The 109,685-nt window shown below is 45.6% G+C and carries 138 protein-coding genes, 3 tRNA genes and 1 other RNA gene; 98 read left to right on the top strand and 44 right to left on the bottom strand.

The features are described 5' to 3' along the window. Positions 1-252: 252 nt before the first annotated feature. The 6 genes from ANME2D_RS11570 (at position 253) to ANME2D_RS11545 (ending at position 3,480) form a co-directional block, all read left to right on the top strand. Positions 253-588 (top strand): coiled-coil domain-containing protein, encoded by a 336-nt coding sequence (locus tag ANME2D_RS11570; RefSeq protein WP_048091793.1) that lies wholly within the window; start codon positions 253-255, stop codon positions 586-588. 207 nt (positions 589-795) lie between these two features. Further along, a complete protein-coding gene (locus tag ANME2D_RS18915) occupies positions 796-1,485 on the top strand; it encodes a 30S ribosomal protein S13 (protein ID WP_052368881.1) in 690 nt (229 codons plus the stop codon). Then, entirely contained in the window at positions 1,485-2,084 is a 600-nt protein-coding gene (locus ANME2D_RS11560; protein WP_048091791.1) for a 30S ribosomal protein S4, read from the top strand. The genes ANME2D_RS18915 and ANME2D_RS11560 overlap by 1 nt, the downstream gene beginning before the upstream one ends. 2 nt (positions 2,085-2,086) lie before the next feature. Then, a complete protein-coding gene (locus ANME2D_RS11555) occupies positions 2,087-2,467 on the top strand; it encodes a 30S ribosomal protein S11 (protein WP_048091790.1) in 381 nt (126 codons plus the stop codon). A gap of 43 nt (positions 2,468-2,510) precedes the next feature. Then, positions 2,511-3,302 carry a DNA-directed RNA polymerase subunit D gene (locus tag ANME2D_RS11550; protein WP_320408816.1) on the top strand — a complete coding sequence of 264 codons (792 nt, stop codon included), beginning with the start codon at positions 2,511-2,513 and terminating at the stop codon, positions 3,300-3,302. Positions 3,303-3,395: 93 nt separating this feature from the next. Continuing rightward, positions 3,396-3,480, top strand: a tRNA-Leu gene (locus ANME2D_RS11545). A 92-nt stretch (positions 3,481-3,572) separates the two neighbouring features. Here ANME2D_RS11545 and ANME2D_RS11540 read toward each other — a convergent pair. The 13 genes from ANME2D_RS11540 to ANME2D_RS11480 all read right to left on the bottom strand — a co-directional run bounded on the left by ANME2D_RS11540 (position 3,573) and on the right by ANME2D_RS11480 (position 12,114). Next, a complete protein-coding gene (locus tag ANME2D_RS11540; protein ID WP_052368880.1) occupies positions 3,573-5,366 on the bottom strand; it encodes a Na(+)/H(+) antiporter subunit D in 1,794 nt (597 codons plus the stop codon). Then, complete coding sequence (locus tag ANME2D_RS11535; protein WP_048091788.1) at positions 5,359-5,589, bottom strand: hypothetical protein; 231 nt, start codon at positions 5,587-5,589, stop codon at positions 5,359-5,361. Before ANME2D_RS11535 ends, ANME2D_RS11540 begins: the two co-directional genes overlap by 8 nt. Next, positions 5,590-7,065: a monovalent cation/H+ antiporter subunit D family protein gene (locus ANME2D_RS11530; protein WP_048091786.1), complete on the bottom strand. Its 1,476-nt coding sequence runs from the start codon at positions 7,063-7,065 to the stop codon at positions 5,590-5,592. Between the two features lie 9 nt (positions 7,066-7,074). Further along, positions 7,075-8,541: a monovalent cation/H+ antiporter subunit D family protein gene (locus ANME2D_RS11525; protein ID WP_048091784.1), complete on the bottom strand. Its 1,467-nt coding sequence runs from the start codon at positions 8,539-8,541 to the stop codon at positions 7,075-7,077. Further along, a complete protein-coding gene (locus tag ANME2D_RS11520) occupies positions 8,538-8,894 on the bottom strand; it encodes a cation:proton antiporter subunit C (RefSeq protein ID WP_048091781.1) in 357 nt (118 codons plus the stop codon). Before ANME2D_RS11520 ends, ANME2D_RS11525 begins: the two co-directional genes overlap by 4 nt. Beyond that, positions 8,895-9,368 carry a Na(+)/H(+) antiporter subunit B gene (locus ANME2D_RS11515; RefSeq protein WP_052368879.1) on the bottom strand — a complete coding sequence of 158 codons (474 nt, stop codon included), beginning with the start codon at positions 9,366-9,368 and terminating at the stop codon, positions 8,895-8,897. It lies immediately after the preceding gene. Then, a complete protein-coding gene (gene mbhE, locus ANME2D_RS11510) occupies positions 9,365-9,640 on the bottom strand; it encodes a hydrogen gas-evolving membrane-bound hydrogenase subunit E (RefSeq protein WP_048091779.1) in 276 nt (91 codons plus the stop codon). Before mbhE ends, ANME2D_RS11515 begins: the two co-directional genes overlap by 4 nt. Beyond that, positions 9,640-9,888, bottom strand: coding sequence for a hydrogenase subunit MbhD domain-containing protein (locus tag ANME2D_RS11505; protein WP_048091777.1), 249 nt, complete (start codon positions 9,886-9,888; stop codon positions 9,640-9,642). Before ANME2D_RS11505 ends, mbhE begins: the two co-directional genes overlap by 1 nt. Next, the gene (mnhG, locus tag ANME2D_RS11500; protein WP_081810253.1) at positions 9,885-10,226 is read right to left on the bottom strand and encodes a monovalent cation/H(+) antiporter subunit G; all 342 of its coding nucleotides are present in this window, start codon (positions 10,224-10,226) and stop codon (positions 9,885-9,887) included. Before mnhG ends, ANME2D_RS11505 begins: the two co-directional genes overlap by 4 nt. Then, positions 10,223-10,486: a monovalent cation/H+ antiporter complex subunit F gene (locus tag ANME2D_RS11495; RefSeq protein WP_048091774.1), complete on the bottom strand. Its 264-nt coding sequence runs from the start codon at positions 10,484-10,486 to the stop codon at positions 10,223-10,225. Before ANME2D_RS11495 ends, mnhG begins: the two co-directional genes overlap by 4 nt. Next, entirely contained in the window at positions 10,486-10,998 is a 513-nt protein-coding gene (locus ANME2D_RS11490; protein ID WP_048091768.1) for a Na+/H+ antiporter subunit E, read from the bottom strand. The genes ANME2D_RS11495 and ANME2D_RS11490 overlap by 1 nt, the downstream gene beginning before the upstream one ends. A gap of 115 nt (positions 10,999-11,113) precedes the next feature. After that, positions 11,114-11,389, bottom strand: coding sequence for a MarR family transcriptional regulator (locus ANME2D_RS11485; RefSeq protein WP_456303720.1), 276 nt, complete (start codon positions 11,387-11,389; stop codon positions 11,114-11,116). A gap of 176 nt (positions 11,390-11,565) precedes the next feature. After that, on the bottom strand, positions 11,566-12,114 hold the full coding sequence (locus tag ANME2D_RS11480) for an LbetaH domain-containing protein (protein ID WP_241763362.1): 549 nt from the start codon (positions 12,112-12,114) through the stop codon (positions 11,566-11,568). A gap of 96 nt (positions 12,115-12,210) precedes the next feature. On the opposite strand from ANME2D_RS11480, the gene ANME2D_RS11475 reads away from it, so the two are divergent. The 5 genes from ANME2D_RS11475 to ANME2D_RS11455 all read left to right on the top strand — a co-directional run bounded on the left by ANME2D_RS11475 (position 12,211) and on the right by ANME2D_RS11455 (position 16,742). Then, the gene (locus ANME2D_RS11475; protein ID WP_048091766.1) at positions 12,211-13,263 is read left to right on the top strand and encodes a Coenzyme F420 hydrogenase/dehydrogenase, beta subunit C-terminal domain; all 1,053 of its coding nucleotides are present in this window, start codon (positions 12,211-12,213) and stop codon (positions 13,261-13,263) included. Positions 13,264-13,714: 451 nt separating this feature from the next. After that, complete coding sequence (locus tag ANME2D_RS11470) at positions 13,715-14,467, top strand: TPM domain-containing protein (protein ID WP_048091764.1); 753 nt, start codon at positions 13,715-13,717, stop codon at positions 14,465-14,467. A 24-nt stretch (positions 14,468-14,491) separates the two neighbouring features. Beyond that, on the top strand, positions 14,492-15,127 hold the full coding sequence (locus ANME2D_RS11465) for a hypothetical protein (RefSeq protein ID WP_048091762.1): 636 nt from the start codon (positions 14,492-14,494) through the stop codon (positions 15,125-15,127). Further along, positions 15,124-15,699 (top strand): LemA family protein, encoded by a 576-nt coding sequence (locus tag ANME2D_RS11460; protein WP_048091760.1) that lies wholly within the window; start codon positions 15,124-15,126, stop codon positions 15,697-15,699. Before ANME2D_RS11465 ends, ANME2D_RS11460 begins: the two co-directional genes overlap by 4 nt. Before the next feature lie 98 nt (positions 15,700-15,797). Beyond that, positions 15,798-16,742: a calcium/sodium antiporter gene (locus ANME2D_RS11455; RefSeq protein ID WP_048091758.1), complete on the top strand. Its 945-nt coding sequence runs from the start codon at positions 15,798-15,800 to the stop codon at positions 16,740-16,742. On the opposite strand, the gene ANME2D_RS11450 is transcribed toward ANME2D_RS11455, so the two are convergent. Then, positions 16,712-17,917, bottom strand: coding sequence for an MFS transporter (locus ANME2D_RS11450; RefSeq protein WP_052368877.1), 1,206 nt, complete (start codon positions 17,915-17,917; stop codon positions 16,712-16,714). The genes ANME2D_RS11455 and ANME2D_RS11450 overlap by 31 nt on opposite strands. A 108-nt stretch (positions 17,918-18,025) precedes the next feature. Between ANME2D_RS11450 and ANME2D_RS11445 the strand changes: the two genes are divergently transcribed. Continuing rightward, positions 18,026-18,310 (top strand): GYD domain-containing protein, encoded by a 285-nt coding sequence (locus ANME2D_RS11445; protein WP_048091756.1) that lies wholly within the window; start codon positions 18,026-18,028, stop codon positions 18,308-18,310. 55 nt (positions 18,311-18,365) lie between these two features. On the opposite strand, the gene albA is transcribed toward ANME2D_RS11445, so the two are convergent. Both albA and purH read right to left on the bottom strand, forming a co-directional pair. Beyond that, the gene (albA, locus tag ANME2D_RS11440) at positions 18,366-18,641 is read right to left on the bottom strand and encodes a DNA-binding protein Alba (protein ID WP_048091754.1); all 276 of its coding nucleotides are present in this window, start codon (positions 18,639-18,641) and stop codon (positions 18,366-18,368) included. A gap of 86 nt (positions 18,642-18,727) precedes the next feature. Continuing rightward, complete coding sequence (gene purH / locus ANME2D_RS11435) at positions 18,728-20,335, bottom strand: bifunctional phosphoribosylaminoimidazolecarboxamide formyltransferase/IMP cyclohydrolase (protein WP_048091749.1); 1,608 nt, start codon at positions 20,333-20,335, stop codon at positions 18,728-18,730. Positions 20,336-20,504: 169 nt separating this feature from the next. Between purH and ANME2D_RS11430 the strand changes: the two genes are divergently transcribed. From ANME2D_RS11430 to ANME2D_RS11420, 3 genes are all read left to right on the top strand, one after another. Further along, a complete protein-coding gene (locus ANME2D_RS11430; protein WP_048091747.1) occupies positions 20,505-21,227 on the top strand; it encodes a 4Fe-4S binding protein in 723 nt (240 codons plus the stop codon). A gap of 66 nt (positions 21,228-21,293) precedes the next feature. Next, complete coding sequence (locus ANME2D_RS11425) at positions 21,294-21,770, top strand: NDR1/HIN1-like protein (RefSeq protein WP_048091745.1); 477 nt, start codon at positions 21,294-21,296, stop codon at positions 21,768-21,770. Between the two features lie 59 nt (positions 21,771-21,829). Further along, entirely contained in the window at positions 21,830-22,147 is a 318-nt protein-coding gene (locus ANME2D_RS11420; RefSeq protein WP_048091743.1) for a hypothetical protein, read from the top strand. A 36-nt stretch (positions 22,148-22,183) separates the two neighbouring features. Here ANME2D_RS11420 and ANME2D_RS11415 read toward each other — a convergent pair whose 3' ends face one another. After that, positions 22,184-23,383: a methionine adenosyltransferase gene (locus tag ANME2D_RS11415; protein WP_048091738.1), complete on the bottom strand. Its 1,200-nt coding sequence runs from the start codon at positions 23,381-23,383 to the stop codon at positions 22,184-22,186. Positions 23,384-23,392: 9 nt separating this feature from the next. Next, positions 23,393-23,899 carry a gamma carbonic anhydrase family protein gene (locus ANME2D_RS11410; RefSeq protein WP_048091945.1) on the bottom strand — a complete coding sequence of 169 codons (507 nt, stop codon included), beginning with the start codon at positions 23,897-23,899 and terminating at the stop codon, positions 23,393-23,395. Positions 23,900-24,035: 136 nt separating this feature from the next. Here ANME2D_RS11410 and ANME2D_RS11405 point away from each other — a divergent pair, with 136 nt between their 5' ends. Continuing rightward, on the top strand, positions 24,036-24,788 hold the full coding sequence (locus ANME2D_RS11405) for an MBL fold metallo-hydrolase (RefSeq protein WP_048091736.1): 753 nt from the start codon (positions 24,036-24,038) through the stop codon (positions 24,786-24,788). Between the two features lie 7 nt (positions 24,789-24,795). On the opposite strand, the gene ANME2D_RS11400 is transcribed toward ANME2D_RS11405, so the two are convergent. Beyond that, entirely contained in the window at positions 24,796-25,104 is a 309-nt protein-coding gene (locus ANME2D_RS11400) for an MTH1187 family thiamine-binding protein (protein WP_048091734.1), read from the bottom strand. A gap of 66 nt (positions 25,105-25,170) precedes the next feature. Between ANME2D_RS11400 and ANME2D_RS11395 the strand changes: the two genes are divergently transcribed. The 4 genes from ANME2D_RS11395 (at position 25,171) to ANME2D_RS11385 (ending at position 28,557) form a co-directional block, all read left to right on the top strand. Continuing rightward, positions 25,171-25,407 carry a hypothetical protein gene (locus ANME2D_RS11395; protein WP_048091732.1) on the top strand — a complete coding sequence of 79 codons (237 nt, stop codon included), beginning with the start codon at positions 25,171-25,173 and terminating at the stop codon, positions 25,405-25,407. Positions 25,408-25,493: 86 nt separating this feature from the next. Beyond that, on the top strand, positions 25,494-25,616 hold the full coding sequence (locus ANME2D_RS18135) for a MerR family DNA-binding transcriptional regulator (protein WP_157834095.1): 123 nt from the start codon (positions 25,494-25,496) through the stop codon (positions 25,614-25,616). A 67-nt stretch (positions 25,617-25,683) separates the two neighbouring features. After that, positions 25,684-27,096 (top strand): transposase, encoded by a 1,413-nt coding sequence (locus ANME2D_RS11390; protein ID WP_048091730.1) that lies wholly within the window; start codon positions 25,684-25,686, stop codon positions 27,094-27,096. A gap of 18 nt (positions 27,097-27,114) precedes the next feature. Beyond that, a complete protein-coding gene (locus ANME2D_RS11385) occupies positions 27,115-28,557 on the top strand; it encodes a menaquinone biosynthesis decarboxylase (protein ID WP_048091728.1) in 1,443 nt (480 codons plus the stop codon). Positions 28,558-28,560: 3 nt separating this feature from the next. Here the strand turns inward: ANME2D_RS11385 and ANME2D_RS11380 are convergent, their stop codons facing one another. Beyond that, on the bottom strand, positions 28,561-29,337 hold the full coding sequence (locus ANME2D_RS11380; RefSeq protein ID WP_048091726.1) for an ATP/GTP-binding protein: 777 nt from the start codon (positions 29,335-29,337) through the stop codon (positions 28,561-28,563). A 42-nt stretch (positions 29,338-29,379) separates the two neighbouring features. On the opposite strand from ANME2D_RS11380, the gene ANME2D_RS11375 reads away from it, so the two are divergent. Continuing rightward, a complete protein-coding gene (locus ANME2D_RS11375; protein WP_048091724.1) occupies positions 29,380-30,249 on the top strand; it encodes a UbiA-like polyprenyltransferase in 870 nt (289 codons plus the stop codon). Positions 30,250-30,333: 84 nt separating this feature from the next. Then, positions 30,334-30,498: a hypothetical protein gene (locus tag ANME2D_RS18130; protein ID WP_157834094.1), complete on the top strand. Its 165-nt coding sequence runs from the start codon at positions 30,334-30,336 to the stop codon at positions 30,496-30,498. 112 nt (positions 30,499-30,610) lie between these two features. Here ANME2D_RS18130 and ANME2D_RS11370 read toward each other — a convergent pair whose 3' ends face one another. The 3 genes from ANME2D_RS11370 to ANME2D_RS11360 all read right to left on the bottom strand — a co-directional run bounded on the left by ANME2D_RS11370 (position 30,611) and on the right by ANME2D_RS11360 (position 34,659). After that, positions 30,611-33,268: an LVIVD repeat-containing protein gene (locus ANME2D_RS11370; RefSeq protein WP_048091722.1), complete on the bottom strand. Its 2,658-nt coding sequence runs from the start codon at positions 33,266-33,268 to the stop codon at positions 30,611-30,613. A 279-nt stretch (positions 33,269-33,547) separates the two neighbouring features. Continuing rightward, positions 33,548-33,952: a hypothetical protein gene (locus ANME2D_RS11365; protein WP_157834093.1), complete on the bottom strand. Its 405-nt coding sequence runs from the start codon at positions 33,950-33,952 to the stop codon at positions 33,548-33,550. A gap of 227 nt (positions 33,953-34,179) precedes the next feature. Further along, positions 34,180-34,659 carry an NOB1 family endonuclease gene (locus ANME2D_RS11360; RefSeq protein WP_048091718.1) on the bottom strand — a complete coding sequence of 160 codons (480 nt, stop codon included), beginning with the start codon at positions 34,657-34,659 and terminating at the stop codon, positions 34,180-34,182. Between the two features lie 73 nt (positions 34,660-34,732). Between ANME2D_RS11360 and ANME2D_RS11355 the strand changes: the two genes are divergently transcribed. After that, positions 34,733-34,845 (top strand) — tRNA-Tyr (locus ANME2D_RS11355). A gap of 29 nt (positions 34,846-34,874) precedes the next feature. Here ANME2D_RS11355 and purC read toward each other — a convergent pair. Beyond that, positions 34,875-35,588: a phosphoribosylaminoimidazolesuccinocarboxamide synthase gene (purC, locus tag ANME2D_RS11350; protein ID WP_081810258.1), complete on the bottom strand. Its 714-nt coding sequence runs from the start codon at positions 35,586-35,588 to the stop codon at positions 34,875-34,877. A 111-nt stretch (positions 35,589-35,699) separates the two neighbouring features. Here purC and cfbD point away from each other — a divergent pair, with 111 nt between their 5' ends. The 4 genes from cfbD to pdxT all read left to right on the top strand — a co-directional run bounded on the left by cfbD (position 35,700) and on the right by pdxT (position 40,068). Further along, a complete protein-coding gene (cfbD, locus tag ANME2D_RS11345) occupies positions 35,700-36,812 on the top strand; it encodes a Ni-sirohydrochlorin a,c-diamide reductive cyclase catalytic subunit (RefSeq protein ID WP_048091714.1) in 1,113 nt (370 codons plus the stop codon). Continuing rightward, the gene (cfbC, locus tag ANME2D_RS11340; RefSeq protein WP_048091713.1) at positions 36,805-37,596 is read left to right on the top strand and encodes a Ni-sirohydrochlorin a,c-diamide reductive cyclase ATP-dependent reductase subunit; all 792 of its coding nucleotides are present in this window, start codon (positions 36,805-36,807) and stop codon (positions 37,594-37,596) included. The genes cfbD and cfbC overlap by 8 nt, the downstream gene beginning before the upstream one ends. Positions 37,597-38,014: 418 nt before the next feature. After that, positions 38,015-39,454 (top strand): Ni-sirohydrochlorin a,c-diamide synthase, encoded by a 1,440-nt coding sequence (gene cfbB, locus ANME2D_RS11335; RefSeq protein WP_048091711.1) that lies wholly within the window; start codon positions 38,015-38,017, stop codon positions 39,452-39,454. A gap of 5 nt (positions 39,455-39,459) precedes the next feature. Beyond that, positions 39,460-40,068, top strand: coding sequence for a pyridoxal 5'-phosphate synthase glutaminase subunit PdxT (gene pdxT / locus ANME2D_RS11330; protein WP_048091943.1), 609 nt, complete (start codon positions 39,460-39,462; stop codon positions 40,066-40,068). Between the two features lie 266 nt (positions 40,069-40,334). Here pdxT and ANME2D_RS18125 read toward each other — a convergent pair whose 3' ends face one another. The 5 genes from ANME2D_RS18125 to hsdR are packed head-to-tail and all read right to left on the bottom strand — an operon-like array spanning position 40,335 to position 46,642. Continuing rightward, complete coding sequence (locus ANME2D_RS18125) at positions 40,335-40,496, bottom strand: hypothetical protein (protein WP_157834092.1); 162 nt, start codon at positions 40,494-40,496, stop codon at positions 40,335-40,337. Next, a complete protein-coding gene (locus ANME2D_RS11325; protein ID WP_048091709.1) occupies positions 40,486-41,103 on the bottom strand; it encodes a hypothetical protein in 618 nt (205 codons plus the stop codon). The genes ANME2D_RS18125 and ANME2D_RS11325 overlap by 11 nt, the downstream gene beginning before the upstream one ends. Before the next feature lie 51 nt (positions 41,104-41,154). Further along, the gene (locus ANME2D_RS17450; protein WP_081810250.1) at positions 41,155-42,717 is read right to left on the bottom strand and encodes a DUF1016 N-terminal domain-containing protein; all 1,563 of its coding nucleotides are present in this window, start codon (positions 42,715-42,717) and stop codon (positions 41,155-41,157) included. Beyond that, on the bottom strand, positions 42,717-44,264 hold the full coding sequence (locus tag ANME2D_RS11315; RefSeq protein WP_048091707.1) for a type I restriction-modification system subunit M: 1,548 nt from the start codon (positions 44,262-44,264) through the stop codon (positions 42,717-42,719). Before ANME2D_RS11315 ends, ANME2D_RS17450 begins: the two co-directional genes overlap by 1 nt. An 8-nt stretch (positions 44,265-44,272) precedes the next feature. Beyond that, complete coding sequence (gene hsdR / locus ANME2D_RS11310) at positions 44,273-46,642, bottom strand: EcoAI/FtnUII family type I restriction enzme subunit R (protein ID WP_048091704.1); 2,370 nt, start codon at positions 46,640-46,642, stop codon at positions 44,273-44,275. Between the two features lie 250 nt (positions 46,643-46,892). On the opposite strand from hsdR, the gene ANME2D_RS11305 reads away from it, so the two are divergent. The 3 genes from ANME2D_RS11305 (at position 46,893) to ANME2D_RS16975 (ending at position 50,114) form a co-directional block, all read left to right on the top strand. Then, complete coding sequence (locus ANME2D_RS11305; RefSeq protein WP_048091702.1) at positions 46,893-48,320, top strand: cell envelope integrity protein TolA; 1,428 nt, start codon at positions 46,893-46,895, stop codon at positions 48,318-48,320. Next, positions 48,281-48,790 carry a poly(R)-hydroxyalkanoic acid synthase subunit PhaE gene (locus tag ANME2D_RS11300; RefSeq protein ID WP_157834091.1) on the top strand — a complete coding sequence of 170 codons (510 nt, stop codon included), beginning with the start codon at positions 48,281-48,283 and terminating at the stop codon, positions 48,788-48,790. Before ANME2D_RS11305 ends, ANME2D_RS11300 begins: the two co-directional genes overlap by 40 nt. A gap of 151 nt (positions 48,791-48,941) precedes the next feature. Beyond that, positions 48,942-50,114: a tyrosine-type recombinase/integrase gene (locus ANME2D_RS16975; protein WP_052368876.1), complete on the top strand. Its 1,173-nt coding sequence runs from the start codon at positions 48,942-48,944 to the stop codon at positions 50,112-50,114. On the opposite strand, the gene ANME2D_RS11290 is transcribed toward ANME2D_RS16975, so the two are convergent. Both ANME2D_RS11290 and ANME2D_RS11285 read right to left on the bottom strand, forming a co-directional pair. Beyond that, complete coding sequence (locus ANME2D_RS11290; protein ID WP_052368873.1) at positions 50,102-50,446, bottom strand: hypothetical protein; 345 nt, start codon at positions 50,444-50,446, stop codon at positions 50,102-50,104. The genes ANME2D_RS16975 and ANME2D_RS11290 overlap by 13 nt on opposite strands. Before the next feature lie 172 nt (positions 50,447-50,618). Then, complete coding sequence (locus ANME2D_RS11285) at positions 50,619-50,855, bottom strand: ribbon-helix-helix domain-containing protein (protein WP_048091691.1); 237 nt, start codon at positions 50,853-50,855, stop codon at positions 50,619-50,621. Between the two features lie 277 nt (positions 50,856-51,132). Here ANME2D_RS11285 and ANME2D_RS11280 point away from each other — a divergent pair, with 277 nt between their 5' ends. The 22 genes from ANME2D_RS11280 to ANME2D_RS11200 all read left to right on the top strand — a co-directional run bounded on the left by ANME2D_RS11280 (position 51,133) and on the right by ANME2D_RS11200 (position 65,714). Then, entirely contained in the window at positions 51,133-51,345 is a 213-nt protein-coding gene (locus ANME2D_RS11280; protein ID WP_048091689.1) for a hypothetical protein, read from the top strand. Further along, positions 51,345-51,467, top strand: a complete 123-nt coding sequence (locus tag ANME2D_RS18855; protein ID WP_277812938.1) for a hypothetical protein — start codon at positions 51,345-51,347, stop codon at positions 51,465-51,467. Before ANME2D_RS11280 ends, ANME2D_RS18855 begins: the two co-directional genes overlap by 1 nt. After that, positions 51,454-51,651 (top strand): hypothetical protein, encoded by a 198-nt coding sequence (locus ANME2D_RS11275; RefSeq protein ID WP_048091687.1) that lies wholly within the window; start codon positions 51,454-51,456, stop codon positions 51,649-51,651. Before ANME2D_RS18855 ends, ANME2D_RS11275 begins: the two co-directional genes overlap by 14 nt. A gap of 889 nt (positions 51,652-52,540) precedes the next feature. Beyond that, positions 52,541-53,176, top strand: coding sequence for a DNA cytosine methyltransferase (locus ANME2D_RS16970; protein ID WP_052368872.1), 636 nt, complete (start codon positions 52,541-52,543; stop codon positions 53,174-53,176). Positions 53,177-53,227: 51 nt separating this feature from the next. After that, on the top strand, positions 53,228-53,527 hold the full coding sequence (locus ANME2D_RS11260) for a hypothetical protein (RefSeq protein ID WP_157834090.1): 300 nt from the start codon (positions 53,228-53,230) through the stop codon (positions 53,525-53,527). Continuing rightward, the gene (locus ANME2D_RS18120; RefSeq protein WP_157834089.1) at positions 53,524-53,694 is read left to right on the top strand and encodes a hypothetical protein; all 171 of its coding nucleotides are present in this window, start codon (positions 53,524-53,526) and stop codon (positions 53,692-53,694) included. Before ANME2D_RS11260 ends, ANME2D_RS18120 begins: the two co-directional genes overlap by 4 nt. A 2-nt stretch (positions 53,695-53,696) precedes the next feature. After that, on the top strand, positions 53,697-54,278 hold the full coding sequence (locus tag ANME2D_RS11255) for a hypothetical protein (RefSeq protein ID WP_048091684.1): 582 nt from the start codon (positions 53,697-53,699) through the stop codon (positions 54,276-54,278). Further along, on the top strand, positions 54,278-55,786 hold the full coding sequence (locus tag ANME2D_RS11250) for a recombination directionality factor (RefSeq protein ID WP_048091683.1): 1,509 nt from the start codon (positions 54,278-54,280) through the stop codon (positions 55,784-55,786). The genes ANME2D_RS11255 and ANME2D_RS11250 overlap by 1 nt, the downstream gene beginning before the upstream one ends. Before the next feature lie 174 nt (positions 55,787-55,960). Further along, complete coding sequence (locus ANME2D_RS11245; protein WP_048091682.1) at positions 55,961-56,659, top strand: hypothetical protein; 699 nt, start codon at positions 55,961-55,963, stop codon at positions 56,657-56,659. Continuing rightward, positions 56,656-56,802: a hypothetical protein gene (locus ANME2D_RS18115; protein ID WP_157834088.1), complete on the top strand. Its 147-nt coding sequence runs from the start codon at positions 56,656-56,658 to the stop codon at positions 56,800-56,802. Before ANME2D_RS11245 ends, ANME2D_RS18115 begins: the two co-directional genes overlap by 4 nt. Continuing rightward, positions 56,802-56,996, top strand: a complete 195-nt coding sequence (locus tag ANME2D_RS11240; RefSeq protein ID WP_048091681.1) for a hypothetical protein — start codon at positions 56,802-56,804, stop codon at positions 56,994-56,996. The genes ANME2D_RS18115 and ANME2D_RS11240 overlap by 1 nt, the downstream gene beginning before the upstream one ends. Continuing rightward, positions 56,996-57,148: a hypothetical protein gene (locus ANME2D_RS18110; protein ID WP_157834087.1), complete on the top strand. Its 153-nt coding sequence runs from the start codon at positions 56,996-56,998 to the stop codon at positions 57,146-57,148. Before ANME2D_RS11240 ends, ANME2D_RS18110 begins: the two co-directional genes overlap by 1 nt. Then, on the top strand, positions 57,145-57,288 hold the full coding sequence (locus ANME2D_RS18105; protein ID WP_157834086.1) for a hypothetical protein: 144 nt from the start codon (positions 57,145-57,147) through the stop codon (positions 57,286-57,288). The genes ANME2D_RS18110 and ANME2D_RS18105 overlap by 4 nt, the downstream gene beginning before the upstream one ends. After that, positions 57,288-57,803 (top strand): ASCH domain-containing protein, encoded by a 516-nt coding sequence (locus tag ANME2D_RS11235; RefSeq protein ID WP_048091680.1) that lies wholly within the window; start codon positions 57,288-57,290, stop codon positions 57,801-57,803. Before ANME2D_RS18105 ends, ANME2D_RS11235 begins: the two co-directional genes overlap by 1 nt. Next, the gene (locus tag ANME2D_RS18850) at positions 57,803-57,937 is read left to right on the top strand and encodes a hypothetical protein (protein ID WP_277812937.1); all 135 of its coding nucleotides are present in this window, start codon (positions 57,803-57,805) and stop codon (positions 57,935-57,937) included. The genes ANME2D_RS11235 and ANME2D_RS18850 overlap by 1 nt, the downstream gene beginning before the upstream one ends. A gap of 62 nt (positions 57,938-57,999) precedes the next feature. Further along, complete coding sequence (locus ANME2D_RS11230) at positions 58,000-58,674, top strand: hypothetical protein (RefSeq protein WP_048091679.1); 675 nt, start codon at positions 58,000-58,002, stop codon at positions 58,672-58,674. A gap of 151 nt (positions 58,675-58,825) precedes the next feature. Further along, positions 58,826-60,832 (top strand): minichromosome maintenance protein MCM, encoded by a 2,007-nt coding sequence (locus tag ANME2D_RS11225; RefSeq protein ID WP_048091677.1) that lies wholly within the window; start codon positions 58,826-58,828, stop codon positions 60,830-60,832. After that, positions 60,832-61,233: a hypothetical protein gene (locus ANME2D_RS11220; RefSeq protein WP_048091676.1), complete on the top strand. Its 402-nt coding sequence runs from the start codon at positions 60,832-60,834 to the stop codon at positions 61,231-61,233. Before ANME2D_RS11225 ends, ANME2D_RS11220 begins: the two co-directional genes overlap by 1 nt. After that, on the top strand, positions 61,230-61,682 hold the full coding sequence (locus tag ANME2D_RS11215) for a hypothetical protein (protein ID WP_048091675.1): 453 nt from the start codon (positions 61,230-61,232) through the stop codon (positions 61,680-61,682). The genes ANME2D_RS11220 and ANME2D_RS11215 overlap by 4 nt, the downstream gene beginning before the upstream one ends. A 260-nt stretch (positions 61,683-61,942) precedes the next feature. Next, entirely contained in the window at positions 61,943-62,452 is a 510-nt protein-coding gene (locus tag ANME2D_RS11210; RefSeq protein ID WP_048091674.1) for a hypothetical protein, read from the top strand. Continuing rightward, positions 62,400-63,770 carry a phage terminase large subunit gene (gene terL / locus ANME2D_RS11205; protein ID WP_052368870.1) on the top strand — a complete coding sequence of 457 codons (1,371 nt, stop codon included), beginning with the start codon at positions 62,400-62,402 and terminating at the stop codon, positions 63,768-63,770. Before ANME2D_RS11210 ends, terL begins: the two co-directional genes overlap by 53 nt. A gap of 360 nt (positions 63,771-64,130) precedes the next feature. Beyond that, positions 64,131-65,714 carry a hypothetical protein gene (locus tag ANME2D_RS11200; protein WP_048091673.1) on the top strand — a complete coding sequence of 528 codons (1,584 nt, stop codon included), beginning with the start codon at positions 64,131-64,133 and terminating at the stop codon, positions 65,712-65,714. Between the two features lie 172 nt (positions 65,715-65,886). Here ANME2D_RS11200 and ANME2D_RS19130 read toward each other — a convergent pair whose 3' ends face one another. Continuing rightward, complete coding sequence (locus tag ANME2D_RS19130) at positions 65,887-66,030, bottom strand: hypothetical protein (RefSeq protein ID WP_408734833.1); 144 nt, start codon at positions 66,028-66,030, stop codon at positions 65,887-65,889. Between the two features lie 15 nt (positions 66,031-66,045). Here ANME2D_RS19130 and ANME2D_RS11195 point away from each other — a divergent pair, with 15 nt between their 5' ends. The 29 genes from ANME2D_RS11195 (at position 66,046) to ANME2D_RS11085 (ending at position 82,453) form a co-directional block, all read left to right on the top strand. Continuing rightward, a complete protein-coding gene (locus ANME2D_RS11195; RefSeq protein WP_048091672.1) occupies positions 66,046-67,263 on the top strand; it encodes a hypothetical protein in 1,218 nt (405 codons plus the stop codon). Beyond that, the gene (locus tag ANME2D_RS11190; protein WP_048091670.1) at positions 67,247-67,993 is read left to right on the top strand and encodes a phage head morphogenesis protein; all 747 of its coding nucleotides are present in this window, start codon (positions 67,247-67,249) and stop codon (positions 67,991-67,993) included. Before ANME2D_RS11195 ends, ANME2D_RS11190 begins: the two co-directional genes overlap by 17 nt. 198 nt (positions 67,994-68,191) lie before the next feature. Further along, positions 68,192-68,323 (top strand): hypothetical protein, encoded by a 132-nt coding sequence (locus tag ANME2D_RS18845; RefSeq protein WP_277812936.1) that lies wholly within the window; start codon positions 68,192-68,194, stop codon positions 68,321-68,323. A 118-nt stretch (positions 68,324-68,441) separates the two neighbouring features. Further along, a complete protein-coding gene (locus ANME2D_RS11185; RefSeq protein WP_048091669.1) occupies positions 68,442-68,669 on the top strand; it encodes a hypothetical protein in 228 nt (75 codons plus the stop codon). Continuing rightward, entirely contained in the window at positions 68,645-68,815 is a 171-nt protein-coding gene (locus ANME2D_RS18100; RefSeq protein WP_157834085.1) for a DUF2080 family transposase-associated protein, read from the top strand. The genes ANME2D_RS11185 and ANME2D_RS18100 overlap by 25 nt, the downstream gene beginning before the upstream one ends. 6 nt (positions 68,816-68,821) lie before the next feature. Beyond that, positions 68,822-68,965, top strand: a complete 144-nt coding sequence (locus ANME2D_RS18095; RefSeq protein ID WP_157834084.1) for a hypothetical protein — start codon at positions 68,822-68,824, stop codon at positions 68,963-68,965. A gap of 111 nt (positions 68,966-69,076) precedes the next feature. Then, a complete protein-coding gene (locus ANME2D_RS11175) occupies positions 69,077-70,312 on the top strand; it encodes a hypothetical protein (protein WP_157834083.1) in 1,236 nt (411 codons plus the stop codon). A 2-nt stretch (positions 70,313-70,314) separates the two neighbouring features. Continuing rightward, complete coding sequence (locus tag ANME2D_RS11170; RefSeq protein WP_048091664.1) at positions 70,315-70,779, top strand: hypothetical protein; 465 nt, start codon at positions 70,315-70,317, stop codon at positions 70,777-70,779. Between the two features lie 9 nt (positions 70,780-70,788). Further along, positions 70,789-71,898: a phage major capsid protein gene (locus tag ANME2D_RS11165; RefSeq protein ID WP_048091662.1), complete on the top strand. Its 1,110-nt coding sequence runs from the start codon at positions 70,789-70,791 to the stop codon at positions 71,896-71,898. Between the two features lie 32 nt (positions 71,899-71,930). Beyond that, positions 71,931-72,200 carry a hypothetical protein gene (locus tag ANME2D_RS11160; RefSeq protein WP_157834082.1) on the top strand — a complete coding sequence of 90 codons (270 nt, stop codon included), beginning with the start codon at positions 71,931-71,933 and terminating at the stop codon, positions 72,198-72,200. A gap of 33 nt (positions 72,201-72,233) precedes the next feature. After that, on the top strand, positions 72,234-72,587 hold the full coding sequence (locus ANME2D_RS11155; protein WP_048091657.1) for a hypothetical protein: 354 nt from the start codon (positions 72,234-72,236) through the stop codon (positions 72,585-72,587). Between the two features lie 6 nt (positions 72,588-72,593). Continuing rightward, the gene (locus tag ANME2D_RS11150; protein WP_048091655.1) at positions 72,594-73,049 is read left to right on the top strand and encodes a discoidin/SUN/FTP domain-containing protein; all 456 of its coding nucleotides are present in this window, start codon (positions 72,594-72,596) and stop codon (positions 73,047-73,049) included. Beyond that, on the top strand, positions 73,046-73,213 hold the full coding sequence (locus tag ANME2D_RS18090) for a hypothetical protein (RefSeq protein ID WP_157834081.1): 168 nt from the start codon (positions 73,046-73,048) through the stop codon (positions 73,211-73,213). Before ANME2D_RS11150 ends, ANME2D_RS18090 begins: the two co-directional genes overlap by 4 nt. Further along, positions 73,210-73,590, top strand: a complete 381-nt coding sequence (locus ANME2D_RS11145) for a hypothetical protein (RefSeq protein WP_048091652.1) — start codon at positions 73,210-73,212, stop codon at positions 73,588-73,590. Before ANME2D_RS18090 ends, ANME2D_RS11145 begins: the two co-directional genes overlap by 4 nt. Continuing rightward, a complete protein-coding gene (locus ANME2D_RS11140) occupies positions 73,587-73,781 on the top strand; it encodes a hypothetical protein (protein ID WP_048091650.1) in 195 nt (64 codons plus the stop codon). The genes ANME2D_RS11145 and ANME2D_RS11140 overlap by 4 nt, the downstream gene beginning before the upstream one ends. Before the next feature lie 45 nt (positions 73,782-73,826). After that, complete coding sequence (locus tag ANME2D_RS18085) at positions 73,827-74,048, top strand: hypothetical protein (protein ID WP_157834080.1); 222 nt, start codon at positions 73,827-73,829, stop codon at positions 74,046-74,048. Next, positions 74,026-75,309, top strand: coding sequence for a DNA methyltransferase (locus ANME2D_RS16965; RefSeq protein WP_052368868.1), 1,284 nt, complete (start codon positions 74,026-74,028; stop codon positions 75,307-75,309). Before ANME2D_RS18085 ends, ANME2D_RS16965 begins: the two co-directional genes overlap by 23 nt. After that, positions 75,290-75,649, top strand: coding sequence for a hypothetical protein (locus ANME2D_RS11130; protein ID WP_048091648.1), 360 nt, complete (start codon positions 75,290-75,292; stop codon positions 75,647-75,649). Before ANME2D_RS16965 ends, ANME2D_RS11130 begins: the two co-directional genes overlap by 20 nt. Before the next feature lie 59 nt (positions 75,650-75,708). Next, the gene (locus ANME2D_RS18080) at positions 75,709-75,864 is read left to right on the top strand and encodes a hypothetical protein (RefSeq protein ID WP_157834079.1); all 156 of its coding nucleotides are present in this window, start codon (positions 75,709-75,711) and stop codon (positions 75,862-75,864) included. A gap of 2 nt (positions 75,865-75,866) precedes the next feature. Continuing rightward, on the top strand, positions 75,867-76,061 hold the full coding sequence (locus ANME2D_RS11125) for a hypothetical protein (RefSeq protein WP_048091646.1): 195 nt from the start codon (positions 75,867-75,869) through the stop codon (positions 76,059-76,061). Next, positions 76,058-76,195: a hypothetical protein gene (locus ANME2D_RS18075; RefSeq protein WP_157834078.1), complete on the top strand. Its 138-nt coding sequence runs from the start codon at positions 76,058-76,060 to the stop codon at positions 76,193-76,195. Before ANME2D_RS11125 ends, ANME2D_RS18075 begins: the two co-directional genes overlap by 4 nt. A 345-nt stretch (positions 76,196-76,540) precedes the next feature. Then, complete coding sequence (locus tag ANME2D_RS11115; protein WP_048091642.1) at positions 76,541-77,077, top strand: hypothetical protein; 537 nt, start codon at positions 76,541-76,543, stop codon at positions 77,075-77,077. A 108-nt stretch (positions 77,078-77,185) separates the two neighbouring features. Continuing rightward, positions 77,186-78,898, top strand: coding sequence for a hypothetical protein (locus ANME2D_RS11110; protein ID WP_048091640.1), 1,713 nt, complete (start codon positions 77,186-77,188; stop codon positions 78,896-78,898). After that, entirely contained in the window at positions 78,898-79,347 is a 450-nt protein-coding gene (locus ANME2D_RS11105) for a phage virion morphogenesis protein (RefSeq protein WP_048091638.1), read from the top strand. Before ANME2D_RS11110 ends, ANME2D_RS11105 begins: the two co-directional genes overlap by 1 nt. After that, the gene (locus ANME2D_RS11100; protein WP_048091636.1) at positions 79,328-79,750 is read left to right on the top strand and encodes a hypothetical protein; all 423 of its coding nucleotides are present in this window, start codon (positions 79,328-79,330) and stop codon (positions 79,748-79,750) included. Before ANME2D_RS11105 ends, ANME2D_RS11100 begins: the two co-directional genes overlap by 20 nt. Positions 79,751-79,816: 66 nt before the next feature. Then, positions 79,817-80,458 carry a hypothetical protein gene (locus ANME2D_RS11095; RefSeq protein WP_048091633.1) on the top strand — a complete coding sequence of 214 codons (642 nt, stop codon included), beginning with the start codon at positions 79,817-79,819 and terminating at the stop codon, positions 80,456-80,458. Between the two features lie 3 nt (positions 80,459-80,461). After that, positions 80,462-80,821: a hypothetical protein gene (locus ANME2D_RS11090; protein WP_048091631.1), complete on the top strand. Its 360-nt coding sequence runs from the start codon at positions 80,462-80,464 to the stop codon at positions 80,819-80,821. After that, the gene (locus ANME2D_RS18070; RefSeq protein WP_157834077.1) at positions 80,818-80,961 is read left to right on the top strand and encodes a hypothetical protein; all 144 of its coding nucleotides are present in this window, start codon (positions 80,818-80,820) and stop codon (positions 80,959-80,961) included. The genes ANME2D_RS11090 and ANME2D_RS18070 overlap by 4 nt, the downstream gene beginning before the upstream one ends. Beyond that, positions 80,954-82,453, top strand: coding sequence for a hypothetical protein (locus ANME2D_RS11085; RefSeq protein ID WP_048091629.1), 1,500 nt, complete (start codon positions 80,954-80,956; stop codon positions 82,451-82,453). Before ANME2D_RS18070 ends, ANME2D_RS11085 begins: the two co-directional genes overlap by 8 nt. On the opposite strand, the gene ANME2D_RS11080 is transcribed toward ANME2D_RS11085, so the two are convergent. Further along, positions 82,450-82,653, bottom strand: coding sequence for a hypothetical protein (locus ANME2D_RS11080; protein WP_048091627.1), 204 nt, complete (start codon positions 82,651-82,653; stop codon positions 82,450-82,452). The two genes, ANME2D_RS11085 and ANME2D_RS11080, sit on opposite strands and share 4 nt — an antisense overlap. Before the next feature lie 109 nt (positions 82,654-82,762). Between ANME2D_RS11080 and ANME2D_RS11075 the strand changes: the two genes are divergently transcribed. Genes ANME2D_RS11075 through ANME2D_RS11065 form a run of 3 tightly spaced genes read left to right on the top strand, consistent with a single transcriptional unit; the run spans position 82,763 to position 86,134 of the window. Continuing rightward, positions 82,763-84,217 carry a hypothetical protein gene (locus ANME2D_RS11075; RefSeq protein ID WP_048091625.1) on the top strand — a complete coding sequence of 485 codons (1,455 nt, stop codon included), beginning with the start codon at positions 82,763-82,765 and terminating at the stop codon, positions 84,215-84,217. After that, entirely contained in the window at positions 84,217-85,437 is a 1,221-nt protein-coding gene (locus ANME2D_RS11070; RefSeq protein ID WP_048091623.1) for a hypothetical protein, read from the top strand. The genes ANME2D_RS11075 and ANME2D_RS11070 overlap by 1 nt, the downstream gene beginning before the upstream one ends. Positions 85,438-85,495: 58 nt before the next feature. Next, positions 85,496-86,134 carry a hypothetical protein gene (locus ANME2D_RS11065; RefSeq protein ID WP_157834076.1) on the top strand — a complete coding sequence of 213 codons (639 nt, stop codon included), beginning with the start codon at positions 85,496-85,498 and terminating at the stop codon, positions 86,132-86,134. Here ANME2D_RS11065 and ANME2D_RS11060 read toward each other — a convergent pair. Continuing rightward, positions 86,131-86,586, bottom strand: coding sequence for a hypothetical protein (locus ANME2D_RS11060; protein ID WP_048091615.1), 456 nt, complete (start codon positions 86,584-86,586; stop codon positions 86,131-86,133). The genes ANME2D_RS11065 and ANME2D_RS11060 overlap by 4 nt on opposite strands. A 183-nt stretch (positions 86,587-86,769) precedes the next feature. On the opposite strand from ANME2D_RS11060, the gene ANME2D_RS11055 reads away from it, so the two are divergent. Next, positions 86,770-89,259: a bifunctional aconitate hydratase 2/2-methylisocitrate dehydratase gene (locus ANME2D_RS11055; protein ID WP_241763361.1), complete on the top strand. Its 2,490-nt coding sequence runs from the start codon at positions 86,770-86,772 to the stop codon at positions 89,257-89,259. Further along, positions 89,256-89,957 carry a DUF5803 family protein gene (locus tag ANME2D_RS11050; protein ID WP_048091613.1) on the top strand — a complete coding sequence of 234 codons (702 nt, stop codon included), beginning with the start codon at positions 89,256-89,258 and terminating at the stop codon, positions 89,955-89,957. The genes ANME2D_RS11055 and ANME2D_RS11050 overlap by 4 nt, the downstream gene beginning before the upstream one ends. A 159-nt stretch (positions 89,958-90,116) precedes the next feature. On the opposite strand, the gene ANME2D_RS11045 is transcribed toward ANME2D_RS11050, so the two are convergent. Beyond that, complete coding sequence (locus ANME2D_RS11045; RefSeq protein ID WP_048091611.1) at positions 90,117-91,706, bottom strand: FMN-binding glutamate synthase family protein; 1,590 nt, start codon at positions 91,704-91,706, stop codon at positions 90,117-90,119. A gap of 287 nt (positions 91,707-91,993) precedes the next feature. Between ANME2D_RS11045 and ANME2D_RS11040 the strand changes: the two genes are divergently transcribed. The 6 genes from ANME2D_RS11040 to ANME2D_RS11015 all read left to right on the top strand — a co-directional run bounded on the left by ANME2D_RS11040 (position 91,994) and on the right by ANME2D_RS11015 (position 99,383). Further along, positions 91,994-92,467 carry an NADH-quinone oxidoreductase subunit NuoE family protein gene (locus ANME2D_RS11040; RefSeq protein WP_048091923.1) on the top strand — a complete coding sequence of 158 codons (474 nt, stop codon included), beginning with the start codon at positions 91,994-91,996 and terminating at the stop codon, positions 92,465-92,467. Between the two features lie 11 nt (positions 92,468-92,478). Further along, positions 92,479-94,329 carry an NADH-ubiquinone oxidoreductase-F iron-sulfur binding region domain-containing protein gene (locus ANME2D_RS11035; RefSeq protein ID WP_241763360.1) on the top strand — a complete coding sequence of 617 codons (1,851 nt, stop codon included), beginning with the start codon at positions 92,479-92,481 and terminating at the stop codon, positions 94,327-94,329. A gap of 5 nt (positions 94,330-94,334) precedes the next feature. Continuing rightward, a complete protein-coding gene (locus ANME2D_RS11030; RefSeq protein ID WP_102044987.1) occupies positions 94,335-95,045 on the top strand; it encodes a 2Fe-2S iron-sulfur cluster-binding protein in 711 nt (236 codons plus the stop codon). A 42-nt stretch (positions 95,046-95,087) separates the two neighbouring features. Continuing rightward, positions 95,088-96,665: an FMN-binding glutamate synthase family protein gene (locus ANME2D_RS11025; RefSeq protein WP_048091607.1), complete on the top strand. Its 1,578-nt coding sequence runs from the start codon at positions 95,088-95,090 to the stop codon at positions 96,663-96,665. Positions 96,666-96,942: 277 nt separating this feature from the next. Next, positions 96,943-98,547, top strand: coding sequence for a thermosome subunit alpha (gene thsA, locus ANME2D_RS11020; RefSeq protein WP_048091920.1), 1,605 nt, complete (start codon positions 96,943-96,945; stop codon positions 98,545-98,547). Positions 98,548-98,840: 293 nt separating this feature from the next. Beyond that, on the top strand, positions 98,841-99,383 hold the full coding sequence (locus tag ANME2D_RS11015) for a PEF-CTERM sorting domain-containing protein (RefSeq protein ID WP_048091605.1): 543 nt from the start codon (positions 98,841-98,843) through the stop codon (positions 99,381-99,383). Positions 99,384-99,427: 44 nt separating this feature from the next. On the opposite strand, the gene thpR is transcribed toward ANME2D_RS11015, so the two are convergent. The 8 genes from thpR to ANME2D_RS10975 form a co-directional block, all read right to left on the bottom strand. After that, a complete protein-coding gene (gene thpR, locus ANME2D_RS11010; RefSeq protein WP_048091602.1) occupies positions 99,428-99,964 on the bottom strand; it encodes an RNA 2',3'-cyclic phosphodiesterase in 537 nt (178 codons plus the stop codon). A gap of 178 nt (positions 99,965-100,142) precedes the next feature. Continuing rightward, positions 100,143-100,964 (bottom strand): rhomboid family intramembrane serine protease, encoded by an 822-nt coding sequence (locus ANME2D_RS11005; protein ID WP_081810247.1) that lies wholly within the window; start codon positions 100,962-100,964, stop codon positions 100,143-100,145. A gap of 4 nt (positions 100,965-100,968) precedes the next feature. Further along, on the bottom strand, positions 100,969-101,226 hold the full coding sequence (locus tag ANME2D_RS11000) for a hypothetical protein (protein WP_052368865.1): 258 nt from the start codon (positions 101,224-101,226) through the stop codon (positions 100,969-100,971). 72 nt (positions 101,227-101,298) lie between these two features. After that, a complete protein-coding gene (locus ANME2D_RS10995; RefSeq protein ID WP_277812942.1) occupies positions 101,299-101,568 on the bottom strand; it encodes a winged helix-turn-helix domain-containing protein in 270 nt (89 codons plus the stop codon). A gap of 92 nt (positions 101,569-101,660) precedes the next feature. After that, entirely contained in the window at positions 101,661-102,272 is a 612-nt protein-coding gene (locus tag ANME2D_RS10990; RefSeq protein WP_048091586.1) for a TatD family nuclease-associated radical SAM protein, read from the bottom strand. A gap of 43 nt (positions 102,273-102,315) precedes the next feature. After that, a complete protein-coding gene (map, locus tag ANME2D_RS10985; RefSeq protein WP_048091584.1) occupies positions 102,316-103,155 on the bottom strand; it encodes a type II methionyl aminopeptidase in 840 nt (279 codons plus the stop codon). Then, complete coding sequence (locus ANME2D_RS10980; RefSeq protein WP_048091582.1) at positions 103,148-104,014, bottom strand: DMT family transporter; 867 nt, start codon at positions 104,012-104,014, stop codon at positions 103,148-103,150. The genes map and ANME2D_RS10980 overlap by 8 nt, the downstream gene beginning before the upstream one ends. Next, positions 104,015-104,761, bottom strand: a complete 747-nt coding sequence (locus ANME2D_RS10975; RefSeq protein ID WP_048091580.1) for an anaerobic ribonucleoside-triphosphate reductase activating protein — start codon at positions 104,759-104,761, stop codon at positions 104,015-104,017. 120 nt (positions 104,762-104,881) lie between these two features. On the opposite strand from ANME2D_RS10975, the gene ANME2D_RS10970 reads away from it, so the two are divergent. From ANME2D_RS10970 to ANME2D_RS10955, 4 genes are all read left to right on the top strand, one after another. After that, positions 104,882-105,316, top strand: coding sequence for a phasin family protein (locus tag ANME2D_RS10970; RefSeq protein ID WP_052368859.1), 435 nt, complete (start codon positions 104,882-104,884; stop codon positions 105,314-105,316). A gap of 24 nt (positions 105,317-105,340) precedes the next feature. Next, complete coding sequence (locus ANME2D_RS10965; RefSeq protein WP_157834075.1) at positions 105,341-107,023, top strand: ABC1 kinase family protein; 1,683 nt, start codon at positions 105,341-105,343, stop codon at positions 107,021-107,023. Positions 107,024-107,092: 69 nt separating this feature from the next. Further along, positions 107,093-107,803: a futalosine hydrolase gene (gene mqnB, locus ANME2D_RS10960; RefSeq protein ID WP_052368855.1), complete on the top strand. Its 711-nt coding sequence runs from the start codon at positions 107,093-107,095 to the stop codon at positions 107,801-107,803. Beyond that, positions 107,800-108,627 (top strand): menaquinone biosynthesis family protein, encoded by an 828-nt coding sequence (locus ANME2D_RS10955; RefSeq protein ID WP_048091576.1) that lies wholly within the window; start codon positions 107,800-107,802, stop codon positions 108,625-108,627. The genes mqnB and ANME2D_RS10955 overlap by 4 nt, the downstream gene beginning before the upstream one ends. A 51-nt stretch (positions 108,628-108,678) precedes the next feature. Here ANME2D_RS10955 and ANME2D_RS10950 read toward each other — a convergent pair whose 3' ends face one another. Continuing rightward, positions 108,679-108,915 carry a hypothetical protein gene (locus tag ANME2D_RS10950; protein ID WP_048091574.1) on the bottom strand — a complete coding sequence of 79 codons (237 nt, stop codon included), beginning with the start codon at positions 108,913-108,915 and terminating at the stop codon, positions 108,679-108,681. 58 nt (positions 108,916-108,973) lie between these two features. Here ANME2D_RS10950 and ffs point away from each other — a divergent pair. Then, positions 108,974-109,287: signal recognition particle sRNA (ffs, locus tag ANME2D_RS17445), an RNA gene on the top strand. Between the two features lie 123 nt (positions 109,288-109,410). Next, positions 109,411-109,497: transfer RNA gene (locus ANME2D_RS10945), tRNA-Ser, on the top strand. Positions 109,498-109,685 lie beyond the last annotated feature (188 nt).

Raw genomic sequence — 109,685 nt, 5'->3', positions numbered from 1 at the left:
ATTATATAAGCTACAATGATAAAAAGTAAAAGACATCAGCCTGATTGCCGTAGATTCAGGTCAGTGGATTAAGAATTATTACAACTCTGTGCTCTCTGTGTACTCTGTGGTTGATTATTCCTATTTATATAAATATGTTGGAGAACAAGCCATGTCAGGCTCAGGTAAATATATCCTCAATCTTACGCTGCCGCTGTTAACAGAAGCATAAGATTAAGCCGTCCTGAGATAAAGAGAGATTGGATTGATATCATGCCCGCAGAAAAAGTGCCTGGCTGGATAAAACAAGTCCTGATGCCTGAGCTCAGCGAGATAAAAGGCGAGCTCAGGGCTATCAACACAAGGATCGATTCAACGAATTCAAGGATAGACTCAACGAATTCAAGGATAGACAGCCTGAGAAACGAAACAAAAACCGAGATAGACAGCCTTCGTAATGAGATTAAGATGGAAATAGCCAGCCTCAGAACTGAAATGACCGTAAAGTTCGACTCACTGGAAAAGCGTATCCCTGTGATCGAAAAGATAACCGCTCTTGAGCATAAGATTGCAGACCTTGAGAAAAGGCTGGCAGCAGCAGAGACGTAACGTGAGCGTGAGAACTGCTAAACTCAAGATATTTTTACACATTTTTAACTTTTCGGATAGATTCTAATCCCAGCCTTTCAAATTACTGGATGGTCTCGGGACATACATAAAATATAAATGCTATGTGAGAGTATTGTATTGGCCCCAAGATACATGATATGGGCTGCGCCGGCTAAGTTCCGGGGCTAAAGCCACAGGAGGAAATCTATGGCTAAAAAGGAAGAACCAACAAAAGTAAAAGAAACAACACAAGAAACCCAGAAGAAAGAAGTACCTCAAGAGGCAAAGAAAGAGAAGAAACATGAGGGTAAGGGAGAAGGAAAAGAGCAAGTAAAGAAAGAGCGCAGAGGTGCTCCAAAAGAGGGGAAAAAAGAAGCTTCTAAACCCAAGGAAACAGGACCAGAGATAAGACACATTGTGCGTATCGCTGATACAGATCTTGATGGTAAAAAGAGTGTACAGTATGCACTCACAGGAATAAAGGGGATCAACAGGCGTATAGCAGAGATTTTATCAATTAATTCAGGTCTTGACCCAAAGGCCACTGTAGGATATCTTAATGATGCTGATATAGACAGGTTACAATCTTCAGTTGATAACATAACAACTATAATTCCATACTGGATGATGAATAAACAGAATGATCTCATGACAGGCGAGGATAGACATGTTGTCGGGACAGATGTGTTATTGAGCCTTAATGAAGATCTGAACTTTATGAAGAAAATGCGCTCATATAAGGGTATGAGACATGAAAGAGGCCTTAAAGTACGCGGTCAGCGCACCAGATCAACAGGCAGGAAGGGCAGGACTGTAGGTGTTACAAGGGCATCTATTTCAGCGGGTAAAGCAAAAGAGGGAGAGAAGAAAGAAGAAAAAAAGGGAGGGGGTAAATAATGGGATACCCGGGAAAAGATAGAAAATCATATGATACGCCAAAACACCCATGGCAAGCGGCCAGAATGGCATCAGAGGTCGAACTCGTGAAGAGGTACGGCCTGCGAAATAGAAAAGAGGTCTGGAAGACCCACAGCAGCCTTAAGAACTACAGGGAACTTGCAAGAAAATTGCTTGCAGAGAGTGCAAAAGGAAAACTTGCCGGCAATGTGAAAACAGATTCTGATAATATCCTGAGCCGGCTGAAGCGATACGGCCTGTTGAAAACGGATGCAGGGCTTGATGATATCCTCTCGCTGGATGTGACCAATTTCCTTGAGAGAAGGCTTCAGACCCAGGTGCACAAACAGGGGCTTGCCAATACTGTAAAACAGGCACGGCAGTTCATTGTGCACGGGCACATCTCCGTAGGAGGCAGGAGGGTTACTGTTCCAGGTTATCTTGTTTCTATGGATGAGGAACTGCGGATAAATTACTATGGCAGCTCACCCTTATTCGGTGAGGGTCATCCTTCAAGACCTGCACAGGTCATAAAAGGCATGATGCAGGAAACTGCAAAACCTGAGCAGACGGCCGGTGAGACAAAAATGGAGGCTTAACAATGGCAACTGAGAAATGGGGTGTAGCCCATATATATTCATCATTTAACAATACCCTGATAACCGTTACTGATTTAACAGGGGCTGAAACAATATCAAAGATAAGCGGCGGCATGGTAACAAAGGCTGCCAGAGAAGAGAGTTCACCGTATACTGCTATGCAGATGGCTACCCAGATTGCAGATAAGATACGGGATAAGGGAGTTATAGGAGTACATATAAAGGTAAGGGCACCTGGAGGCAATATGCAGCGAAGCCCTGGACCTGGAGCCCAGGCAGCTATCAGGGCTTTTGCCCGTGCCGGAATTAAGATAGGACGTATCGAGGATGTGACGCCGATCCCGCATGATGGTACGAAAGCTAAAAAGGGAAGGCGTGTATAAGATATATAGAAAATTAAAAAATAAAGGCGTGTATAAAATAAATATGGATATAGACATAATTGAATTATCTGAACGCAAAGCCAGGTTTGTTCTATCTGGTGTTCCTGCGGCATTTGCCAATGCGCTAAGACGTAGCATACTTGCAGAGGTTCCAGTACTGGCTATTGCCGATGTGAATATCTATGATAACACATCTGTTCTGTTCGATGAGCAGCTTGCTTTAAGATTGGGACTTATACCACTTAAGGCTGATACCAAAAGATATGTACTTCCAGAGGAATGTACCTGCCAGGGCCAGGGATGTCCCTTATGTCAGGTCTCATTGACCCTGAGTGCTGAAGGCCCGAAGGTGGTATACTCTGGTGATATGATATCGACAGACCCTGATGTACGCCCGGCAGATGCGACGGTACCTATTGTAGAACTTAAGGAAAAGCATAAGGTCGTGGTTGAATCTATAGCAAGACTCGGAACAGGAACAGGTAGAAGCCACAGCAAATGGCAGGCTGGTATCGCAAGCGGGTACAAGAATATGCCTGTTCTAACGGTCGGAGAATGCGATGGATGCGGCAAATGCATAGAGCTATGTCCCCGCAATATCCTCAAATTGAGCGGGGACAAGGTCAGTGTCACGGACGTGATCGAGTGTTCGATGTGCAGAATATGCGAGGAAGCATGTGATATGAACTCGATTTCCGTGAGCTATGATCCTGAATCCTTTGTGATGACCTTTGAAACGAGTGGCTCTACGACAGCGGCTGAGCTTGCTATTGAGGCTACAGAAAGTATTAAGAAAAGGGCAGGACAATTAGGCGAGATACTTAATACGTTCTGATAAAAGAGGTAATCACCTCTTTTACCGGGGCTAAAATATATCATATGGTTCTGCTATAAGGGATAGTGCTCCCAAAGGCGCACATGTCATATTGCGAGGGTTGCCCAGTCCGGTCAAAGGCGCCAGCTTGAGGGGCTGGTCTCGTAGGAGTTCGTGGGTTCGAATCCCATCCCTCGCATTTCTGATTAAAAGAAAGGGCTATTAGCAGGGCTTTTTGATCGGATAAAGGCAGTTCTACACCCTGCTTAAAATTTGAAAATATTTACACGGTCATGAGACAAAGTAGTAGTAGATCGCATAGGCTGTCATGAATATCAGCACCAGAATGACGCTATCTCCTACAGGCGATTTCCTGACCGGCTCACCGGGATAATTGCTCCATCCTTCCTCCAGGATCCTCTCAGAAGCATGGGGCGGCATTCCAGGGAACCTGCCAAGGATTTTAAATACGATCGTACCTGCGTACAGAAATATGGCCTGTGTGGGGTTCTTTCCAAGCCATATAAGATAATCCTTAAGGCGCATGAGGATATCAACCGGCCACTGGGAGGCGGCAGAAAGCGGCTTCTCTACAAACCACATGAAGCTCCTGCTCCCTTTTCTGTAGAACCAGTCGGTATCAAGGCTTATGGCATGTTCTCCGCCAAGCTTACCCAGCAGCAGGAAGAATCCAAGTGCTGTGAACAGCAGTATCTGCAATGCCCATACTATATGCTCCCCTGTGTATGGAACATAATCAACAGGATAGGGAAGGATACCATAGAGTATAGCAGGATATACACCGATGAGAATATTCAAAAAGGCTGCTAAGCCCATGGCAAGGAGCATATTGACTGGAGGCTCTTTTGCTTTTATTCCAGCATCCCTGGCAAAGAATACAAAATAAGGAAGCCTGAGGGCTGCGATCAGGAAAGTGCCTGCTGAGGCAAGGGTCAGTAGAAGCCATACAACTGCCAGATGCTCATGAGCTGCTGCCGAGACCACCATGGACTTGCTCACAAATCCGCTAAAAAATGGTAATGCCGAGATAGAGAGAGCTCCGATCATGTATAAGCCCAGCGTTATAGGCATGGTCTTGTACAGACCTCCCAGTTCTGTGAGTTTTCTTTTCCCTGCCATGTGTATAACTGCGCCTGCGCACATGAAGAGCAGGCCCTTGTAGAGTATATGGGTAAAAGCATGGGCTGTTGAGCCATTAACCGCAAGTATGGTTCCCATTCCAACGCCTGCTACCATGTAGCCTACCTGGCTTATGATCTCGTATGCAAGAAGCCTGCGTATATCATTCTGAAGCAGTGCATATACAACACCAAAGACTGCCATGAATGCACCAAGCCATATGAGGATCTCAACGCCAAGGAAAGCACGGAGCAGCACATATACTGCGGTCTTTGTGGTGAATGCGCTCAGGAACACCGCGCCTGTGACCGTAGCCTCAGGATAGGCATCAGAGAGCCATGCATGAAGCGGGGGGACTGCAGCGTTCAGCATGAAGCCAAGTAATATTAGATAGGAATCAAGTGAGCCAAAATCTATTGGACCAAACTCGATAGAGCCTGTGTTCACAAGACGTATTATTATGCCGGCAAGTAAAGAGAGCCCGCCTGCGACGTGTACAAGAAGGTACCGCAAACCTGCATCTCTGGATGCTTTTTCTTTGTTGTACCATATCAGGAAGACCGATGAGAATGCCATGATCTCCCAGAAGACAAAGAGTGAAAAGAAATCCCCTGCAAAGACCACACCAAGCGCGCTGCCCACGTACATGAAAGCGGCAAAATGCTGGCCGCTCTCCCTGATGTGAAGGGCATACAGTATCCCAATGAATGCCATTATAACAAACACGTATCCAAATGCCATGCTCAATTTATCGACCTGGCCGAATATCAGGCTGTATTCCATGAACGGGATAACCCAGCCCGTACCCTCACCCATATATAGCAGATTGATAAAGACAATGAGGGGAAGCAGGAGCAGATAAGCCTGTTTAACCTTTCCTTTAAGCAGGGGTATGAGAAAAGCTCCCACGATCATTATGGCAGCCGGGGGCACCCATTCAATCATAGTAGTCCTCCTTTCTCAGGAGCAATTTATGCCCGATGGCTTTAGATACTATTATTAACAGAATGCTGGATACTAAGCCGTATAAAGCACTGAATCCAGGTATAGCGTCCCAGAAGAACTCTATTTTTTCCCTGTGTATGAAGAAATCAGCCAGCACAACGATAACAAGGCTTGCGTAGAACAGGTACCTCAGGGTCTTTATGTTTATGTTTATGTTATCCATTTATGTTCCCCCTGTCAGGCTCTGTACCGCAATCCTGACTATGGCAAGAGGCTCATCAGGCCAGATACCGAGTACAAGCGAGATTATCCCTGTCAATATCAGCGGTATGAGCATGAATAATGGAGCCTCTTTATAAGATAGCTCCTTATCAGGTTCTTTAAAAAAAGCATTTATGATTATTGGAGCAAAGTATGCGACATTTAGAAGCGTACTTACAAGGAGTACAAACAGCAGAGGGATCTGCTCTATCTCTACTGAGCCGATCAGCATATACCACTTACTTATGAAACCTGCCATGGGTGGTGTACCTGCCATACCGATCGCCCCAAGAGTGAATGCTATCATCGTGAGAGGCATCTGTCTTGCAATCCCGTTCATTTCGCTGATCTTCTCTTTGCCTGAGGCTACAATGATCGCCCCTGCACAGAAGAAGAGGGTAATCTTCATAAAGGCATGGTTCAGAATATGCAGCATCCCCCCCGTGATGCCGGCAGGTGTGAGCATGACCACACCCAGTATAACATAGGAGAGCTGGCTTATGGTGGAGTATGCCAGTCTTTTCTTCAGGTTGTCGTGGGTGAGGGCAAACAGCGATGCAACTATGATCGTGAATGCTACAAAATATGCCATGGCAAGGGCAAGCCCTGTTTCCTTCATGAGATCGATGCCAAAGATATACAGGATGATCCTTGTTGCTGTGAACACACCCACCTTTACAACTGCCACGGCATGCAATAATGCACTTACCGGCGTTGGGGCTATCATTGCTGATGGCAGCCATGAATGGAGGGGCATGAAGGCTGCCTTGGCAGAGCCTATCATGAAGGTTATGAAGAGCAGGTAGAGCATGTTCACAGGGATTCCCTTTCCTGCAAGAATCCCGCCCGGGGCAAAGTCTGTGGTGCCTGTGTAGTGGTACACGGCTATGATAGAGAACAGGAGAAAGATACCGGCGGTCAGAAGGTATAAGAGGTATTTTCTCCCCGCGCTCATGGCATCACGGGTTTCGATATGTATGACCAGGGGATAGGTTGAAACTGTGAGTATCTCGTAAAAAATGAAGAGAGTGAAGAGATTTGCAGAGAAAGCTATGCCTATCGCAGAGGATAGTGCCATTGCAAAGCAGAAGAAAAATCTTGTCTGAGCATGCTCTTTCAATGTCCGCATGTAGCCGATTGAATAGAACGTTGTGAATATCCACAGGAAAGAAGCGATTAGCCCGAAGAGAAGACCGAAGGCATCCACTCTAAACATTATGGGTAGGTTTGGCAATACCTCCCACAGTTTGAGCTCGATGATCTTACCATCCATAACAGCAGGGATCATGGAGGCCACGATCCCGAATTTGATAATCCCGGCGATAATCGAGATACTTTCCCTGATATTCGGGTATCTGCCAAAAATGAGTATCATGGCTGCTCCGATGAGAGAGACAAGCACTGCAAGACCCGGGCCAAACGATGTAACTGTTTCCATATATTTCTCCTATGGCAATACTCCTGTTACCCATTGTTCTATTATCCCTATGGGAAGGGATGCTAAAAGACCGAGCAAGACCGTTATGACTGCAAATGCCAGGATGGGCAAAAGCATACTGATGGGCGCTTCATCCTTCTTTATATCCTCGTGTACGCCAAAGAACGCATTCTCAAAGATCCTCCAGAAGTAAACCGCAGTGAGCAGGCTGCTTAAAAGGATAACCACAACAAATACCCATTCTCCTGCTCCCAGTGCCCCCCATGCAAGATAGAATTTGCTTGCAAAGCCTATTGTGGGGGGTATCCCTATCATGGAGAGCGCCCCGATCACAAAAGCAGCCATTGTATAGGGCATCTTTTTACCCATACCTTTTAGCTGGTATATGTTCCTTATGCCTGTGCGGTAGATGATTGCCCCTGCAACCATAAAAAGCCCGACTTTCATCAGGCTGTGGCTGAGGATATGGAGGATTCCCCCTGTCATGGCAAGCTTGTTTGCCATACCGATTCCCAGGAATATGTAACCTATCTGGCTTACACTTGAATAGGCAAGCATCCGTTTTATATCATACTGGGCTATTGCCAGCAATGATCCTGCAAGTATGCCGATAGCTGCAACCCAGGAGAGAATGCTCATCACAGGCACGGTCTCTATCACATAGGAGGGGGATATAACAGTGAACATCACCCTGATAAGGGCATATATCCCGACCTTGGTAAAGGTGCCTGAGAGCACGGCGCTCACGGCAGACGGGGCATGTGTATAGGCATCAGGAAGCCATGTGTGGAGCGGGAACAGCGCTGTCTTGATGCTCAATCCCACCACAAGCAGCGCAATCGCTACAAGGATGACCGGCCTTCCGTAGAGTGAAGGGAGAAGTGCTGAGATATCTGCCATGTTGAGGGTGCCTGTCATCACATACAGGTAGCCTATGCCTAAAAGAATAAAAGAAGCTGAAACCGTACCCATTATCATGTAGTTGAAGCTTGCTGTGAGCGAATGCCTGCCTCCCATAGCGATCAGGGCATAAGCTGCCAGGGAGCCTATCTCCAGGAACACATACAGGTTGAAGATGTCCCCTGTCACCACAATGCCCAGCATGCCTGTGGTGAGAAGTATATACAGCGTATACAGCGGCAGCTCTTTATCCGGGACCTCAAATCCAAGGCTTTTTCTTCCATATATTGAAACTGAGAAGCAGATACCTGCCACAATAACCAGCACAAAGGCGTTCAGAAGGTCAACCGCATACTCTATGCCCCATGGAGGCTCCCAGCCCCCCAGCCAGTAGCTTATGTTTCCTGCTATTATCACCTGGTAGAGGAGAAAGATACTTATAAGGAACTGGAGCAGGATTATAAATGATGCCCAGAGACTGCACATCTCTTTTCTGATCAACCCTATGATGGGTGTGAAGAATGCCCCCAAAAGGCCGACTGCAATAATCAATACTGAAAGGTGGTCTGTTATCATCTGCTCAACTCTATGATCTTATCTTCATCAAGTGTCCCGAATTCTTTGTATATCCGTATAACAAGAGAAAGACCCACAGCCAGGGTACTTACTGCTACGACTATTGCTGTAAGTATCAGTACATGCGGGAGTGGATTTACATAAACTGCAGGCTCCTTTAAGAGAATAGGTGCCGTGCCGCCGCTTACATCAGCCGCTGATACATAGAATAAGAATATGGAATACTGGAATATACTCATGCCTATCAGTTTCTTTATGAGGTTTCTCTTGCCTATCATGCCGTAAAAGCCGATGGTCATGAGGGTTATGTATATGATGTAATTATATTTTGCAAAAATTATGTCCAGTACCATCTATTCCACCTTCTTTCTAAGGGCAATATCATAGAATATGGAGACCATTATCGCCATTACTGTAAGTCCTATACCCACTTCTACAATCTCTATTCCGTATTTGCTCGCTTCAGCAGGTGAATGCCCGAGTGGAAGCGCTCCATATTCAAGAAAGTTGCCTCCAAAGATTATGGCAAGTATTCCCATACCTACATATATAAGAGGTCCAGTGCTGGCCATTACCATTACCAGTTTCACAGGCAGTATCTTCTTTGTTTCCTTAAGGCCAAAGGCAGCGGTATGCAGGATAAAACCAGCCGCCAGGATAACGCCTGCCTGGAATCCACCCCCCGGTCCTAAAGCACCGTGGATGAGCACATACAATCCCCACAGCAGTATAAATGGGACCATGATACTGGCACTTGTCCTGCATATTATGGATCCTGTTACGGATCTGGTTTCCACCACGGGTTCAGTTACAGATATAGCCTTCAATTCCACTTCCTCCTTATCAAAAGCATAACTGTAATCCCTGCCGTGAATATAACCGCGGTCTCACCCAGCGTATCATAACCTCTGTAGTTTGCCAGTACAGCAGTAACAATATTTGGCACTCCTGATTCTGTATACGATCCCTCGATATAACGCTGCGCCACATGTTTGTTGGCAGGAGCATCAGGGTCGCCAAGATCTGGAAGATCTGGCACACCATAAGCAAGAATTGCAAAGAAAAGAGCACAGCTCAAAATAGCCAGGTAACGCCTCATTACCTCTCCTCCTCATACCTTCTTGTGCAGGCTATGGCAGCCACCAGAAGTATGGTGGATACACCAGCGCCCACAGCAGCCTCGGTAAAGGCAACATCCACCGAGTTCATCTCAACCCATATAACAGCCATCAGAAAGCTGAAACATGCAAAAAGCACAGTAGACTCGAGGAGGTCCTTAACCATAATAGACGCCACAGCCAGGACAAGGATAAGCAAAAGCAGCACTAAGTCAACAGAGAATATCATTCATGCCCCTCCTTTTTCCAGAGCTTCCATCCTTCCCTTGTCCACACCTTATAGCCCCGGGTAACTGCAGCCCTGAACAGGGCATGGACTGCAACAGGACCTGTGAACAGCACAAAGAATATTATAAAAAGCAGCTTCACGCTCACAAGGTCAGGTCCCTGAAATATCACAAGGCCCGTGAGCATCAAACTCACACCGAGAGTATCGCACTTGCCTGTGGCATGCATCCTGGAATATACATCAGGAAACCGCACAAGACCTATTGCGGCTGTGAGCATGAGGAACGCCCCGACTACCAGGAAAGCGGTTACAATCACTAACTTCAATATCTCGATCATTCGCATATCCTCCCGCTCTCAAGATACTTTGCGATTATGACAGTGGCTATGAAATTAAGAATAGCATAGAGAAGGGCTATGTCAAAAAAGTATGGTCTCTCGAATACATAGCCAATAAGTACCAGGATAACGATGGTCTTTGTCCCGATAACATTAACACCGAGCATGCGGTCATATGGAGATGGACCCCTAATTATGCGATACAGAACAACGGAAGTTGTTAAAAGCAGTACCCAGATAAATGCTTCAAAATAGACCATTACTTCCACTTCCCGGATTCTCTGAATATATAACCTACCCTTGTAGCCATTTCACAGGGTGTGGTGAGAAGGCTCTCAGCAGGCTCCTGAGCTATTGAATGAACATAGAATGTGCCGTCCCTGTCCACATCAATGGTTATGGTGCCAGGGGTAAGGGTTATAGAATTTGCCAGTGTTGTCATCGAAAGATCGCTTTTCAATCCGGATTGAAATGATATGATGCGGGGATCGATTGGCATATCCGGGCTCAACACCCTCTTGACCACATCCCAGTTTGCAAGTGCGATCTGCCAGACTATCCAGGGTAAATATCCTATAAAACGGATAAATGAAACGGCAGCAGAACGCCCTTCCTTTATCAGCATAAAGTGGCTGTGGAATGCATAGGAGACAAAAAGGGCACTGACTGCACCCAGTGATAGATAGAATGTCTCAAACGCCCCTGAATTGAGGAGCCAGAAAAGATACATCACCACAAAGGTAGCTGTGAAACTAAAGATTTTACTTGTCAACGCTTATCTCCTGTGCCTGTTGCGGTCATCTGCATCATGAGAGTACATCTTTAATATTAATCTTTTCATTTTTCTTTCGTTTTCCTTTCGTTTTTCTCTTCAGGCTTTTTTATCTCTAATCAATCAGGTGGTTTTTCCTGAGCTTCTCAAATACCAGCACACCTTTTTCGGTCAGAATAAATCTCTTCCATGTATGCTTCATGGGGGTAAGGCACTCAATCAGCTCATGTTCCTCCAGTTCCCGCAGTGCACGGCTGATATTCTGCAATGATCTTCCTGTCTTCTCTGCAATCTCTGATGCCTTTATCAGTCCATGTTCATGGATAGTTCTCATTACCAGTAACCTCCGGTCAACTGTTAAAACCCATTTTGTGAGATCGTCTGTCTCCATCATCGCAAAAATATACATATTCATTATTTAATCTTTTGTAATCCGATTGAAGATCTCAAGGTAGGCCGCAGACAGATCTCCTTTGTTTCTCCTGAGTTTTTCCGATTGGTCTCATAGGGAGCTTCTATACTCTATATGCTTAAATAATTTATCATATTCTGTAATAATTACTAACCTCAGCTATCCAAAGTTCTGTATCGATATGATCCAGCAAGCATGATATTAGTCCTCACTACCGAAGAGGCAAAATCATTATGTTCAACACCCACATTCTCCAGTGTATCGGCTTTGGTCTGCCTGATCACGACTTCACCATCCTGCACCGCTTTTCCTGAGGCAATATTCACACCCCTGATAAGTACCCTGTGCGAAACAAAGCAGCCATCTCCTATCGAGCAGTCAAACACCACCGAGTTAAAGCCAATAAAACAGTTTTTTCCAACCGTGATCGGTCCATGCACAATACAGCCGTGGGAGAGGGAGGTATAATCTCCTATCACTACTCTTGTATGCGCCAGGGCATGGATTACTACATTATCCTGGATATTGCAGCCTTCCCCTATAATTACCATAGAGCCAGGCTCATCTGCACGTATGCTGGCATTCGGGGCTATAAATACCCGTTCTCCAATTATCACATTCCCTATTATCGCTGCAGATTCACAGACATATGCGCTTGCACTTATTCTGGGGGATTCCCCTGCCGGATTCTTTAACAGCATCATCTTGTCCTCCGTATTACGCAAGGTATAAATAACCTATCATATGTTCTAATAAAACATAATGTTTAAACATTAATTTTGAAATATGGAGGAAATGATATGGATAGGAATACGTTGAATGGTGATCTTACTACTGGCTTTAGAAAATTAAAATCAGATATACTTGATAAGGGACTCTGTACAGGTTGTAGCATATGTACTGTGATGTGCAGGCTTGAGAACATAGCTTTTGACGGGCATCCTGTCATGAGACAGGAATGTGCAAGCTGCCAGTTATGCAATATTGTATGTCCCAGGGCAGGAGAGGTTTCCCGCAATCTGCAAAAAGAGTGGGATACCCTTGATAGGCATGCTATTATCCGCTCAGCAAGAAGCACAGATGAAGGTATCTTGAAAGTATGCCAGGACGGGGGAGTGACTACCAGCCTTCTGTGGTATGCACTGAACGCCGGGCTTATCAAAGGCGCGGTAGTATCTGGCGTTAAAGACCTGAAACCCATCCCTATGATCGCAACAACGTATGAAGAGCTGGTATCCTCTGCAGGTGTACGATACTCCCCGTCGCCTACGTTCCAGGCACTTCTTTACCATTCCAGAGATGGTGGTTCTAATGGGCGCAACCATTCTACAAAACTGGGGCTTGTGGGTACCCCATGCCAGGTACTTGCCATGAGGAACATGCAGATGCCTGATATGGAAGGTGCAATACTTGAGCCCTCTGACTCTATTGAGTTCATCATCGGACTTTTCTGCATGGAGCAATTCGATAGCAAGCTTACCGAGTATCTGAGAAATAAGATGGACCTGCAGAATGCTAAGAAGTTCAAGATGACAAAGGATGGGCTCATTATAAATTTTGCAGATGGCAGCAAGGCGCTAGTTGAGCATGCCGAGATAAAGAGGTTCGTTAGATCTAACTGTCGTATCTGTGCGGACTTTACTTCAAAGTATGCCGACATCTCGGTAGGAAGCGCCGGGTCGCCAGCAGGCTGGACAACTATGATAATACGGAGCGAGATTGGAAGATCGATCTATTATGGGGCGCTAAGATGCGGGTTTATAGCTGAGAACCCCAGGTCCCCGAAGATGCAGGTCATCGAAAATCTGTCAGGCAAAAAGATGGAGCGCAGCGCTAAGAGTCGCCTTGATTAATAAACAACGAACTGGTACGAACTCGATACGAACTCGAGCTGATGAGTTCGTTTAAATTCGTTTTGAGTTCGTTGTTAATCGTCTTTTTCATTGTTATCTATGAACTAGTTCATAGCCGATTTTGTGTTTTTTTTAACGTATAGGAAAGTATAAACGCATTTCTTCCTCCTCATCTTGAAATCTGATAGTCTAAAAACAACGAACATAAACGAACTGGAACGAACTCCAAGAGTTCGTTTTGAGTTAGTATAAGTTCGTTGTTAATAATTTTGCCCCCGCAGGGGCTTTCTTGAGATTGTCATTACTTTTACGCAACCCTCATTTATATTATTTATAATAGCAATATATTTAAACTAAACATCCAATATGGCAGAGAAAAGGCGAAAAGGTGCGGCCTCAGTATTGAGAGAATATTTTATTAGCTCTTATACTGGGCGATCAGGAGCTAAAAATGAAAAAATGGATATCATTAGTTTTCCTAATACTGTTACTCCCACTGGCGAGTGCGGTCAGTTACCCGCAACTTGCAGGTTTTGTTACCGATAATGCCAATATGATAGACCCGGCATATGAGTCAAAGATAACACAGCTTGCACAGAAGATAGAAAAAGAGACGACTGTAGAGATCGCGGTTGTGACCGTAGAATCCTTAGAAGGGGAATCAAAGGAGATATATGCTACAGGGCTCTTTGAGAGAGCCGGCATAGGTAAGAAGGATAAGGATAACGGTCTTCTGATCTTTGTAGCAAAACAGGAGCGGGAATACAGGTTTGAGGTGGGCTACGGACTTGAAGGTATTATTACCGACAGCATGAAGGTCAACATCGGGGACAGGATAATCGTACCAAATTTCAAAAATGACGAATACGGCAAAGGTATCTATGAGGCAATGCTGGTAATCGAGGGACTCATAGGAGGTAATGAAGAGGTCATATCAAAATACGGTACTAACCAGACTGATAGCTCAGAGGTACCTGGCTGGTTATTTCTTCCCATCTTTGGCTTTGTAGTATTAATTATTATATTGAGCACCATGTCAGAGACAAGACATAGAGGCAGAGGATATTATGGAGGTTATGGTGGTTATGGCGGATATCCAAGAGGCGGCTTTGGAGGCGGTGGACGTGGCGGGGGATTTGGAGGTGGCTTTGGAGGGTTCGGTGGTGGAAGGTCAGGCGGAGGAGGGTTTGGAGGCAGATGGTGACAGGGATAATTAACGGGTGATATAATGGCTACAGAAAAAATTAAGGAAATACTTGGAGAGAACCTGGTGGCACTTGTGGAGTATTACACAGGTGATGAGAAGAACATCCTTGCGGTATGCAACAGCCTTGATTCTGATACTTTACGCAGGCTCAAGCAATTAAAGGAAATACCTCTTGTCCTTACAAAGGAAGAACTCACTGGCGGAGTGGATGTGTTCCCGATTGAATTTCTGAATATCAAGCAGCATCATAAAATACTCTCTGGTGAAGATTTCCTGAAGGATGTAGTGATATCTAAAAAGCACCTGCGCCACCAGCTTGAGTTTGAGTTCCGCTCAAAGCTGATCCATCTTCGTGAAGAGTACCTTCAATTCAAGGATAAGGATCTTGAGGACCTCATAATTTCCGCACTTCCTACACTTGCACCCATAATAGGCGGGCTCATATACCTGAGGGATCTGCATTATGAGGATACACAGGATATGTTCAGGACCGTTTCAGATGGATACGGTATAGATATGCAGGTTTTAAAAGAGATCTATGATATAAAGCACAGTAGAACTAAATTCAAGAAAGACAAGGAATTATATATAAAGGATCTAATCAGGGTACTTCACGATATAGGAAAAATTATTGATGAATTTGAGGTGATTGAATGAATTCAAAAAACACGTTACTTGTAGTCCTGGGCGCAATAGTAGTTATTGCGCTCCTGTTTGGCGGCTGGTTCCTTTTCACATATAATGGTATTGTAGCAGCACAGGAGAGTGTTGATGGCCAGTGGGCCCAGGTGGAGAGCCAGTACCAGCGCCGTGCTGATCTTATTCCAAACCTGGTTGAGACAGTGAAGGGCTTTGCAGCACAGGAGAAGGATATCTTAGAAAACGTGACAAGACTCCGCAGTCAATGGAGTGAGGCCTCAACTCAGGAAGAGAAAATGGAGGCTGCAAGAGGTATGGATTCTGCTCTTGCAAGGCTGCTTGTGGTTGTTGAGAACTATCCACAGCTTAGATCAAACGAGAACTTCCTTGCCCTGCAGTCTCAGCTTGAAGGCACTGAGAACCGGGTTGCTGTAGAGCGGATGCGCTACAATGACAGGGTAAGGGAATACAATACAAGGATTAAGCAGATGCCAGCATCAATAGTGGCCAGTATGTACGGTTTCACTTCCAGGTCGTTCTTTGAGGCAGATAAAGGGGCAGAGGTGGCGCCTAAGGTAAAGTTTACATAATTACACACTAAGAGTTATCCGAAATCCGTAAATATACTATTGATTTTTCGGATAGGTTCTAAGATATAGTTAAATGCTTAAATCTCACAGGTAACGCCATGGAATTACTAATCCAATTCAGCATCCTTATTCTATCCCTCGCAGCACTGGTATTTTTCGCTGATAAACTAATCGATTCTTCGGCAAAGCTGGCAAAAGCGTTCGGCATAACAGAAGCGGTAATAGGCCTCACACTGCTCTCATACGGCACATCCCTTCCTGAGCTTGCAGTTTCCTCTATCTCCTCGGTCTCTGATCATCCCCAGCTTTCGATCTCAAATGTCATAGGGTCCAACATATTCAATGTTGCTTTAGTCTTCGGGCTGGCTGCTTATATCAGGTCATTCACGGTAAAAGAGGCACACATGGCGGGACGGGATAATTACATAATGGTGGTTACTACTCTTTTGCTGGTAGCCCTTATTTTCTTTTTTGGAGTCATAAGCCGCACAACAGGCTTTATAATGATCCTGTTGCTGGCTGGCTATACATATTACCTGCTCAGGCACGATAGAACCTCCAACCAGTTAAAAAAAGACGGAACTGTGTCAAAGCCCAGAGAGATTGGTATTGTCATTGCCTGTTTACTTGTGGTAATAATAAGCGGAAGGTTCGCAGTTGACTCTGCAGTTCAGGTTGCAAAGGGACTGGGAGTAACAGAATGGCTGATCGGTGCAACTATAATAGCAGCAGGCACATCATTACCTGAACTGGCAGTGAGCATAACTGCTGCGAAAAAAGGGTTCTTTGGCATGTCTGTTGGCAATATAGTGGGTTCAAACATATTCAATATCATGTGGATACTGGGATTCGCAGCCTCACTGAGTCCGATCTACATGAATTTTGACATGATAAAATGGGACAGCGTGTTCCTGCTTGCAGTAACCTTTCTCCTGGCGTATCATCTTGTGAGAACAAGGGTATCACGCAGTGATGGAATACTCTATCTCGCGATATACCTTGGCTATATCATCTATCTGTTATTTTTCAATAATTTATCATGAAAACTTACTTTTTTATTGATCTCAATTAGCGATGAAAAGAATATAAGAGCTATAATAATTACCGCTAATCCAGCTACAGCGAAGCTTGCCTGGAAGCCGTACCGATCTGCAACCACCCCGCCTATAAAGGGACCTGCTGCGAAGCCAAGAGAGCCGAACAGGTTGAACCCGCCCATAGCAGTGCCCCGCTTTGCCAGATTTGCCAGATCGCCTGCCAGTGCAGCCGATGGGGGATACATGAGGGCTCCGACCACACCGCCCAGTACCATGACCGCGACCAGCATTGGCGGTGCAACAATGCCCACACTCATCACCATGATACCGTATAGCAGGGAACCTATAATCAATGGGGGCACTCTTCCTATTCTATCAGATATAGCGCCGAGGGGATACTGAAGGAAGGCAAAAGGTATTAAAAACGCTGTCATGTACATCCCGATACTCCCTGAACCAATACCGTATTTAATGGCAAGCATAAGCGGGAATATCACAACAAAAAATCCTACTGTGAACCGCTCTACAAAGGAAAAGGCATACGGTATAAATATCCTCTTCTCTTCCTTAAGTAACAGCAATGCGTCTCTTAAGGATGCTGATCGTGACTCAAGTTTATGCTCTTTGAGAGCTATTGCCGCAATCGATGCCCCGATAAGCAGCATGAATGAGCCAAAGTAGAGGGGATACAGGGGATCTATTGCACCGATCTTTCCACCAAAAGGTGCGCCCAGGGCATTGCCAGATGCCATACCCATGCCAAGTATCCCCATGCCCCTCCCATAGTGTGTCTGTTTTACTATATCCAGTACTGAGGCCATGAGAAGAGAAAATGCCATGACCGTGAAGGTTCCTTCAATAAAGCGCAGTACCAGCAGTACCGCCATGGTGGGCGCAAGGGTGAGGCTGAACATGAGGACAGCGTTTCCCAGAAAGCCTGCCAGGATGAAAAATTTTCTCTTTCCCATCCTATCAGATATGCTGCCCCAGACAAGTGAGAATATTACATAGGCTGAAAGGTTTACTGAGACAAAGAGGCTTGTCTCTTTCAAGGATACGATATTGAACCTCTCCATGACAAATTCCTTCTGTACAGGATAGATGAGGGTAACGCTGAACATCAGTATGAACGTCAAAATGCCAAGAAGGTATATCTCCCTGTAGCCTGTTTTTTTAGTCATGGTATCCATGACTTTTTAATATGTGATAAGGTATTTAAGCTATTGGAGGGTGTCAAATATATATACAAGAAAAACCCTATCTTTATTTGGGAATTGGAGGTATAGATTATGGCGAGATATGTTATATTGTCTGACCTGACAGATGAAGGTGCTAAGACCCTTAAGAAGAATCCTGACAGAGTAAAAGAAGTTAATACAGAGCTTAAAAATATGGGTATAGACGTACTTGATCAGTACATTGTCCTGGGAGACTTTGATTTCCTGACCATCGTAGACTGCGAGAGTGAAAAAATGATCTTAAAGGCGATTGTTGAACAATTATCCCGCGGCAGCATTAAAACAAGAACCTACAGGATTATACCTGTTAACCAGTTCATTGAATCACTTAAATGAGCAGGCATCCAGCCGCCTTCACTGGCGGCTCCTTACTCATCGTTGTAGAAAAAATTTAAAGTTGTTTGGTTATCACGATCTCGATAATGGAGACATTGGACTCTCCTTTTTCTGAGGCAATTCTTTCAGTACCGATCTTGATATCGTTTATTTTAACATCTGTTATGAACCTGTTCCTTGAGACCTCTACAGCATCCACTGCTCTTGATATTGCTTTTCCTCTTGCTTTGATAGTAACCTCTTTTGCACCGTTGCTAAATTCCTTGACCACAGCGAGAACATAGTTCATCACTGGCTTGTTTCCGATATATACCGTGTTATTCTCAGTCATTGTGCCTCCTATCGATTGTTATATAGTGAATTACAATGATGCTACATAAACTTAACGAGAAATTATACAGGTATAAATTTAATTTCTCAATGCAGGAAATGCCTCGTTCCGGTGAAAACAAGTGAGATTCCGAGCCTGTTCGCAGTTGCGATCACTTCTTTATCCCTTATCGAACCGCCTGGAGATACAATATATCTGATGTGGTTCTCCGCGGAATAGATGATGCTGTCATCGAATGGGAAGAAGGCATCACTTGCAAGAACGCACTCGTTCAGAATACTTCTAATGAATTCATCCTCGCTTATATCGGGTTTCTCTCGCTCGTATAGCAGTTTCAGGTTCTCGATTGCTTTTGTTGCAGCAAGCTTTCTGATAGAATCAACCCTGTTTGGCTGGCCAGCGCCCATTGCAAGTACCTGATAAAACCCCTTTTTGTACTCGCGTGCTATGACTACAGCATTGGATTTTGTGTATTTGCAGGCGGTCAATGCGAACTCAGCAAGCCCTCTTTTCTCATCAGGAAAGGGATGCTCGCTGACGACATCCCATCTCTCATACAATCCCCTGTTCCTTGATTGCATAAGCAGCCCGCCCACGATATAACGATATGTATTCTTAAGCTGCACCCCATTATCCATAGGTATCTCCAGGATTCTCAGATCTTTGCTCTTGTTCCTGAGGAATACAAGCGCATCATCATCATAGCCTGGCGCGATTATTAGCTCCACGAACCTGCCCTTCAGGAATTCCAGGGTCTCAAGATCAGGCTTCTGCGACATGCAAATAATACTGCCAAACGATGATACAGGATCCCCGTCCCAGGCTCTGGATAAAGCCTCATAGAGTGTTTTGCCCGTTGCAAATCCGCATGGGTTGTTGTGTTTCACTACTGCTACAGCATTGCTATTCTTGAGCTCAAGCACAACGTTCAATGCGCCCTCTGCATCTACATAGTTATTATATGACAGCGCTTTTCCATGGAGTTGTTTTGCATTTGCAAGAGAGGGTTCAGTCACACCAGGCTCTTTATAGAACCAGGCGCTTTGATGCCAGTTCTCTCCATACCTGAGCGTTCGACATTCGACGAATTTCAGCCGTAGAATATCCTCGTTGATCAGTTTGCTGCTTAAGTATCTATCAATAGCGCAATCATAATCTGCTATTCTGCGAAAGGCCTTTACAGCCAGTCGCTCCCTGGTATGAAGGCTGATATCCCCATCTTCAAGTTCTTTTATAATAGCAGGATAATCCATGGGATCGGTTATTACAGCAACATGCCTGTAATTCTTTGCGGCAGCCCTTATAAGGGCAGGCCCACCAATATCGATATTCTCAATAGCCTCATCCAGAGCGGCATTTTCCCGTGCTGCAACCTCTTCAAAAGGATAAAGATTCATAGCGACTATATCAATGAGATCAATACCTTCTCGACTTGCTTCATTTATATGAAGTGGATTGTCCCGTGCAGCGAGAACAGCGCCATGTATCTTTGGGTGAAGGGTCTTTACTCTTCCCTCCATCATTTCAGGAAAACCTGTCAGGGCGGATACATCTATTACAGCTATACCCGCATCTCTTAAAACTCTGGATGTTCCACCTGTTGATATGATATCAAAACCAAGCCTGTTAAGCGCGGCTGCAAAATCAATTATGCCTGTCTTATCAGAGACACTGATTAGAGCTTTTTTTGGCAGAATACATCACCTTATATGAATAGAAAATGGATGTTATAAGCTTTTCTGAATCAACGGTTGTGTATGGTTTTGACAAAACCTTTAAGTACTATAATGAACAGAATAAGCTTTATGGCCTGGAGTTGCTGCTGCAACTGCAACTCCGGGTTTTAAGATAGGAGTATTGCATATGTATAAATTCTCAAAAATAAGAAAAACAGTTCAGCTTACATCTTTAATGGTAAGCTCTGTAATCTTTGTAATTGCACTGTATGGGATAGCAACGCATAATGATAAGTACTTTGAGATCGGGCTTCTCCTTATAGGGGCTATACTGGCGGGGGGAATCCTGCTGGCGTCTGTTCTGGGAAGATTCTGGTGCGGATGGCTGTGCCCACGCGGGACGTTCCTTGAGTATGTCCTTGGGAAAGTATCATATAGATCCAGTATTCCCAAAAGATTGAGGACTACAGGGTTTAAATTGTTTATCGCCTCGATAATGGCGATCATGTTCATTATTGTCCTTCTGGAAAAAAATCCGCTTCTGATATCCCAGGATATACTTGCATCCATAGGTGGATTTATTGTATTCATATGTATAGCAACCACGCTTTTGATATCGATACCTCTTGGCATTATATACATGCCAAGGACATGGTGCAGTTTCTGTCCTGTCGGGTATGCGCAGTCCATTCTGTCAAAGAACAAGATCCTTCATATATCAATAGAGGACTGCAAAAATTGCAAAAAATGCCACACAGAATGCCACATGGATATCTGTAAGGATTATACAGGAAAAAGCAGGACAATAGAACATCCTGATTGTTTTGCATGTTTTAAGTGTACTGACTCATGCAAAATCGGTGCTAACAGGCCGATCATATCCCCAAAAATAGAAAAGTCTGCAAATTAATAGACGTTCCTGACTAAAATTATTCAGGGCGATACATTTTTTAGGTATGCAGGATAAATAAAATTTATGAACAATAAATTTAGCTTGCTTTTGGTCATGGCAGCAATCATAGTAAGTGGCTGTATCGAGGAGAGGGTCGAACTACAGAAACCAACAGTCACGGTAAGAGACGTAGATGTAGTAAATGTTACTCAAGAAGTTTTGAATCTGGATGTCCATGTTATAGTCGATAATCCAAATCCTGTTGGTGCAAACCTTACAAGGATTGACTTTGATATATACTATCTACAGGACAGTGAGTCTAACTTTCTGGGACACGGAGAAAAATACGATGTAGAGATCAGAAGTGAGGGACAAACACCAGTAACAGTACCTGTAGCTGTTAATAATACACAGGCTATTCAGGCTGTATCAGAGATGGCAAGGGAGGGCGCTGTTACAATAAGAGTAAATGGCTCTGCGTTTCTTGACCTGGAAGTAACCCAATTTGAGATCCCATTTGAGATTACCAGAGAGATCACACCTGAGACCCTGAGACAGTAACTGCTAAGCCAAACCGACGCCTACTTATATAATAGTGACAACTTCAGAATGAAAATAACATGAGACAGCTCACATACCTGGATAAGAGAATACTTGCAAAACTGGCGCCTGAGCTTGAAGGCGCAACAGGTCCTGCTCCAGGTCATGATTTTAAATTTGTTCTGGTCCCTGTATCTCACAGGGTATCTGAATCCCCTGAGGATTTTGCGGCCAGGTTTACCAGATTGACCGATGAAGAGCTTACCTACCTTGTGGATTTGATTTTACACGGTGATGAGGATGTGCGCTCGTTAGCCGAAGGGGATTTTGATGCTCTTGTCGAGGTAATAGAGAAGAGGTTACCTGAGAAGGCGAGAGAATTGCTGGCTCAGGAGTGAGCAATGATGGCAGCTTATGATTCTAACAGGCTTTTATCATAAAAGCGGAACCTTCCCGTACGCCAGGTCCATACAGAACTCCTGTATATTTGCAAGCTCCCGATCAATAACCTCATCTATCTCTTTCTTTACGCTATCAAGTGAGCCCTCTTCCATAATTACCTGCGCTGCGGCTATCTTGGGCTGATCTATGGGTTCGCCGATCTGGCTTAATAACCATACATATACTTCCTTGATATCAGGGACATTCAGATAGACCTCATTGGCGATCCTGTGGCTGAGCACGTTGTATATCTTCCCAACATGGCTTACCGGGTTTTTTCCTGCTGCAGCCTCACTGCTCACGGGCCGGTTCAGCGGAATGATGCCGTTGACCCTGTTCCCGCGCCCGACCTGGCCTGAATCGGCATCTTCGGCAGATGTGCCTGTTACAGTAACATATATCCCTCCCATGCCCCGTCCTTCTCTATCAAGCGTATTTAAAAAAACAGAAGGTTTTAGTTCAGTTCTCTCTGATACATAGGTCTTTATATCTTCAAGAAGCTCATCCTTTTTTCTGAAATAGTCTTCCTCAGATTCAATGAACGTATCTATAAGCGAATCCGCTATTGTTAGATAAAGATCCGCTCCAGCCCTGAGTCCCATAACCTTGATATCCTCGCCTGAGACAGGAAATCTCTCTTTAAAATCAGGAGAATTCATATACTTCTCAATCTCAAGCACTATGCTCTCAGTAGCCGTCATCGGGGCGTATCCAACCGCAGCCGATGTGTCGTTTGCCCCGAATACAGTATCTTTTCTCTTGAAAATATCAGTGAGTTCTGCTGAACCATGAGCGATCTCAACCTGGTACTCAAGAGCTTCAGGATTAACAAACCTGAGATTATCCTTTAACCATTGTTTTGCCGTATCTATTGCGATACTACCGACATCGATGAACTCACCATCGACTTCAAAAGTAGCCCTGTCTCCGAATATTAGGCGCATAGGCTTTAAGATCACGCCTCCGCCGAACTTTGTCTTCACTTCCCCTGCCACCAGCATCCCCTTATCGATATTATGGTGCATTACAGTGCCGAATCTTTTAATATATTCCTTTGAGAGTTCAACTGAGACCTGGTTCATTATTGAATCGCATATATAATCCGGATGCCCGATGCCTTTCCTCTCAACCACCTCTACTTTTCTCTCAGCTATCGGAGTGGCGCTCAGCTCTTCTATCTCGATATTTCGCAAGTGATCACCTTATTTACCTCTCAGGTACCTTTCAATCAGTCCCTCATAATACTTCAGTGTATCTTCCATGAGCCTCAGATCATTCTCTGTTAATGTCCTTATATGTCTGCTGGGTATATCGAGTACTACACTGTTAGCCGGGATCTTCTGCCCCGGCAGCACCAGCGCGCCTGCGCCGATAATTGAGTACTCACCGATCTCGGCACCATGCAGTATTATAGAGTTAATACCAATAAGCACATTGTTTTTTATCAGGCTGCCGTGAACAATACTTCCATGTCCAACAGTGACATCATCACCTATCTCGATATCTGTCTCATCAGCATGGATAACAGCATTATCCTGGATATTACAGCCCCGGCCTATACGTACTTTTCTCCTGTCGCCACGGATAACCGAGTTATACCAGACGCTTGATCTTTCTCCTATCGATACATCTCCGACAACACATGCAGTTTCTGCTATAAAAACATCCTCTGATATAGATGGTCTTCTATCGCCAACTGGGTATAACATATCTACTCCTTCAATCTTCTCGGGATTAAAACCCATATCTCCCAATGATAAAAGGCACTTACTCACATAAATAGGTTATTAAATTAAGAAATTTTTTGTATGACCTGTGCATTTTAGAGGTGATATCAGGTGTAAAATGTCAGGTGTAATCTTTCTTGGAACAGGAGGCGGCAGAAGGGTTGTCCTGAGCCAGTTGCGCCGCAGCGGGGGATTCTGGCTTAAACTTAATGGTGTGAACATACTACAGGACCCCGGGCCTGGCTGCCTTGTGATGGTTCATAAACACAGGCTCAAACCAGACTCACTTGACGCCATAATACTATCCCACAGGCATATCGACCATTCAAATGATGTTAATATTATGATAGAAGCAATGACAAAAGGCGGCTTCCAGCTGCGCGGACGCTTGATTGTCCCCGGGGATTGCCTGCGTTCTGATCCTGTAGTACTTAAGTATGTAAGACCGTTTACCCGGATAACCGAGATAAAGGAGGGAATGGAGATCGCACTTGGTGATATAAAAATAGAATTCCCCGTTAGAAACGTACACCAGGTTGAGACATACGGGGCAATTTACAGATTCGGCTCAAGACAACTGGGTTATATCCCTGATACTGAGTACTTTCCGCAACTGCAAGAGGCTTACAGAGGGGTTGATTTCCTGATAATCAATGTGGTAAGAATGAAAAAAGATAAAAAGATCCATCATTTAGATATCCACGATGTAGAAGAGCTGATCAACTCTATAAGACCAAAAATGGCGATATTGACCCACTTTGGTCTGCAGGTGCTCAAAGCCTCTCCCTGGATTCAGGCAAGGAGCATCTCAGAGAGAACAGGGGTAGAGGTTATAGCTGCGTATGATGGACTGAGTATGGCTTTTGAATAATCTTTGATTAAAGTTTACTTCTTACAGACTCTATCCTCTCCTCCATCCTTTTTGGAGAATCTCTTCGATCATCAATTGTGATATGTGTGACCACCCTTTTTACACCTCTATTAATCAGTGCCTCATGGGCGGCTTTTACCACGTCTAAGGCCTCGTCAATGGAAGATACCTCCATCACCGTGCCCATGGGAGTTAACTGGTATTTAACGCCTGATTTTTCAATAGCTTTAACGGCAGCAGAGATATACGGGCTCATGCTGGTATTTCCCGTTCCCAGCGGGATGATCTCAAGTTCTGCCGTAATAATTGGTTTCATCTGACCACCATATGTCTGTTGGTTGCAGAAGGCAAAAATACTTTCGGTTACTAATAAGAGGAAAATATGACTGAGCGAAAATATCTTCGATGGAAAAAATGCCTGATCTGTGATGATTTTGTAAAATTGATGTTCCCTGAGGATGCAAAGAACATGCTTATTATCTATGAGCCGGTGGAAGGGATGAGCAATGATTCAAAAAACTGGAAAAAGAGACAGCTTGGATATATTCACAGGGCATGCCTAGATAAGGCTGGCTCTATGGTAAAGACAAAATATAATAGCACTGCTTCAGAGGTTTAGCAGCTAATGAGAACACATATACAAAAACACATATACAAAAACAGACAAACATAGACAGAAATACTATGAAGTTGTTAAGTAGATTAATGGAAACGTTACTTCGTCCGAAAGAAGCGGCAAAGCGGCTTGGTATCAGTATCAAAACCATTCAGAGAATGGATCGTGCAGGTACTTTAAAAGTTATTCGCACTCCATCGCTCGGGAAGTGATAACGTGCCAGTAAGAGAACCTGATGTAATCCCAGTGAACTGCGTAATTCCGCCGGAGCTATTTTCGATGATGGAGGATTACAAAGCAATCGCCAATCATTTAATCAATTTTGGTCTTCATCATAAGATCGGGCTGGAGACTCACTACTATCCTCTTTCTGAAACTGACAAAACAGGCAAACCGAAGCCCATTCCGCCAGAACGTGAACTCAGGGATTTAAATAAGAAATGGTTCAACGAACATTATAAAGGCAAATATGCAGCACATTATCTGGATTCAGCAGCTTCCTTTGCGATGCAGCAGATAAAGTCCTGGAGAACTAATGGCGGTGATATCACTTCTATCCCTCATATCAGAAAACCCATTGCCAGGCTCAATAATGACCTGTACACAATCCAGGAATCCAAGCCTGATGGAACTATGAAGATCAGGATCACGGTAGCCCCGCGAAAATCCGTAGTAATGGATATAAAGGTGAACCACAGGCATTTCACCGAATGGTCACTCAACCGTCCCGGTGCACTGGTCATAGTCCCTTACGGTTTGAGGCTGTGCTTCACGGACGATTCTAAAATCCCTAAAGCGAAAGAATCAGCCGCATATGATTTCAATTTTGACCGTGTTGTGATAGCCCGGTCTGATGGGGAAATGAAAGAAGTAGACCTGTCAGACGTGATGAAAATCCAAGAAAATCATAAGAAGAAGCGGGAATCAGTTCAGGCAACGATGGCTCACAACCCTCAGAAATCCCAGAAGATAATCAGGAAGCACAGCAAGCGTGAACACAACAGGGTAAATGATTTGCTTCACAAAAAGGTTCACGGCAAGAAGAATGAAATCCTGACCTTTGTGGGGAGCAGGCATCTCGGAGTGGAAGACCTGCACGGCACTACTCAGGATATCCTTACAGACGATAGAGGTGTGAAGTTCAATGCAAAAATGTCGTCCTGGATACACGGTGCATTCGAAGATATAATTGTCCACCATCATCCCGACTCGAAGTTATACTATACAAGGGGAACATCAAGGTACTGCCCGTTCTGCAGTTCAAAGCTAACGCATCCCACATGGAAGCAGTCAAAATGCCCGAACTGCGGCATGTTCGATAGAGACTGGCTGGAAGCCGTGAGCGGTCTGGTCAGGACAAATACTAAACACAAGAAAGGTCAGCCGTGGGCAGTCCTCAGGGATGTATTTCCGCAGTATATTGAAAATAAGTTATTACTCTCATCAAGATTGATGATACGGGGACTTCCTCCGGTCAAGGTTATAACGGAGTCTGTTTGCCCCGAGTGTGCCGTCCTCTACTCAGAAGAACAGAGCGACATCGACAGCGGCATAGCTGCTGTGATGCACGGAAACCGCAGTGACGTATATGATCCCACCGAAAGGGTCATAGGGTCAGATCAATTGCTGATCGAATCTGAGAACGACGCAAATTCTGAAATAGACGAACGTATGTCACGTTTGTCTACGTAGGAAGGAACAGGTCGTATAGTGGCATATAGAGATCTACGTGAGTTCATAGAACTTCTTGAAAAAAAAGGCATGCTTCGGCGGATAAAAACCGAAGTCAGTGCAGAGCTTGAGATCACAGAGATCCTGGACAGGGTAGTAAAAAGCAGCGGCCCCGCGCTGTTATTTGAAAACGTTGAGGGCTATAATATACCGATATTTGCCAACGCTTTCGGGACAATGGAGCGCATGAACCTTGCGCTGGGCGTGAATGATCTGAACGAGATTGGTGAGAGAATCCAGAAACTCCTGGAACTTGAAGCTCCATCCAGCATCTGGAACGGGATCAAGATGCTCCCCAGGCTTGGAGAGCTTGCATCGTTCGCCCCGAAGTACGTAAAATCAGGACCATGCAAGGAAGTAATACTCAAAGAGGATTTTTCACTTGAAAAATTCCCCGTACTCAAGTGCTGGCCGGGGGACGGTGGCCGCTTCATCACCCTCCCGCTTGTGTTTACTAAAAACCCGAAGACGGGAAAACAGAACGTGGGGATGTACAGGATGCAGGTGTATGACGGCAGGACAACAGGTATGCACTGGCACATACATAAACACGGGGCAAGGGATTATGCTGATGCAGGTAAAGATGGAAAAATAGAAGTTGCAGTCGCTATCGGTGCTGATCCTGCTGTTGTTTATTCAGCGACCGCACCATTGCCTGATAATATCGATGAGATGATGTTTGCCGGGTTCCTCAGGAGAAAAAATGTTGAGCTTGTTAAATGTGAGACTGTTGATCTGTATGTTCCCGCACATGCCGAGATCGTACTTGAAGGATATGTGGCATCATCAGAGCGGCGTGTTGAGGGACCTTTTGGGGATCATACAGGGTATTATTCGCTTGCTGATGAATTCCCTGTATTCCATATAACCTGCATTACCCACCGCAGAGACCCGATATACCATGCCACTATCGTAGGAAAGCCTCCTATGGAGGATGCGTATCTTGGCAAAGCCACGGAGAGGATCTTCCTTCCCCTTATGAAGATGCAGCTTCCTGAGATCGCTGATATCAATCTGCCTGTTGAAGCTGTCTTCCACAACCTCTGTATAGTATCCATAAAAAAACGATATCCCGGGCATGCTAAGAAGGTGATGTTCGCACTCTGGGGAATGGGCCAGATGATGTTTGCAAAAACAGTGATCGTGCTTGATGATGACGTGAACGTGCAGGACATGGGGGAAGTGCTGTGGGCAACCACTACACGAATAGACCCTGCAAGAGATATCGTAATAATCGACAGAGCGCCGACCGATACCCTTGATCATGCTTCGCCTCATCCAAACCTTGGTTCAAAGATGGGGATAGACGCTACACGAAAAGGACCGGATGAAGGCTTCAACCGGGAATGGCCTGATGCTTTAGAGATGGATAATGAGGTTAAAGCACAGGTAGATCGGATATGGAAGGAGCTTGGTCTATAATATCTATAACAAATCCCAATCCCTGCTCAGGTCTTCTCCACCATAGTAGATCTGCTGGGCAGCGTTATAGATATCCTCCATGCCAGAGCCATACATGGATGAAACTGGAAGCAATACCTGGCCGGCTCCGAATGAGCTGAGGACTGATAAAAACTCTATGCTCAGTTGAGTGCGCATCGTGGGGAGTTCATTATGGATTGCTTCTTCAAGCTCTATTAAATCCCTGCTCCATCTCAGAATTTTCTCACGCTCATCATCTGTCAATAGATCGGACTTGGTGAGAATACTGATGAAAGGGACATTGAACCTGACCTGCACAGAAGCTGCCTGCAGCATCAGTGTGATAAAACCTGATGGGGTTTTTGAGATAACAGGATCATAGAGAAAGTTGATTATCGATTTATCCGCACCCAGAGAATCGATTAAGAATTTCCCGGACTGCCTCATAATAAACAGCTCCATCTGACCGGGCGTATCAATAATAACGTATTCTGCATCATAGTTTTCAATTTCCTCTTTAATTTCATCGATGTTCATGGCAAGCATGTCAGCAGCTATAATCTGCGCCCCGTTTGGCCCGACGCCGTAATCTTCCATGATACCACCTAATTCAATCCAGTCACGGATATCCACGTCAGGCACATAAGGCGCGCTCTCAATACCAGGATCAAGGTTTACTGTTATTGCATCGTATCTCTGGTGCTGCATCCACCCGGCAAAGGCGCCTGTAAGTGTAGATTTGCCGCTTCCTGCTGAGCCGATAAAGTAAAGATTAATCATTTCAATCAGGGATAATATCGATTATATGAGAAAAGAGTTGTGATGTTTGCCAGACTAAAACTGTACATGGATTTTGTAGTAATAAAGCACACCCTGTTTGCTATCCCATTTGCTTATCTTGGTTCATTTCTTGCAAGCAATGGAATCCCTGAGCTTCGGATACTATTCTGGGTAGGGCTTGCGTTCCTTGGAGCAAGGAGCGGGGCAATGGCACTTAACAATCTTATAGATAAGGATATAGATGTTAAAAACCCGAGAACCGCTGCCCGTGAGCTGCCATCAGGGAGGATAGGAATATACGAGGTATGGGTAATTATACTGGTATCGTATTCCCTGTTGTTCTACTCTGCCTATAAATTAAACCCGCTGTGCCTCTTGCTTGCGCCCATTATCCCGCTAACGTCAATCATCTATCCCTATCTTAAGCGGTTCTCTCCTGTATCGCATTTCGTTTTAGGGCTCAATCTTGGCTATGCGCCTGTGGGAGGCTGGCTTGCTGTAACAGGTACTTTTAATCCGTTCGGCCAATCCGAGCTTGCTATGCTTTTCTTGCTATTTGCCGTCACCTTCTGGGTCGCTGGATTTGATATGATATACTCACTGCAAGACCTTGATTTTGATAAGAAAAACGGGCTTTATTCTATACCGTCCGTATTCGGTGTAAAGATCGCGCTCGGGTTATCGTTCGTGTCGCATATTCTTATGCTTTTGCTTCTTGCTGGCCTGATGTATATGCTAAAGCTCGGGAGCATATTCACGGCAGGGCTGGTGCTTATTGCACTGCTGATATGGTATGAGCATACACTGGTCAAGCCGGGTAATTTTACCAGGATTCCCGTGGCGTTCTTTAATGTTAATGCTGCTGTGAGTTTGAGCATGCTTATTTTTACGGTTATGGATGTGATTGTGTGAGGTAATATCTTGATAGATTTTTTATCGAAACTTAAAACAAAACGTTATATACCATTTTGCTCATGGTCTATATGGTGAAAAAAGATGCCTGTAATGCTTGAGAAGTTGATTAAAGCACTAGAGAACATAGATACCAGAGCTAAGGCTGAGAAGAATTTTGCAGATAAATGGCTTGGAGCATTCGAAGGCGTAATTCCGGAAGGAATGACCAGTACTGAATATATTAAAAATCCCACCGCAAAGATATGATGCATCCTCCTCGGCCCTCCCATGGCCAACTCGGGCTGAGCATCCTCTGCGGTGATTTGTTCTTTATATTTTCAAGACCTCACAAAAAAGATAGAGGAATTTAACGATTCGTTTATCCCTTTTTCACTATTGTATCATCTACAATCGTTATATCATCCACATACCAGCCCTCATATTTGTTGTATTTGGCATCTATGGTATTGAATACGAACCTTATTCTTATCTTATTCCCTGCATAATCAGAGAGATCTATAGATTCTTTAACCCAGTTTTCCTTGGTGTGGCTTAACTGTTTTAAGGTTTCCCATGCGCCATTGTTTACAGAGATCTGTAGCAGCTTCTTATCATAGTTACTATTTGTCTCTGTTTGGTACCAGCTCAAGAAAGAGAGCTTCGGCTGTCTGCTGCCCTTAAGATCGATCTCAGGGGAGATCATATTCCCTGAATGTGCTATTCCTATATCGTAGGTCTTTGTGCTCTCACTACCATACCAGATGCTGTAATTGCCATTGGTGTATCTGTTACTTGAAATATGCCACAGGCCTGAGGCCCTCCATCCAGCTTTTCCTGATTCTGCATCGAAGTGGTAGATCGTTCCAGGAAGCGCGGGTGCTGGTGTGGGCGTGGGTGCAGGCGTAGGAATATCAATAGGTGTGGGTGCTGGAGTCGGCTCTGGAGTTGGTCGTGGAGTTTTCTCTGGAGTTGGTCGTGGGGTTATCTCTGGAGTTGGTCGTGGGGTTATCTCTGGAGTTGGCTCCGGAGTTGGTTCCGGAGCCGGTTCTGGAGTTGGTTTTGGTGTTGGTGCTGGTGTATAGCCTGCATTATATGAAAGGATATATACCCCTGCTTTGTCAGCAGCAGTAAATATCTTTCCATTTGAGTAGACTATATCACTGGCGTAATCCGGCAGCTCAAAGGTACCTAGCAGTTTTATGTTCGATGGGTTTTTGATATCGAGTACTCTTACATGTCCATTAGGGCCCCCTGCCGCATAAGCAATGTTATTGTAGGCATCAACTGAGCGACCAGACCATGCACCAGAATAACTTACTTTACCAATCAGCTTCGGGTTCGCTGCATTACTTAGATCAATCGTAACTACATCATTACCGGTAACGGCAACTGCAGTATTACCATTAACCGCAACATCCCTGTAAGCTGTTCCAGAGCCAAATGTGCTGACACGTACAGGCTTTGCTTTGTTGCTTACATCGAAGATATGTAACCCTTTAGCAGATCCACCTGGAGAGGCAACTAATAGATATTTTTGACCATACTTCGCAAACCTGGATAACGAAATACCGATATCAGTTTTTGATACATACGAAGGCTTTGATGGGTTAGTTATACTAACAGCTCCCAGAGAATCATTAGGGTAATAAACAGAGGTGTATACATAATCCCCGTCTGCTATAACACCATCAATATGGTCTCCGTAGTCTTTCGTCAGCATCACTGGATTTGTTGGATTGCTTATGTCAATTATATTAAGTCCTCCCCAATCCGCTGCAGTGAACAGATAATTACCCTGTATATCTATATCCTCGCTTCTACCTGCGTAATTGACATACGCAACTTCTACAGGGTTTGCAGGGTTGCTTATATCTATAACCCAGACTCCATCATTGTGGGCACCTATATACATATAATTGCCCTTTACTGCTATTGAATGTGAGCCACCGACCACTGGTATCTGTACTGCCAGTTTCGGCTTTGTTACATCTGATGTGCTGTATATACCGAAACCCTTGGATTCAGCCGCAAGGAACGTATATTTAGATGTCGGGAATATTCCTTCAATATATCCTGGTATCTCTGCTCCCTTGCCAACAATCTTTATACTGGTAGGATTGGAAATATCTATTATATTGAACCCCTGATACCTTACTGACACGTAGGCATAGTTACCAAGTATTTTGATATCATTGGCATCCATGCCCATTAGTTTTGCGACACCAACAGGCTTTGCCGGGTTTGATATATCTACAACATGCACGCCATTGTGGTATTCAGTGACATAAGCATATTTTCCTTTTACAGCAACTCCAGAAAAGGTGTTAGTTCCGGCATTTGCAGACCAGCTCCCTTTGATCGATGGGTTTGCCGGGCTTGTAATATCTATAACGTATAACCTGTTATCGCTTCCAACTGCGGTATACAGGTAATTCCCGGACACTGTGAGTCGCCAGGGTCTGTTATAGCCGCCCAGTTTAAGTGTAGCTACAAGAGAGGGCTTTTTCTTATTAGAGATATCAATTACCAGTATTCCAGCACCTGAAGCTGCCAGGAAAGCATAATTATCTTTAACCTTGACATCGCGGATCTCTGCTCCTTTAACTATAGATGGTTCAATGTAAGATACAACGGCAGGTTTAGCCGGATTTGAGATATCAAGGATCGTAAATCTCTTTGTACTTGCTACATAGAGATAGTTGGATTTGAGATCTAATCCTCTTACCAGAGAATCCGTATCTGTTTTATATTTATAATTTTTCCAGTTCAGTTGTGCTATTTTGCTATCGGACGAGACATCATATACTCTGATCTCTGTGCCCTGGCCGACATATAAGTAACCATTAGCCTCCACTAAATCAAATGAATTCCCATTTCCCATATGCCCGATTTTTTGGACACCAGTAGAGCCCAGGCTCATCTGAGGTGCTATAAAAAACATAAGCAATAACCCAAACAGTATTGGCTTGTAGCTGCTGGTTATTATATGTTTAGCATATCTAAATATTTTCCCATTATTTTTATCAACATATTTCATTTTTATATATCCCTCGTTCTAACTTATTTTTCCTGTATCTTTTCACTTCTCTGTATCTCATTTTTCTATATTCCTCGTTTCTACTTTTATTAAATTTTTTTATTAAATATTAATTATATATAAATTTATTACGTATCCTGCAGTATTTATTAATTTAATAAATACTCCAAAAGTTTACACCTGTGTAGCCTGTACTATTACCTATCCAATGTAATCTCTTAGCCAGTGCTACTCAAAACTTTTTTAAAATATACATACTCAGTGAAACAACTGAGTCTGCTATATATAATCAATATTATGTGTCCCTTTGCATGTTCTACCATGAAAATTTACAGCATTTATACTCCAAAATTCAGTCCTAAAAGTCCCGCATGGGGTACTGAAGGTACTTAAATCATCATAGTTGTTACTCTGCTTTATATCATCCAGGAACCAGCCCAGGCAATTTATGGTTTTTCTGACAATGGCAGTGAATGTAACAGCTTCACTTGTGTCCGTTAGCAGAAGCTGGACATTATCAATCGTTTTGCTGTTATACCATGTAATTATCTTGGGTGGTATAGCTGTTCTGAAATAATAAGCAGTCACTATGTGTGATTGAATCAATGAAAGAAACACTGATAGAGGATACCAGCGTATCGCTATAAGCAATAATTCCAGCATTAGATATTTCATTGATATCAAGTAAGACCAAATAACCAACATTCATATAAATGTATCGGTGATTTTCCAGGTTTTTTTGAATTTTTTAAGATTTGATATCGTTCAATTCAGTTTTTTGATCTATCTTTGATATTTATTTGATATTAGCGTAAATATAACGTTAAATAATTACATTTAATCGTTCCCTGTGCCTCAATGATTAATTAAAAACATAGATGTATGGTTAATGGCATAGATTCGGTACTAAATCATCCTGTTCTTATTTTTTTCTTTCTTACTTTTTTAAGAGGAGAGCCGCATACTGGACATATATCCCCTTCTGGAAATCTCCGCTTGCATCCTGTACATTGCTTCTCCCACAGGAGGATATCCTTTATTTTTCTCTGACCTGCAGGCATCACCCTGATCCCCAACTGGATGGCGGTGTTCTGGATCGCAAAATCATCTGTAACTAATATAGTCTCTTCCCGTACTGAATATTCCAGTGCCTTTGCCAGAATGTCTATATCTGTACCTGAGAGTTCCTCACTGTCCCTTGTAATCCCTGCCTTTGACCTGACCTCCTCTTTGAAACTCTTAAGCGGAGGCTCGACTCTTACGTTCATCAATTCCATCATTGTCCTTGCGGCTTCTTCTCTGAGTTCTTCAACTACAGAGGGAACTGTTACGATATCTCCTTCAAGCCTTTTTCTTATAATGAACAGGGAAGCATCTGCGATATATTTCATTTTTATAGATCTCTCAATAGCATGTCTTGAATAAAGAAAAAGATTAAGTATGATCGAGCATATTCACGTACGTCCCGCCTTAACTCAGTGGCTAGAGTGCGCGGCTGTAGTTTGTTCATGTGCATTTATTGCACACATTAGCGCGCAGGCACCGCGAAGTCCCCGGTTCGAATCTGGGAGGCGGGATATTTTTATTAACATGCCATAAAATCCGATCATAAGGATATGCCTGGCACGATCCTTCTGGCCACTTCCCGATAAGCTGAAGCGAGGTCTCCTTTATCATACCTGAACACATCTTTATCAAGCGACTCACCTGTCATCTTATCCCAGAAGCGGCAGGTATCGCAGGATATCTCGTCTGCTAAAACTATATCTCCGTTTCGCCTTCCGAACTCAAGCTTGAAGTCAGGAAGCAGGAGGTCTCTGTCATTCAGGTATTCAACCAGTATGGAATTAATCCTGAGGGCAAGCTCTCTTATCTTCAGGAGCTCCTCCCTGGTGGCAAGTCCGAGTGCAAGTGCGATATCATCATTGATCATTGGATCGCTATATTCATCGCTCTTGTAATCTAAAAGCAGGATTGGAGGGTCAAGTTTCTGACCTGGCTTGAACGGGTATTTCCTTATCAGGGATCCTGCTGCGATATTCCTGACGATTACCTCGATCTTTATGATCTCCACAGCATCCACGACCATCTCTGTATCTGATAACATGCTATCAAAATGCGTTTTAATGCCTCCCTCCTCAAGCAATCTAAAGAGCTCCTCCGATATCCGGGCGTTATAGTACCCTTTTTTTGGCGCAGTGCTCTTCTTCTTGCCATCAAAAGCGGTCAGGCTATCTCTGAATTCCATTATCAGTTTCTGCGGGTTATCTGTCTTGAAGATTGTCTTTGCCTTGCCAGAATAAAGCGCATCAAGCTTAATCATATTTCCATTATAGTAATCTTGTGGATATAATGCTATTGATAGTGCGAAAGTATTATCATGCTAAGTGTATATAGATGAAAACCGCGCTTTTAAATCTGGAGAAAAAGGATGCCTGTAAAAGAGAAAGAACCAATGATAATGCACCCGCGGCCAAGTTCAATAGTTGCCGCGCTGTACACATTAAGAGATCTGGATACCGATGTTGTTATACTGCATGGACCTCCAGGATGCTGTTTCAAACATGCTCGCCTGCTTGAAGAGGACGGCATGAGGGTTGTTACAACATCGCTTGATGAATCTGGTTTTGTTTTTGGAGGACATGATTCATTAGTTGAAGTGCTTGAAAAGGTTATCAGGCGCTTTAATCCAAAACGCATAGGTATAGTTGGAACATGCGCAAGCATGATCATAGGAGAAGAGCTGCATGAGGCGGTCATGGATGTCCAGCCTGATGTGCCTGTTATTGAAGTTGAAGTGCACGCTGGCTACAGGGATAACACAAAAGGGGTTATCATAGCGCTTGAATCAGCACTCGCCGCAGGGATTATCAGTGAAGCAGAGTTCGAGAGGCAAAAATCCCTTCTGAAAGAGGCCACCATGGTTGAGAAACGCCACGGTGCAGCCAGCAAGGAATACCTTGAGCCCAACCGGGGGGATCTGAAATTCAAGGTGGCTGGAAGATTGCTTGAACTGATGAAGCAGGGAAAACGGGGACTCAATATACTCAATGCAAAAAAAGAAACTGCCTTCATGTTCGCAGATATCAACCTTGCGGTTAACCAGATAGCAGAAAAACTCGGCTCTCCTATCATAAACATGGCGAACCTTAACGAGGATGTAGGGCTTCCGAAGAACAGGAGAAATGCCCGTGAAATCAAAGAAGAGCTAAAGAACAGGGGAATGGATATCCACCACATCACAGGAGGACTGGATGAGTACCCTGTGGCAGGAAATAGCGCCAATCAGATCATCGGTGAGAAGTATTCAGATTATGATTTTGCAGTAATAACAGGCGTACCCCACGCACTTCCCATGGATAACATAAATAATATGGAACTATTCTCTATCACAAACGGCCCGCGCCAGGTGATCCCGTTAAAAGAGATGGGGCACAGGCACGTTATGGTTGAGATAGACCTGCATCCCAGGACCCTGGGGATAAATCATATAGTTGAATCAGAATTCGGGGCGACACTGCGGGAGATGGCAAAGGATGTCTAAGCAGATCGCAATCTACGGAAAAGGCGGGATCGGTAAATCAAGCACTGCATCAAATGTGGCAGCAGCATGCGCTGATGAGGGCTACCGCGTCACGATAATAGGATGCGACCCGAAGAGTGACTCCTCTATCACGTTGCTGCGTGGAAGGCGCATTCCCACGATTATGGACCTTATGCGGCAGGGCGTGGACATAGAAGAAGAGGATATCGTGTTTGATGGCTATAAAGGTGTTAAGTGCGTCGAGATAGGAGGTCCTGAGCCTGGCATAGGCTGTGCAGGAAGGGGCATCATCGTAGCTATAAGCCTGCTTAAGAAAACATCAAAGGCGATAGAGGACACGGACCTTGTGATATATGATGTGCCAGGCGACATTGTCTGCGGGGGATTTGTGGCCCCTGTCAAGAAAGGGCTGGTGAGCGAGGCATACGTGCTGACATCAGGTGAGTATATGCCGCTATACGCAGCCAATAACATCTGCAAAGGGCTCTCAAGGCTTGAGATGCCGCTTAACGGTGTTATCTGTAACTCCCGAGGTGCGCCGAACGAGGAGAACATAGTAAGTGAATTCGCAAAGGAGATAGGGAGCCAGTTACTGGCATTTATCCCGAAGGATGTTCTGGTGCAGACATGCGAGCGGGAGGGTTTTTCTGTTATTGAAAAAGAGCCTGGTTCCGCAATAGCCGCAGTTTACCGAAAGCTTGCCCGCAGTATAATGACAAAGAGCGATGCCCGGGTTCCAGAACCGCTTGATGATGCAAGGTTAAGGGAACTTACGAAGATATGAGAATTTTCTTCCGATCAATTTTAAATTATTCACCGCAAAGGACGCAAAGAACGCAAAGCATAGCAACAACAATCTTTGCGTCCTTTGCGCTCTGGTATGAAAAAGTTAAATATATATCGCATCTTAGGCTCAGATGTGGTTCAGCTAATATAAACACCGAACTGGTACGAACTCGATACGAACTTGGGCTGATGAGTTCGTTTAAGTTCGTTTTGAGTTCGTTGTTAATCGTCTTTTTCATTGTTATCTATGAACTACATTTCATAGCCGACTTTGCGGTGAAATCTATATGCTACCTCAACAGGTTACTAGGTACTAACATAAATCAGGTATCTACGTTTATCTGCGTTCATCTGCGGTTAATTAAATTCAGCAAAATTTTTAGATATAACCACATAAAAACAAAGGGTTGCAACTTATGATTGACAAACTTGACATTCCCCGTATCCTCATTGCAGGAGACCGCTCCTCAGCAGGAAAGACCACAATCTCCATAGGTATAATGTCCGTGCTCAGGGACATGGGATATAAGGTGCAGCCCTTCAAGGTCGGACTCGATTTCATTGATCCGAGCTACCATACAGAAGTAACAGGCAGGTATTCCCGCAACCTTGATGGTTATCTGATGCCAGAGCGCACGGTCAGTGAGGTATTCTCACACGCAGTAGAAGATGCGGATATCGCTGTCATAGAGGGAGTGCGCGGGCTTTTTGAAGGGCTTGAGGCTACAAGCGATATCGGAAGCACAGCCCAGATAGCCAAGCTCCTGAGATGCCCTGTCGTACTTGTTATCAATGCAAGGAGCATCACCCGCAGCGCGGCTGCTGTTGTTTCAGGATACCGATCATTTGACCCTGAGGTGAATATTGCAGGTGTGATCCTGAACAATATCGGAAGCCAGCGCCACAGTGAGAAGGCAAGGACTGCAATTGAGACATACACTGGTATCCGGGTTATCGGGGAAGTCCCGCGCAACAGTTCAATGAAGATCTCGATGCGGCACCTGGGGCTTATCCCCGCACTTGAGGGAAGGCGCAGGCTCAGTGATTTTGATGAGAACCTGGGGAAGATTAAGACTATCATAAATGAGAACGTGGATATCGACAGGTTCTTATCACTCGCTAAATCCGCAGAACCTCTGCCCCGGCCGGAGAAGAGCATCTTTAACTTTAAAGCACGGGTCTCTGAGAGTGCGCCAAGGATAGGGGTAGCATACGATGAGGCATTTAATTTCTACTACAGGGATAACCTTGAGCTTCTTGAGCTTGCCGGGGCAGAGCTTGTTTACTTCAGCCCTGTGAATGATAGAAGCCTTCCACGGGTTGATGGATTGTATATAGGCGGGGGTTACCCTGAATTGTTCGCTCAGGAGCTTGAGGATAACAGCTCTATGCGGGAATCCATCAAACAGGTCTCATCTGAAGGATTACCTGTTTATGCAGAATGCGGCGGGCTTATGTATCTAACCCGTAAGATCGAGATGGATGTAACAGGGAGCGGAAATTATAATATGGCACAGATGCAGGGCGGGACTTTCAGTATGGTCGGGGCTGTACCCGGCAGGACATTGATGGGACATAAGCGGGTTGTGAGTTACAACATCGGACGCTTTGTAAAGGATAATATGATAGGCAAAAGCGGGAATTCGTTTATAGGACATGAATTCCACCACTCAGAGGTACTGGATCTGCCTGATGATACCACATTCGCTATCAGGCTTGATCGGGGAACAGGGATCAGGGGAGAATATGACGGCATACTTGTCGGGAATACCATGGCAGCATATGCGCACCTGCATGCTGCATCATATACAGGTTTTGCAAGATCTTTTGTGGATTCTTGCAGTGGTCAAAAATGACAGATATACGTATCGGAATTATCGCAATCCAGGGAAATATTGAGGAGCATGCTAATGCCATGCTGAAGGCATTGAAACATGCAAACCGCAGGGCAGAGATCGTGAAGATAAAACACAGAGGGATCGTACCGACCTGCGATGCATTGATCATTCCTGGTGGGGAAAGCACAACACTGGGAAGACTTATGGAGAGGGAAGGAATCTCTTCCGAGATAAAAGAGGCAGCACATGCGGGTATCCCGATAATGGGAACATGCGCAGGACTTGTGCTACTTGCAAAAAAGGGTGACAGGCAGGTAGATATGACAGGACAGCCGCTCCTTGGACTTATGGATATCCATGTTAACAGGAACGCCTTCGGGCGCCAGAGAGAATCATTCGAGTGCCCGGTGGATTTCAGGGGTCTTGATTCTCCTTTTAATGCCGTGTTTATCAGGGCGCCGTGTATCACCGGGTGCAAAGAGGATGTTGAGGTACTCTCAAGATACGAGGGCTTCATAGTGGCAGCCAGGCAAAAAAATATACTTGCTCTGGCGTTTCACCCTGAACTGACGGATGATCTACGAATACATCATTATTTTTTGAGAATGCTTGACCTTACCGGAACAGTATAAAATTTAAAAATAATTATGCTTCGGGCATGAATCAGACCATACGGCCATGATATATTATCTGGTTTAGCAAATTCTCCTGAATCTTATGCTCATTACAACTCCCCCTTGAACGCCCTGTCCAGCACAGCCGGCAGCAGCGCATCCAGTTCGGCACTGGTCTCTGCCTGAAGGCACCTGAGCGCGTCCACCTTTGCCTACAAAGTGTCAAGGTAGGCGACGATGCGGCGCTGTTCGGGGAGGGGCGGGATTTTAATGACTCCAGAAAATCAGGATTTTTGAAATGCACTGTCTATGAAATCTTTATGTTGCTTTGACCAGACCTTATTCGGTGTGGCTTTTATCCATTCAACATATCTATCAATAAAATCCAATCGTTCCTTGAAATTAGTCTCTTTATCTTTTTTTAGTTCTTCTATATCAATCTTCATCAAAACCTCCCAGATATCTTTTGGCATGTTCATCCGGCACCCTCAGTTCAGTTAAAAATGTTTTGAGCAATACAATATCTAAATTATCTTTAAAAAGCTTGAACAGGAACCGGGCATCTTCAATATCTTTTTCTGATCCCAGAAATAGTTTGTATGGGATCTGCAGTTCAAGTGGAGATAGATATAATGACCTGTCGGCAAGCTTTACATGCCTCCTATGTTCAAGGGAGTACCTGTCAAGGTCATTTTTTACAAATTTGAGTTCGATATTCGGAATAAAACTTCCTTTTTTCGCTATTCTTATAGCATAATGATTTTCCAGGTAATCGTTGTATGCCTCATAAGAGTTACTGGTATTGAGGCATTCGTAGCTCTGCTCTATTTCTGACCAGAATTTCAAGAATTTTTCAAAGGATATGTGTTCGATTAAAATATCCACGTCTTCGCTTATCCTGCTTCGCCCAAAAAGAATAGAGACATACCCTGAAACAATGACATATTTTATATTATTCGATGCCAGATGTTCTGTGAAATCTAAAACAAAACTATCAAGTAAAGAAAGTTCCCTGTTGAATATTATTTTATCCTCTTTGAATTCAATTTCCATTTACCTTTCCTGCTTCATTAACCTTGTTTTTACCTTTATAATTATAACCATTCACATCTCTCCCTTGAATGCCTTATCCAGCACAGCCGGCAGCAGCGCGTCCAGTTCGGCGCCGGTCTCTGCCTGGAGGCGCCTGAGCGCATCAATCTTTGTCTGCAAAGCGTCAAGGTAGGCGACGATGCGGCGCTGTTCGGGGAGGGGAGGGATATTCAATTCAATATGTTTAAGCCTCTTGGAAGCGATTCCTTTCACTGTTGTACCTGTAGCTTTTGAATAAATCGTTTCTCGTACTTCAGGGCTTGTTATTACCTTAGCAAGAAATTTACCATCGATAATCTCATTTTTACTTCTAAGCAAAAGGGTCCTTTGAGCAAGTGAAAATTGTCTTTCATCAGGCACTACGGCAGCCTCTCCGAGTGGAGCCTCCATTGTAAATATAACATCTCCAGGCTTTGGAATACCACGTGTCATATAGGTATTGTACGTCTCCTCTGAAACGAATCTCGTAGTATTCCAATCAATATTTCCATTTTTAATATTGGCACTTGTCAAATGTGGAATGCCCTCTGTAGCTAACGGTGGAGTCCTTCCTCTATAATCAATTATCTCTTTACAACATTCCTCAATGGAGAGATTGAGCCAACTATCCAAATTGGCAGGGTTGAATACTGTCCGTGATATTGAAACAGTAAGTGCTCTCGTCTCCTCAACTGCCTCTCGCTGCAACTTACGCGCCTCCTCTATCTTCGCCGCCAGCTCCTCGATGCGCGCCACGACGCGGCGCTGCTCTTGGAGAGGAGGGAGGGGAACTTTATAACTCAGAACATCAGCAGGGCGAATCGCGGCGTAATTTGTTGAGCCTTGCGCCGAGACCTGTTCACGGAAATATGGTGTGCGAATGAAGAAATCTAGGAAACGGCGATCAAGGCGGGTTTCATCTATAACGAACAGGAAGTAATGGCTACTGACTATGGCGCAATCGAGTTCTGGTGGTACAATACCAAACCCTCCTATCTTGGCATCTATCTCTGCTACTAAAAATTCACCAGTGCAGCATACCTGTTGCTTTTTTGTTTTTATCTCGGCGCCAGAAACGATATTTGCCTGATTGCGTATTTCAATAGGTAATGTGTGCTCAAAATTGGTCTGATTAAGCAGGGTTTTTTCATAAGATTGGTTCTCTATCTGGTGAATCAGTACGTTCTTTGACCAGCCAAATTTCCGTGTCATACGTATATAGAACTCGCGTTCCAATTCGTCTGTGCACCTGTCCATAATAATCAAATTATGCGCCCATCCAATTTCTGCAACCAGTGGTTGCAGTTTTTCATTCTTAACATAATTACTGTAAAATTTGCGCATGTACCAGATGTTTCGTGCAGAAAAACCCTTTATACCGGGAAACTCAGCCCTTAAGTCCTGTGCTATTCGTTCCACAACCGATTTTCCCCATGACTCTTCCTTCTGCCGCTCAATGATCATCCTCCCGATGTCCCAGTAAAGCGATATCAATTCCTTGTTAACAGCCTTCAGCGCCTCATACTGAGCAGAACGGATGCGCTGCTTAATGTCGTTAAGAAGAACAGCATAGTCTTTCGGGATAATCTCTGTCATTATTTTATCCCGTCTGCCAGCACCTGTTTTATCTCTGCCATGATCTCCGCGATTCTCTGCTCCTTCTTCAAAATGCTCTCGGTCAGCTGCTCTGGCGGCAGGTGCTCCAGGTCCTGCTTACCATTGGGGTTCTTGATATCAAGGTTATACCCGCTCTCCACCACCTTCGCCGCAGATACTTTCCAGGCATGTCCATTCTCCTTTCTGTCCTTCCACCAGGCGATAACGGGCCCAAACTCTTCAAATGGCATCGGCTGGGTTTTGGTGTATTGCTTCCTGCCCTCTGGCAGAGGAACCTCATAATACCATATCTCCTTCGTCGGACCGTCGCGCTCAAAGAACAGCAGGTTTGTGGGAATCCCTGTATAGGGTGCAAAAACGCCGTTGGGCAGCCGCACGATGGTATGCAAGTTGAACTCTTCCAGCAGTTCTTTCTTTATGCGTGCGCATACCCCATCGCCAAATAAAGTGCCATTCGGGACAACTATGCCACATCTGCCGCCTCTCTTCCCACCAGTGCCTCTTCTCAACTTCCTCATTATCAGTTGAAGAAAGAGAAGCGCGGTCTCAGCGGTCTGCTTATCCTCCGGGAAATTCGAAAGTATCCCCCGCTCTTCCTCTCCTCCAAAAGGTGGGTTCGTAAGTATGATATCCACCCTTTCCTTATCTCCTATCTCTCTCAGAGGAAAACGAAGAGAATTGCCTGGATCAATCTGAGGATACTCAAGACCATGAAGCAAAAGGTTCATCTGGCACAGCAAATAAGGCAGCGGCTTCGCATCTCCTCCAGTGATCGATCCTTTCTGTAAGACTTCAAAATCAGATGCCTTTTTGCATTGCTTCCGCAGATGCTCAAAAGACTCAACAAGAAACCCGCCAGTGCCACATGCTGGGTCAAGCACTACCTCGCCTAACTTAGGATCAGTTACCTCGACCATGAAGCGAATAACAGGGCGCGGCGTATAGAACTCACCTGAGTCGCCTGCCGTGTCCCTCATTTCTTTCAGCATGCTTTCATACAGATGTGAAAGCGTATGGATCTCCTCTGAAGCGGTGAAATGGATGCTATTCACTTTATTGATAACATCGCGCAGCAGATATCCATTGACCATGCGGTTGATCGTGCCCCTGAATACCGTTGCGATCACGTCCCGCCTATCACCGCCGTTTGCACCGTGCAGGCTCCTCAAATAAGCAAACAGACCAGCTCCTTTAGTTCCGTCAGGTCGGACAGCTTCATCGTTATTTATGAAAGCGATCAGTTCATCTCCTGTAATGCCGTCCTCTTTAGCAGCCCAGTCCCTCCATCTGTAAGGCGGCTCGATCGCAGGCTTATACTTCCTCCCGGCAAGTTCCTCCTCTGTCTCTCGTATCCTCTCCATATCATCAAGGAACTTAAGGAACATAATCCAGGTAAGCATCGGAAGGCGGTCAAGGTCGCCATTCAATCCCTTATCCTTGCGCATGATATCACGCGCAGATTTTATCAGGCTTCCAAGCTGCTGTGCCGTTGTCTTTGGCATCTCATTCTTCGTTTTTCGCACCATGTCTCCTCCTATCCTTCCTGATCTGAATACAGCAGGGACTGCAGCTCCCCAAGGCTATTTCTAAGAGCAGCAGGTCCACCGAACAACGCTGAGATCTCTATCAGGTTTCCATGCAGTGATATCGGAGGAACCTTAAGTATATTTGTATCAGCAAGCTGCTCTGTCCCGAATTCAATGTATTTGTCAAGCACTTCATTTAAAATCTCTCTTGCTTTCTCTCCAAATCTTTCAAAGAAATCCTTCCTGTCCTTTCTAAGCCGTTCTGCCCGCTCCCTTCTTGTTCGAAGCGGGGCGTTATAAGCAATGTGACATAAAAGGTCGAATGGATCTGCATCGTACTTTTTAGTAGCATTCACGAGTTGCTCGATAGTTATGCCTCTCTCCTCCAGCAAGGATATAATCTGCCTGCGCTGTTCAGCATCACTCCATTTCGAACGGAGTTCTGCCGCTCCTGTGTACATGCTCTTTAACTGTTTTGCCGTATAATCTGTATATTTGATGACCGAAAGCCTCCTGCCATCAGAATCAAGTTCATAGACTACATCCGCTATTATTTCAACAGAACCACCATTTACATAGTACTTTTTTGGGGCGCCCTCAAAGTAATCTGACGTTTTAGGGGTCTGGCGTAAAGGAGCCTCAACTTCATCTATGAATTCTTTTGTCTCGTTTTTGAACTTCTCCTTGATTGAATTTCCCTCATCATCGATTTCTTCCTCTGTAATGAGCGCCGGCTCACCATCAAATTCAGGGTCAGCGAAAAGACGAGTTGCGCTTCCTGTATAATCAAGAATAGTGAAAAAGAGCTTACCATAGTCCTCTCTAACGCGGGTTCCCCTGCCTATGATCTGCTTAAAATCCACCATTGAGTTAATGACCTTGAATAGAACGATATTCTTGCATGTCTGTGCATCAACGCCTGTGGTCAGAAGCTGTGACGTGGTCAATATAACAGGAGTTCTTGTCTCTAATTCAAGGAATCTGTCAAGATGTCCTCTCCCTATATCTCCTTCATCAGAAACCACTCTGCAAACATAATCAGGATATTGCTGTACAAGATCAGAATTCCAGTTATTCAAGGCCTTGCGCATATCCTCAGCATGTTCCTGGTCAACGCAAAAAACAATCGTCTTTGCGAGCCTATCTGTTTTCATTAAATAATCAGTCAGGTGTTTAGCCACTGCATCTGTACGGGATTTAAACGAAATAACCCGCTCAAAATCGCCTGTCCCGTAAACACCATCCGGGATTTCTCTGCCGTGTTTATCTTTCTCTCCTTTTGTCGGCCGCCATCCAGTGGCATCAACACTTGGAACGATTCTGTGAACACGGTACGGCGCCAGGAAACCATCCTCGATACCCTGTTTCAGGCTGTAAGTATAAATCGGGTTTCCGAAATACCGATATGTATCCCTGTTATCCTTTCTAAGAGGGGTTGCAGTCATGCCTATCTGATATGCAGGTTCAAAGTATTCCAGTATTTCACGCCAGTTGCTTTCATCTTTAGCACTTCCCCTGTGGCACTCATCAACAACAATAAGGTCAAAGAAATCTCTGGTATATTGTTTATAAAGACCGGGCCTGCGCTCATCTTTTGCAATTGCCTGGTAGGTTGAAAAATATATCTCCCTGCTCTTGATTGCTTCACCCTCTATCTTAATTCTGGCGTCTCCCATAGATGCGAATGTCTTATCTTTCGGATCGTCAACAAGGATGTTCCTGTCAGCGAGATAAAGCACCTTAGGGCGCCTGTGCTCACCTGTCCTGTTCCAGCGTGTATCCCATAGTTTCCAGATAATCTGGAACGCAATGTATGTCTTGCCTGTCCCAGTAGCTAATGTCAGCAAGATCCTCTTTTTGCCCTGCAGAACAGCCTTGATTGTGCGGTTGATCGTAATTTCCTGGTAATATCGTGGAGTCTTACCAGGCAAGGTACTGCATGGCGCAAGAAGTGTTTGCGCGATTTTTGGTGTAATGTCTTCTGATTGGCTAAGCCTCATCCAGAGTTCATCTGGCGCAGGGAAACTTTCCAGATCCGTATCCTTGCCAGTGATAAAATCGTGTTCAACGATTCCTTTACCATTTGTGGAATATGCAAACTTGAGACCAAGAATTTCAGCATACTCCTTAGCCTGTTGTAATCCATCGGCAGCATTCTTATAAGCAGATTTCGCCTCAACAACTGCGATGGAAAAGTCTCTTCTATACTTTAATAGGTAATCAGCCCTTTTCTGTTTCTTTCTTATGCCCTTATCTCCTGCAAGGATAATCCTTCCATCTGTGAAGATTTTCTGCTCGCTGATCTGATCATCGCTCCAGCCCGCTGAGTAAAGCTTCGGCAAGACATATTTTCTGCAAGTATCAGCTTCAGTTATCAAACTAATTCTCCATTGTAATCGAGGTTGGATTATCGCAATTTATTTAAGAATACTGCTATATTAGCTTGAAAGAATACTATCTATATATTTTTTTCTATCTAATGAATAATTTAGGCATATTGTTCCTCACAAATCTCTTTTTCAGCAATGACCTGATTTTGGTCTTAACTAGCTCTTTGATATCAGGGGCTAATCATAATCTTTATCTATAGTGGATATACAATATTGAAGTAAAAGGGAGTGTAGAAATATGGCTAGAAAAGGGATTACTTCAGAATTTAAACGAACCGGAGAAGAGATGGAATCGCAAAAAGGGATGAGGGAAGAACAAACTGCTGGACGTGGTACTTTAGCAACACCATCCTCATGGTGGGTGGAGAGGTTGAAGATAGAACGACCCAGACCCGAAGATCAGGAACCGAGATACAGGAAAGAGCAAGAGAGATACGCACAGGAAAGGCAGAGAGCAGCATATTACAGGCCAATACAGGAGGTAGAGAGACCAAGAGCGGAAGAGCAGGAACCGCGGTACAGGGAAGAGCAAAAGAGGTATGAACCAGGGAAACAGATGAGAGCAGAGCGAGAGAGGTACGAACCAGAGAAGCAGATGAGAGAAGAAGGCGAAGAAAGAAAAGATATTTTCAGGATATGGGCTGATAGTTACGATGTTGTCTCAAGGATGTGGGAGGATACATACATCAATCTATACAAACCATGGATTGAATCCACAGAAGAAATGTATAGCAAGGCGGCTGAACTTTCAAGGAATGCTACACCTGATAACTACAGGGCATTCTATGATCAATGGATTAAAACATACCAGAACAGCTTTGGTAAATTCTATCCAGTCATGACCCGGCAATTCGATAGAGAGACAATTGAGAAACTGATGAATAGTGCAGAGGAATCAAGAAAACTCTTCCAATCATGGGCTGCCATGCTGGAGGAGAATTCCCGCAAGACGCAGGAATTGCTTCAGGGTACGCCTGACCCCGAGAAATACAGGGAATTCTACGATATATGGATGAGAACGTACGGAAAAATATACGAGGAATTTGCTGAAATGACAACTAAGGGTAGCACAAGAGAGGTACTTGAGGCTTATGGAGGCATACCGGGAATGTACTTAAACAATTTTGTACAGATGTCAAAAATCTGGAATGAGTCCTATATGTATCTATTTCGCCCATGGCTTGATTCCATGGTTTCGCTCTCCGAGAAAATGGCAGAGCTATCCAGGGGAGAGGCCAGACCAGAAGCCTACAGGGAATTTTATGATACATGGATGGATACATACAGAAAGACCTATGGCAGGTTATTTGATATCCAGTCTGCAAGATCCACCTCAGAGGAAATGGTTGACAGTTTCATGAGAAGCATGACTGTTTATAAGGATATGTCTAACTCATGGATTGATGCCATGGAGAAGATGTCGCAGAGAACTATGGACATATCGAAGCGTACCACAGAACCTGAGGCATATAAAGGGTTTTATGATACCTGGGTAAATATGTATGAAAGGGCTTTTGATGATTTCTTCAGGTATGTACCCATGGCCGGCCCGATGAGAAGTATGATGGAGCCCGCAAAGAATGCGGCCAGGGTTTATACAGATATATTTTCCAATATGTCAAATATGTGGATGAGATCTGTTTTCGGTTCTGCAAGCAGGACATAAACGTGGAAAAATCCAGCGCTGAACTCACCCGTGGGGTCTTTGACGTGAGGTCAAAGACCTCCGATATTTCTATTAACCTCTTTACAGCATGGATGGAATACATTGCTAAGTTGCATAGCGTATTCGTAGAAACCACGCGCAGAGTGCGTGAGAAGACAAAAGACAGGGAGAATGAGGAAATAAGCAGTGAGATCTATAGAGAGCTTTATAAAATCTGGCTGGAGACATACAGCGAGACTTTAAAAGAATTCCTGAGATCAGACCATTTTGCCTCGAACATGGGGTCACTGATGTCCCACTTTATGAATTTCCAGAGAAGCAAACAGGAATTATTTGAGGAGTATTACCTGGAGCCGCTGGGACTTCCAACAAGGGCTGAAATCGATGAAATATATAAAGAGATGTATTCTCTTAAGAAAACAATAAAAGATCTGACTATCCAGATAAAAGAGTTATCTGAGAAACAGTAGGGTCTTTGTTGGCGATTCTGCTTCTTAGACAGATAAATCCTGTACTGGACGTAATCCAATAGTTAAATTAATAGAACATAAGCAAATAATTTTGTTACATTTTTAGCATAAATTTTAGATATTTGACATACATCTAGTATTTTGGTGCGATATGGATAATAACGACTTGATAATTAGAGACTGGCTGGCGCAGATCGGGGCAAGCCACAAGACGAAGAAATTATACACGTTCGGCCTGGAGAAATACACAGGGCACGTAGGTAAGACTGCGGCTGAGCTGATCGAAGAGGCAGAGGATGAGATCACACGCGGCATACTGATGAGAAAGCGATCTATCCGCAGGTATCTTATCAGCTTCAGAGAGCACCTCAATGAAGAGGGGGATTCTCCCAACAGCGTAAATGCTTACATGGCTGCGGTGAAGAGTTTCTACAAAACTAATGAGATCGATCTGCCTAACCTGAAGGAAAAGGTCGCCCGAGCTCTGGAAGAGAACGGCAGCAGGTCACAGCTTGATATAGAAGATGTGCGCAAGCTGATCAATCACTGCAAGAGCCTCAGGAACAAGGCTATTATTTACACCATAATCAGTTCAGGGCTGGGGGGCAATGAAGTACGTAACCTTAAAATAAAACACATTAAAAACAAGGATGGGAACGGCATAGCCACGTTACAGCTTACCCGGCAAAAAGTTAATTATGAGTTCACTACTTTCCTGTCACCTGAGGCGGTGGACGCGATCAAAGAATATCTTGATTTCAGGAACAAGAGCCTGAAGCTTGCAGTCAAAGGCGACGATGACTGGCTGTTTGTATCTGAGGACGGTGTGAAGTTCACGGAACATGCATTTGTGAAGGTGTTCCGGGAGATCGGTATAGAAGCAGGATATGGTAACGGTCACGGGTTGTTCGGTCTTGCCAGGGCGCACAACCTGCGCAAGTTTTTCAACTCCCAGCTTTTGAATAACGGCGCAGATATATTCTTTACGGATTACCTGATGGGGCACAAAATTGATTCCATGCATGAGACTTATTTCAAGGCAGATCCAAAGAAGCTCAAAGAACGGTATATGAAGTACCTGCCGTTTCTGACTATTGAGAAGACAGAGGCCAGGGTGCTTGAGAGCGATGCTTACAACAGACTTCAGGCCGATAATGCGCAGCTTCGGCTTGAGCTTGAGAAAACGCAGAAACGCATGGATGAGATCTCTGCAGACTTAGATTCACGGAGAGGGGTTGACGAGAAGCTTGATAGCGTGCTTGCAGATCCGACAGTGCAGCAGATCCTGCTCAAAAAAATGAGAGAACTGAGCTATCGCGCGTAATACAAATGCTTCCGGTCCGGGCAGTACATCCCTGCCTCGTACTTTATTCTTTGAATGATATCGCAGCAGTACTTTGCAGCCACGCCAAAGCATTCCTGGATCGTCTTGCACAGCTCCGAGATCTCTATGCCGTCCCTCAGAATACCCCTCAGCTCTCGCATGATCCGCGCTGCCATTTCTTCCTCGCTGATAGTATCCGCTATCTCGATGTTCTCGACAGAATATCGATAGGCGTGGGTGAGGTCGTCAAAAACGGTGTGCTCTAAGGCATGTAACTTGAGATCCTGATAATCTGCATTGCTGCAGCGAGTGCAACTTGTGCGGACGTACATAGTATCCCCTATAGCAGTGTGAAGATAATCGCTATCGTGATCGCGCCACAGATCCATCCAACAATTGCCGTTTTATATTTTGCTTGCATTTTTCCACCTTTAGCCCTCATTTTTCTATGCTTACTATGCTCATAATATAATATATCGCATAATCGCCGATTCGTATTTTGAATTACCCGATCGTAACCGGCCGGGTCAAGAGCGGCGCACCGTCTGTCTCTTGTGGCTTCTGAGCCGGTGTTTTTTTGTGCGCTTCATAACTAACAAAAAATTCTGATAGCGCTGTTGTGATTACGTCAGAAACCGAGCCAAACTCCCCTTTTTCAACAAGCTCTTTCGATTTATCTAATAAATATTTGTTAATTGTTATAGATGTTGTTTCTTTTAATCTTTTCTGTGAAAATTGCATATGCAATACTACAGTAGTAAAGAGTATTTAAGTTAACTACTACACAAGTAATACACAAGTAATAAAGTATATATAGCTTGAAGTGCATTACTTGTGTAATACACAAGAGAGGTAATATGGCACAAGATTCACCAACAAGCATACGGTTATCACCGGCCGACGCAGCCGATATCAACGAACTCGTACAGAAGGGCGTTTTTACGCATTCAAGCGATGCGCTGAGGTCAGTGATACGGGAAGGAATTAGGTCGATCAAGAAAGAGCGGGGGCTGGCCTGATGGCACAGAAAAACCGCAAAACACAGGTCAAGTCCGTGAGCCTGGATGTTCTGACTATCAGGCGAATGAATCATGTGCTTGAGTCACATTTTGCAAACCAGCTTGGGGCCAGCGACCTAATAAGTCATGCGATTAACGATTTCTGCAACAAGATAGAATTCGCTGAACAATCCGGGGTTGAAATACCAGTACCACAGGGCAGGTGGGGCTGATGGCATTCGTCAAACCTCTTTGGATGAGGATCTTCGAGAGCCTTGAACAGCAGGTAGCTCTTGAGATGCAGCGCGAGCGTGAGATCAAGAAAGAACAGGAGGCGCAGCATGAGCTTCGGTAGATCAACGCAAGGACGCAGGGACGGAACTAATCAGCAGGATCGCCGAGAGATCAGAGAGAACAGAAGATATGCCAGGACTGTAGCGCATATGAACGACGGCAGCACTGTTGAGATTCGTGATCTGGCTCATCAGGTGAAGCTTGCCATGTCGGGCAACGTGCGGATATTCGAGAGGCTGAAATGATCCTGAAATTCATGATAGTCTGTTTTCTCGGCTTTGCAGTGGCAATGTCGCCGATCTTGATATTCTGGGGGGGTAGCTGATGGCTGAGAAGAACATGGGTGAGAACTGCCTGCGCGGGCTATTCGTGTACACCCTCTCGCTCGTTGATGAAGATGACCGTACTCCAATTGAGGATATCCCATTGATCGGGGTGAATTGAATGTCGCTTAAAATGGCTGCGGTCGGTCTCTTCGCAATTATCATGGTAGAGCTGTACATTCTCGTTCTTGTGCTGGCGGTGAGAGGATGAAAGGTAGTTGGTGCAAATACAGCAGCAGTTGCCAGGAAGGTAAATGCTCTGGATGCTACTTATATCTCAATAGAAATATAAACACAGGCTCGGCTGGTGCACATCATAGCGGTTCGATTCCGCTAGAGTCCGTTGCGAAAGCTGGCTTTTTTCAAGATCGACTAACCCCTAATCCCCACCCGGCTTTCGCAAATTCTGACCTGACTGAAAGCAGTTCAGACGGTGCGAGTCCGCCGGGTCATTTCCTGCCAGGTTTCCCACAGTTCCTGAGCAGGAGGCCGTGGTGAGCTCTTTTTCTACCCAACACTCTCTTGAGCACCACGGCTCACCCCCTATGGAGAAGGCGGGTTTAATTTTACACCACCACCTCAATCCCGCCTTCTCCCTTACTTTTCACGATGATCTATTAGCAGATAGCACCGCCCTTGAAGTCAGGGCGTCCCAGGCTAGTGTATTATTGAGTAGTGCTATCACGGCCTTTCAGGATAGGCCACAAGGCATGGCTTTTATAATTTTTCCCCATGCCACTCCTGATTATCATGATTATTTATTGCGCAGGTCTGCGCTATTTCCTGGTCGTTCAGCAATAAGAGGTGCAGCATGTTAGTTTTTGACGGCTGCGCAGGCACGGGATCGGCGACAAAGGCATTCGCTGACAGAGGCAACACTGTTGAGACTCTTGATATCGAAGGTGAGCATACTTATGTTTGCGATATTCGGGAATTTCATCCTGAGAAGCATTACGATTTCATGTGGTTCAGCCCGCCATGCACTGAATTCAGTATAGCAAACTACCGACTGGGTGCTTGTAAATACAGAACCCCTGATTTGAGTATCGTTCAGGCTTGCTTTCGGATAGTGAGTGAAGCGAAGCCGGAATTCTGGTTAATTGAAAATCCAAAGGGCTGCCTGAGGCACTTTATAGGAAAACCTGTGATTACGGTCAATTATTCTGATTATGGTTATTTCTCCAAGAAACCGACTGATCTCTGGGGTGTGTTCCCTGAGTTTATATCTCCTGTTCCTGCAAATGATAAGCCAGTATCATTCATTAAGGCGACATGGGGGCTGAGCAAAGATAGTGTTGCAGAAAGGGCACATGTTCCTTACGGTCTGTCACTGGCGATATGCACAGCAGTTGAGAAAATTATTAACAGTCATGGCTCTTCGGAGCTTCATGAAAGTATAGCAGTGACACGTAATGGTGACCCTACGCTATGCGGCTCCCTGCCATAGCAGGGAGTTCTCCCCTTCTAAACGGGAGAATGCAACAAGAAGGTGAATTGAATGAGAATGAGAATGAGATTGAACGAAAATGTAAGGGCACAGCATCTGATTAGAAGAGCAGGGGCTGTACCCATGAATAATGCATCGAGAAAGAATATAGAAGTTTCGGTATATGGCAGATTGCAGGATATCTATGATTTCTATCCTGAAGTGCTTGACGAAATCCCAACAGCGGAACAGGTGCGGGTTGATCCAGAGCGCGGGATGATATATAAAATACCGCAGATCAAGCAGCCTGTGTTTTCAGACCTGGCACGACAGCATGGGCTTACTGTGATGTGCGCTGAGGTGGAAGCATGAACTGCAATTTTTCTGTAGCTGCACTTTGCTGCTATGGTGTACAATATGAGCATTCCCCGATACAGTGCAACGGTGATGATACAGCTAAGCAAGGCTGCCCCATCTGGGCAATCTCAGCAGCTATCAGACCTGTTCTGAAAACAAGAGCGATAGAGCAGAGGGCATAGGTATGAGCGACCAAATGAGGGCGGCGCTGGAGGCTGCAAGAAAAGAAATTACAGAGCTTGCCGATATCGCAGACGAGGATACCTTTCACAAGGGATACTATTCTAAATTGATTCAACAGATCGATGAAGCTCTTAAGGATGGTGAATCTCTTGCAAATCTATATCGCCCTGAGCAGGTGCAGCGTCTCGTCAGGGCTGCGTTTGATGAGGGCAAAACAGAGAATGCAAGTGCGGCGGTGATCAAGCTACTTGAACTGCCTAAAGAGATCCAAGAGCAGAGCGAAGCTGTTGCTGGCATTTATAACGATATCGAAGTACTGAGATTGCAGATAGCGGATATCAGGAACGATGCGCTTGAGCTTGTTCTTAGCGCAACAGAGAACGGAAAGCCGAAATTCACGAATGAGCAAACAAGGAAGTTGGCAACAGAGCAGGGACTGCGAGATAATGAGGACTATCTGCTTAAGCTGAACGGACTGGGCTTGAAAGAGCGAGAGCTGCGGGTTGAGCAGATAGAGCTTGAATATCTGAACAATCTTTTCAGGGCATATCAGAGTATAGCGCAGATTGCAGGAGGGAAATAATGGTATTCTACTGTAATGTTGATGGCTGCGGCGCAATATCGCAGAGCCAGGCAGAGAGTACGATCAAGCTACTTGGAAATCCGTTCTGCCCGAAACATGCGGGTGAGGAGATGGCGAAAAGCGCAGAGCAGCTTGTGCCTGTGAAGGTCAAGGTCCGGCGAAAGCTTGAACAAGAAGGGTATGAGCAGCACGGCGGTAATCAGAACCTGTACACGAAAGGCAATTTTCCACATAAGCGGTTCGTGGATATCACCAGGCTCCCGGTGTCTTTTGAGATTGGGATACTGAGACCTGACGGCGAAAGAGTCACAGAAGGGCACGGTATAACTGAGTTAGAGGGATTGAAGCAAGAGATAGAAGCCCTCTTGAAAAGCAAGAACGGCGCTGGCAAAAACGGAAAGAAGGAGACGCAGCCAGCGCCTCAGGAGCAACATGAAGAGAAACATACTGAAGAGAAAAAAGCAGAAGATAAGGCGGCTAAGGGGCATGAAGCCACGGCCGCAGAACCTGAGAAACCAAAACCGGGAGTAGAAACATACCCGATGCCGCATGAGAGGCCAGAAGGCGCCGAGCCTTTCGTGAAGAAGCAGGCTACAGAGATAGCACCAAGAGTATTCAAAAATCAACTGCCGACTACAACCAACCCGTTCAAGCCAGATGCACGCTTGCCAGTTAGGACATATACGCCACAGGGCAGCATGATCAAAGGCTTCATCCCGCAGCTCAAGGAGATCGGGAAGATCAAGATAGGGCGCAAGGGCGCAATGAAAGAATCGTCTGGCGGAAAGCAATTTAGGCTGCCGGAGAAGTTTGACCACTTCGAGGTGGTGTCAGTTCTACGGGACGAAAAAGGGGATTTCATACCTGATCAAATAATGCAGGCGCTTGGTGAAAATCCGAAGTCTCTCGACATAATGCTGCTGTACAATGACCCGACGCTGAACTTCGTGACAAGGTACAACTATTACCGGGGTGGCAAGTGCTTATGCCAGGGGGACGGCCAGCAGGCTAAAAACATCGATGGCGATACGATAGAGTGCAATCCTGACGCGTGCCAGGATTTCCAGCAGAAAAAATGCAAGCCAAATGGCATTCTGAGTGCAATCCTCACGCAATCGCCCCGGCTCGGTGGGGTGTATAAGTTCCGTACGACTTCGTACAATTCGATCAAGTCTATACTATCTTCGCTGTTCTTCCTGCGGTCACTTACAGGCGGAGTGCTGGCGATGATCCCTTTGAAGCTGACAGTATCGCCTATGACGGTGCAGCCAAAGGACAGCCCCACTACACAGACGATCTATGTGGTGAATGTAGAATTTGACGGCACAGCGCAGCAGCTCCTGCAGACTACTGTTGAGGTATCGAAATATCAAGGGGCGATGAGGGCACAGATCATAGAGCTTGAGAACACGGCAAGGCTTGCATTAGCTGCACCTGAGAGCGAAATGGAGATCAGGGATATAGAAGCTGAGTATTATCCAGAGACTGCTGCGAAGGAGGCGATCTAATACCTCCTAAATTCTCAAAGCGTGTAACTGTCAATCTCGGCAATTATGAGAATGTTGCGCTTGAGGTAAGTGAGTGCGACAGCTTCCAGGAATGCGACAGGCCGGTACTCAAGATCGAGGGCGTGATCATAGCGGCGCCAGATGCTCCTTACTCTGTTGCTAAGGAGGGATAGCATGAGCCACATATCAGTTTCGATAGAACAGCTTGATGAAGGCTTTCTAGTAGAAGAAGACGGCGGCAAGAGCTACGCGATCAGCACAGGCACGAATATGATCGAGAAAGTAAGAGAGATCTTCATGCTGAACGCAAGCTGCGAGAAAGCGCATGAACCTGTGCCTCTGCCTGAGTCGGTCATGCAAGAAGGGAGAGCAAAGCATCTGATTACCGATCGTGTGCATGATGTATCAAACGATGTGACGAATAAGGTATCGAATATTGTATCATGCGATACAACACAGTTCAGCTTCCAGGAATGCGCGCATTTTTATTGGCAAAGCGTTCCTGAAAAGCGATTCGGAAAGACGACTGTACACCAGTCAGGTAGATCGCTTCGCATTGCAAAAGAGGGGTACGACGTTGCCATGTGGGTAGACATGGAAAGCTTGAAGCGGCTGAAAGTGCTGCAGCTCAAAAGCAAAAAAGATTTCAATATCGCAACAGGTAGTCTTTCAAGCAACAAGCGCACAATAATCCGGACATGTCTGAATGAAATCGATCTGTCGAAGCTGGGAAATGTAGATTCAGATCCTGCAGAGGATCAAGAGAAGACAGAGAATACTGAAAAATCAGCACGCATAGAACGGCTTCGAGAGATAGCAAGGGAAAAGCAGGATAAGTGGCGGGCTGAAAAAGCAGAGGGGGGGGTAAGATGAAATACATATGTGTGGGTACGCTTCATTCGAAAACCGTTGAGAATTGTGGTCTTGGGTGCAAAGTAGAGATTCAAGATGGATATCAGCTTAACTGTGGATGCCTGATTGGTAATCTTCATGCGCAGTGGATTGAAGAGGATTAATGTCACGCTGTGGCAATATCGATCACTTCGGCCATGGCCATGCCTGCGCTGCGTGCGAGCACTGGCCATCAGGACAGGTAGAGCCTGTTGATGCGAAAGAATGCGAGCCGTGTAAGGCAGGAGAATGCAGGTTCGTGCGCGTAGTAGTGCCGAAAGATCAGGAAGATGATTGGATGATATGCGGAGAGATATAATGGGGCGCAAGTGTAAGGTACTCAAATGCGAGCTGTGCGGCAGAGAGATACGGGGCGGGACTAAGCCTTCTCTGGAACTGCATTTCTGCTCACGGTGCTGTGAAGGAGATATAAAAGCAGTACGAAAAATGAAAGGGGCGGTGAGCGCATGAGCAGCAAAGCACATGGGCGGCGCAGGACAACGCTTGCAACATGCGATTGCGAGCTGCTGCGGTATTGCAGCGAGATCAAAGAGCGCCTAGATAGGCGAGAGAAAATATTCAGATGTCCGATCGTCGCGAGAGGGATATAATGCCGCTGATGCCTTTTTCTATTGATTTTCAAGTTCCGCTAATACTTGACGGCAGGAAGAGACAGACGACTAGGCTGCCCAGGAAAACGCCGCTAAAAGTAGAAGATATTTTATACTGTTACTACAAACCGAGGCAAAAGAAAAGCTGTAGTAACTGCTTGGTTCCGCATGGTAAGAAATGCTTGTTTTTAGAAGAGCATCCGTATCTATATGATGTGGCTGGCGGTGGTTGTGCGAGTTACACCCATTTCTTTGGTAAGGCTGAAATTACTTCTATCATCAAGGCGCGACATAGCGATAACATTCCTGAATATGAGATAGCTAATTACGAACCGTTGATGTGGAAATGGTCGGATGGTGCGCTGAATGATTGGGCCGTTGCTGACGGCTTCAACAGCTTTGAAGAGGCCGATACGTGGTTTTCTAAGTCGTGGGGGCCTGCGTGGAAAGAGCTCGAATGGGACATAATTACATTTGAGCCGGACTGGGTTAAGCCGGAGCAGGAAGGTACATAATGCCGATCGAGTTCGGAAGATATTATCTGCGACTGAGCCTGACCGCGAGAGGGTATCAGCTAATCTATCTGGATATCACAATCTGCAGATGGGTTGTAAGAACTGTGCTGACTGTGGGGGACTGGGTATCATGAGCAGTGCAGGTGTGAGAATAAGAATGGCAGCGGGTGTTAGAAAAGCGACAGGAGCAACTTAAATGAATAGATTCGAGGTTGGATTAAAAGAGCACAATTGTTCAGAAGGTGCACTTATTCCAACCTCAATAACTTATATATACGATATGGGGTATAATACTTACTGTTCAGAAGGTGCCAATATGGTATTTAAAAAAGGAAATACTCCGTGGAATAAAAATAAAAAAGGAAAGACTCTGTGGGCTAAAAAAGTTTGTTCACAATGTAAGCAAGAGAAAAATATTTCTGAGTTTTATAAGAAAGATAAAAACCATTATAGATCTAAATGTAAAGAGTGTTATCGTGCGTGGGTGCTCTGCCGATATCATGTAAAATACCCTTATAGAAAACCAAAGGGGCCTCTCACCGCAGATCAAAGGATAAAAAAAATAGCAGGTATTAGGATACAAAGATTAAACCTAAAAATAGAAGTATTAAGTTATTACTCCCATGGAACGGCAAAATGTGATTGCTGCGGCATAGAGGATATTGAGTTTTTAACCATTGATCATATAAATGGTGGTGGCAATCAACATCGAAAATCATTAAAATTGCAGCCGGGATTTCCTTTTTATCGGTGGTTAAAAACGAACAATTATCCCGATGGGTACAGGGTTCTTTGTTATAATTGTAACACTGTGCTTGGGTTTCATGGCTATTGCCCTCATCAAAAAAAACTTGCTACGGAGATCAAATAATGACTGGTGAAAAGAATCATCATACTATCGGATTTTATTGCGCAGATTTGAATAAATATCTAAGCGTCAATTCTGTTTGTTTTGAAGACGAATGCACTTTTTCAGAAAGGTGCAACATTTTACAGCATTCAAAAAAACGTGAGGGTAGATAATGGATTCTGTGAAATCGTCTGTCGCTTTCTGGGATGAATTTCTCAGGAAATATTACTGGGATGATGTTCTCACCTTAGCAGATAATTACCCTGAGAGCAGGAGCCTGATAGTACAATTTCCCACGTTGAACCGATATAACTATGTTGTTGCTAATGAGCTTCTTGATAATCCAGATACGGTTTTAGAGCATGCCATCGAGGCCCTATCAACAATTGATCTGCCAGTCGACGTTGACCTGAAAAAAGCAAACATAAGGATATCAGATTGCAGCGAGAAAATACGGCGCCGTGATCTGAGACAGGAGCATGTTGGCAAGCTTATAGCACTTGACGGAATAGTGCAGAGGGCAACAGACGTGATCCCTAAAACTACAGTCGCAGCATTCCAGTGTCTAAGATGCGATGAGATCACGTTTGTGCAGCAAGATAATAACAGGTTCGTAGAGCCTTACACCTGCGGCAATGACCTCTGCGGGCGCAAAACCGCACTTAAATTCGTACAGGAGAGGTCGGAAAAAATAGACTTTCAGACTATACGGCTGCAGGAACTGACTGAAGATCTGAGAAGCGGGGAGAAGAGCCAGACAATAGATGTGTATATTTCGGATGATATTGCAGGATCTGTGCTGCCTGGCAACAAGGTAACTATTACTGGGGTTTTGAGAGCTTACCAGCGCGTGAAATCGAATAACAAGACACCTTTTCTTGACCTCTGTATTGATGCTAACTATATTCGTGTGAACGAGGGGCATAAGACGGTGACGCTGACTTATGAAGACGGGCAGCGAATGCGAGAAAAAGCTTCAAGTCCGGATATTATAGATCAGCTTGTTCAGAGTTTTGCGCCAACAGTACATGGGTTAGTACTAGAGAAAGAAGGGATTCTTTGCAGTGCAGTGAGTAACGGATATAAGCTAAGACCTGACGGAACACCGCAGAGAGAATATTCTCATACACTTATATGCTCTGATCCTGGAATGGCAAAAACAAACCTGAAGCTTGCGCTGAAGGCCGTAATGCCGAACCTGGTGATGAGCAGCGGAACGGGGAGCAGCAAAGCCGGGCTAACTGCTGCAGTCGTGAAGGATGATTTTGCAGGCGGATCATTGAGCGTTGAGGCCGGCGCCCTGGTGCTTGCGGACGGCGGCGGGATCGGGCTTGATGAGTTCGATAAATTTAAAACCGAGGTTCGCAGCCTGAATGATGCCCTGAGCAACTGCCAGTTCGAGATCAATAAGGCCGGGTTCAATCTGAAGCTCTGGACCCGGTGCTTCGTTGTGGCGTTCCAGAATCCGAAGTATGGGCGGTTTGATAGATTTGTGCCGCTCACTGATCAGATCGATATCCCGCCTGACACGCTCAGCCGGTTCGACCTGATCTTTTTGCTGCAGGATGATGTCAATGACGAAAAAGACAGGCATATAGTCACTAAGATCTTTGACGCCTGGACCGGTGTTGAGGAAGAATACAAGAATATTATTCCGCTTGAAGATATGCAAAAATACATTGCATATGCTCAGACCATTCAGCCGAAGATACCTGAAGAACTGAGAGATGAGATCGTAAAGAAATACCTGACTGCACGGCGCCGGAGCACGGGAGAGACTGTCGCGGTGACTGCGCGGTATGCAGAGGCGTTACTCCGGCTTTCAAAGGCAGAGGCGCAGCTTGCTTTAAGTGATGTTGTTACGTCCGAGCACGTCCTTCGTGCAAGCAGGCTGATTGATGCGAGCCTGGATCAGACGATCGTTGATGAAAAAGGTAGACTTGATTCAGATATTATTAATACCGGAATGGGGAAAAGCCAGCGCGACATGATCAAGTCGTTTTTGAATATCGTCAGGTCTGTATCAGAGAGATCCGGCGGTTTGGCCCCGATCGGAGAGATTATTCTTGAGTGTGAGGCTCTCGGCTTTGATAAGAAACAGATCGAAATGCTGATCGAGAGGCTCAAAAATGTCGGCGAGATCTGTGAGCTCAAAGGGAAAAAGTTTAAGGTGAGTTAATGTTTAAAAAAATCCCTTATACGTGTAGAATATATTCGTTAGAGATACCGCAACCTACCGCAACCTCAATAAAAAACATTTTATATATATACGCCTTTTTTTCAGAAACAACAACACAGTCACGCAAAACACCAAAAAAACCAGCATACAGCGACCAAAACAAACACAACTATGTAAATCAACTGTCTAAAAATGAGGTATCTCAAGGTATCTCAAATTTAATAGCAAAAACAGCATCAGAAGGTAACTGTCTAAAAATGAGGTATCTCAAGGTATCTCAGACTCTGTTAGATATTTTATATAAACAGTCTAAAAATGAGGTATCTCAAGGTATCTCAGACTTTCTAAAAATGAGGTATCTCAAGGTATCTCAACAATCGGTATGGGTGGGTGCACTTTGAGCACCCCATGGATTTCATTGACAGTTCGTTTAAGGCCTGACCAGATCACTAAGTTCCAGGAATTATATCCTGAGAAACAACTGACACCTGTAATAAGAATGCTGCTTGACACATTTCTTGACGGCAAGAAAGCAACTCATAAGCGGATTGATGAAGTCAGGCGATTGAGAGAAAAGACAGCAAAGCACCTTGAAATGCTGGAAGCGGAAGAGGCGCAACTGCTGAAAGAAGAGCATCACGCGATCATGGACGATGCTCTGCAGGAATTACGTCTGAATAAGCTAAGCGAGCGACCTGAAATACTAAGTCAGCACAGGAACAAATCAATATCTTCAGCAGGATATGCAAAACTACAGCAGGAATTGAAGTTTTCGAGCAGACAGCAGCTTATAAAATTCCTCGATAGTCATGCCAATGAAGCACGGGCAAAAGCGGAGGGGCTTGAATGATCTGCCTATCCTGTCGCTGGAGCGGCAAACATTGCAATATTCAGACAAGCGTATGTCGTGCAGTCGCAGCCAAACATCCTGAATCGCTGCACTGGAAAACACTTATCAATTATACTTATGAACGTCAAGAATAAAATCTACAAACCGTCCTGCGTGCACTTCAAGAAGCGAGGCTGTATGAAGCGGAACTCCTGCAACCCGGATAGATGCACGGATTACAGGAAAAAAGTAACGGCTGAGCCGATACGTACCGATACATTATGAAACTCAATAAAATCGTTGAACTAAGCCTGGAATCACAGGCAAAGGAATTGAAAGAAAAAAATAAATCAGTTCGAGAAATCGCCAGAATTTTAACCGACGTATCGAAACAATCTATAACCTTCAACACAGTTCAGCGGTATTTCACGGCACAGGCCAGGCTTCACCGCGACGTAATTGAGAAAAACGAGAAGCTGAAGGTTAAAGTCATAGAGCTCGAGCTCGACACAGTACAGGCCAGGCAGGAGCTCATCACAGAGATCCGTGACCTCGCAAGACAGGCAAAAGAGGACGGCGATATCAGGACAGCTATACAGGGGCTGGACAAGGCCGTTGCTGCTCTGGATTCTCTTGATAAACGTCTTGGCAGGTTCTCAGTACCTGAGGTACAGGTAAACGTACAGGTAAACCAGCAGTTCAATGAGTTCATGAAAGTAATTTTAGAGGAGGTGGACGATGTCGGAAGAGCCAGGATCATATCAAAGCTCAAACAGGCTGCTATCTACTAAAGCGCTCTGCATGCTCGATCAAGATTATTTCCTGGGAAATGTTCTGGGCTATCAGGTAGAACAGCACCACAGGAAGATCCTTGAGCATATCACCTGCAGTAAGAAATCGCTCGATCTTGCGCCGCGCGGCTTCGGCAAATCCACGATAGGAGATATCGGCTATTGCCTCTGGAAGATAGTACAGAACCGCAACACAAGGATCCTTGTTGTGAGCAACACGCAGAGCCAGGCAGAATCATTTTTGAGAGAAATGAAAGCACACCTGGAAGGAAACTCACGGCTGCTTGAGCTCTTCGGGACTTTCAAAAGCGATAAGTGGACTGAAAGCGAGCTCTCCGTTTCAGGCAGGACCATAGTGGCAAAAGAAAGCACACTCACTGCATTAGGTGCGTCAGGCGCGGTGATCAGCAAGCATTTTGATATTATCATAGCCGACGACATCGTTGATTTCGAGAACGCCAGGACAGAGCTGCAGCGCAGGAAGCTCAGCGAGTGGTATCGTACTGCATTACTTCCAACCCTGGAACCGCACGGCCAGCTTGTAGTCATAGGTACGCGCTATCATCCGCTGGATCTGTACCAGGATCTCATGGACAGCAAGCAGTACAGCGTCCAGATCCAGCGCGCCATCCAGGACGACGGCTCCAGTCTGTGGCCTGCAAAGTTTTCTTCCACGGATCTGCTGCAGATAAAGGCAGAGCTCGGCAGCCTTATATTCTCAATGCAATACCAGAACGATGTCGAGCTGGCAAAGCAGGGGCACATATTCCGCTTTGAGTGGATGCAGTTCTATGATCATGACAGGGCACCGCAGAAGCTGAAAATATACCAGGGCGTGGATCTCGCAATAAGCGAAAAAGAGACCGCCGATTACTTCGCGCTCATGACACTAGGAATCGATCCTAACGGCAGTATCTACGTCCTGGATCTGTACCGCGACCGGCTCAGCTTCAAGGCGCAGCAGGAGATCATCAGACTCAAGGCGCAGCAGTGGCAGCCTGTCAGCATCGGAATAGAGATCAACCAGTACCAGCGAGCTCTTGCGCAGGAACTGATCAGGACAACCACGCTTCCGATCAAGGAACTGCAGACGGTCAAAGACAAAGTGACAAGAGCGCAGAGGCGCAGCGCACTATTCGAGAATAAGAAAGTATTCCTGCGCAAAGACATGGCCGTATTTGTGGACGAGCTCTGCTTATTCCCGGACGCATCGCATGACGACACATTTGACGCATTTGATTTCGCTGTGACCGCATCCGAAGGCAGCGGCGACGTGAACCGATTCAGCAGCATAGTGGTATCAAAAAGGAGCTGGTAGCCTGGTATTCGTAGTAGAAGGAAAAGATCGGAAAGAAGTAGAAAAAAAAGCAGAAGCGATCAAAGACGGCATAGAGAAGCAGGGCAAGTTCGATTACCTGCTCGATGTCCGAGAGATCAAGGACGGTCACTGGAAAGCAACGATGCAATTATTCTTCCACACAGAGAAATACCCGAGCCACTACAAGAACTAATATGATCGAAAGTGTTATATATTATAGAGATGTATAGGAACGATAGCATATCTAAGATGCGATTGTATAGTGCTATATGCGCTGTGCAATGCGTGCCCGTTACAGCGCGCAAGGTGGCTCCCGTCATTTTGGCGGAGAGCCAACCCTACTTCAATACAGGTGATATTTTGGAAAATGTGATGAAAACAGTAGGCATAAAGCTTAATTTGATAATACCACAAGAGCAGGAACTAAAAACCCTTTTTGAGGCATTCAGAACTGGCATTAACTGGTCACTGAACGAAATCGAGAAACGATATCAAGTATTTGTTTCACGGTTTGAAGAGATCCCGAAAGAAAACCGTATCGACGGCGTATGTCCTGAATGCAATACAGAAAAGAATCTAACCTTTCTTAATCGATACACCAATCGAAAATACTGCTCATCCTGCGCTATGAAAACGTACAGTGAATACACTGTGCGAAAAGAAATATATGGTGTAGGTGACCGTGTAGTGGCAAACGACTTAAAAAGCGTCATAGAAATCCCGGTTAAGACGCATTACGCGATGCTGTTCTCTCAAGCATACGCAATGTGGAAATCATACAATGCCTGGAGGATCAAGCGCAACAGAGAGTTAGGGGTGGTTGAAGCAGAGCTATCATCATATCCAGATCAGCGATACCTGCACGCTGCAATGCTGATAGAGCAGAAGGCAGCAGATACAAAGCGCAGTAACCCAAAGATGATATGGAAAACCGCAAAGGCACATGCTACAAAAGAGGTATTCCGTGATTTCTCAGACAAAGAACAGAAAGAGATCAGAAGGCTGCATGATAAACTCATGGATGTGAGGCGGCTGAAACGACCAATATCATTTCCGCATCTTGAAGAGTGCAGAACCATAATGATGGCTTCCGGGTTTGTACAGTGGGATAACGGAGAGCTTTATCTCACATTATGGGGGAAAGGCAGGAAGAGGATAGACTTCTGGGGCAAAGAGTATCTTAAGCAGTATATCCTGAAGATGGAAGCAGACAATAACGTATATTGCAACATCACAAAAAAGAATGGCGACTACTATCTAATGTATCCACTGGAGATCAAGGTCAAGCAGCCCCCTGCTATTGAAGAGTGTGATCCGTTCGTTGTCCTGTCATCGCCAACCAGGATAGGAGTGTTTGGATACGATGAGGATGGTGCGCTTAATTCGGTTAAGTGGATGTCAACAGGTCAGCTTGCGTTCTCTAAGAGGCACTTCAAAGAGAAGCGGGCAGAGATTACGGTAAGAAAGTCACCTGATGAAAAAATGAGAAAGATCAGGCGCAGAAGGAAGAAGATACGGAGAAGAGGTAACGTAGAACAGAGGTATGTATCCACGTATAATCACCAGATATCAAGGAAGGTGGTAGATTATATCATGGAACAGTCAGAGAATCCCAAGATACTGCTATGGGATGTTGGCAATGGCATAACACAGAACTTCGGTAAGCAGTTGAATTACCTGAAGAACCTGTGGCCAGTCGTTCAGCAGCAGGACTACCTAAGGCACAAAGCGATGCAGGTAAGCATACCGATTGTAGAGATCAAATATAACAAATGCAATGATCTTGTATGCTCGTCATGTGGTGCGAAGCAAAAGAACGGGAAAAAACCCGCGAAGGCGATTACGCAGCTTATCAAAGGTATCAAAAACTTTAAATGTGAGTCCTGCGGATATGAAGTTAATCAACTTATAAATCAGGCAAATAATATTGTGTCTATGCAATAGTGTTTTCTTGTCTTTATAAGTATTTCAATAAATTGCCAGCACGCCTGAATTTCGGCTAAAAAACCGATATCGGGCTGGTAGTGTTGAAGAGTGACATTTATCAGAAGTAGGGATGTAACTTTCATACCCTGCTTGATGGATATAATTGACAGGTGTTGAAGAGTGACATTTATCAGAAGTAGGGATGTAACAGTTCTTTGCATGAGAAATGATACCCGCCCGTGCCTGGTTGAAGAGTGACATTTATCAGAAGTAGGGATGTAACAAGAGATGTATTGGACTCAATTCCTTTTTTTTCAGCTTTATTTACCTTCATCCTAATCTTTAGAATGTGTTAAACCGGTTAAAGCAGGCACTTCAAGCCTTCAAGAATGAAGCGCAGCCAAAGACATACATAGCGTCAGGCGGCAGCAACAGGCGCAACTATTTCTCAGAGAGAATGCGGAATCAGGAGAACCTGAAGAAATACCGCACGATATATGAACAGGGCGGCGTATTCGCAGAAGCGATAGACACTTACGCCCTATTTGCATTCGCTAACGGCTGGCGGCTCGAAGGCGAGGACGAAAATCTTGCAGACGATGTATGGCAATGGTTAGAGGGCTTCGATTTCGATTACGTCATGGAGCAGGGCCTCATAGATGCGCTTGTGTACGGCGACGGCTTCCAGGAGAACGTATTCACGCGCGGCGGCGATCTTGAGAGGATCGTGGCAAGGGAATCATGGAGCTTCTCGATCCTGCACGACGATCATGGCAAGATCAACGGCTACATGCAGCAGATAGATATGCTCGATCAGGGCATAGAGCTCAAGCCGGAGCAGGCCACACACATCCAGCTAAAATCCTTGGGTGGCAGCATGTACGGCCTTTCTCTCATCGGCAGGGCATACGATGATATCATGCGCGACACCAAGACCGCAGAGGCATCTGCTACTGCAGTAGAAAGGCACGGCTTCAAGAAGTACCACATCCGTGTCGGCAAAGAAGGCGAGATCATACCGCAGGACGTGCTGCAGAATATAGACAAGCAGTTCCAGGATCTCGAAAGCAAGAACGATTTCGTCACAGTCCGGGACGTGGAGATCAAGAACATAGATGAAGGCGGGCTCACTGGAATCGATACATACAACGACATCAGCATTATGAGGGCGTGCGCTGCTCTGGGTGTCCCGGAGGAGCTTCTCGGCTTGAGGCGCGGATCAACTGACGCAACAGCAGCCAAGCGCATAGAATCATATCTCCAGAAAATCGCAAGATACCAGAAGCGACTTGAACGCATATACTCAAACGTGATCAATCTGTACACGCAGGAACCCGGCGCCGTGCGTCTTGTGTTCAACGATATCACGCCTGAAGATGAAAAACTCAAAGCAGAATGGATAGCGAATATCATGCGCTCAACTCCAATCGATCCTTTTTCCGTGCTTCCGAGGCGCTGGGTGCAGGAGCAACTGAACATTGATCCGGGGCAGTATGAGGATGACGAAGAGGAAGATCTGTTCCCGGAACAGATGCCAGGGGATATTACAGATGCGCCTCAGCACTGACACCAGAAAAGAGCCTACCCACACAAGAACGATACAAAATAGCTACGCTGTAGCTCTGCGCAGATTATTCCGCAGCTACAAAAAACAAGCTGTAGAGGCTCTCAAGCAGTCAGAAGGTAGGACGCTGGCGGCAGCAGACGTGAACACACCCTGGCTGGCTGATCGGCTCAGAGATCTGGCAACAGAGATAATCATCCTTCCAGGAAAGCGGATCACTGACGATTACGTGCGGAAGTCATACCAGTCAGGCACGACTTATGCAGGCTTCGGCCTCACACGCGCAGGTATCGAAGTATCGGTTGGCGCGAATACTCCTGCAGACTGGCGGGCGATTGACGCACTGCGTGTGCGCAACCTTTCAGCTCTGAAAGGGATCTCAGACGAGCAGTCAAAGCAGATCATCGAGCAGCTCACGACAGGCATCCAGAGAGGTGAGGGAATTCCTGAGCTGGCAGGCAGGATCACGGATCGAGTTGATCATATCGGCATTCAGAGAGCAACAGTAATGGCCAGGACTGAAACGATCAACGCATTTACGCAGGGAACGATTATCCGCTACCAACAACACGACATCGAGGAAACAGAATTTATCACGGCACAGGATGAAAGGGTCTGTCCAGTGTGCGGGCCTCTTGATGGCAAAGTCTTTAGATTGGATAGTGATCACGTAGTGCCGCCGGTACATCCACAGTGCCGCTGTGTACTGTTACCAATAATTTCAAAAGAATAGAATAATACCCGTCCGTGTCACACCTGTCCTTCTCTTTTTTCTATTACTCTCAGTAATATCGCTATGCTCAGAGCTATCAAGCAAGCGATAACTATATATGTGATAATTACGTAGTAATCACTAAGGATAAGAGCAATACCCCTGCGATGCGTCAACATCCAGGGGCGAGGCTCATTCCTGTCAAGGAGGAATGAACGAATGAGAAACAACTTCAAACCAAATAAAGATGTCTTCTTTGAGGACGACCAGGCGAGAGAGAAAGAGAGACATGAGCATTCAATTACCTGCGCAGTCCGCAAGGATATGAGAGAATTCGACATAGGGGTGTAAAAATGCAGGTCAAGACAGTGACCAGGCACGGCTACAGGATCAAGGGCGGCTATGTATGGTGCAAGATCCCGTACTCCTGTGAGACGGGGCTAGAAACAGAAGCAGGAGATGATGAATTTTGAAATCTGAAAAAGAACTAAGAGATAAGCTCACAGAGCTCAGGGAGCAGTACGAAAAACTTGATAAGAGCGAATGCACAGAAGAGAACAGGCTGATCCGCTACGATCTGCTCAAAGCAAAATATGAGGCTATGCACGTCCTGCGCTCAGAAATGGCAATACTTGAATGGGCGCTGGATGAGCCAAGGCACTGGCGTACCTCGTGGGAGATGGAGCGGATAAGATAATCTCTATAAAGAAAAAGTTCGTCCTGGAAGGATATGGCTATCAGGAGAAAGTTGTTAGGCCGCACAGCGAGACAGCGTCTCACCTGTACCTGCCTGCAGCGTGGGCTGGTAAGAAAGTTGCTGTCGTGCTGCTCGAACAGGAATGAGGAAAAATGGAACAAGAATTAGTCGACGAGTTTGGCCATAAATGCACATGCAGGGAGAACAACTGCAAATACAGGCCATGCAGAGGAGAATGCGGCTGTAAGTATCATTACTGGGCATATCAAGATTACCTATCAATGCCACAGGATTGAGCTGCAAGTGACCCTCAACCGCACTTCGTGCGGTGCCTCTTTTCTATTCCCCGGGAAATACTCTACTTCTTTTTTTTCAGCTATATAAGTACATACAAAAAATATTAGTATGTGCCTATAGGACAATTTCAGGACTTTGAAGCGTGCGTAACGCACATGATGAAAGAGCAGGGGTACTCTGAGGAAGTCGCTAAGAAAGTATGTGGGAAGATGCAGGCCGACGCTGAAGGCAATAGCAAGCAGAACAGCGCATGTCCGAATAAGCAGCCCGTGGCGCTTGCATTCAAGCAGTCCGTGAAGTTCACAGAAGATCCGAAAACAGGCGATACGATTTTCCATGACGTTACGCTGATCGCTGAAGGCACATGGACTGATGCGCACAGCAGGAAAGCCACTCACTACCCTGCATCAGAGCTTGAGAAAATGAAGTTCGAGCGCATGACAGTGAAGATGGATCACGACATATACGACCGCCTACCGCTCACGAATGAAATCGGTATCGTAGAAAATCCACGATTCCAGAAAGATCCGGCTAGATGGCTTGGCGATGTGCGCATATTCCCGACGCAGAACGGAAAGGACATATCAACGCTGCTCAAGCGCGGCAAGATCACGGATATCTCAAGTGAGATGTTCATCAATCCGCAGCAGGATAAGGAAAAGGAAAACAAGCGGATGCTTGCAACCGATCTTATTTTTATGGGCGCTGCTACAGTCAGAAAGGGCGCCTGCACTATATGCAAATTCAACGAAGGAGTTGATACTACGGCAGAATATACAAAAGAACAGATGAAAGATATGCTTGGATTCATGAAATCTAATCCTGACATGATCGATGAGGACATGCAGGACATGATGAAGAACATGGGTATGAAAGCAGAAAAAGAAAAAGAAAAAGAGAACGCAGGAGCGGTATCACATTCATCCAAAGGTGAAAACATGCTGGATAAGAAAGAAGGAGCCGGGGGATCAAGTACAGACCCCGCTATAGATGTCTTGGAAAGAAAACTTTCCGAGGCGGTAAAGAACAAGGGTTCCGACGTTGCTGCACTAGAGGCGCAGCTTGAGGAAGTCAAGAAACAGAAAACGAACCAGGCAGCCGCAGAACTTGAAGCTGCAAAGGCCAAGATAGCAGAGCTTGAGGCCTCGAACAAAGACCTGATCAGGCGGGTAGCCGAGATGGAGCACGACGGCCGTGTAAGAGAACTTCAGAGGCAGATAGCCGAGCTCTCAAAACAGCCAGTGATCCATACCAGGATAACAACTCCCGTGTCGGCAGAAAGAACAGCGGTCGAGCTGGATAACGAAGAGTTCCCGGCATTCTCCGCAAAGGATTTTGGTGAATAATCATGGCAGACATAAACGCATTTCCAACAATTAGACATGTCCTCCACAGCGGGGATAACATCAAGAATTTCAAAGCAGGTGCAGCGATCACAGCAGGCATGGTCGTTGCCTTCGAATCGTCAGGCGTGAGCAGGCAGGTAATACCTGCGGTCAAAGGCTCGACAGGAATGCCGATCGGCGTTGCTCTCTACGGCGTCTCAAGCGGTGATGAGGTTGCAGTAGCGTGTAGAGGCTGCTGGGTGTACGTCGCAAACGCTGACGATACTACAGGCATAGATGCAGGCGACGCACTTGAGGACAACGATAACGCAGTCAAAGGAACAGTGAGTGCTGCAGCGCTGGTAGAGGCGGGAGCGGTCGCTGTGGTCAAATACCAGATAGGCATTGCGATTGACGACATTGCAGGCGGCGGAACCGGACTCATGGAAGTCGCACCGGGACATCTGACAGCAGCAAATAATGCGTAGGTGATACAAATGAAAGAAATTAATATAGAACCAATGCAGCACAGAAGTGTGAATGCAGGACAGGACAGGCATGTACGCCTGTTAGCGCAACTGCTTGAGATCGCAAGGATAGACCATGCAGGCGAGAGACTTGGCAGCAAGAGACGCAGAGATATTATCAGAAGGCTGCCTGTCGAGATGGGCGCAAGCAAGGTTGATGATTTCATGTCAGACGATCCGACAGCTCCCAGATACCAGGCAAGAGAACTTCTGCTCACAGATGCCATCGAGTCAACCTCGATCATCCAGGAAGAGGTCATGAGAACAGTCGTTGCAGGCGCTGAGAAATTCAAGGTCATCAGAGACGCAGGGGTTGCATGGTATCCGTGCAAGTCAAATGCTCTGCGCGTGCCCCTCGGCGAGACCGAGCGCAACGCTGATGTTGTCCCTGAGGGCGCTGAAATCCCTGACAGGACACAGGACTACGGCTATCGAGATTTCACGATAGTGAAGTATGGTGTCAAACCTCGCATATCATTCGAGATGATCGAAGACGGACTGGTAGACGTTGTGGCGGAGGAGATCTACTACGCGGGTGCAGCGGTTGAGAACAGGCTCAACTATGACGCACTCACAGCCCTGGCAACAAATGCAGGCAACGTGACCACGATCACTGGCGGCGCAACTCCGGGCACGGCGCTGTCAGTTCTGAGGCAGGCCAAGAAGCTGAACAAGAACGACGGCTTTTTCTCAGACACGATCATCATGCACAGCGATTTCGAGGCTGACCTCATGGCGAACACTGTACTGCAGACCCCGTATTATGCAGGCGGTCCGGGTGCATCCGGCACTATCCAGGGCGTGCTTCCAACACCGCTCCTTGGAATGCGCTGGTTCGTCACGGATAACGGTTCTTCGACCGTGGACGGCTCATATCCGTGGGAGTACAACTCCAATACAGATACCGGTGCAATAGTCCTGGAGGCGAAGCGCGGCTGCGGTGTAGCGATGCGCAGAGACAGAACGGTGAACCGCATAGACGATATCGTGAGAGAGCTGCACACCATCACCGTGACAATGCGGTGTGACGTGAATTACCTGCACGCAAACGCAGTTGCTAGATGTAAGTGGCTGACATAAGCTGAAGCTACTATGCAGGAGGCAGGGGCTTCGTGCCCCTTTTTTCTTACAACATGATCACGTCACGAACTCACAAGGAACTGAATGGGGAATGGCAGCGTCAGCGTGAGCAGGCGCTCAAGGACTCATCAGGCTTCGCTGCAACAGGTGAGCAGTACTCGCTTGAAGATCTCAATGTGGGTATTGAGGGTGAAGGCAGGAACGATCCTGAAACATACCTGATAGATACAACGCCTGTAGATCCAAACACACTTCCGAAAGTGAATGGTGTGGATATCAGGAAACTGAAAGGACGGGATTGAAAAAAACGAAAACAAGAAGGAGGCTATAAGAAAATGTCAGAACCAATACTGGATACACTCATACTGAATAATGCGACTGTGACTGCAGGCAGCTCAAGCGAGCCTGTGCACACTGTATTCGATGCTAACCATGCTGATGTGCTTATCAGGGTCGGCACAAAAACAGGCAGTCCTGTACTCACGTTCTATCTCGATGTGATAGAACCGACATCAGGCGCAACTATCCGCACATATCCCGGAATAGCGATATCGACAGCGACCACCTCGGATTATATCACTGTAGATGGGCTGACGCTCGGCACTAGACTGAAAGTGAGATATGCGGGCACTCTGGACGCTGACAATAAATTTAGCGGTGTGTACTGTAGACTCGTTGTGAAGAGGTGATGGACGATGCCTGACTACACGGCGAGCAAACCGGTGAACATCCTTCGAGGGATTGTACCAACAGCGTCGGGTTGGGACACAGCCCCAACCGATTTAGCTAATTGTACTGACGGAAATTTTAGCACGGTGACAGGTACTGGTGTAACCACTTTGGTCGCTGGCGGTGCCGTTGGTATCGTTGGAATAGATACAGGGCGCATTAGTGTCTATCTCATTCACTATTTTATGGGGGTTTGGCGAACTGCAGGCTCAGTTTATTTCTATGTAGAAGCGTCGAATGATGGGGTTAACTGGGTGCTCCAGAGCTTGAGGTCAGATGATGTTACCAACGCTACCGAAGCGCTGCGCAACGTCGACAGGGTTGTATATGGCCGATACATTCGTATTCGTATTACCAATACAGACGCGTCAACCACGAACGCACGATTTTATCAGATACTTGGTTGGGAATTAGGGACATGACCACCAACGCTGAGCTTGAAAGTCTTGGATTGAGTGAAGAGGAGAGGATAGCATACTGGCAAGACCAGACTAGGATAGCCGCGAACAAGAAAGCAGATGCTACATACAAGTCCGAGAAAGAGCTTGCAGCAGCTACAGCTACAGCACTTGAGGCACCGAAGTGACATACAGCACCACAGCCGAGCTTGTGAGCCTGACTGGTTCTCCCCTATCCTCTGCAATACTCCAGGCGATCATCGACCAGGCAGACCGCGATATTGTATCACAGCTTCGGCTTGCGAATATCTCGGCCCCCGGATCTGACGATGACCTGAAAGCAGCCTCCTTGAAGCTCTCGATAGCCGGGGTGGTCCGCAGAGGGCAGCTTGACGGCTCCAAGCCTGTTAGCTCGATCAGGATCGGCGATATCTCAACCTCAGAAGATCCGGACGAGGCGATACGACAGCTCACCGAGAGTGCAGGAAAGAACATAGAGGCGTACATAATGTCGCACGGCACACAGAGACGTGACAGGTGGTATCTCAGGAAGGTGAACGGATGAACGATCACGATCTTCTTATCAGGCTTGATCAAAAAATGGATTCCGTGCTGATATCACTTGAAGAGGGAAAGAAGCAGTTTCGTGATATTAGCAAGAGGTTGAATGAAGAAGAGAAGTGTACGGTCAGGTTTAAAACTGGCATCGGGATAATCAGTTTCATTATACTTGTCGTGATGACCAGAGTATTCTAATCTTTTTTTCAGCTTTATATACTTCTCAATCATATAATATCTTGAATGGTTAAAATAATTACGGGACACTCTCTTGAAGAGTCAGTCCTGATAGAGATAGATAGGCGCAGAGGTCTTGTTAACAGGTCTCTGTATATAGAGCTCCTCTTGCGCCATGTAATGGATTTTGAACACGATTGCGCCCGCTGTCCAACCTGCCAGGGACGTACAGCGGACACAGCAACACCAACTCACAAAAGAGGTGATGCAAGTGATAGAAGGGACTGAATCTATTAAATCTTTGCGTTTAAGTATAGATCCTGAATTTAAGTCGCTGATCCCGCCGCTCTCTTTTGAAGAATTCTCACAACTTGAAAAGAATATCACAGAAGATGGCTGTCGTGATGCAATCGTGACATGGAACGGCATAATCATAGATGGTCATAACCGCTATGAGATCTGCACGAAGCACAGCATTCCTTTTCAAACCGTGGAGAAGAACGGGTTTGCTGATAGGAATGATGTCAGGGTATGGATAATCAATAATCAGCTTGGTAGAAGGAACATACTAACGTTGGTAAAGATTGATCTAGCTTCTAAGAAACACGATATTCTCGAATTGAAAGAACATGCGAAATCAAAACTTAAAACTAATACAGGTAACTTCGATTTAGTACAACAGTCTAAAGAGCCTTTTCCAATGTTGGAAAAGGCTCTTTACAAAGTCAATACCACTAAAAAGATAGCCGAAGAAACAGATATTGGGAAGTCAACAGTATCCAAAGGCCTGCAGATATTGAGGAAAGCTCCTGAAGAACTTAAACAAAAAGCATTGAAGGGCGAAGTTTCTATCAACGAGGCTTATAAAGAGATAAAAAAAGAGGAGAAAAAACAAGCAAGACAACAGGCAGAATCTGATAGGCTTCTTGAACTCTCATCCGTAACTAAAAGATACAGAATCATTCATGATGATTTCCGTAATGCCGACATTGAGCCAGAAAGTATAGACTTGATTCTAACAGATCCGCCATACCCTGCTGAGTTCCTGGTTCTATGGCAAGATCTGGCAGTGTTTGCTAAAAAGGTTTTAAAGCCGTCTGGTTTTTTAATTGCGTATTCGGGAGAACTGCATCTACATAAAGTCTTTGAGTACCTATCTAAAGAACTCATCTATTACTGGACTGTTAGTTTAGTGCATAACGGAAACACTCAGATAGTGCACGCCCGTAATGCAGTGTGTCAGTGGAAACCTATACTGATATTCCAGAAGGCACCATTCAAAAAGATAGATCAGACTTTCAAGGACGTGCTAAAAGGGTCGGGGCGAGAGAAAGAAAACCATGAATGGCAGCAGGGAGAAGAAGAATTAGAACCGCTAATAAACACTTTCTCAAAGACCGGAGAGACAATACTAGATCCAATGGCTGGCAGCGGCACCACATTAATTATGTCATTGAAACTACAGCGCACAGGGATTGCAATTGAAAAAGACACAGCGCACATCGAGACTATACAAAGGAGAGTACAGAATGTCACGGTCGCTTACTGAGCGGAATTATTTCGGCTCTGATTTTAACAAATACCTGAACAGCCTCTCAAAAGAGATGACTGTTATAAATATTGACTGTCTGCAATTCAAACGCTCTAAAAAAGCTATACGGTTGATCGAATCTAAACACATCACTGAACACATGCCTTATTCTCAATTAGAGGTTTTGAGAATATTATCTAATGTCTTTAATTCAATAGATACTAATTATAAAATTGAGGTGTGCATCGTCCGAGGGGATGATCCGTATAATGAAATAAAAGTAGCGGATTTGACCAACAAGAGGGATTTCTTGCTTATAGGGGATGAGGTGAAACGCTGGTGTGAATTCACATTGTAAAGCTGTTGCTTTTTTCAGCTTTATGACTACACATTATAATGTTATTCCTGGTGATACAAATGTTAGAAGGCTATAAAACATACATTGCAGCAGGTCTTGCACTTGCAGGCGCTGCGTACTACGTCATGGTAGAAGGGAACGCGGAAAAAGGCTACGAGCTATTCTTAGCAGGTCTTGCACTTGCAGGACTGAGGAATGCGTTAGCGAATATGTGATCATGCTCTCGATGTACGATATCGTCCCGGATTGCAATATTTTCATAATGCAGTGTCAGAACGGTACGCCTGAACGCAATGCTATCATGTTGTGCGGTCAGGCTGATTTTGCGCTGCAGTACGGATTCCTGCCATACCCGGGCGAGCTTTTCGGGCACCTGATACAGTGCAACCATGCGGCAGTGGTGACATTGTGATATTCCTGGGAAAAGAGTGGCTGCCTGTACTTGAGAAAAAAAGAGCACCAAGGGGCAGCATACCAAAAGGCAGCTTCATAGTCGATTTGAGATTGCAGAACGGAAAATATACAGGAGAACCAAAACCGCTATGAACCGCTTTCTTCTCTATCTCCTTAGGTGGCAGTTGAGCACCCCGATCCTGGCTCTGGCAACTGCATACTTTGCATTTGCAGGATACTGGACGGCAGCAGCGATAGCGAATCTTGCGGGAGCGGTGATATTTTACAAAGTTGATAAGTGGATTCTTTGCAGAAATGACAAACGGGTGCAACGTAGACGCTGCCCCTGTCGCCTGTGAGTGCAGTGTTCGTATTATACAGACAGGCAAAAGCAGGCTTTGAGGCTTGCTCGCAAGGAGTACGATTTCAAGGACTGGTATGATATATATTTCAGGAGCGAGATAATAATGGCAGATATGGTTACAAGCGGGTGATTTGTTGAATATACAAGAAGCAATTGAAAAATATAACAAAGGGGAGGTATCTATCGAGGATCTCTCCAAAATAGTACAGGAGAACGGGCAGCAAATAGTTTTTTGGAATCCTGCAAGTGAGCGCAATCCAAAATACCTGGAAGGTGACAATAGCTCCAGGGACGGCTTTATCTATAACCCGTATCACCATGTACGGGGAAAGTTCTTTCAGGACGTGATCAAGAAAGCCATCCTGAAAGCTATCGACTTTGCGCACAGCGCAATGGTGAAGCACTATGATCAGGACGCTTACAGGTACGATGATCTGCGCCTTGCAGAGCTTGAGAAATTCACGAAAGAATACATCCGCGCGAACTTTCATGATTCGTATCCTTACAAGCATGATTTCATGATGAAGCTCGTGGACGTTGTGCTGGGACTTGCGAAAGAGGATATCTATTACCGTGCACGGATGCTTGATTTCATTCAGAAGTTCAGACGCGGGTTTCCAGAGATGGCGATATCACCGACAGAGAACGACAATATCGAGAGGTGGCATTGATGCAGATACGGATCATACGTGATGAAAAGGACTTAGAGAACCTGGCAAAGATACTGGCAGCCACAGCGTTTGTAGCGTTGGTGTTGGCTTTTGTGTTCGGGATGTAAAATGAACTTCGATAATCTTATTGAGCAGTACGGGACAAGCATAGTCTATAAAAATAAGATCGGTGTCGGCATATATGGGTTCGAGACTGATATCAAAGCGGTGCTGAACATAGCTTCAGCAGACGCTAAGTATGTTAAGCAGGGGCTTATTCAGGTCGGCGACTTCATAGCGCATTTCAAGACTTCGCAGGTGGTCAGCGTGGGCGACAGGATCACGTATGATGGTGTGGACTGGGAGATCATGAGCGTTGAGAAGATCACATACATGGGCGCTACTGCATACTATATGGCGGCGATGATCAGAACGATTGATCCTATAGTACAGTACGGCGTGACCTGGGACGAGTCAGCAGATGCATACGCCAGGACGGGCACGCTTCACGGCACTGCGGTCGGCTCAAGTCCCGGCAATGCAGTACTTCCGATCCAGGCAGCTATGAAGCGCTGCATTCTCAATGATGCAGGGGTTGTGCAGTATTACCTTGACCCGGCTGATTCGACGAAAAAGGCAGACGGCTCTCCTGCAAACATCGACGGCACGGACGGCCAGGTCATGGTCGAAATGCCTGCCTTCTATTACCGGTATTTGTATGACGGAAGCGTTCATTTATGGGAGATCAGCCCGGTAGCGAAGGCCGGGTTCACTTTACATCCTGCATTCGTCAAGAACGGGGTGAACGTATCTGCAAGGTATATCGGCGCATATGAAGGCGTCATGTATGATGTCTCCGCATCACGGTACACAAATGGAGTGTACGATCCAGTTTTCGATCAAACGACATTCACAGCAGCCACAAAGACTATAACGCAGCCAAACAGGACCAACCCGTACACGCCGTTGCAGGTAGGAGATAAAATAAAGGTGTCAGGCACTGCGAACAACAACGGCACATTCACAGTGGCCACGACAGGCGATCAGAGCATCACAGTTGAAGAAGATCTCGTAGACGAGACTGCTTCAGCAATAGTTGAGACCGAAAAAGACTGGACTGCAACAACAGGTGATAAGCTTGCATCAGTGAGCGGGAAAGCACCTATCAATTACGGCACACGAGCTAATTTCAGAGCAGCAGCGAAGAACCGTGGAGCAGGATGGCGGCAGCAGGATTACGATCTGATCTTAGCGATACAACTGCTGTATCTTGTTGAGTATGCCTCGTTCAATTCGCAGAGCGCGATAGGTAAGGGTCTGACGGATTGGGGGGGTGCGTCCTGGTTAAACTACAACCGACACAACCCCATAAATTATACTGGCATCTCAAATTCGGACGGGAACGGAACCAACAACGTAGATAACGGCGCCGGTGTAGTCGGCTCGTATATGTCATACAGAGGGATCGAGAACTGGTACGGGCACATACTGAAATGGGTTGATGGTATCAATATCAATGACCGTGTACCTTATGTATCGAACAACGATTCCACATTCGCAGATAATACAGCCACAGGATATATTGCATTGGGTATCGCCCTGCCACCATCAAACGGATGGCAGAGCACGCTACATAAGATAAGCAGAGGATTCTTACCTGCTGCGGTCGGTGCTAGCGCCACAACAAAGATCACGGATTATTTTTATGGGGGATCTGGCTGGCGCGTAGGTCTTCATGGCGGCTGGGCATCAGACACTACGCTTGCAGGCGCGTTTTTCTGGCAGCTAGCATATTTATCAAGCGACCTAGAACGACAAACCGGCGGGAGGCTAGCATACTGATGCTCCTGAAGATCGAGGTCGAAGGATTCGAGGTCGCAAAAGATATTGCAGGATTTCATGAGCGGCTTGATACTAACGTCAGGCATGCGCTTGAGAAATCTGCAATGTTCCTTGAGCGGAAAACAAAAGACGCGATCACAAGAGGAATCCCGCCGCCGCTCAAACAGGCAACTATCAGGAGAAAGGGCAGCAGCACACCACTCATCGATACCGGTCTCATGCGCTCACAGATCGCAGCAGACTACGGACACCTGAAAAGCAATGTCGCGCTTGTCGGTGTGTTCGGAAACAGATCAAGGATAGCCGCGTATCACGAGTTTGGTACAAGGACGATACCGCAACGAAGCTTCCTGAGAAGTACTGTAGAGGATCCACTCACTGAAAATGCGCTTACAGGATATTTCTTAAAGGCTGTGGAGGACTCAATTAATGACAAACACAAAGTATAATGATATAACGGATGCTATAAAAGCAAAGATCATAGCGGATGCGGAATTTGCGGACGCTTCGGGAAATGTATATCTCAACACCATGACGCTTGAGAATGCTGTTTTTCCGTGCATGTTTATCGCAAAGATCGAGAGAGAAACAAAAGAATCAGAGCTTGATGAGGCGCTGACAGAAGACACGCTCACTTATCAGGTTGAGGTGTATTACCTCGATTATACAGGTCATGAGGTCAACTTAAACAAGAAGGACTATGCGCTTAAGGCGCTTATCCGTGCTGATCCTTCGCTGAACGGAAAGGCAGCAGATGCGCAGTGCTACAGCAGCAGGATCACAAGCACGCTGCTGCAGAACAAGATCGTTACCGGGCTGGAAGCGCGGATCGTTGTGTTCGTTGATAATTGACTTTTCATTTCCTTTTTTCAGCTTTATAACGCTACAGTCGAATATTATTCATATAGGTGATAATATTTGGTAGCGCCAACACGAGCAAAACATGCATGGGTCAAATTATATGAATGCCGAAAGGAAGTTTATACAGATAGTTCAGGTAATCAGACTGATTTTGTGGTAACAGATACTCCGCTGCTTGATACCGTGGCAGATGCGAACAACAAACCGTATCACCGCGTCTATGCAAACGGGGCGAAGGTTACACCCACCTCGGTCACAGGTGGGACAAAAACATATGTGATCACGGCAACAGGTATTGCTAACAGCGTTATAGAGATTATATATCCAAAAACCGCAAAAGCGGATATGAGGATACAGCAGGGCATTGAGTATAGCACGGATGCCACTACAGACGACTGGGAAGAACTCAACAGCACAGTAGTAACTACAGATCTTGTCTCCAGGAAAGGTACTGGCAGCGTAAGCTTGCTGCGGAACAACAAGACTGAGGTTGCGCTGATCGAAGGCTATGCTGATTCTGAGACTCCCTGCTTGCTTGCAATACAGGACGCAAAGCCTGATCTTACCAAGGCAGAGAGAACGATCTTAGCAGAGGTGAAGTTCCTTGGAACGAGAGGCAGCTTGAATGTCGGCGGGAAGCATGATGAAACTTTCAACTTTTCGTTCAAGCCGCCGGTTGAGGTCATGGCGGTGACCTAAACAATGCTGAAGTATCTCAAGGGGCAGGATCTCAAGATCCTGTTTGCAGGTAAGGAGATCTCCTTACCCTGCCCCCGGGTTGCAGATTTCGATCTCCTGAATGCTGTGTTGCGCGGCTACGGCAGTGCATCGCTTGAGGCTGTCCAGCTCAAGAACAATGCGGTGATGGCGCTTGCAGATCGGCTTATCGAGAGGGCAAAGCTTCCTATAGAGATCAAAGAAGCGATAGACGCAAACGCTGTTGTTTTTTATTTCCAGTTCGGGGTAGAGCTGGATCTGTATCTGGTCGCGCTGTTCCCTCAGACAGAAGCAGAAGAAGGCGATAGCCCTTTAGTGTCGAAGAATCAGAGCGACAATTCGTGAACAGCATAGCAACGATAGCGATCAAATGGGGTCAGCCGCTTGATTACGTGCTGAACCTGCCGTTTTCAGCTTACATGATGGTGCTGAACAGCATGAGAGAAAGAGAAAAACCGCAGCAAGAGGAGCAAGATTATGCCTGAATCAATAAAGGATATCGTTGTAAAAATATCAGCGCGTAAGGAAGGCTTTGAATCATTAGATTCAGCAGCAGCAGACGTAAACAATCTAACAAACAACATCAAGCAGGCAGAAGCTGCAACCATGTCCTGGGCTCAGTTCATCAAGGGCAAGATGGGGCCTTACATGAAAGAAGGCTTTGCACAGGGCCTATCACATGCTGATGCACATACTGCAGCTATCCGCCGTATCGGAGCTGAGTGGAAAGAATATAAGGCATCCGGGCAAAGTGCAGTGACAGTCACTCAACAGGTCGCCACAGCTAATCAGCAGGCCGCCGTGGCTACTCAATCATTCGCAGACCGTATCTCTGCATCCGCTCATAGTTTGCAGCAAGTCGGACATATGGGGCAGGTCTTCATGGCATCTCTTGACCGCATCGAGATCTCCCAGCTCAACGTGGCAAATGCTCAGGCCACATTAGCAAGCGCACAGGTACGGTACAATGAAGCCGTGACGAAGTATGGCGAGAACTCAAGAGAAGCTTTCATAGCTAACAATGAACTCGTGAGATCACAGAACAATCTCGATAAGGCCAACATGGGGGCTAACATATCGCTTGGAATGATCGGGGTAACGATGGTCGGGCAGATACCCCTGGCTGTGAAGTTCGCTACCAACATGATCGCACAGCTCAAGAAAGTAGAGATCGCTACAATGCTGACGACGGCCAGGATAAGAGCGATGGCGCCGGAACTGCTGATATTATCTGCTCTTGCTGGGGGGCTATACTATCTCTCCACTCAGGCAGCCAGGGCACAGACAGCAACCGATCTTCTTGGTGATTCGCTGACCTCAAACTTCAGCAATGCCCGTGAGGAGGCTGAGCGGCTCAGACGTGAGGTCGAGACACTGCAGGAAAGAATGAGATCTGCAGCAATGCGTGCAGAACAACGTCAGATTGAGTTTCAGGCAACCATTGCAGCCATTACAGCAGGCCCCGGATCTGCGGCAGAGAAGGCCAAGCTTATCGAGCAGGAACGGCTGAGATATGCAAGAGATCTACTCAAGATCGAGCAGGACGGCGCAAGGATTGCATGGGAAAAGGCTGATGCAGACGGGGATGCGATCATTGCAGCAAAAGCGAAAGCTGAGTATCAGCAGAAGGAGCTTGAGATACAGCGGCTGATCAACACAGAAAGAACGAAGGCGGCAGATGTTGCTGCGACCGGGGTAAGGATGCGCTCATATACCGGCGCCGGTGTGCCCACGCCTTCCGTAATACCCGGTGCTACATTCCAGCCTTCCAGGACGCTTGAAGAATCGCTTGCCAAGGTTCAGGGGGCAGAAATCAAGAAACAGGTGTTAGCCCTGCCGCCAAGGCCAAAATTCGAACCTGAAAGACCATATATGCCTATGCAGCAGACCATCAACATAGAGCTGGACGGACGGACGCTTGAGCGACTGATGGAAGAAAAAATAGTGACAACGATAAACCGTGGAAACGTGACTTAGAAGAAATACCACACCACAATGAAAAAGAGCCAGAGAAAAGATATTCCAGTCCCTGTTTCAAGCATTACGCGGGCCTGTTCAGGATCTCTATCATGAGTTGCGAGATAGGCAGTGATCCCGCCAGGGATTCCAAAAACTATAGGCACTATAATCCATGGGAATGGGATTGCTTCAACCAATTCAACATCTTTCTGTTCCATGCTCTATATTAAATTATTTATCATATATATAATTTTGCATTATTTCCTGGAAAATAACCCATAATATTCTTTTTCAGCTTTTTAAACTGACAGGCGAATATCTTAAACAATGTCAGTTGATCTGCAGGTATATGTAAAAAGCCCTGACGGCTTCGGCTCAGGCTCTTATTCATCAGTCTACGACAGCCAGCGCTCCGCAATAATTACTCTCCAGAGGGATATTTTCGCAGGCGATATGCTGCGAATAGAGAGTAAGCGCTCTTCGCTGGATACAGAGCTTCAGAAGATCCGGCCTGTGCGCTTATATGCAAATTCTACGAAGATCTTCGATGGCTTCATCCGAGATCCTGATTACCGCTTCAAAGGCAACAACAAAAGTAACTTTTCAGTAACAGGAGTTTCATGGGATAAAGAGCTTGCAGGCGTTATACTTGATCCAGATGACGGCGCTGATTATACAGATCAGACAATAAATGCAATTTTCACAGACCTGTGCCGAATCGCTAATGATTACGGTATCACGAAAAAGGCGATCTACAAATACGATACTTCTAAGCTGCCTTACTACGATGCGGGTCTGTTCGGTACACAGATCAGCAGGGACTATACAGGCAAAACCATCCTTGCAGCTCTGCAGGACCTGACGCAAGTTTTAGATATCGAAGAGACAGTACATATCGGGGAATGGGCTGTAAAGATAGATGCACTGCAAAGCGAATTTTACATTTACATAATTCCGCAGATGGTGAACACTGATCAAGCTGCAACAAAGATATACAAGAATTTTCAATTAGCAGCGCCTAAAACATTAGAGAAAGATTACTCAAGGCTGCTGAACGTATGCAGGGTGTACGGCTCTGGCGGCCTTGAGAGCAAATTATACAGGACCGTGCCAGGACAGGAGGCTACAACACAGATCCTTGTAGAGACCAGCATACCTACCAACTCGGAAGAATTCTATGCGACTAATCAGCCTGCACAGAGGCGATACCTGAGGATCAAGATAGAAAACACAACAGGATCTGACAAGACAGGTAACGTCCTGATCAACGGCGCTGATGATGGTGTTCCACCTGAAGAGATCCACGAGCGATTCTTCCTGGAAGTGCCTGCATATTCCACAAGATTCCATTTCTCAAACAACCGCTTTGCGACACTCAGCGGCGGCGCTGTGAAAGCTTTCGAGGTGAACAGCTTCTCAGGCTGCAAGATCACCGTTGATGAATGTACGTTTGCGATTGCAGGAAAAAGTATCAACGACTACGGCACGAAAGCAAAAGCGCTGCTGAAGAACGATATCACAACACAGGGCGATGCAGACGATTATGCTATCCAGCAGGTTCGTATGTACCATGCCCCTATGATTACAGCATCGTTTGAGTTGCTACCTTCCTGGATCGATTACACTGACCTGATAGGCAAGACTGTGAATATCTATGATGAGCTGGCAGCAGCAGCCACGGACTTTTTCTGTATTCGTCAAGAATATCGTTTTGCAGGCAAGGGAGTGCATGAGTCGCTTACGCTTCAGCAATATAACTACGATTGGGAGTATGAAGACTAATGGAACCCTACACGAATGAACAGCAGCAGGCGCTGGAAAAAGCATTCTTGAAGTTCATGGAAAACAACCGTGAGCTCATCCTTGATCGGATCATGTCACGGATCGGGCTTGATATCACGGCTGCACCTGACAAGGATATCAACCTGCGGACATACGGCACCGGGAAAGCATACTACAACGATGTCGAGATCGTCGCAGGCGGCGGTGAGGGTAACTATCTCTGGAGATACGGCGGAAATAACACGATGCTTCAGAATCTCTCAATGGGCACAAACAAGTCTATCGTGAGCATGATCACTGGAAGGAACTGGGACTATGTGACTGATGATGAGGGGCTATGCAAGTCTGATATCGTCGGCGTGGGCGGTTTCATGACCAAAGCGCAGTCGCCTGTGAATGTCTGGGATCTCGCATACGGATTAAAACTGCCCCGGGGACTGGATGCTTCCAAGTCAGCAACCCCGGAGGAGGGGGCAACATACTGGGCTACCGATACTGACAAGCTGTATATCGGAAAGGGAAACGATCTGTGGCAGGAGATCGGCACAGGCGCTGCTGTGTGGGGTGCAATCACCGGCACGCTGAGCAATCAGACGGATCTGCAGAACGCACTTAATGCAAAACTGAATCTGAGCGGTAGTAACATAATGTCCGGCAACCTTTCCATTGAAAAGACCGATCCTGCAGTACAATTTAAACAAAGCGGTACATGGAGGGGTAAACTTTACACGACTGGCAACGATATGGTTGCTCTCTGCGAGCTCGGGAACTTGTACTTATCAACTGCTGATAGTACAGGTGGCAGTGTGTTACTTGAAACGAAAGGTGTAACCCATATGAAGATCGATCCATCTGGCAATGTCGGTATCGGTACAACGAATCCAAACGAACCGCTTGAAGTAGCAAAAGATACAGGAGCACGGTTCATTGTCAGTAACGGAGGGGGCGCTAACAGGAAAGCTATTCTTCTGCAAGCACCAGGTACAGTATACGGATTTGGAAGAATATTGGCACATGACTATAATACCCAGACTGGAATGAATCTTGTCCTTCAAGACAGCGGAGGCAATGTCGGTATCGGTACAACGAGTCCCGGTAGAAAATTGGAAGTGAATGGAGAGATTGGCATTGCTGATTCGAACACGTATCTCAAAAATAATGCAGGCGATATGGAATTGCACGTAGCTAGCGGTAAAAAAATAAAGATAGTGGTGGGATAAAATGACGATAAGTGGCGGAGATCCGTGTATCGATAGTGGGTCCGGCGGATATACTAATATGACTACATCTATATTCGCTCGTACTCCAATTTCTGGAGACGGTGCGATTAAAACTTGGTGTGTTCATGTCGGTCCTTTTGGTGGAGGAAAAGCGAAGCTAAAGATTTTTAGAATCGTCGGTTCCACAATGAAATTTGTTGGAGAATCTGCGCTAAAATCATTAAATTCAGGATTAAATACTTTTACGAATGATGTATATATCCCTGTTGATTTAGGAGATTATATAGGCGTTTATGTTGAAGAAAATGGTGGACAACCATGGGTCAGGACTACAACGGGCAGCGCCGCGACAGTGTATAAAAAATACGGAGATATATCTTCTGATTCAGCAGTATCTTCATGGACTATATTTAGTAGTGTTTCTGATATATATTCATTACATATGGGTGGTGATGCTTCAAATCATATTTATGTTAAATTGGCTGGAAGTGATGCGAACAATGGTTCATCATGGGCACAAGCCAAACAAACAATCAACGCCGGTATTGTGGCATTGATACCCTCCGGGACAGTTCACATTGCGTTTGGAGATTACAGCGCACAGACAGCTATTACCCTTGATAAAACAATGTATATACTTTGCGAAAATGATGGGGGCGGCGGGACGGGGACAGTTACTTTGCCACCGACAACTTAACACATATCCACTACAAAACGGTCTGCATAGTCATCAGCAGCCCGCTCCCTTACAGATTCGTTACCACCTGAACCATAATAGTAAGAGTAATCCATATGTCCGATCTCATGATACAACACGCGGCTGAACGTCTTGCACCCGAGGTAATTCGCAAAATCAGAGAGGTATATCTTTGCATACTCAAATTCGTCTGTAGTATCGTTGAACATAGAGACAGTACAACCTAAAAGACTAGGATTGAGACTACCGCACTTTTCCTGCAGCTGCTCAGGGGGCAAGACCTCAACAGACCGGATATAATCTGAGATATCAGTATTGCTCAAAGCGATTTTGATCTCCTTCTGATACGATTTTTCATGATCCTGTTCAACCGTGAGAGCAGATATTGTGAGGGTCAATGCTGCAACTAAAGAAAGAGATACAATCAACATGACAAGCCACATACTGCTCATAATCACCACATTAATCTATTAAGTCCGGGTATATATATATTTAAGTATTCTCCAGGAAATATTCTGCCTGAGTAATCAGGCTTAAATATTAAGCGTGCATAATCTTATTGTCAAATTAAAAAAACATGAATAAACTTAACAAAATTGTAGGGCTAATAGAACATAATCTCCTTTTATGAAAGCGTGATTACATTAATGCTTGAATCTTATCAGGAACACATAACAGAGAGGCAGAAACCGGGAATCCCTCCCCTTCCCCTGAATGCAGAGCAGGTAAAAGCGCTATCTGAACTTGTACTCAATCCGCCAGCAGGCAGAGAAGGATTCATCCTGAAACTGCTAAAAGAACACATTCCATCGGGTGTGGACCCTGCCGCGCTTGAGAAGGCAAAGCTTCTAAGAAGCATCGCACTTCGCGAGAGATCATCAGAGATACTCTCTCCCTCTGATGCTGTCGGGATGCTGGGGAAGATGAGAGGTGGGTACAATATCGAGACCCTGATAGAGTTGCTTGAAGATAATGAGCTTGGTGACGCTGCCGCCTGTGCACTTTCCAGTACAATACTCATATTCGGCTTCTTTGACAGGATAAGGGAGCTTGCAGTGACAAATCCGCGGGCTAAGAGGGTTCTTAAGAGCTGGGCACAGGCAGAGTGGTTCACAGAAAGTCCCGGATTTCATGATTCCTTAAAAGTGGCGGTCTTTAAGGTCCCGGGTGAGGTCAACACGGATGACCTCTCTCCCGCATCCCGTGCAGGAACACGGGCTGATATTCCGCTCCATGCACTTTCTATGCTTGAATCACGCTATCCTGGGGCACTTCTTGAGATCGGGGAACTTAAAAAGAAAGGATATCCGGTTGCTTTTGTTGCAGATGTGGTCGGAACAGGGAGCAGCAGGAAATCGGCCATGAATTCTCTTATGTGGTGGATAGGTGAAGATATCCCGGGAGTCCCGAATAAACGCAGAGGCGGTGTTACTCTGGGAAGCCAGATCGCACCTATTTTCTTTAATACAGCACGCGACAGCGGTGCCATCCCTATCAGGTGCGATGTATCAGGCATAAAAAGCGGTATGGTTATCACGATAGATTTCACTCATGGCAGGATACTTGATGAGAACGGGCATGAAGTAACAGCATTTAGCCTCGAACCTGAAACGCTTCCTGATGAGTACAGGGCAGGGGGCAGGCTTCTTCTCATAATCGGAAGAGAGCTTACAGGGAGAGCACAGGATGCGCTGGGTCTGACCGTAAATAAAGAGTTGTTCCTGAAACACAGAGAACCTGATACCTCAAGCAGAGGATACACCCTTGCACAGAAGATTGTTGGAAGGGCGTGCGGTCTTCCCGGGGTGAGGCCGGGGCAATCATGTACTCCCAAAATCACCACAGTAGGGTCCCAGGATACAACAGGCCCGATGACCGCGGATGAGATAAAAGAACTTGTCTGCCTGGAATTCCAGGCACCTCTGGTCATGCAGTCCTTCTGCCATACAGCAGCTTATCCCACACCTGATGATAGAATAATGCACAAAGAACTCGCCCAGTTTTTCAAGGACAGGGGCGGCGTGGTACTCAAGCCAGGTGATGGCATAATCCATTCATGGTTAAACCGCATGATCCTGCCCGATACCGTCGGGACAGGGGGCGACAGTCATACACGTTTCCCTATCGGGATCTCTTTTCCTGCAGGAAGCGGGCTTGTTGCATTTGCTGCGTCACTTGGCATAATGCCGCTTGATATGCCAGAGAGCGTACTTGTTAGATTCAGAGGGAAACTCAAAAAGGGTATCTTTTTACGCGATGTTATCAACGCTATCCCTTATTTTTCACTAAGATCTGGAAAACTTACACTTGATAAGAAGAACAAGAAGAATATCTTCAATGGAAAAATCCTGGAGATTGAGGGTCTTGATCTTACGGTAGAGCAGGCTTTTGAACTTACGAATGCCTCAGCCGAGCGCTCAGCCGAGGCTGCTGTCATAGCCCTGTCACAGGATAAGGTTGCGCAGTATCTCAGAGAAAGTATATCCATTCTAAGCTCACTGGTAGATGAAGGATACGCATCAAGAGCACTTAAGAACAGGATCAGTGCAATGGAAGAATGGCTTTCAAACCCGGGTCTGCTCAGAGCAGATGAGGATGCGGAATACGCAGATATCATAGAGATCGATCTATCAGAGATAACACAACCTCTGCTTGCGTGTCCGAATGACCCTGATTATATAAGACCGCTCTTTGAAGTAGAAGGGGAGAAAATAAATGAGGTCTTCATAGGTTCCTGCATGACAGAGATTGATCATTTCCAATCGGCTGCCAGGATAATCGGCAAAGAAGGGAAGATACTATCAAAACTGTGGATAGCTCCGCCAACCAGGCTTATTGAGAAGCGGCTCAGTGAGAGCGGGGAGTATTCTGTATTAAGGGCTCTTGGAGCCAGAATCGAGATCCCGGGGTGTAGCCTCTGCATGGGAAATCAGGCAAGGGTGGCTGATAATTCAGTCGTGTTCTCAACATCCACACGCAATTTTGATAATCGTCTGGGAAAAAATGCGAAAGTCTATCTCGGCTCTTCTGTACTTGCCGCAGTTACAGCAGCGCTCGGGAGGATCCCTGCAATGGAGGAATATTTGCTGCGGATCGAACCGGATATCATACTGGTGCAACAATGAGATCAGGTCGAATTCTGATTCTGGTTATTCTGCTCTCAGTTCTTGCGGCAGGATGTGTTTCTTCTGAGATCAAAACAGGGAGCCCGGAGGAGTATGAACTTCCAGGTCTTGATAATACCACTATCTTTTATCTCAATCGCTCAGTCATACAGGTAGTAGATAGTGTTACCAATGCAACTGAAGTAAAAATCCCTGTCGAGGATAGCGGGGAGATGAATTTCAGGAGTCCAGTTGTAGTAGATAGTTCAGGAAATGATGTCATATTTAATGTATCTAAAGAGACAAGCTTTGGAAGAACCTATGCACGCTTTGATTTTGACGTACCTTTTTCCGGGTTTATAGCATTCACACAATCAGATGGTCAGGGTTTTAGCCGTCCGCTGACAAAGAACGGAAGTGTCAGGATCGTTTTACCAGTAGATTACACAACAGGTACCAGGCTCTTAGGCATTACGTCTCCCGAACCCGACTCTATCATCACTGACGACTGGGGCAGGGAAGTGCTTATCTGGGAAAATCCCTATCCCGAGCATAAAGAAATAAAAGTAAATTATTATCACAAGGGTGCTCCCGCGGCATTGCTCTATTTCCTGGTATTCCTTCTTATCGCCGCTCTTATAATCTATAGCTATTATAAGTTCAGCATGACGGCATTGAGGAAAAAACGCGAAATGATGGAAAAAGGTGTGAAAGAGTAGATATTTTGGCTTCTCGTTTTACTGGCACAAGAAATATAAGAACAAGAAAACGCAGATACACGCAGATTTTATCCGAATTCATCTGCGGTTAATATAATTTTAATTATAAAAATCATTCTCTGCCTCAGCAGAGAATGATTTAGCAGAGGATGATTTTATTCACTCATCCAGTATCGCTTCTGCCGTCTCCCTGTATGCATTCATCACATAGGGTATGCCAGATATCTTCGAGGCCTCTTCTGTCAGTGCCATGATATCCTGGCGCCCGATAGTTGAGACCCTGAACCTTCGTGAACCAGCCATCAGTTGCTGCAGCCCTGTCCTGAACTTCTGGGCATACGTGTATATGCCAAGTGCACCGAGCGGTATGTTCTTCATCTCATTACCGAAGCGCTGGGCAAGTTCCTCATAGCAGACGAAGATCTCCTCCGGCTTTCTTCCATACTCTGCGACTGTCTTTGGCAGATCATTCTCCTGTATCCATTTACCAATATTCTTGCCAACGAATCCGGGTATCATCAATGCCCTTCCCATGCATACGGCCTTAACATACGGCGCGCCCATAGCCAGTGCTTTATACACTCCGTCTTCACTTGAGAACCCGCCTGCCATGGCAAGGTCAGGTACTCTCATGCCTCTTCTGCTCAACTTCTCAGCGAACTCATAGACCAGTGATTGCAAGTAGAACGTCGGGATACCCCATTCTTCCATCATAGGCCAGGGACTCATACCTGTTCCGCCAGGCGCACCGTCGAATGTGAGCAAATCTATTTTTGCCTCAGAGCAGTATTTTAATGCCATTGCAGCCTCAACCATGGAATAAGCTCCTGTCTTCAGAGTGACACGCTTAAATCCAAGATCGTGTAACCGATCAACTTCTTCTAAGAATCCTTCTTTTGTGACAAAGCCAAGTCTTGAATGCCGTTCAAACTCCTTTATCGCTCCGTCCTTATATGCAGCCTTTATTGCCTGGTTCTCAGGGTCTGGTGTGACGATGTACCCGCGTTTTTTGAGTTCGACTGCACGTTCTATGCTGTTGACCTTTATTTCACCGCCTATGCATTTTGCGCCCTGTCCCCATTTAAGCTCGATTGTATCAAGATTATGTTTTGATGATACATATTCAGCCACGCCAAGTCTTGTATCTTCTACATTCATCTGGACAAGGATCTCACCGTAGCCCTGGTGGTACTTCTTATATGTCTCTATCCTGCGATCCATCTCAGGAGACATCTTGATCTTTTTGTTGCTATCAAGTACAAGTCCTGGATCTATACCGCACACGTTCTCTCCACATACAAGCGTGATCCCTGAGATTGCAGCTCCGGCTGCGAAGTGCTCCCAGTTCTTCCTTGCGATCTCAGTTGAACCGAGCGCGCCCGTGAAGATCGGCACTTTCATGCGGATTTTCTTCTCCCAGCCATACTCGGTCTGTGTATCAACCCTCGGGAAGATAGCCGTATCAGGGTTTGGCTCTTCCCCTTCAGGAAGTCCCCAGGCACCGACTGCATAGCCCTGTATGTTCAGATGTGAGTAATCTACAGGATAGTTCTTATCTGCGCCAGCGGTTATGGTACCAAAAGGCCCGGGATAGATCACTTCCCGTCCCCTGAATGAGGACTTGAAGATTTCGCAGTTTCCGCGGCATCCGTCTACACACCGAGTGCATAATCCTGACATCGGAGATACACTCTTTGAGCGATTAAAGGTTTGCGTCGCTTCATTCGCATTTGGTTGTCTTAGATTCATTTTTCCTCCAAGTGGGTATTTTTTAAAGAAGTTTCTGTTGTTGCTCTTCTTCTACATTGTAAACAAGTTGATTTAGCGTGGTCTCACGCCCGGAAACGGAAGGTAGTTTCCTTTATATAAATATTGCGCTCAGGAAGCGGAAGGCAGTTTCCTTTGCATAAATATCATGATTAATTGAATCAAAAGTTCTGTCTTTATATAGTATATAGTAGGTGGGTGGGTGAACATAATCTGGCTGATCAATGGCGGAAGACCGCAAAATAAACGCCCCGCATCAGGAGAAAAATATGAGAAAAAAGAATCAGACGACCTTCGAGGGATCCAGAGTGGATCCAATAATCGATAAATATAATGCTGAACAGGGTTCGCTTATCTCTATATTACAGGATATCCAGGCAGAGTACAGATATCTCCCCAGGGAGGCACTGGAGCATGTAGCCCGGCGGTTGAACATCCCCGTGGTGCAGGCCTTCGGCGTGGCTACCTTTTTTCGGGCCTTCACCCTGGAACCCAGGGGCAGGCAACTGATACACGTATGCATGGGCACAGCCTGCCATGTCAGGGGCTCACAGAACGTGCTTGAAGAGGTGGAGCGCAAACTTGAGATCAAAGCTGGCGGTACAACACCAGATGGGGAATATACACTTGAGACTGTTAACTGCGTGGGAGCATGTGCTCTGGGTCCTGTTGTTATCAGGAACGAGGAATATCTCAGCCATATGACTCCCACCAAGGTCTCGGGTCTTTTAAAAAAGGTGTGAAGGTGAATCAGTTGAGGATATCATCTGTAAAGGAACTTGATGAGCTGCGGCGTGAGATACAGGACAGCAGGGATCCAGATAGACCCCGAATAACCGTATGTGGAGGCACAGGCTGCAGTGCAACCGGGTGCAAAGGCGTGGCAGGTATGCTCAGGGTGGGTCTGAAATCCAGGGAATTAGAGGGCAGGGTTGACCTGAGTGTAACAGGATGTCATGGGTTCTGCGAATGCGGTCCGATAGTGATAGTGTATCCACAGGGCATTTTCTACCAGAGGGTAACTCCAGAAGATGTGGATGAGATCATAACTGAGACCATAGAACATGGCAAACCTGTGGAAAGGCTGCTATACAGGGATCCGGTAACTGGAGAAAAAAAGATACATGAAACGGATATACCTTTTTACCAGAAACAGATGCGCCTGACGATTGGGAACAATACGGCTATCGATCCTGCCAGTATCAGTGATTATCTGGCAACAGGAGGATACAGCGCACTGGCAAAGGTTCTTTACGGGATGGCGCCAGAGGCCGTAATCGAGGAGATTAAAAGATCAGGGCTTCGCGGCAGGGGCGGCGGTGGTTTCCCGACCGGGGTCAAATGGGAGTCCACCCGTAATGCGCCTGGAGATATAAAATATGTCATATGCAACGCTGATGAAGGCGATCCAGGGGCCTACATGGACAGGAGTATACTTGAAGGCAACCCGCACAGCGTTCTTGAAGGTATGATCATCGGCGCTTATGCCATAGGCTCGCATGAGGGTTATGTCTACGTAAGGAACGAATACCCCCTTGCAGTTGCGAATACAGCCACTGCAATCCAGCAGGCACGTGAACTGGGTCTGCTTGGCGAAGATATACTTGGCTCAGGCTTCAGTTTCGACATCAGGATCAACAGGGGCGGAGGTGCATTCGTTTGCGGCGAATCCACAGCGCTCATGGCATCGCTTGAAGGAAAGCCTGGAGAGCCCAGGGCAAAATACATCCACACCTCTGAGAAAGGACTGTGGGACATGCCCTCCAACCTGAACAACGTGGAGACATGGGCGAATGTGCCCCTCATAATAAACAGAGGTTCACAGTGGTATTCACGCATAGGCACAGAATCAAGCAAGGGTACCAAGGTGTTCAGCCTTGTGGGAAAGATCAATAATACAGGTCTTGTGGAAGTACCAATGGGCATCACCCTGCGCGAGATCATCTTTGATATAGGGGGCGGTATCCCCGGCGGAAGGAGATTAAAGGCAGTACAGACCGGAGGTCCCAGCGGAGGCTGCATACCTGAAGCCCTTATAGATCTTCCTGTGGACTATGAACGATTGGCGGAAGTCGGTTCTATGATGGGGTCAGGCGGTATGATCGTGATGGATGAGAACACCTGCATGGTCGATATTGCAAGGTACTTTACCAGTTTCCTGCAGGAAGAATCATGCGGCAAGTGCGTGCCATGCCGTGAAGGACTGTTTCGATTGGGTGAGATACTTACTGATATCACTCAGGGCAGGGGAAGGATGGAAGACCTGCCTATCATCGAAGACCTCTCTGAGATGCTAAAGGATGCATCCCTGTGCGGTCTGGGTACGACCGCGGCAAATCCTGTAATGTCAACGCTGAACTATTTCAGGGATGAGTATGTAGCGCACATAAGGGATGGAAAATGCCCGGCAGGCGTGTGCAGGGAGCTTATAGCGTTCAGGATCGACCGTGAGAAATGTACAGGCTGCGGTGTCTGCATGAAGAATTGCCCATCCGGGGCCATCACAGGAGAGAAAAAACAGACCCATGTGCTGAATACTGAGAGATGTACGAAATGCGGGATCTGCTATGATTCATGCAGGTTTGATGCCGTTAAAAAGGAGTGAGTATAATGTCAGAAAAAAACAGATCAAGAGGAGAAATGGTCACATTCATGCTCAACGGAGCCCGGGTGCAGGCTGACCCCGGATCGAGCCTTCTGGAAGCGATACGGTTCTATGGTCTTGATATCCCGACCCTGTGCTATGACGAGGGGCTTACGCCCTACGGCGCATGCAGGCTGTGCGTTGTAGAGGTGGGCAGCGGTAAGAGAGAGAAGCTTGTAGCATCCTGCGTGCATCCTGTCAGGGAAGGGCTGGAGGTCCGTACCCACAGCAACCGCGTATTAAAGACAAGGAAAATGATACTGGAATTGCTCATTGCACGGTGTCCTGGCTCAAAGAAACTACAGGATATGGCTTCTGAGCTTGAGCTTAAGGAGATCAAGTTCAGACCGCTCAATGATGACTGTATCCTGTGCGGGCTGTGCGTGCGCATGTGTGAGGAGCAGATGGCAGCCAGAGCCATCGGTTTTGCCGGAAGGGGCAGGGACAGGTACATTACCACACCCTTTGACATGACCTCAGAGGAGTGCCGCAAGTGCGGTGCATGTATGTATATCTGTCCTGCCTGTGAGCTGCGATGCCAGGGCACGGGGGCAGAAACAGTGCTGTGCAGCGGATGTATCAATACCGAGCCGGTCTGCGCCAGCAGGTACGATGATGCCATGTGCTTCATGGTACCGTGCCTGTCCTGCGTAAGAACACCTGAGGATGTGAAATAGCGATTATGAACCTGGTTAATTAAAATATTTGGAGGATCAAAAATGTCATTAACAAGAGTAAATGCAACGGCGGCAACGCTGACAAAGAACAGGACAGAGGGCTCCATAAGCCCGTTAAGCGGTATGTGCGTCACATGTGTGGACGGATGTATCGGTATGTGCGAGATAGGGAAGTCTGCTTATCGGGGCACAGAGGTTATCTATCCCCAGCCTTTTGGAATTACCACCTCGGCTTCTGAGAAGAACTATCCCATTGACCTGAGCCATTTCAATATCCTGGGTACTGCTGTGGGAGCGCAGGGAATTGAAGCAAACAGCAACATAGCTATATTCCCGAATGCAGACCTTGAGGTAAGGATAGGCAAGGAGAAGGATATCAAACTCAGGCTTCCTTTCATTATCCCCGGGCTCGGGAGCACCGCTGTCGCCAAGAACAACTGGGACGGGCTTGCAATAGGCGCTTCAATGGCTGGCGTCCCCCTTACAATAGGCGAGAATGTATGCGGTATGGACCCTCAATCCACAATCGAGGACGGCAGGGTAGTTGATTCGCCAGATCTTGCCAGCAGGGTGAGGATGTACCGCGACTGGCAGATCGATGGATACGGCGACATCATAGTGCAGGCAAACGTGGAGGATACAGCACTGGGAGTGCAGGAATATGCGCTGGAGAAACTGGGTGTCAAGACTGTTGAGCTGAAATGGGGGCAGGGAGCAAAGAACATAGGCGGCGAGGTCAAGCTTAACAGCCTTGAGCGGGCAAAGCTGCTTAAAAGCCGCGGATACGTTGTCCTGCCTGACCCAGCAGACCCGGACGTCGCAGAAGCGTATAGAGCAGGCAGTTTCCATGAGTTCGAGAGGCACAGCCGCGTGGGTATGGTCACAGAAAAGGGATTCATGGATCGTGTGGAAGAATTGAGGGATGCAGGTGCAAAACATGTGTTCCTGAAGACAGGTGCATACAGACCCGCAGACCTTGCAAGAGCTGTTAAATATGCAAGCAAGGCAGAACTTGATTTGCTGACCGTTGATGGTGCAGGCGGAGGCACGGGAATGAGCCCCTGGAGGATGATGAATGAATGGGGCATCCCGCAGGTTGAGATCTACTCGCTTCTTTACAGGTATCTTAAGAGACTGGATGAGCGCGGCGAGTTCGTACCTGATGTTGCAGTGGCAGGCGGAATTACCATGGAGGACCATGTCTATAAGGCACTGGCACTGGGCGCTCCTTATTTCAAGATAGCTGGAATGGCCCGCAGTCCTCTTGCGGCTGCAATGGTGGGCAAGACTATAGGCAGAAGGATAAATGAAGGGAAGGTGCCTGTGTACATCAGCAGGTTCGGAAGTACTGTTGAGGAGATCTTTATCACAACGCCTCATCTTAAGAAGATATACAACAGCAGGTTCGCAGAGATCCCTCCAGGAGCTATCGGAGTATATACCTATTTCCAGCGCCTGAGGCAGGGTATGCAGCAGTTGATGACCGGGAACAGAAAGTTCGCTTTGAAGTATATAGAGAGGGGCGATATAGCAGCCATTACCAGAGAAGCGGCTTCGGTCTCAGGAATCCCGTATATAATGGATGTGGATCAGGAAGAGGTAGAAAGGATACTGAGTTAAAGGTAATCTGATAAAAGATGGCTTGGATGGAAAGTGGGACAAAAAAAGAGATGATCGAATTAGTACTGCTTTAACCTGTACTGGCGTCTGGCATAATTTGCTGAACTTGTACACCACCGCATAATTCTGTCCCACAGCCACTTGAGTCGAAACCTTTTTATTGAACTACAAACATGAAGAAATGAAAAGTCTAACAGGCTTACATCCTTTAATGGAAAAAGCAGAAGACGCAATCGCATTTGATCTATAACAGGAGGTAGAATTTATGGCAGGCCAGATGGGCGGACAGCCGATTATCATTTTAAGGAAAGGAACAGAAAGGACACGAGGAGAAGAAGCAAAAAGAAGCAATATAATGGCTGCACGGGCTGTGGCTGAAGCAGTGCGAACCACTCTTGGCCCCAGGGGCATGGACAAGATGCTTACTGACCCGGCAGGACAGGTAATTATCACAAATGATGGAGCAACCATACTTGATGAGATGGCCATCAAACACCCGGCTGCAAAGATCGTAGCTGAGGTGGCAAAGACACAGGATGAGGAGGTCGGAGACGGAACGACCACTGTAGCGGTTCTGACAGGGGAACTCCTGAAAGGCGCAGAGACGCTGATGACGCAGGGAATCCATCCTACCACGATTGTGAGTGGGTACACGCTTGCAGCACACAAATCAAAAGAGATCTTATCCGGGATTGCCATGGATTCAAGTGATGAACACCTGCGCAGAATAGCCCATACAGCACTGACAGGAAAAGGTGTAGAATTCTCAAGAGAGAAGCTCTCAGATCTGGCTGTCACTGCTGTTAAATCGATAGTTAAAGAAGAAAACGGGAAAAAGACCGTAAACATAAAGGACATCTCTATCGAAAAACGCGGGGAAGGAAGTGTAGAAGACAGCGAGCTTATAGCAGGGATTATCCTGGATAAAACCAAAACCCACCAGAGCATGACTTCCCGGATAGAGAATGCAAAGATAGCAATACTGGCAACACCAATAGAAGTCAGGAAGGCAGAGACAAAATCAGAAATAGCCATAGAAGCACCCGGACAGACCCGTTTATTCCTGGAGCAGGAGGAAAGACAGATACGTGATGCTGTTGATAAGGTGATCAAAGGAGGAGTAAACGTAGTGTTCTGCCAGAAAGGGGTGGATGATCTTGCACGCTACTTCCTTGCCAGGGCAGGTATCTTTGTGACCCACAGGGTCAAGAAGAACGACCTGTTAAAATTATCAAGGGCTACAGGTGGCAAAATCATTACGAGCCTTGATGAGATCAAGCCTGAGGCTCTGGGATCTGCAGGACTTGTTGAAGAGAGAATGGTCGGAAACGGTGAGATGATATTCGTTACAGGATGCAAGAATCCGGATACCTATTCAATACTGCTGCGCGGAGGAACAGAACACGTTGTAACAAGCCTCAATAGGGCAATGCATGATGCCTTACGCGCTGTAGGAGTAGCAATCGAAGACGGAAAAATCGTTGCAGGCGGAGGCTCACCTGAAGTGGAACTGGCACTGCGCCTTCGCGAGTATGCATCCACGATGACCGGGAGGGAGCAGCTTGCAGTCAGCAAATTCGCTGATGCGCTTGAGATCATCCCGAAGACCCTTGCGGAAAATGCAGGACTTGATGCAATTGACATGCTTGCTGAGCTTAGAAGACAGCATGAGCAGGGGAATAAGAATTCTGGCCTTGATGTAAACGAGGGCAAACCTGTAGATATGCTGGTGAACGAGGTTATAGAACCCCTTCGCGTGAAAACACAGGCCATAACGTCTGCCACAGAGGCAGCATCAGTGATACTGCGTATCGATGATGTGATGGCTTCAGCAAAAGATGAGCGCCCCAAGAAGAAGCCTGATCTAAGTGATTTAGAATGATTTATTTTTTTCAATTTTTAGCTTGATTTAAATCAAATAGGCACACCACAAGGCTTATTATCACAAAAAACCCACTTCAATATGGGGACGTTAAATTCGTGTTGATAAAGTACATGGGGGATTAGTGTTCTTCAGACTATAGTCTGAAAACATATGGGGACCAGTGTTTCAGGGTATAGCGATCATGTTAGCTGTGTAGCTGGTCGTGTATATCCTGATTAGAATAATCCAAAATTCCTCCAGCAACACACAATGTAACGATCTCAGAACGAGATAAAAAGGAGGTGAAATAGATGAATAAGAAAATAGTACCTCTATTACTTGCACTGACACTTGTAGCTATGATCGGTGTGCCGCAGGCTTTAGCGGTATCCCATGATACACCGATGAAAAAGATACAGAAGCCACAAATGATCACACCAACTCCAACACCAATGATTACTTCAGTGGAAACACCAGTAATCACACCAATTGAAACACCGATGAAAAAGATACAGAAGCCACAAATGATCACACCAACTCCAACACCGATGAAAAAGAAACAGGAGCAACAAATGATTACACCAATTCCAACACCGATAATTACTCCAGTGGAGACACCAGTAACCACACCAATTGAAACGCCAGTGGAAACACCGATGGTTACTCCAGTGGAAACACCAGTGGAAACGCCTGTGGAAACACCGGTAGAAACACCGATGGTTACTCCAGTGGAAACACCAGTGGAAATACCGACACCACCGATGCCTATCCCGGAGTTCCCTACGCTGGTTCTTCCTATTGCAGCGATAATGGGTCTTATTGCGCTACTGCTCTACAGAAGAGAGAACAGGTAGGTTATAACAGAGGGGACAAACAGATAAACTGTCCCTTCTTTATTTTATTGGAGCTTGATCTCTCTTATTGTATGGTATATCGGGCCATCAGGCGTGAGGATGCTTTTTTTGAAGCTTATTGAATTTACGACCATAGTCCCAAGATCAACTTCTCCCAATTTATTTATCTTATCAAGGATGACCGCTTTTTCCCTGGCCTGTTTTACACGGGCAAGCGTGGCATGTGGAGTAAACTGATAATCTTTTTTAAATTTGAATGGTGTAAGGACGCGCTCTATTTCATTATGTAAAGTCCCGAATTCACCCTGTGCCCCTATCCAGATAACCCTGATATAACCTGATTTTGGAAATACACCTATTCCCTTGATCCTTGCTTCGAATGGTCTGCAGTTAATCTGTGATAAAGCCGAAATAATAGGCTCAACTTTATCTTCCTGTGTATCTCCGAGGAATTTCATGGTAATATGTACCAGTCCTGGCTCAACAAGTTTAATGCCTGGAGCCTTCAGCATTGAGCTTATTCTCTCTATCTCCGGGATGAATGTATCAGGTAGTTCAACAGCAATGAATGTACGTATCATATTCTCATTACTTAAACTCTCTATTTGCTTAAAAATTTGGGTGTAATACTGGAAAAATCATTTAAATAGAGAACTACTTACTATATATTGAGGAGCCGGGGAATGTTTCCTATCCTATCCATAATACTTTTTTTTGGCTCCTCTATCCTGAATTCTTTAATACAATGAGAAGATAATGTTAATAATCGATATATTGCCCCATCTTTTTGATCTGTTTTCCCATTACCACCCCGGCAACAACCCCGCTTAAATGGGCACTGCGTGCGATAGGATCGGTTAAGCCGAATAATAACCCGAATATCAGATCTATGAGGACAAGAAGGATCAACACATAGGTTATTCTCACAGGGGGGCCAAAAAATAGAGATACCTGTATATGAGGAGCTATCACTGCAAGGCATGCGAATATTCCGAGTATCGCTCCGCTGGCACCGATCGCAGGTACTGAAGATCCAACAATAAAAATGGACCACAGTGAATAACCTATTGCTGCAATGATGCCTGAGAGGAAAAATACGGCCAGGAATCTCTTCCCTCCTATTCTGCGCTCAAGCTCAGGTCCGAAAAAGAACAGGATCATCATATTGAACAGCAAATGCATTGTACCAGCGTGCAGGAATATAGATGTCACAAGGGTCCAGGGCCTTGAGACAATATCCAGAGGATAGAGAGCCAGATAAAAGAAATAACCTGGAATAACCATACTCAGAAAGAAGGATATGATAGCTATTATCAGGATCGTTAGAGAATAACTGCTTCTTATTGTTGATATGGCATTGCCCAACGGTTTAAAGACAGGTTTTTTATGCTTCTTTACCATTTGATCGGGTTTATAATTGTATAATCCTCCACTATCGTGAATCCTTTCTTTGAACAATGCAAGCCCGGAGCAATTATGCGATTCAGGCAGGCGGTGATTATAACAATACGGGTTGCCGCAGAATTTGCATGTGAACGGCATCGGGTCTCTAAAACCGCAGTAATCGCATTCTTTTGACATGGTATTATTCCCTCGTGAAATATAACAGGATACTCAGTGCAATAAACTGAAGCGCATCCGGGACTATTACATACATAAGGTTATATCCTAACAACTCAACTATCGGCGGATATACCTGCGGAGGTGTGCTTGCTATAAGTATCAACAGCAAGACAGCCCGTGAAAGGCTCTGGAGCAGGAGCGCGAGGGTGAAGATAATAAGACCAAGCGTAAAATTAGATTTTATTCTCCTGTATATCTCAATATACGAATATAAAAGCACAAGCAGTAGTACTATGTTGCCTGCTGTAATATAATATGCGACCTCTGTTACTTGAATAGGATTACCTCCCTGCTATTTTGATTTACTCTGTTTATCAACTTTTTCCCAAATTTGGTTGAATTCATCTAAATTTGTCTCCATAGCCTTAGATATAAAATACATTGCGCCGTACTTATCGCCCTCCATTGTGATAACTCCGTTTTTGATAAGAACGTCAAGATGGTGCCTGATAGTCTTATAATCCATATCCATCGATTCAGCTAACTGATTTGCATTATACGGCCTATCGATAAGGTGTTTCAGTATTAATGCACGGGTCTGCCCTCCGCGTGTTCCTGCAATCAGATACCATAGTAATTTTTTCAGCTAGTTTCCTCCTATCCTACCGGTCAGGATGAATTAACATCGTAATGATTATAATGTATTATAAAAAGTTATGCAGGGCCGCCATAACTTCTCACTTTAAAATCGGCGCAGTATATCCTGGCAATCTCCCTGCATTTATCAATATCTACTACAGGAAGATCGACCACAGTGAACCTCAACTCCATTCTGGTTCTTGAGATATCACGGGCGAACTCAAGCATTTTTTGGTATGCTTTTCTGAATTTCGGATCACACAACTGGTTATATTTCTCTTCATCCTGGGCATTCAGACTGATAGAAACGATTTTCATCCCGGCGTCCGCCAGCTCTCCTGCCACATCCCTGTCAGGATACAGTAGTCTGGCATGGCCAATAGTATCAAGCCTGGTTGGAATGCCCCGAACTGTAAGCCATTTTGTGATCTTAAGTACATCGTCTAAACGCACCAGTGGTTCTCCCATTCCGGTGAAAACTACCTCTCTGTACTTTGAGAGTTCAGTTTGTGAGAGTTGTTCGATTATTTCTGAAAGTGCAGGTTCCCTTGAGAGCCTGAGGTTATAACCATACACACCATCAGAATAATGTTTGATACAAAAAACACAACGGGCAGTACATCTATTTGTAATATTAAGATACAGGTTTCCGTGTGCTTCATAAATGATAGTGTCTTTTGTGTTCATTTTTATTGATAAATAATAATGATCTATTGCTTCTTATTACTTTTCATCTTGTTATTACTTCACATCCATCCTCATTGATGATCACTGTATGTTCTGATTGCGTAACGATTTCTCCACTTGCTTCGATTAGTTCAAAATATTTCCTTAAACCTTTCATATCTTCAATCTTTATCTCAGGGATCCATCTTCTCGCAAAGGGCAGTGTGCCAAATCTATCCATGATCTCTTGATGTGCTTTTGTTTTGATCTTTTCGTTTATTGCAAAGATATACGACCTCCCATGTTTTATATTCCCATCGCCGTATGTGGCGAAAGGCTCGATTGCAAAGACCATATCTTTCTTTATCCTCTGGCTAAATAAGCTCCCATAGTTTGGTATGGTCACTCCTGCATGCAGTCTATACCGCTCCAGACTGTGCCCTGTCAGATCCTTGATCGGATTGAAACCATATTTTTTAATAGTTTCCCAGATTACTTTTCCAATCATCCGTGTATGGGCATTATCCCTGATAGAGGTAATTGCTTTTTCCAGTGCTTCCTCAGAGGCCATGATTATCCTGTCATGGTCTCTTGTCCCTATCTCAATTGTACACGCAGTGTCTGCAATAAAACCTTCGATGTGGACACCTATATCCACCTTGACCACATCTCCTTTATGGAAACATCTCAGGTTATCCTCTGGTGTGAAATGAGATGCGATCTCATTGATGGAGATGTTGCAGGGGAATGCGATATTTCCCCCCAGTTCCTCGATCCTGTTCTCAATATACTCTGCAGCCTCAAGTAGTGGAACATCCTCTTTTATGATTTTTTCTGATTCATTCCTGACTTGAGCTGCGATTTCTCCTGCTTCTATATAGTATCCATGAATTGCTTCATTCATCTCTTGTAACTATTGCTGCTCCTATCAATATAAGTGCACCGCCGGTTATTATCAGCATTGAAATTTGTTCATTGAGAATAATAACTGCCAGAATAACTGCACTCACAGGTTCAATTAACCCCATGATACTGGCACTGGATGCTCTTACTTTCTTTAGTCCGTTAAAATACAGCGATACAGCCAGTATAGTCGGGAATATCGCCAAAAGTATGAGATAAGCAGTGTTTTCAAAAATTACTTCCGCAGGAACAAGGCCAGCAGGCATGAGGATAAGAATTGCGATTATGAAACTCCAGAATGCCTGTGTGTAACCTGAATAGGTCTGGCTGATATATTTTGATATCATTATCTCGGATGCATATGTGATTCCAGAGATTATGCCTGCCAGTACACCGAATGAAAGCTTGTAAAAATAAAGATCTTCCGGACCAACAATAAATATGATTCCAGCAATTGATAGAACAAGGGCAAGCAATCCTTTCTCTGCAGGGCTCTCTTTCAAAAGCACCGGAGAGAGCACGGTCACATATACAGGTGCAGTATACAGCAACAACACCGCAACAGAGACTGATGACTTGAGTACTGATATAAAGAACATCAGCATGGTTATCATTTGCAGTATGCCAAATAACACAAGGTAGATTTTTTTATCTTTGAGCTTTACCTTACCCAGGTTGCCAGAGATCAACAAAGCAATGAAAAATATTACCGCTGCAAAAGTAACCCTGTAAAAAATTATGCCCTGTACCGATATCCCGCTTATCATTTTTCCAAATATTCCCGCAAGGCTGAACAGGACAGTGGCTGTTATTATCTCTCCATAGCCCTCAAAAAGATTGCGATTAGGGATGTAGATCATCTAAATAATCTTTTCTTCTCCTCTTTCTCTTGTTCTTATCCTTATATCCCTCAAAAAAGATATACTTTGAGCCAGGGCTATCATCTCATCCCTTGTGAGAGGCTTCTCTTTTTTTAGATCTTCATCAGGGGCATATTCAGGAATGCCCTGCTGGATGACGTACGTACAATCATGCCCTGTAAGGGACTTAGCTATCCCGGGAACATCATCAAAGGATCGAAAAACGGTAGTCCTGACCTCGATATCAACACCCTTCAGGTTCAATGATCGAAGCGCATGTTCGGCGGCATCATCAACACCTCCTGTAATCATGCTGTATCTTTGTGCATCATAAGGTGTGGCTTTGATATCCAGGAAGATCTTATCAACAAGTTTTTTCTCAATCAACCTGGAAAGACGCTCAGGGTAGTACCCGTTGGTCTCGATACCTACGAGCAAACCCTGCTTTTTTGCAAATTCTGCAAGGTGCTCCAGTTCTCCGGGATGCGCTGTGGGCTCACCGCCTGAGAAAACCACCGCGCTTATAAAAACTTTTGAATCAAGTATCTGATTCTCGATTTCTTCAATATCGACAGCACATCCTCTCTTGAACAGTGGCTCCAGCCTGTTCGTCACCTTTATGAATTCATTATTTGAGCAATAAAGACATTTAAAATTGCAGCCGTTGAAGAAAACGACAGATACAGATCTGCCGTACCAGTCTATTGTTGATACAGGGATGATTATACCGCTAAAAATCAATCTCATTCTTCTCCTTTATCAAAAAGATTATGAATTAATAAACTAATCCCATATCAGAGCGCTGTATTAAATCTTGCGCAGGTTAGGATTTCAGTTAGGAAGATATGATTAAACGGAGAGATACAGATGTCAGGTAGATCAGATATATTGAGAAAGATGGGACTGTTCGGTATCGGTGTAATTTCAATGACACAGGAGAAAATCGAGGAATTTACCCAGGAAATGATAAAAAGGGGAGAGATGAACCAGGAGGAAGGAAGAGCATTTGTCAGACAGGTCCTATCAGAGAAAGATAAGCAAATTGCAGATATCGAAGCCAGAGTAAATGAAGCTGTTAGAGACATGATCAAAAGGAGTGGAGTTGTGGCGAGGGCTGATCTTGAGGTTCTTGAGAGAAGAATAGAGGAACTTGAGAGAAGCACTGTGAAGAGAGCGAGTCTTGAGGCTCTTGAGAAAAGAATAGAGGTACTTGATAGAACCTCTGTGATGAGAGTTGATCTTGATATTCTTGAAAGGAGAATCGTAGAGCTTGAAGAGGCGATCCGATCTATGGCCAAATAACAGATCTGTCCTGGAAGTAGCATCTTGCATCTGCTGGATAAAGAATACGCCTATGTTAGACGATATCGGGAGATCGTTAATGTACTGATACGGCATGGTTTCGGATATCTTGTTGATAGATTCGGCCTTCGACCGTCTCGATTGCGTGAGAGGATCACAAGGCCAAAACCATTCAAGGAACAACTGTTCTTATTATCTGAAGCAGAAAGACTGAGGCTTGCTTTAGAAGAGCTTGGGACCACATTTATAAAATTAGGGCAGATTTTAAGCACGCGCTATGATCTGCTTCCAGAAGAGTATATAAAAGAACTAACAAAACTTCAGGATCGTATTCCTCCATTTGATTATTCAGAAGTAAGGAAGGTGGTTGAGAGAGAGTTCGGGATAAGCATTGAGGGGATTTTTGTTTCATTTGATCCCGTACCGCTTGCTGCGGCTTCAATAGGGCAGGTTCACCGTGCCAGACTCCTAGAGGGGGATGAGGTAATAGTTAAGGTGATGAGACCTGGTATTGAAAAAATAATCGAGATTGATCTATCGATTCTAATGAGCATGGCAAGATTTGCCGAGAAGCACATAAAAGAAACTAAAGCTCTTAATGTCATTGGCTCTGTGGAAGAGTTCTCCCGTATTATCAGGCAGGAGTTAGATTATATCCATGAGGCCCAGAACGCAGATAGATTCTATCTGAATTTTGCAGGAAGCACGACTGTCAGGATACCAAGGATCTACTGGAAGTATACAACAAAACATGTTTTAACCATGGAATTTCTGGAGGGTATCAAGATATTAGATTTTACACAGCTTGATGCAGCAGGACTTGATAGAAAAATAATCTCTACAAACCTTGCAAATGCGTATTTGAAGATGATATTCGAAGACGGCTTTTATCATGCAGATCCGCATCCAGGGAACATACTGGTCTCAAAGGAAGGGGCTATTATATTTCTTGATTTTGGTATGGCAGGACATATCGACCATGTCCTTCGGGAGAACCTTGTTAATATCATGATAGCTATTGAGAGGGATGATATCGACCTGCTAATAGACAGTATCGTAGAGATGGGATTGATTAGCGATGTTGCGGCTGAGAACTCGATGCTTCGGGTTCATATTGAGGATCTTATAAACAGGTATTATGATATACGTGTCAGGTTCATAGATCCGACGGCGTTTTTGCGCGATCTTATAAGTGTGATAACAAAGAGCGGGGGTAGAATACCGACAAACGTCATGCTTTTATCAAAGGCACTCAGCATAGCGGATGAGATCAACCGCAAACTTAACCCGGATTATAATTTTGCAGAATACCTGGAACCTTATATTAACAGGATTATTGAGGAGCGTACAAGGCTATCCCATATAGCCAGTGAGACCGCAAAAACAGCATGGGATTTTATCCGGCTGCTAAGATCCCTCCCACGGAGGGCCAGTCATATCCTTTCAAAAGCGGAGAAAGGGACTCTTAGAATTGAACTTGAGCACCAGGGACTTGAGACAGCTATTGAGGAACTTGATATAGTAAGTAACAGGTTATCGGTCAGCCTGATAATATCTGCTCTGATAGTGGGTTCGTCTCTTATTATCCAGAGCAATATAGCCCCGCGTCTGTGGGAGATACCTTTGTTCGGGATTCTTGGATTCCTTATCGCCGGATTTCTTGGAATGGGGCTGGTCATCTCTATCCTGCGCTCTGGTAAGTGGTGAAATAGAAGTGCTTCAACTTGATATGGATGTTCTAATAGCTTTATCTCATGAAGCATATTAGATGGAAATATGAATATCGCACTTATCGCGCCTACACCTGTTGAATCAAAAGAACTGAGGTTCGAAATACGCCCGGAACCAAAGGCAGATTTTAAAGTTATCTCTAAAGGAGAGTTACATGGAAACTCTATTATCTTTACACATTGCGGCGTGGGTAAGGTCAACGCTGCCCACTCTACTACCCTGGTGCTGGAGAACTACGATATAGAACTTCTCGTACTTTTCGGCATTGGAGGCTCATATTCTTATTCTGGCGCCCGGACAGGTGATATTGTTATCGCAGAGAGTGAAAACTATGGCGAAGAAGGTATATTAACAAAAGAGGGCTGGAGATCCATGGAACTCACAGGCTTTCCTTTACTAAAAGATGAGAGAGAATACTACAATAATTTCCCGGTCGATCAGGAATTAGCGCAGTTTGCAATAAAGGTTACCAGAGATGCAGGTTTTAACGTAAGATCAGGTAATTTTGTAACTGTATCGCAGTGCTCAGGAACGCGCGAGATTGGAGAAATCTTAAAGAAGCGTTTTAATGGCATATGTGAGAACATGGAAGGAGCGGCTGTCGCGCACATCTGCGCACTTTACAGGACTCCCATGATAGAGATCAGGGGTATAAGCAACATCATCGAGGACAGGGATTTAAGAAAATGGAACATAGAGATAGCAGCCTCAAACTGCAATAGAGCAGTAATTGAATTGGTGAAAGGGTTAAAATGAGAAATCTCTCTTTAGGCTACTCGCCATGCCCGAATGATACATTCATTTTCTATGCTTTGGCCCATAAGAAAATAAGAGGAGATGTGGAATTCTCAGAGATACTCAGGGATGTTGAGACGCTGAACAATATGGCTTTGCGCAGGGAACCTGATGTAACCAAGGCATCCTTTCATGCATTCGGTTTTTTAAGAGAGGATTACTGTCTGCTCCGTGCAGGCAGTGCGCTTGGGAGGGGCTGCGGGCCTCTGGTAGTCGCTAAAACACAGATACGGGAATCTGAGCTTGCGCAAAAGAGGATAGCTATCCCGGGGAAGATGACGACAGCTTATTTACTACTCAAGCTGTTTGATCCTGAGATAACGGATGTTATTGAGATGCCTTTTGATCAAATCATGAACGCGGTCAGTCTGGGCATGGTAGATGCGGGTTTAATCATTCACGAGGGCAGGTTTACTTATCCGGGCTACAATCTTGTGAATATCATTGATCTTGGGGAGTGGTGGGAGAGAGAAACAGGTTTGCCTGTACCTCTTGGTGGAATCCTTGCGAGGAGGGAATTAGGCGCATCTGTGATAAGAGAAATAGACCGAATGATAAGAGAGAGTATCGAATACGCATTTCAGAATCACACGCTTACCCGCCAGTATATAAAACATAATGCACAGGAACTTGATGATGAGGTAATTGACCGGCACATCAAACTCTATGTAAACGATTATACACTGGATATCGGGGATGGTATAACCGCAATCGAAGAAATGTTGAAAACAGCAGAGGAATTAGATTTGATCCCGCATTCTGATAAGCCTGTACTCACAGGTTAAAGTTTAAGGTGGTTACCTGGAGTCATAAAAGTGAGAGCAGGCAGATCAACCCTATCTCATGCCACTGAGCCTGTGGTTGACCTGCTCTCCCAGTTCGGTCAGAGCATATTTTCCGTCCTCGTATGTTACCAGCTTCCTGGCTCGCAGTTCTTCTATATTCCTATCTGCCCCTGTGATCCGAGTTGTTTTTGCTATGGTTGCACTGTCCATGGGGCCTTTTGAATCAAGTACAGCAAGAATCTTGCTCAATTTATTATTGCTCGCAACAAACCCTATTAATTCTTCCATAGATCTCCAGATGACTTTGACTGAGATAACTTTATTGCATGTGAGAACTATATAAAAACGGCGGGCTAGCCCGGGTAACTCGGCGTTATCTGTAACCCGAAACCGTCGATAGCGGGGGGCGAAGCCAAGGGAAGAAGTTTTAACTGTTGCCCAGCCCACAGGTTCTACTGTGAAACCCCGTCCTATGGGGATGGCGTTGGTACAGAGGCTTTTCTGAAGTAAGGTTTCTGTACCTTAATCGCGGATAACGATCTAGGCCCGGAAGGGAGCAAATCAGCCGTGAACAACTATCGCTCATGGGGTCGCGGGGTGGAGGCGAGTCTGTGGTCAACTGGACAGCGGAAGGAGCTACGACCCGAGGTGTGCCCGCTACTTCTCACTATATCCATCAGCATAAAGATTAAGTAAAAAGTGTTATATAGCAAACAGTAAATAAGAGAGTGCCAAAAGCTGTTTTTGGATACTGATCGGCTAATCGCATTGATGTTCTACCCTGACGAGATAGCCAAGCCCGGTATGGCGCAGGGTTGCTAACCCTGTGTTCCCGCAAGGAACTCGGGGGTTCAAATCCCCCTCTCGTCGTACATAATTATCCTTTGCATTCGATAGGAGATTAAAATGGATACTAAATTTTACTACCACGCAGATCCAATTACAATTTATAAAGATGATATCTTAAAAACAGATTGCGTGCCAAATGAAACTATTGATTTAGAGCCTATCCGAAAAGTCCAGAAGCTCTGAACGTTATCCATGCACATGCGAAGTGT

Origin of the sequence: Candidatus Methanoperedens nitratireducens (assembly GCF_000685155.1) — an archaeon.
Taxonomy (GTDB): Archaea; Halobacteriota; Methanosarcinia; order Methanosarcinales; family Methanoperedenaceae; genus Methanoperedens; species Methanoperedens nitratireducens.
The sequence above is the reverse complement of the archived record's forward strand: the minus strand, read 5'-3'. Positions and strand labels throughout refer to the sequence as shown.

What these genes read in the sequence shown, in the direction of transcription:
- ANME2D_RS11245 (WP_048091682.1), top strand. Translation starts at nt 55,961, where the DNA reads ATGAGCCACATATCAGTTTCGATAGAACAGCTTGATGAAGGCTTTCTA.
- ANME2D_RS11550 (WP_320408816.1), top strand. Translation starts at nt 2,511, where the DNA reads ATGGATATAGACATAATTGAATTATCTGAACGCAAAGCCAGGTTTGTT.
- map (WP_048091584.1), bottom strand. Translation starts at nt 103,155, where the DNA reads ATGAATGAAGCAATTCATGGATACTATATAGAAGCAGGAGAAATCGCA.
- ANME2D_RS11230 (WP_048091679.1), top strand. Translation starts at nt 58,000, where the DNA reads ATGAATAGATTCGAGGTTGGATTAAAAGAGCACAATTGTTCAGAAGGT.
- thsA (WP_048091920.1), top strand. Translation starts at nt 96,943, where the DNA reads ATGGGCGGACAGCCGATTATCATTTTAAGGAAAGGAACAGAAAGGACA.
- ANME2D_RS11525 (WP_048091784.1), bottom strand. Translation starts at nt 8,541, where the DNA reads ATGATAACAGACCACCTTTCAGTATTGATTATTGCAGTCGGCCTTTTG.
- ANME2D_RS11380 (WP_048091726.1), bottom strand. Translation starts at nt 29,337, where the DNA reads ATGATTAATCTTTACTTTATCGGCTCAGCAGGAAGCGGCAAATCTACA.
- ANME2D_RS11170 (WP_048091664.1), top strand. Translation starts at nt 70,315, where the DNA reads ATGGCAGACATAAACGCATTTCCAACAATTAGACATGTCCTCCACAGC.
- ANME2D_RS10990 (WP_048091586.1), bottom strand. Translation starts at nt 102,272, where the DNA reads ATGAACACAAAAGACACTATCATTTATGAAGCACACGGAAACCTGTAT.
- ANME2D_RS11065 (WP_157834076.1), top strand. Translation starts at nt 85,496, where the DNA reads ATGACTACATCTATATTCGCTCGTACTCCAATTTCTGGAGACGGTGCG.
- ANME2D_RS11570 (WP_048091793.1), top strand. Translation starts at nt 253, where the DNA reads ATGCCCGCAGAAAAAGTGCCTGGCTGGATAAAACAAGTCCTGATGCCT.
- ANME2D_RS11370 (WP_048091722.1), bottom strand. Translation starts at nt 33,268, where the DNA reads ATGAAATATGTTGATAAAAATAATGGGAAAATATTTAGATATGCTAAA.
- ANME2D_RS11420 (WP_048091743.1), top strand. Translation starts at nt 21,830, where the DNA reads ATGAGACAGCTCACATACCTGGATAAGAGAATACTTGCAAAACTGGCG.
- ANME2D_RS11015 (WP_048091605.1), top strand. Translation starts at nt 98,841, where the DNA reads ATGAATAAGAAAATAGTACCTCTATTACTTGCACTGACACTTGTAGCT.
- ANME2D_RS16975 (WP_052368876.1), top strand. Translation starts at nt 48,942, where the DNA reads ATGGATAATAACGACTTGATAATTAGAGACTGGCTGGCGCAGATCGGG.
- ANME2D_RS18085 (WP_157834080.1), top strand. Translation starts at nt 73,827, where the DNA reads ATGGTTAAAATAATTACGGGACACTCTCTTGAAGAGTCAGTCCTGATA.
- ANME2D_RS11155 (WP_048091657.1), top strand. Translation starts at nt 72,234, where the DNA reads ATGTCAGAACCAATACTGGATACACTCATACTGAATAATGCGACTGTG.
- ANME2D_RS11220 (WP_048091676.1), top strand. Translation starts at nt 60,832, where the DNA reads ATGTTTAAAAAAATCCCTTATACGTGTAGAATATATTCGTTAGAGATA.
- ANME2D_RS11285 (WP_048091691.1), bottom strand. Translation starts at nt 50,855, where the DNA reads ATGCAATTTTCACAGAAAAGATTAAAAGAAACAACATCTATAACAATT.
- ANME2D_RS11110 (WP_048091640.1), top strand. Translation starts at nt 77,186, where the DNA reads ATGAACTTCGATAATCTTATTGAGCAGTACGGGACAAGCATAGTCTAT.
- cfbC (WP_048091713.1), top strand. Translation starts at nt 36,805, where the DNA reads ATGTCTAAGCAGATCGCAATCTACGGAAAAGGCGGGATCGGTAAATCA.
- ANME2D_RS11535 (WP_048091788.1), bottom strand. Translation starts at nt 5,589, where the DNA reads ATGGATAACATAAACATAAACATAAAGACCCTGAGGTACCTGTTCTAC.
- ANME2D_RS11240 (WP_048091681.1), top strand. Translation starts at nt 56,802, where the DNA reads ATGTCACGCTGTGGCAATATCGATCACTTCGGCCATGGCCATGCCTGC.
- ANME2D_RS11225 (WP_048091677.1), top strand. Translation starts at nt 58,826, where the DNA reads ATGGATTCTGTGAAATCGTCTGTCGCTTTCTGGGATGAATTTCTCAGG.
- ANME2D_RS18845 (WP_277812936.1), top strand. Translation starts at nt 68,192, where the DNA reads ATGAGAAACAACTTCAAACCAAATAAAGATGTCTTCTTTGAGGACGAC.
- ANME2D_RS18120 (WP_157834089.1), top strand. Translation starts at nt 53,524, where the DNA reads ATGAACTGCAATTTTTCTGTAGCTGCACTTTGCTGCTATGGTGTACAA.
- ANME2D_RS11075 (WP_048091625.1), top strand. Translation starts at nt 82,763, where the DNA reads ATGTCAGTTGATCTGCAGGTATATGTAAAAAGCCCTGACGGCTTCGGC.
- ANME2D_RS18105 (WP_157834086.1), top strand. Translation starts at nt 57,145, where the DNA reads ATGAGCAGCAAAGCACATGGGCGGCGCAGGACAACGCTTGCAACATGC.
- ANME2D_RS11520 (WP_048091781.1), bottom strand. Translation starts at nt 8,894, where the DNA reads ATGGTACTGGACATAATTTTTGCAAAATATAATTACATCATATACATA.
- ANME2D_RS11125 (WP_048091646.1), top strand. Translation starts at nt 75,867, where the DNA reads ATGCTCTCGATGTACGATATCGTCCCGGATTGCAATATTTTCATAATG.
- ANME2D_RS11450 (WP_052368877.1), bottom strand. Translation starts at nt 17,917, where the DNA reads ATGACTAAAAAAACAGGCTACAGGGAGATATACCTTCTTGGCATTTTG.
- ANME2D_RS11360 (WP_048091718.1), bottom strand. Translation starts at nt 34,659, where the DNA reads ATGAAATATATCGCAGATGCTTCCCTGTTCATTATAAGAAAAAGGCTT.
- ANME2D_RS11505 (WP_048091777.1), bottom strand. Translation starts at nt 9,888, where the DNA reads ATGATATTCTCTGTTGACTTAGTGCTGCTTTTGCTTATCCTTGTCCTG.
- ANME2D_RS11275 (WP_048091687.1), top strand. Translation starts at nt 51,454, where the DNA reads ATGAGCTTCGGTAGATCAACGCAAGGACGCAGGGACGGAACTAATCAG.
- ANME2D_RS11005 (WP_081810247.1), bottom strand. Translation starts at nt 100,964, where the DNA reads ATGTCAAAAGAATGCGATTACTGCGGTTTTAGAGACCCGATGCCGTTC.
- mnhG (WP_081810253.1), bottom strand. Translation starts at nt 10,226, where the DNA reads ATGATCGAGATATTGAAGTTAGTGATTGTAACCGCTTTCCTGGTAGTC.
- ANME2D_RS11030 (WP_102044987.1), top strand. Translation starts at nt 94,335, where the DNA reads ATGTCAGAAAAAAACAGATCAAGAGGAGAAATGGTCACATTCATGCTC.
- ANME2D_RS10955 (WP_048091576.1), top strand. Translation starts at nt 107,800, where the DNA reads ATGAGAAATCTCTCTTTAGGCTACTCGCCATGCCCGAATGATACATTC.
- ANME2D_RS11495 (WP_048091774.1), bottom strand. Translation starts at nt 10,486, where the DNA reads ATGGTCTATTTTGAAGCATTTATCTGGGTACTGCTTTTAACAACTTCC.
- ANME2D_RS11555 (WP_048091790.1), top strand. Translation starts at nt 2,087, where the DNA reads ATGGCAACTGAGAAATGGGGTGTAGCCCATATATATTCATCATTTAAC.
- ANME2D_RS11540 (WP_052368880.1), bottom strand. Translation starts at nt 5,366, where the DNA reads ATGATTGAATGGGTGCCCCCGGCTGCCATAATGATCGTGGGAGCTTTT.
- ANME2D_RS11080 (WP_048091627.1), bottom strand. Translation starts at nt 82,653, where the DNA reads ATGGAACAGAAAGATGTTGAATTGGTTGAAGCAATCCCATTCCCATGG.
- ANME2D_RS11090 (WP_048091631.1), top strand. Translation starts at nt 80,462, where the DNA reads ATGCTGAAGTATCTCAAGGGGCAGGATCTCAAGATCCTGTTTGCAGGT.
- ANME2D_RS11165 (WP_048091662.1), top strand. Translation starts at nt 70,789, where the DNA reads ATGAAAGAAATTAATATAGAACCAATGCAGCACAGAAGTGTGAATGCA.
- ANME2D_RS11475 (WP_048091766.1), top strand. Translation starts at nt 12,211, where the DNA reads ATGGATAGGAATACGTTGAATGGTGATCTTACTACTGGCTTTAGAAAA.
- terL (WP_052368870.1), top strand. Translation starts at nt 62,400, where the DNA reads ATGTCGGAAGAGCCAGGATCATATCAAAGCTCAAACAGGCTGCTATCT.
- ANME2D_RS11470 (WP_048091764.1), top strand. Translation starts at nt 13,715, where the DNA reads ATGAAAAAATGGATATCATTAGTTTTCCTAATACTGTTACTCCCACTG.
- ANME2D_RS11260 (WP_157834090.1), top strand. Translation starts at nt 53,228, where the DNA reads ATGAGAATGAGAATGAGATTGAACGAAAATGTAAGGGCACAGCATCTG.
- ANME2D_RS11105 (WP_048091638.1), top strand. Translation starts at nt 78,898, where the DNA reads ATGCTCCTGAAGATCGAGGTCGAAGGATTCGAGGTCGCAAAAGATATT.
- ANME2D_RS11460 (WP_048091760.1), top strand. Translation starts at nt 15,124, where the DNA reads ATGAATTCAAAAAACACGTTACTTGTAGTCCTGGGCGCAATAGTAGTT.
- ANME2D_RS16970 (WP_052368872.1), top strand. Translation starts at nt 52,541, where the DNA reads ATGTTAGTTTTTGACGGCTGCGCAGGCACGGGATCGGCGACAAAGGCA.
- ANME2D_RS11025 (WP_048091607.1), top strand. Translation starts at nt 95,088, where the DNA reads ATGTCATTAACAAGAGTAAATGCAACGGCGGCAACGCTGACAAAGAAC.
- ANME2D_RS11530 (WP_048091786.1), bottom strand. Translation starts at nt 7,065, where the DNA reads ATGGAAACAGTTACATCGTTTGGCCCGGGTCTTGCAGTGCTTGTCTCT.
- ANME2D_RS18855 (WP_277812938.1), top strand. Translation starts at nt 51,345, where the DNA reads ATGGCATTCGTCAAACCTCTTTGGATGAGGATCTTCGAGAGCCTTGAA.
- ANME2D_RS18115 (WP_157834088.1), top strand. Translation starts at nt 56,656, where the DNA reads ATGAAATACATATGTGTGGGTACGCTTCATTCGAAAACCGTTGAGAAT.
- ANME2D_RS18850 (WP_277812937.1), top strand. Translation starts at nt 57,803, where the DNA reads ATGCCGATCGAGTTCGGAAGATATTATCTGCGACTGAGCCTGACCGCG.
- mbhE (WP_048091779.1), bottom strand. Translation starts at nt 9,640, where the DNA reads ATGAGGCGTTACCTGGCTATTTTGAGCTGTGCTCTTTTCTTTGCAATT.
- ANME2D_RS11455 (WP_048091758.1), top strand. Translation starts at nt 15,798, where the DNA reads ATGGAATTACTAATCCAATTCAGCATCCTTATTCTATCCCTCGCAGCA.
- ANME2D_RS11395 (WP_048091732.1), top strand. Translation starts at nt 25,171, where the DNA reads ATGACTGAGCGAAAATATCTTCGATGGAAAAAATGCCTGATCTGTGAT.
- ANME2D_RS18080 (WP_157834079.1), top strand. Translation starts at nt 75,709, where the DNA reads ATGTTAGAAGGCTATAAAACATACATTGCAGCAGGTCTTGCACTTGCA.
- ANME2D_RS11485 (WP_456303720.1), bottom strand. Translation starts at nt 11,389, where the DNA reads ATGGAGACAGACGATCTCACAAAATGGGTTTTAACAGTTGACCGGAGG.
- ANME2D_RS10970 (WP_052368859.1), top strand. Translation starts at nt 104,882, where the DNA reads ATGTCAGGTAGATCAGATATATTGAGAAAGATGGGACTGTTCGGTATC.
- ANME2D_RS10950 (WP_048091574.1), bottom strand. Translation starts at nt 108,915, where the DNA reads ATGGAAGAATTAATAGGGTTTGTTGCGAGCAATAATAAATTGAGCAAG.
- ANME2D_RS11465 (WP_048091762.1), top strand. Translation starts at nt 14,492, where the DNA reads ATGGCTACAGAAAAAATTAAGGAAATACTTGGAGAGAACCTGGTGGCA.
- ANME2D_RS11425 (WP_048091745.1), top strand. Translation starts at nt 21,294, where the DNA reads ATGAACAATAAATTTAGCTTGCTTTTGGTCATGGCAGCAATCATAGTA.
- ANME2D_RS11060 (WP_048091615.1), bottom strand. Translation starts at nt 86,586, where the DNA reads ATGAGCAGTATGTGGCTTGTCATGTTGATTGTATCTCTTTCTTTAGTT.
- ANME2D_RS11445 (WP_048091756.1), top strand. Translation starts at nt 18,026, where the DNA reads ATGGCGAGATATGTTATATTGTCTGACCTGACAGATGAAGGTGCTAAG.
- ANME2D_RS11070 (WP_048091623.1), top strand. Translation starts at nt 84,217, where the DNA reads ATGGAACCCTACACGAATGAACAGCAGCAGGCGCTGGAAAAAGCATTC.
- ANME2D_RS18110 (WP_157834087.1), top strand. Translation starts at nt 56,996, where the DNA reads ATGGGGCGCAAGTGTAAGGTACTCAAATGCGAGCTGTGCGGCAGAGAG.
- ANME2D_RS11410 (WP_048091945.1), bottom strand. Translation starts at nt 23,899, where the DNA reads ATGTTATACCCAGTTGGCGATAGAAGACCATCTATATCAGAGGATGTT.
- ANME2D_RS10975 (WP_048091580.1), bottom strand. Translation starts at nt 104,761, where the DNA reads ATGAGATTGATTTTTAGCGGTATAATCATCCCTGTATCAACAATAGAC.
- ANME2D_RS11305 (WP_048091702.1), top strand. Translation starts at nt 46,893, where the DNA reads ATGGCTAGAAAAGGGATTACTTCAGAATTTAAACGAACCGGAGAAGAG.
- ANME2D_RS11100 (WP_048091636.1), top strand. Translation starts at nt 79,328, where the DNA reads ATGACAAACACAAAGTATAATGATATAACGGATGCTATAAAAGCAAAG.
- ANME2D_RS11190 (WP_048091670.1), top strand. Translation starts at nt 67,247, where the DNA reads ATGCGCCTCAGCACTGACACCAGAAAAGAGCCTACCCACACAAGAACG.
- albA (WP_048091754.1), bottom strand. Translation starts at nt 18,641, where the DNA reads ATGACTGAGAATAACACGGTATATATCGGAAACAAGCCAGTGATGAAC.
- thpR (WP_048091602.1), bottom strand. Translation starts at nt 99,964, where the DNA reads ATGATACGTACATTCATTGCTGTTGAACTACCTGATACATTCATCCCG.
- ANME2D_RS11150 (WP_048091655.1), top strand. Translation starts at nt 72,594, where the DNA reads ATGCCTGACTACACGGCGAGCAAACCGGTGAACATCCTTCGAGGGATT.
- ANME2D_RS11085 (WP_048091629.1), top strand. Translation starts at nt 80,954, where the DNA reads ATGCCTGAATCAATAAAGGATATCGTTGTAAAAATATCAGCGCGTAAG.
- ANME2D_RS11280 (WP_048091689.1), top strand. Translation starts at nt 51,133, where the DNA reads ATGGCACAGAAAAACCGCAAAACACAGGTCAAGTCCGTGAGCCTGGAT.
- cfbD (WP_048091714.1), top strand. Translation starts at nt 35,700, where the DNA reads ATGCCTGTAAAAGAGAAAGAACCAATGATAATGCACCCGCGGCCAAGT.
- ANME2D_RS11045 (WP_048091611.1), bottom strand. Translation starts at nt 91,706, where the DNA reads ATGAATCTAAGACAACCAAATGCGAATGAAGCGACGCAAACCTTTAAT.
- ANME2D_RS11255 (WP_048091684.1), top strand. Translation starts at nt 53,697, where the DNA reads ATGAGCGACCAAATGAGGGCGGCGCTGGAGGCTGCAAGAAAAGAAATT.
- ANME2D_RS18915 (WP_052368881.1), top strand. Translation starts at nt 796, where the DNA reads ATGGCTAAAAAGGAAGAACCAACAAAAGTAAAAGAAACAACACAAGAA.
- ANME2D_RS18095 (WP_157834084.1), top strand. Translation starts at nt 68,822, where the DNA reads ATGGAACAAGAATTAGTCGACGAGTTTGGCCATAAATGCACATGCAGG.
- ANME2D_RS11430 (WP_048091747.1), top strand. Translation starts at nt 20,505, where the DNA reads ATGTATAAATTCTCAAAAATAAGAAAAACAGTTCAGCTTACATCTTTA.
- ANME2D_RS18135 (WP_157834095.1), top strand. Translation starts at nt 25,494, where the DNA reads ATGGAAACGTTACTTCGTCCGAAAGAAGCGGCAAAGCGGCTTGGTATC.
- ANME2D_RS11390 (WP_048091730.1), top strand. Translation starts at nt 25,684, where the DNA reads ATGATGGAGGATTACAAAGCAATCGCCAATCATTTAATCAATTTTGGT.
- ANME2D_RS11290 (WP_052368873.1), bottom strand. Translation starts at nt 50,446, where the DNA reads ATGTACGTCCGCACAAGTTGCACTCGCTGCAGCAATGCAGATTATCAG.
- ANME2D_RS11130 (WP_048091648.1), top strand. Translation starts at nt 75,290, where the DNA reads ATGTCACGGTCGCTTACTGAGCGGAATTATTTCGGCTCTGATTTTAAC.
- ANME2D_RS11235 (WP_048091680.1), top strand. Translation starts at nt 57,288, where the DNA reads ATGCCGCTGATGCCTTTTTCTATTGATTTTCAAGTTCCGCTAATACTT.
- ANME2D_RS11325 (WP_048091709.1), bottom strand. Translation starts at nt 41,103, where the DNA reads ATGGAAATTGAATTCAAAGAGGATAAAATAATATTCAACAGGGAACTT.
- ANME2D_RS11050 (WP_048091613.1), top strand. Translation starts at nt 89,256, where the DNA reads ATGAGATCAGGTCGAATTCTGATTCTGGTTATTCTGCTCTCAGTTCTT.
- ANME2D_RS19130 (WP_408734833.1), bottom strand. Translation starts at nt 66,030, where the DNA reads ATGAAGGTAAATAAAGCTGAAAAAAAAGGAATTGAGTCCAATACATCT.
- ANME2D_RS18090 (WP_157834081.1), top strand. Translation starts at nt 73,046, where the DNA reads ATGACCACCAACGCTGAGCTTGAAAGTCTTGGATTGAGTGAAGAGGAG.
- ANME2D_RS16965 (WP_052368868.1), top strand. Translation starts at nt 74,026, where the DNA reads ATGCAAGTGATAGAAGGGACTGAATCTATTAAATCTTTGCGTTTAAGT.
- ANME2D_RS11315 (WP_048091707.1), bottom strand. Translation starts at nt 44,264, where the DNA reads ATGGTGCGAAAAACGAAGAATGAGATGCCAAAGACAACGGCACAGCAG.
- ANME2D_RS17450 (WP_081810250.1), bottom strand. Translation starts at nt 42,717, where the DNA reads ATGACAGAGATTATCCCGAAAGACTATGCTGTTCTTCTTAACGACATT.
- mqnB (WP_052368855.1), top strand. Translation starts at nt 107,093, where the DNA reads ATGAATATCGCACTTATCGCGCCTACACCTGTTGAATCAAAAGAACTG.
- ANME2D_RS11480 (WP_241763362.1), bottom strand. Translation starts at nt 12,114, where the DNA reads ATGATGCTGTTAAAGAATCCGGCAGGGGAATCCCCCAGAATAAGTGCA.
- cfbB (WP_048091711.1), top strand. Translation starts at nt 38,015, where the DNA reads ATGATTGACAAACTTGACATTCCCCGTATCCTCATTGCAGGAGACCGC.
- ANME2D_RS11405 (WP_048091736.1), top strand. Translation starts at nt 24,036, where the DNA reads ATGTCAGGTGTAATCTTTCTTGGAACAGGAGGCGGCAGAAGGGTTGTC.
- ANME2D_RS11400 (WP_048091734.1), bottom strand. Translation starts at nt 25,104, where the DNA reads ATGAAACCAATTATTACGGCAGAACTTGAGATCATCCCGCTGGGAACG.
- ANME2D_RS10980 (WP_048091582.1), bottom strand. Translation starts at nt 104,014, where the DNA reads ATGATCTACATCCCTAATCGCAATCTTTTTGAGGGCTATGGAGAGATA.
- ANME2D_RS11375 (WP_048091724.1), top strand. Translation starts at nt 29,380, where the DNA reads ATGTTTGCCAGACTAAAACTGTACATGGATTTTGTAGTAATAAAGCAC.
- ANME2D_RS11250 (WP_048091683.1), top strand. Translation starts at nt 54,278, where the DNA reads ATGGTATTCTACTGTAATGTTGATGGCTGCGGCGCAATATCGCAGAGC.
- ANME2D_RS18130 (WP_157834094.1), top strand. Translation starts at nt 30,334, where the DNA reads ATGCCTGTAATGCTTGAGAAGTTGATTAAAGCACTAGAGAACATAGAT.
- ANME2D_RS18125 (WP_157834092.1), bottom strand. Translation starts at nt 40,496, where the DNA reads ATGAAGATTGATATAGAAGAACTAAAAAAAGATAAAGAGACTAATTTC.
- ANME2D_RS11210 (WP_048091674.1), top strand. Translation starts at nt 61,943, where the DNA reads ATGAAACTCAATAAAATCGTTGAACTAAGCCTGGAATCACAGGCAAAG.
- ANME2D_RS11560 (WP_048091791.1), top strand. Translation starts at nt 1,485, where the DNA reads ATGGGATACCCGGGAAAAGATAGAAAATCATATGATACGCCAAAACAC.
- ANME2D_RS11140 (WP_048091650.1), top strand. Translation starts at nt 73,587, where the DNA reads ATGAACGATCACGATCTTCTTATCAGGCTTGATCAAAAAATGGATTCC.
- ANME2D_RS11040 (WP_048091923.1), top strand. Translation starts at nt 91,994, where the DNA reads ATGAGAAAAAAGAATCAGACGACCTTCGAGGGATCCAGAGTGGATCCA.